Here is an 83,793-nt window from a genome sequence, read left to right as displayed (position 1 = left end):
TAGGCCGGGTGTGTAAGTGCAGTAATGCATGGAGCTTACCGGTACTAATCGGTCGTGAGGCTTAGCCACAATATTGGTGATCTTTGATTGCAGACCAGCGCTTTGGTTTTGTTTTGCTTGCATATAAATAAAATAAAAAAATAACTCGACGCATGAATGAATAAGGTGTAAAAGCCTTCAGTTCTTTTTTTATATTTATACATCGAAATACAATTTTCGGTGGCGATGGCGTCAAGGTCACACCCGTTCCCATCCCGAACACGGAAGTTAAGCTTGACTGCGCCGATGGTACTGCATGGGTGACTGTGTGGGAGAGTAGGACGCCGCCGGATTCTTTTAACGCTCTGTCTTCAAGGTATACACCTTCCTAGACAGGGCGTTTTTTATTTGTCCATGCCTTTTCCTGTCCAGAAAAGGCATGCCCACAGTAACAGGGCTGCAGACCAGCCCACAGCGGAATTCTTAAAGTCGTTCAGGCTTGCATGTCGGTGGGGTACAAGGCTTTGCAGCCATTCATCAAGTGCATAGCAGAGCAGTATCAGAATAAAGAGCAGTATCTGTTCTGCTTTGGATTTCCTGTATATCCGAAGCAACCAAGCAAGGGAGATTGCCAGTATGCTCCCGACCATTCGATGCAGCATCTGGTAGCCTCCTACAACCTTCTCAACCTGCATTGCAAGATGTTGATACTGGGTGCTATACTTGCTCATTATCAGAAATACGATCAGAACAGTTCCTGTAATAGCAAGGATATCCATCATAACTTTAAGGAATCGTATCAAATCCGTTTCTCATAAAAAAGGGCCCCTTTTACGGGCTGTTTTTTTAAACTTTTTATTATATGTGATGCTCTCGCATAAAGTCAAAAACTGCCTTTTTTAGGGTTTTAAAATTTTGATATTGTTGAAAATCTCAATTCTAAAACAAGATTTTTTACGAGTACATCATGCATAGCCTCCGGTGTAGCAATGCCAGATTGCAGCAAGATGCTTTCTTTCTGCAGATTGCCAATATATCATTTTGATAAGATTCTTGCTACTATCAAAATTATAACTCAAGTTTCGGACTTGGCGTAACAATTTAATTTAAAAAGATAAAGTTTTATAAACGCAGGCTTTTTATATAGAAATGCCCCTTGATTTAGTGTATAAGACTATTGCCTAAGTAACCAAATCCACAAAAAAAGAGGCTTATTTTGGTTACAGCACCTAAGACCAAAAATCAACACAGTTTTAGCAGACTCCTTAATGATTTGGATCCTGTTGTATCAAAAACAACATTGCGAACTTTACTTCACAGGAGTGGTTTTCATAAAAAAAGAGGCATCCCTGTATTCGAAATTATTAGCACCTTTTTTCTCTTACTAATGGGCTCATAACACACTCGACATTAAGTCAAAATATACTGAGTGTCTTGTTCTCTAAAAAAACTGGCAACTTTTATGGTTTGCTTTTGCAATGATCTCAATATAGAAAAGACCTTTTTTTTGAGGTCTCCCGGTCCTGAAACAGCCATCTTCCCAATCTTGTGATGTTTCAGGTATCCCCATACCATTTCATCCGGGTTCAAATCGGATAACTATGGAGGCAGGAAGAATAGGCGGAGCCTTCCAGCCGTTTCTTCAACAAATTTATTGACCTTGCCTGATTTATGGACAGGATGCCCGTCCACAATGAGGAAGACAGGAGAATCAGCTTTGTAAATCAGACGTTTCAAAAATGAGATGAACTTATCGGAATCCATTTTTCCATCAATGGTCATGAATCGGAGTTCCCCCGAGGGGGTGATAGCCGAAACCATGTTGATACCAAAGCGAGCCCCCGTTTTTTCAACGACTGGGGTGACTCCTGTGGGAGCCCAGGTCGTCCCACTGTGGTAGTCTGATCTTACGGTTGATTCATCGGCAAAAAAGATTTTTGCATTCTCTTTTTCAGCTTGCTTCTTTATTTCCGGGAATTTGTTTTGAACCCATTCCTTTACCCGGTCTTCGTCCCTCTGCCAGGCTTTTTTTAAAGGCTTCTGTGGCGAAAAACCAACTTTTTTCAAAAGACGACCGACAGTGGCTTTACTTATGGAAACTCCGAACTCCTTTTTGATAAACTCCCGAATCATTTCACGGGTCCACAGCGCAAATGGAAATCCGTAGTCCATAGGATTTTTATCCGCAATCTTCCAGAAAAGTTCATCAAAATCTTTGGTCTGGAACTTAACGGGCCGACCAGGGATCGGTTTCGTCTTTAAAGCGTCAAGGCCGCCTTTGCGGTATTTGGCTATCCATTGGTAAATTGCGGATCGATGGTAACCCAGAGCCCTGGCGATCACCTCTGGGCTTTCACCCGATTCGATCTGCTGCACGGCACGTATGCGGATAGCCTCACGGGTCTTATGATCGAGTTTTCTAGCGTCTTGTTTTTTCATAAACAGCAATATGCATCATGTCGAGTAGGATTTGAACTTTTTAGTAGCAATTATCAACGTGTTTTGTCGCTTTTGTCGGGCGTGGGATTAGCGGAAAAAATAACAGAGCATCTATACGGGCGTGCTGATATCCCATTGGTTTCCCGCGTCGTATCTGGTGGGTGTGTCTGGTATGTTGCGGAATATCCTGCCATCGTTTCTCATGGAATCTTGCAGGGGCAGAAAGTGCTTCTTTCTTGCGGATTTGATTGCGGACAGAAGCGACCGCTGTCCCTGTATTTTTCATTCACAGATATGCATGCCTGTAGCAACCTGGTCCTTAATTTGTTTGGATTGCTTTTCAGGAGAAAAGGGACTGGTGCTTTGGGTGAAGGCAGATGGACGCTCCGGGGAGCGTCCATTTTAACGAACATCAGTCCGCAATGAAGAGGGCCAGGGATTCAATCACAGGCTTGTCTTCAACATCCATGATTTCAATGATTTCTTTGTGCAGGCGTTTTTTATGCTCGCCAAAGATGCCCCGCTTTTTGTGGAAGGTTTTGGCAAAGGCCACGGATTCTGCCATCAGGCTTTCCAGATTGTCGCAGGCCTTGGTGATCACATGGTCTGCTTCCAGCTCCGCAGCGCCTGCCCGTTTGCCCGTTAGTTTCATTTCATTGAATTTGTAGTAGGGCACGGATTTTTTGCAGAAGGCGATCATGCCGGGTAAAAAGGGAATGCCCAGATCCACTTCCGGGAAGCAGAAGTATCCCCGGTCGGCCCGCATAAAGCGGAAGTCGCAGGCACAGCTTAAGATGGCTCCGTTACCAAAGGCATGGCCGCTGATGGCGGCAATGACGGGTACGGGAACGGTGAGCAGTTTGGCAAAGACCTCATTCATTTTGTACATGAAATCTTTCATGGCCTGATAATCCTGGTCATTCAGTCTGCCGCCCAGCCACTCAAGGTCCACGCCCTGACTGAAGTTTTTGCCATCATTTCCTGTAAGAACAATGGCTTTTATTTCCGCATCCGCAAGGGCTTCATCAATGGCAGCACACATGGCTTTGCCAAATTCAAGATTGTGGCGGTTTTCACCGCTGTTCATGCGGATGATGGCAACGGACTCGTCTTTTTCCCACTCAACAATGGCCATGGGTATCTCCTGAAAGTTGCGGGGCTTTTGCCCCTTTGTTGTTGAATTTTTAGGGACAGATACAATGGATCTGCCCTTTTTGAAAATCCCTTTGTCTTCTCAGGCATAGTGCAAATAGCGTTTCTTGACAAGGGCCGGAGCTAGGGATTTTAAAATTTGTATACAAAAGAAGGCTAAGGTATCCAGAGGCATGCTGGTACGGTTCTGAAAGTTTTTTTGAAAAGGATGTTTTTTTGTAATTGTTCAGCACAGTTTATTTTGAAAATTCAATGCTGCAATTGCAGCAGTTTCGTATTATTGCAAGGCACCTTGGCTATTTGCAGGTGACGTTGCAATCGTTTCGGATTCCGGCACTCAAGATCCATAGGCATTTCTGCTCCCGTAAAGGGGCTTGCGTTTTTCAGCTTGAGTGCCGGATTGCGTCACAGGCAAATAGCTTGGGTGCCTGTGCATCTGTCTGGCAGGTATCGTACTAAAAAAACTGTGCTGAACAGTTACGTTTTTTCATGTATCCGATGACTCTGAATTGACAGGCCATGTCCATATTGGGTAGCCTGTTTTTTCATTTGATGGATGGCTTTTTGATATCCGGACAGCTTTTCCTCGCTTTTGACAAAGGAGGTTCCATGATCATCGGACTGGATGTGGGCGGCACCCATACGGATGTGGTGCTGCTGGGCCCGGAAGGGGTTCTGGCAAGGACCAAGGAGGTGACGGATCAGGAGAATCTTGTGGATACGGTTCTTCGGGGAGTGGACGGGGTGCTGGGTGACATTGATCCCGGTAAAGTCAGCCGGGTGGTGCTTTCCACCACCCTTACCACCAACAGCGTGATCCGTAATACCCTTACCCCCGTGGGAATGGTGGTGGCCGCAGGGCCGGGAATGGACCCAAAACTCCACACCATCGGCCCTTCCTTCCATGTGGTGAAGGGTGCACTGGATCACAGGGGGGCCGAGATTGCCGCACTGGATAAGGAAGCCGTCAAAAAGGCCTTTGCCCTTATCAGAGAAAAGGGCATCAGGGCTGTGGGTCTTGTAACCAAATTTTCCGTTCGCAATCCCTCCCATGAAGAGGCCATGGAAAAGGCGGCCAGGGGGCTTTTTGATTCGGTTTTCTGTGGGCACAGGCTTTCGGGCGTGCTGAATTTTCCCCGCCGTGTTGCTTCCTGCTGGCTGAATGCAGGGGTTCATGATGCTTTTTCTTCCTTCAGTCAGGCTGTGAAGGAGGCTTTTCAGGCAAGGGGCATCATAGCGCCTGTGCATATCCTTAAGGCGGATGGAGGCACTTTTTCTCTGGATGCCGCCTTGGAATGCCCCGGAGAAACGGTGCTTTCCGGGCCTTCGGCCAGTGTCATGGGGGCCATTCCCCATGCCCCTTCCGCTAAGGATGTGCTGGTGCTGGACATTGGCGGCACCACCACGGATATGGCCGTTCTTATAGATAAGGTCCCTGTGCTGGAGCCTCTGGGTGCGGAAGTGGGGGGCGTAAAAACCCTTTTCAGGGCGTTAAAAAGTGTGAGCATCGGTCTGGGCGGAGATTCGGTGCTGCATGTGGCAGGAAAGGAGTTGCATATCGGGCCGGACAGAAAAGGGCCTGCCCTCTGCCTTGGCGGACCCCTCCCCACACCCACGGACGCCATGGCCGTTCTCGGTCTTTTTGAAGGTGGCGACAGGGCAGCGGCCCTTAAGGGCATGGAGGTTCTTGGCAGGGATCTTGGCATGGAAGCGGAGGCAGCTTCCTGTTTTGTGCTGAAAAGCCTTTGCGAAAAAATCCGGGATGCGGCCTTTGCCATGGTGGCGGGCATCAATGGGAGGCCCGTTTACACCCTCCATGAAATGCTGGAAGGTTATGTGGTGAAGCCCGAAGCCCTGCTTGTGATGGGGGGCCCGGCGGCGGTGCTGGCTCCCGGTCTGGGTGAGGTCTGTGGCCTTGAATCCCGTGCTGTGCCGGACTGGGGTGTGGCCAACGCCATTGGTGCGGCCCTTGCCCGCACCACCTGTGCCGTCACCGTGCTGGCGGATACCCAGCGGGGATTTGTGCGGGCGCCGGAAGAGGCGTATTCTGCTGAAGCACCCGTTGCCTTTAATATGGCCGATGCCATCGCCCTTGCGGAAAAACTGGTAAGGGAAAAGGCCTTACGTCTGGGTGCCGATGCCAAAGGGCTTGAGGTGGAGGTGCTGGAGTCCCAGGAGTTTTCCATGATGCGGGGCTACCGCCGTGCTGGCAGAAACATACGGGTCCGGGCGCAGGTGAAGCCGGGATTGATCCGGAATGGGGGGATAGCATGATGCTGAAGGCAAAAAGCAAGACAGGACTGGTTTTTTTTCCGGCCTTTGACTGGGCCATTGATCCCAGCCATCCGGAGCGTGAAGAGCGTCTTCTTTATACTCAGGATCAGATTTTTGAAGAAGGCCTCATGGACATTGAGGGCATTCAGGAATTCAAGCCGGATCTCGTTACGGATCAGGATATTCAGCGGGTCCATTTCTGTGTACCGGACGAACCTACGGTCACCACCAGCAGCCATTACGTATCCGCAGGCGGGGCCAAAACCATGGCAAGGGAGCTGATGGAAGGGCGCATAGAAAAGGGCTTTGCCCTTGTGCGTCCGCCGGGGCACCATGCCATGCGGGTGGTACACGGGGGCAGGGGATTCTGCAACATCAACATCGAAGCCATCATGGTGGAGTACCTGCGCACCCACTGGGGGGTGAAGCGCATTGCCATCGTGGATACGGACTGCCACCACGGAGATGGCACCCAGGATATTTACTGGCATGATCCGGATGTGCTTTTCATCTCCCTGCATCAGGATGGCCGCACCCTGTATCCGGGTTCGGGTTTCATGGAGGAGCTGGGCGGGCCCAACGCCGCAGGCTATACGGTGAATATCCCCCTGCCGCCCCACACCTCGGAGGAGGGCTATCTTTATACCGTTGAAAATGCAGTACTTCCCATTCTCGATGATTTCAAGCCGGATCTCATCATCAATTCCGCAGGTCAGGACAACCATTATACGGACCCCATCACCAACATGAATTTCACGGCCCAGGGCTATGCAAGGCTCACGGAGCTTCTCAATCCCCACATTGCCGTACTGGAAGGGGGGTACTCCATAGAGGCGGCCCTTCCCTATGTGAATGCGGGGATTATCCTTGCCATGGCGGGTCTTGACTACAGTCATGTGCTGGAGCCTGACTATAACCCCGCCGTTTTGAAGGAATCGAAGGATACCCTGCAGTATATCCACAAGGTCTGTGACCGGGTGATGGATCAGTGGAACCGCAGAGGTCCGGAACTCTCACAGAAGGTATTCGGGAAAAAAGAATTCCATGAACGCTCCAGATCCATTATGTATGATACGGACGGCATTTATGAGGGACAGAAGGAAATACTCCGCTCCTGCACGGACTGCGCCGGGTCTTTTCGTATTGAAAGCAAGTCGGACCGGGGCTGGCGTATCATCGGCGTCCATATCCCTGTGAATGCCTGCCCTGCCTGCAAGGCACAGGGAGAAGACTGGTACGAAAAGGCGTCCGGCGCGGATAAGGCCTATCTGCAGGATCGCAGTCGGGATCTTTATCTGAAAAAATCGTAATTGTTCAGCACAGTTTTCCAGGTACCATACCTTTAAGACAGATGCACAGGCCCCAGGCTATTTGCCCGTGACGCAATCTTATTCGGGAGCTTCTTGCCCTGTGCGGAAGCGGCAAAAACTCCCCGCCACAGGCAGGAGAAGCTTTTTGATTACCATAGCAGGCCTTGGTACGCTGCCTTTGTGGCGGCTCAGACAGTTTGCCGCTTCTTTCGCACAGGCCTGCAAAGCTCTGATCCGAAACGATTGCAATGTCACTTGCAAATAGCCACGGGCCTTGCAACAGTGCGAAGCTGCAATTACTGCATCGGAATTTTAGAATAAACTGTGATGAACAGTTACAAAAAATCACTGTAAGGAGTGGCAGTGGGCATGGAAGCCAAGGCCTTCCGCAGAATGCGGATTCGGCCCCATCTGGAAATGAGAATGCGGATGGCTGCGGCTGTCCGCCGCTTTTTTGCTGAAAGGGATTTTCTGGAGGTGGAAACCCCCGTCAGAATTCCGGCTCCGGCACCGGAGGTACACATAGACTGTGTGCCTGCCTCCGGTGCCTTTCTTCAAGCCTCTCCGGAGCTTGCCATGAAGGAGCTTCTTGCTTCGGGCTTTGAGAGAATCTTTCAGCTGGCCCGCTGTTTCCGTGGAGGTGAGCGGGGTGCAAGGCATCTTCCGGAAATGGCGCTCTTGGAATGGTACGTGAAGGATGAGGATTACCGTTACATGATGGCAGAGACGGAAGGGCTGATCTGTCATCTGGCGGAGTATGAAGGCATGGGAAACAGCCTTCTTTGGCAGGGAAAAAAAATCGACCTGACCCCGCCCTTTGAAAGGCTTTCCGTAAAAGAAGCCTTTTTACGCCACGGCAGTCTGTCCATGGAAGAGGCCCTTGAAAAGGGCTGCTTCAATGAGATCATGGGGCTGGAAATTGAACCCTGCCTTGGTTTGGAAAAACCGGTTTTTTTGTATGACTATCCTGTTTCCGAAGCTTCCCTTGCCCGGATAAAACCTGAAAATCCAGCCTTTGCCGAACGTTTTGAGCTGTATATCTGTGGTGTGGAGCTGTGCAATGCCTACACGGAACTTGTGGATGCAAAGGAGCAGGCGGCCCGTTTCCGGGAGGCGGCAGCAGAAAGGGCGAAGCTTGGAAAAACAGCCTATCCGGAGGCATCTGTCTTTCTTGAGGCCCTCGGCCATATGCCGCCTGCCACGGGCAATGCCCTGGGCTTTGATCGTCTGGTTATGCTTTTTTCCGGTGCACCGGACATTGATCATGTGACAGCCATACTGCCGGAGGAGATGTGAATGTGAACAGGAAAGAAATGACGAACCATGGATGACAAACGGCTTTTTTATCTGATCCATCGTGTGCATGGAAAACTGAGCCATGCGGTGGATCAGTTTTTGTGGGACAGGCTTCAGATCACCAGTGCCCAGCTCATGGCGCTTTTTTATATCCGGGACCATGACGGGTGTCTGCTCAAGGATCTGGGGGAGGGAATTCAGCTGAAAAGCTCCGGTATCACAGGCCTTGTAAGGCGTATGGAAAAAAACGGGCTGATCCGTAGAACAACCTGTCCCCATGATGGCAGGGGATTCCGTCTTTACATCAGCCCCGAAGGAGAGAGAATTGCCTCCGGTGCAATGCCCATGGTGGCTGCCCTCAACGGGATAATCCGTGAAGGTTTTTCAGTGGAGGAGATGGATACGGTTTTTCGTTTTCTCAATACACTGCTTGAGCGTCTGTCTGGGAGTCTTTCCTTTCATCCGGGGCAGGAGGGGCAGGATAACGGCGGGAGGGATCCCGCCGTATGATGTCGGATGTCAGTTCACACCCGGTATGGTATAGGTGGAGCAGGAGCCTGCGGAACAGGTGCGTTCCTGTTTGCTGATCCCTGCCTTCTGGCTGCTGCCGCCGGATGGACCCATGGCGTAACTGGTGGCACTCATCACCCTTTCAAAGTGCTGGGCACCGCAGTGGGGGCATTTTACTTCTTCCTCTTCACTGGACTTGAGGGTGAGCACTTCAAAAAGATCCTCACAGTCAAGGCACTTGAATTCATAAATGGGCATAAAAAACTCCTTACTTCATCATTGCTATCATATTCAAAAAAAATAAAAAGGCCTAAGGGTTTTAGGTTTTTTTGTCAAGCATGGGCTTCCGAAAGCAGCTCCCTTGCATGGGCCAGCGTTGTCTCTGAAATGGCGGCACCGCCCAGCATCCTTGCCAGCTCTCCGGGTCTTTCATCTTCCGACAGGAGCCGGATGCGGGTCCGGGTACGTCCCCCTTCCACGGCCTTGGCAATGTGAAGGTGGTGGTGGCCGAATTTTGCGATCTGGGCCAGATGGGTGATGCAGATCACCTGATGGGTGCGGGATAAAGACTGCATTTTTTTTCCCACAGCCTCGGCCACGGAGCCGCCGATACCGGCATCGGCCTCATCAAATACAATGGTGCTTACGGCCTCGTTGCGGGCCAGAATGGTTTTTAGGGCCAGAACCGTTCTGGACAGCTCGCCGCCGGAGGCAATTTTGCTTAAAGGGTTTTCCGTTTCCCCCACATTGGGGGCGATACAGAACCTTGCGCTTTCACTTCCGTTTTCACCCAGTCCCTGCCCTTTTTCATCCTGCATCCACGGGGAACTTCCCCCTTCCAGAGGCAGAAGGGCCACCCGGAAGCGGGTTCCGGCCATGCAGAGGTCCGCCAGTTCCTTTTCCACGGCAGTGGCCATGGTCAAGGCTGCGGCACTGCGTTTTTCCGAAAGACAGCGGGCAAGCTTCAGGGTTTCATTGTAGAGGGCAAGGCGCTCTTTCTTCAGCTCTTCCATGCGTTCTTCCATGGAGTCTGCTTCCATGTGCCGTTTTTTCAGCGTTTCCCTGTGTGCCAGCACGTCTTTGAGTGCAGGGCCGTATTTTTTTTTCAGCTTCGTAAGAAGATGCAGCCGGCTTTCCACCTGATCCAGCAGGCCGGGGTCCATTTCCATGCGGTCAAGGTACTGGCGCAGGTGGCCTGCCAGATCTTCACAGCGCAGGGCAAGGGCTTCTGCGTCACTGGCCGCCGTATTCAGGGAAGGGTCAAGGGATGCGGCCTTGTCCACCTCCTTGCGGAGCATGGCAAGTTTTCCTGCGATGGCATCTTCTCCTTCATAGAGCTGATCCACCACAAGGCCGATGGTCTGGCCCAGGGTATGGGCATGGCGCAGCCTTTTTCTTAAGGCCTCCAGTTCCTCATCCTCGTTTTCCTTTGGACCGGCCTCTTCAATTTCCCGGATCTGGAAGGCGGTGAAATCCGCTTCCGCCTCGTCCCTTGCCCTTTTCTTTTTCAGATTGTCCATCTCCCGAAGGGTGCTGAGCAGTTTTTCGTGGCTTGCAGTGTATTGTTTTTTTTCTTTTTCCAGCCCCGCATAATCATCGAGCATGTCCAGATGGAGGTTTTCATCCAGAAGGCGCTGGTGGGCGTGCTGGCCTGCGATGCTTGCAAGCTGTTCCGTCAGTTCCCCCAGAAGCTGGGCCGTGGCCATGCGGGAGTTGATGTAGATTCTGTGGGGGCCTGTGGCAGAAAGCACCCTGCGGATATGCAGGCCCTGATCCAGGGGAAGGTCATTTTTTTCCATGGCAAGGGCCGCAGGGCTTCCTGCTCTGGGCATGAAAAGGGCTTCTACCTCTGCACTGCTGTGTCCCTGCCGTATCATACGGCTGTCGGCACGGCTTCCCAGAAGCAGATTGACCGCCTGAATGATGATGGATTTCCCTGCGCCGGTCTCACCGCTCATGACGGTCATGCCCCGGCTGAAGTCTATGGTCAGGTCATCGATGATGGCAAAATTGCGGATGGCAAGTTCGCTGAGCATGGGGCCTTTCCTTTGGATAGGGGGATAAGGAACTTTTTTTTATACGTAATTATTCAGCACAGTTTTCCATGTACCATGCCTTTAAGACAGATGCAAAGGCCCCAGACTATTTGCCCGTGACGCAATCCGGCACTCAAGCTGAAAAACGCAAGCCCCTTTACGGGAGCAGAAATGCCTATGGATCTTGAGTGCCGGATTCGGGAGCTTCTTGCCCTGTGCGGAAGCGGCAAAAACTCCCCGCCACAGGCAGGATAAGCTTTTTGATTACCATGGCAGACTTAAGCACGCTGCCTTTGTGGCGGCTCAGGCAGTTTGCCGCTTCTTATTAGCACTCCGGCACTCAAGCTTGCAAAAGCCCATTTTTTTCATCGCAGGCTCTGGGTTTATGGCTTGAGTGCCGGAATCCGAAACGATTGCAATGTCACTTGCAAATAGCCAAGGAGCCTTGCAACAGTACGAAGCTGCTGCAATTACAGTATTGGCAGTTCAGAATAAACAGTGCTGAACAGTTATTTTTATACAGGAATTCTTTTAGCCTGTCCCGCTGTCCATTACAATCCCGAAAGCAGGGGGCCACCCTTGCATGACCTTTCTGTCTCTGTTTCCTATGGATCTTTTTTGATGTACCAGAACAAAAGCGTTCTGAATGGTCTTGCAGAGGAAGGGGAGCCCGGCAGTGTTTTACCTATGGCTGCCGGGCTTTATCATCATAAGGCAGGGGAGAGGGGTTTTGCTTTGTAAAAATCCCTCTCCGGTATCTGGCCGGAGGAGCCGAAACTCCCGGTTCCGGTAGGTATGGAGGTATGCTGATGGGGTTTTCCTTCATTTTTTTCATGCAGCCCATGGGGCTGACTTTTTTAATGGTACAGTTTTTTCAGAAGCCATTCTTTGACCTCTCCTTCAAGGGCATAAACGCCCCTGTTATAACCGATGGATTCCAGGAAAGACTCCTTGAGTCCCGGGGGCAGGGGAATTCTTGCCAGCTCCACCGCCTCTTCAGAATTTCTGCGTATCAGGTAAATGACCGGAGGATCTTCCCATGTATTTACCGTGAAATAAAAGGATTTATCATGCTTTCCCCTTACGGAGTAACGCAGCCCCCCCGGTTTCCATATACCTCCCCATTCAAGGTAGAGATTGACGGCATCTTCGGGCGTCAGTTCCCAGTCAATTTCATTGAGCAGATTGATGTCATTTTTAAGTTCTTCGATGGCTATCATAGGCTTGGCCTCCTTGTTTTCATTGTTGGTTACATCAAATGCATGCTTTATGCCATGGGATAGACTGTTTTTTTATGTATTTGTTTTTATTGTTTTTTATGGTTTTGTTTGTCCTTGATTCCGCAAGTTTTTAAAAAAAATGAGGGGCTTTTAGTGTGTTCTGGGGCAGGTGTGTTTCATTTGTTTTGTGATACGCTTTGTGGTGGACCTGTTTTTTTATTAATTTCAGTCTTTAAACATGAAAATGTCCGTTTGTTCGGGACCGCAAAAAAAATCTCTCTTTTGGGGAGGACACCTTTTGCTGTGGGGTATGAAAGCAGGTTTTTCAGGTTTTTTCGGGGAAAAGGACCTTGGCACGAATCCTGAATAATGGAAAAAACCGTGTGTTGCTGTTGCAAGTCGGCGTGGGCGTGTTAAAGTATAAACCATACAGTCTGCCTCCCCGGGGTGGCGTGGAGAAAAGCCGTGAAAGCCTGTGATGAAAACATAGAAAAAACAATTCTTCTCGCAGATCAGATGCTGGCCCTTGCGGATGAAGGGGATGAGGCCCGTGAAGACGTCTCCTGCGGTGTGATGTATGGTATTCTCAGAGATGCGGGCTACAGACTGAAGCAGCTGGCAGAAAAGGAAAGGGCTGCCCATATGGCAAAGGCAGGCCTGTCTGTATTGAAAAGCGGTACGGGATGAGTTTTTGTATGTTCGTGCCTGGGGCCTGTGCATCTGTCTTAAAGGTATGGTACCTGGAAAACTGTTCTGAATAATTACGAAAAAGTTTGAGTGAAGGCCTGGATGCTTATTGATGTTTTTTAACATCCATTGAAATTAAAGGGAAAAAGGAGAAAATTCATGGCAGAAAGACTGGATGTTTACAGATGTGACCTTTGTGGAAATGTAATAGAGGTAATGCACGGCGGAAAGGGTGAGCTGGTCTGCTGCGGTCAGCCCATGGTACATCTCACGGAAAATACCGTGGATGCGGCAAAGGAAAAGCATGTGCCCGTGATTGAGCGTATCCCCGGAGGCGTAAAGGTTGTGGTCGGCAGTGCGGAACACCCCATGCTTGAAAAACACTATATAGAATGGATTGAGATTGTTGCGGATAATCGCGTATACCGTCAGGATCTCAATCCCGGCGAAAAGCCCGAAGCCACATTCATGATTGATGCGGAAAAGGTTGTTGCCCGTGAATACTGCAATCTCCATGGCGTCTGGAAAGCTGAAGGCTGAAAAGCTTCTGTCTGCGCTGACCTGTTACAGAAAACACCACAATGAAAGGATAAACGGATATGGCACAGTGGAAATGCAGCATCTGCGGCTATCAGATGGAAGCGGAAACACCTCCTGCAGAATGTCCGTCCTGCAAGAAGACCTGCGAATTCCTTGATAATACCTGTTATACACCGGATTGTGAGGGTGCGGGTAAGGATGACAGAATAAAATAACAGGGCGGTTTCGGTTTTTTGAACCCGCAGAAAAAGACTGCGGTGATATTTTACCGCAGTCTGTCTCTTTAAGGAGGAGACATTATGGATGTGGTTCTGCTTTCCCGGTTGCAGTTTGCCGCAACCACCATGTTTCACTTTTTATTTGTACCCCTCACGCTGGGGCTTTCCATTCTGGTGGCGTGGATGGAAACCCGCTATGCCCGCACAGGAGATGAGGTTTATCTCCGGATGACAAAGTTCTGGGGGAAAATTTTTCTCATCAATTTTGCAGTCGGTGTGGTTACGGGGATTACTTTAGAGTTTCAGTTCGGAACCAACTGGTCCCAGTATTCCGCCTATGTGGGGGATATTTTTGGCTCGCTTCTGGCCATTGAGGCCACAGCGGCCTTTTTTCTGGAATCCACCTTCATCGGTATATGGATTTTCGGCTGGAAAAGGCTTTCGGCCAAAGCCCACGCTGCGGTTATGTGGATGGTGGCCATTGCAGGCAATGTTTCGGCCATCTGGATTCTCATTGCCAACGCCTGGATGCAGCACCCCGTGGGCTATACCCTCAGGGAATCCTTTGGCGGGCAGCGGGCTGAAATTACAGACTTCATGGCGGTGATTACCCAGAAATTCGCCTGGCTCACCATCATGCATACCCTCGCGGCCAGCATTGTGCTGGCGTGTTTTTTTGTCATGGGTATCAGTGCATGGCATCTTCTGAAAAAGCAGCATGAAGAGGTCTTTACCCGGTCTTTCCGCATGGCACTGGTTCCGGGTCTTATTTTTTCCATCTTTGTGGCTGTTCAGGGGGATTTCCATGCGGTGGATGTGGCCCACTCCCAGCCTGCAAAAATGGCAGCCATGGAATTCCACTGGGAAACCCAGCCCAATGCACCCAGCTATATTTTTGCATGGCCCGACCCTGAGGCGGAAAAAAACAGTATTGAAATCGGTAAAATTCCAGGGATGTTAAGCTTCCTCATTCACCACGATTTTTCAACACCCGTTATAGGCTTAAAGGATATTCCAAAGGATGAAAGGCCACCCATTGCCCTTGTGGGCATGGCCTTCAGGGTCATGGTGGGACTTGGCGCCTACTTTATCATTGCCTGCAGCATTGGCTGGTTTTTCAGAAAGAAGCTTCAGGAGAAACCCTGGTATCTGAAAATGATGCTCTGGTCCATTCCTCTGCCCTATATTGCCACCCAGGCCGGATGGATTGTGACGGAAGTCGGAAGGCAGCCCTGGATAGTCTATGGCCTGATGAAAACTTCCGATGCCGTGTCACCGGTTTCAACAGGGCAGGTCGGAGCAAGCCTTGTAGGATTTATTGTGGTATATGGTCTTCTGGGCCTTGCCGGATTCACCATGATCGCCAAGAAGGCGATGAAGGGTCCGGATCTGCCTGAAGAAACAAAGGCCTGACAACAATCCCGCAGATGCGGACCAGGAGGACATGATATATGGAACTGCAGGTCATTTGGTTTTTTCTCTGGGGCTTGCTTTGGGCCGCTTATTTTATGACGGACGGCTTTGACCTCGGGGTGGGTGCGCTGTATCCCTTCCTTGGCAGGGATGAAACTGATAAAAGGAAAATGATCAACGCCATCGGCCCATTATGGGATGGCAATGAGGTATGGCTTATTACGGCAGGCGGGGTCACATTTGCTGCATTTCCGCTGGTTTATGCCACCATGTTTTCAAGCCTTTATACGCCGCTCATGTTTATTCTTTTTGGACTAATAATCCGCGGAGTGAGCTTTGAGTTCCGGGGGCTTTCGGAAAACAGACTCTGGAAAAAAACATGGGATATTTGTATCTTTGTGGGAAGTGTTACGCCAGCACTCCTTTTTGGTGTTGCCTTTGCCAATATTTTCATGGGAATTCCCATTGACGGTAAAGGGATTTTCCATGGCAATCTCTTTACCCTCTTAAATCCCTACGGCATCATGGGTGGGCTGCTCTTTTTACTCCTTTTCATGCACCACGGGGCCTTGTGGCTCTGTATCCGCACCAAGGAAGGTCTGCAGGAGAGGTCCATTCACACGGCAAAGGTTCTCTGGCCTGTAATGCTGGTGGTGCTGGCTGTTTTTGTGATCTCAAGCTGGTTCTATACGGATCTTTATGCCAATTATCTGGTAACACCTCTGCTTTTTGCCGTACCTTTGCTTGCGGTGGTGGCTTTTGCAGGGTCCAGGATTTTTCTGGCTAAGGAGAAGTTCTTTCCTGCCTGGGGAATGAGTTCTGCGGGAATTGTGGCCACGACATTTTTTGGCATCATCGGTCTTTTTCCCAATCTTTTTCCATCCAGTCTGTCTCCGGAATACAGCCTTAATATCATGAATTCCTCTTCCAGTCCCCTGACCCTGACCATCATGCTCTGGGTTGTGGTGATTATTGTGCCCCTGGTGATTGCCTATCAGTCATGGGCCTATTACATGTTCCGCTTCAAGGTGGAGGAAGAGGATTTTACCTATTGATAATTAAAAGAGTTGGCATTCTGAGAAAACCAACCTGATATAAAAAAAGGAGCTGAACGATGAAGTATGTATGCGAGTTGTGTGGCTGGGAGTATGATCCTGCGGAAGGTGACAGTGAGGGGGGAATTGCACCGGGTACGGCCTTTGCCGATCTTCCCGATGACTGGACATGTCCTGTATGCGGTGCGGAAAAGGATCAGTTTTCCCCGGCCTGATTGTTGATTCCAGATAAAGATGCCGGGAGCCGCAGATAACCGCGATCCCGGTTTTTTTGATACCTTTTGATGAAGCTTTATAAGGAAAGAAATGCGACCTGTTGAAATAGCCCCCAATGTTTTTGAAGTTGGTGTCCGGGACTGGAACATCCGTGATTTCCATGGTTATTCCACCCCCGCAGGTACCACCTATAATGCCTTTCTCATCCGTGGTGAGACCAATGTTCTCATTGATACCGTAAAGGCAGAATTCACGGAAGAGTTGCTGTCCAATATCCGGGCCGTCATGGATCCTAAGGACATTGATATTGTGGTGAGCAATCACACGGAAATGGACCACTCCGGCGGCCTGCCCCGCATTATGGCGGCTGTGGGTCAGGACAAACCCCTTTACTGCTCCAAAATGGGCGCAAAGAATCTGGCCCGGCATTTTCGTGAAAACTGGAATTTAAAGGAAGTCAGCTCCAGTGAAGAGATTTCCATAGGCAGTGGCCGTACCCTGATGTTCATTGAAACCCGGATGCTGCACTGGCCGGATTCCATGTTCACCTACCTTAAAGAAGACGGCATTCTTTTTTCAAGTGATGCCTTTGGTCAGCACTATGCGGGCAGCGAGATCTTTGATGATCAGATGGACATGTCCGAGCTGCTTTTCCATGCCAAAAAATATTATGCCAATATTCTTCTTCCCTTTTCCGCCCTCATTGCCAAGCTCCTCAAGGCCGTTGGTGAGATGGGTCTGAAGCTGAATATGGTCTGCCCGGACCACGGTATTATCTGGAGGAAAGATCCCGGCGTGATCCTTGATGCTTACGACCGCTGGAGCCGTCAGGAAACCCAGAACAAGGCCGTTGTCATCTATGATACCATGTGGCATTCCACGGAGATGATGGCCGATGCCATAGTGGGCGGACTGGTGGAGGCTGGTGTGGAGCAGGTGCGGCCCATCAGCGTACGCAGATCCCACAGGTCAGACATCATGACGGAAATCATGGATGCCAAGGTTGTCATGGTGGGTTCTCCTACCCTGAACAACCAGATTTTTCCGGCACTCATGGATGTGCTGACCTATATGAAAGGTCTCAAGCCCCAGGGGAAAATCGCAGCGGCCTTTGGCTCCTACGGCTGGAGCGGGGAAGCGGTAAAGCTTCTCAATGCAGAACTTTCCGCCATGGGTTTTGAGCTTCCCGAAGAGGGTATCCGTATCCAGTATGTGCCGGAGCGGGATCAGCTGACCCTCTGCCATGGTCTGGGCCTGCGTATGGGTCTCAGGGCGCAGGGCAGGGAGGTCTGATGAAGGATTATGCGGCGGAGGTGGATCTTGTGACCTGCATTCGTTGCGGTATCTGCATTGAGCTGTGCCCCGAAGCGTTTGGCTGGAGTGCCACGGGTTTTGTGGTGGTGCGGGAAAGCGAAGGCAGGCCGGAGTGTCTGGAAGAGGCCATAAAAAACTGCCCGGCAGACTGCATCCGGGAGCGCTGAAACATCTGATGCGGGTAAAAAATAATGGAGGGAATTATGCAGAAAACGGCCCTTTTTGTTTTTAACGGAGATCCCATGTGTTTCATCCACGTCCTCCTGAACGGGCTGGACATGCACGAAAGGGGGGATGAGGTGGCTCTGGTGCTGGAAGGGGCTTCCACAGCCCTGATACCGGAGCTGGAAAAGCAAGAGCATCCCCTGCATGGCCTTTGGAAAAAAGCGCTGGATGCAGATATTGTGGCGGGTGTGTGCAAGGCCTGTGCTGCAAAGATGAAAACCCTTGATGCCGCAAAAAAAGCAGGTCTTTCCCTGCTTGATGACATGCACGGTCATCCGTCCATGGCCGCCTTCCGGGACGGAGGCTATGCTTTGCTGACCTTTTGACAGGGAGGTTCCCATGGACCGCAGGGAGCTGAAAACCCACGTTCTGAGCTGTCTGAATCTCAAAGACAAGGAAGTCATGGAAAGGGCCCTGCAGGCCCTGCCTGCCCTCAGGGCTGTGGGGCCGGTCATGGGTGCCTTCTGCCATGATAAGGAAGAGATCCGATGGTCTGCCGTGACCGGGATGGGGGCGGTTTGTGAGGCCCTTTTCAAGGAAGATCCCGAAGGTGTGCGCCGGGTGATGCGGAGGCTGATATGGATGCTCAACGATGAATCCGGAGGAATTGGCTGGGGCTGCGGTGAGGCCATGGGTGAGATCATGGCGCGCATTCCCCGCATTGCCCATGAATATCACAGGATTCTCTGCTCCTACATGGACCCTGATGGCAATTTTCAGGAGAATCCCCTCCTGCAGAGGGGGATTCTCTGGGGTCTTGCCCGGCTGGCTCAGGCCTTTCCAGCTTTTGCTCAGGAAATGATACCGGTCCTTGGCTTTCATCTGAATTCCGATGATCCTGAAATTCTGGTTCCCGCCCTGATGCTGGCCCGGATGCTGAAAGACCCTGCCCATATGCCCTTCATTGAAAAGCACCTTGAAGACGCAAGGTGTCTTCGTTTTTACTGGAACGGAGATTTTATTCCCGTAAAAATTGGCGAGCTTGCAGGCAGATGCCAAGGGAGCTGAGGGCTGTTTTTTTGGCAGATTCTTTTCCTCCTGCCCTTCACTCCTTTTTTTTGCAGCGACTCCCCATACAGCCTTTCTGCCGTGATATGAAAGGGCAGCTTCCCTGAAAGGGGGGCTGCCCTTTTGCTGTACCCTTGCCACCATTTCCTTTCCTTTGCTTGTTTTTCCATTTCTTGACAAGGCATTTTTGGGCCTTATCTTCTTGCCAACTTGATCGGGAACCGATGAAAGTAAGGCAGTTTAGATAATTTTATTCAATGTATCTATTCTTAAAATAAGAGTCAGAGGGCATGCAGACAGGATTCCCATGCCCTTTTTTACGGGGAATCCATCTGTTTTAAAAGTTTAATGGGATGGGCGTCAGGAGATAAAGATTGAAAGAAGCAGATATGGAAAAAATGGCTGAGATAAAGTCCGCCGAAGAAGCCCCCGCAGCCAGAGAAACACCTGCTGCTGAAAAGGGAGCCGGACAGCCTGTGAGTGCTGATGAAAAACCTGAGAATCAGGGGGTTCAGAAGGAACCGGCTGAGGATATGGAGAAGGCTGAAGCAGAAATCAGGGCTTCAGAAGGCGGTGCCGGAGCCGTCGGAGAAGAAAGCCTTGCCGCAAAACTTGAAGCCAGCGAAGCTGCCCTGAAGGCTGCCAGTGACCGTTATCTGCGCACGGTGGCGGAGCTGGAAAATTTCAAGAAAAGGACGGCCAGAGAAACGGAAGAGTTCCGCAAATATGCCAACGTGTCTCTGGTGCAGAAGCTCCTTCCGGCTCTGGACAATATGGAAAGGGCCATGGATTCAGCCGCATCTCCGGAAGCAGGAGCCTCTGCCATTGTAGAGGGCCTTCGCATCACCATTGCGGACATTCTCAAGGTTTTTGGGGAATTCAATGTGAAGCCTGTGGAGGCGGAGGGCAAAAAATTTGACCCTGTTTATCACATGGCCGTAGCCCACGAAGAAACCGATGCAGCGGATCCGGATACGGTTATCCGGACATTTCAAAAGGGATATATCATGCACGACAGGCTGATTCGCCCGGCTATGGTATCCGTAGCCAAGGCCATGCCCGTATCTTGTGAAAAAGCAGGAGACGGTGGAAAAAACAGGGCGCAGGAAAGTGAACCCTCTGTCGGCATTGACATAAGAACATAAGGAGAAACGAAATATGGGTAAGATTATCGGTATAGATCTTGGAACCACCAACTCCTGCGTTGCCATCATGGAAGCAGGTGAACCCAAGGTGATAGCAAATACGGAAGGCGGTCGTACCACACCCTCCATTGTGGCCGTAACCGGTTCCGGAGAACGTCTTGTGGGTCAGTCCGCCAAGCGTCAGGCCATTACCAACCCGGAGAATACCATCTTCGGTGTCAAGCGTCTCATTGGCCGCAAGTTTAACTCCCCTGCCGTGCAAAAGGATAAAAGTGTTCTGCCCTTTCACATTGAGAGTGCGGATAACGGGGATGTGCGGGTAAAAATTCAGGATAAAAAGGTAAGTCCCGCAGAGGTTTCTTCCTATATCCTGAGCTATATCAAAAAGGTTGCAGAAGATTATCTGGGAGAGCCGGTAACGGATGCGGTCATTACGGTTCCTGCCTATTTTGATGACAGCCAGCGTCAGGCCACCAAAGATGCGGGCACCATTGCAGGGCTTAATGTCAAGCGCATCATCAATGAGCCCACGGCGGCGTCCCTGGCCTATGGTCTGGACAAGAAATCCGATGAAAAGATTGCTGTTTTTGACCTTGGCGGCGGAACCTTTGACGTGTCCATCCTTGAAATCGGGGATGGGGTTTTTGAAGTGAAGGCCACCAACGGTGACACCCATCTGGGTGGTGAGGACTTTGACAACCGGATTATTGATTTTCTGGCGGATACCTTCCGCAAAGATCAGGGCATTGATCTGAGAAATGATAAGATGGCCCTGCAGCGCCTTAAGGAAGCAGCGGAAAAGGCCAAGATAGAGCTGTCCTCTTCCATGGAAACGGAAGTGAACCTGCCCTTTATCACAGCCGATGCCTCCGGTCCCAAGCATCTTCAGATCAAGCTGTCCAGATCAAAACTGGAGTCTCTGGTAAGTGATCTGCTGGACAATCTGGAAGGCCCCTGTGTCCGGGCAATGAAAGATGCGGGCATCAGCGCTTCCAATATCAACGAGGTGGTGCTTGTGGGCGGCATGACCCGTATGCCTGCGGTGCAGGAGCGGGTAAAGAAGATTTTCGGAAAAGACCCCCACAAGGGTGTGAACCCCGATGAGGTGGTGGCCATTGGCGCAGCCATTCAGGCCGGTGTGCTTCAGGGGGATGTGAAGGATGTGCTGCTTCTGGATGTAACGCCCCTTTCTCTGGGCATCGAAACCCTTGGTGGTGTCATGACAAGGCTCATTGAGCGTAACACCACCATTCCTACGAAAAAGAGTCAGGTGTTCTCCACGGCTGCGGACAATCAGCCTGCCGTTTCCATCCATGTGCTGCAGGGTGAGCGGGAAATGGCCAGAGACAACAAAACCCTTGGCAATTTTGAGCTGAGGGATATACCGCCTGCACCCAGAGGGGTTCCCCAGATTGAGGTGGGCTTTGACATCGATGCCAACGGCATTGTGCATGTATCAGCCAAGGATCTGGGTACGGGTAAGGAGCAGTCCATCCAGATCACTTCCTCCAGCGGTCTTTCCAAGGATGATATCGACCGTCTGGTGAAGGAAGCGGAAATGCATGCCGACGATGACAAGCGCAAGCGGGAGCTGGTGGAAGCCAGAAACACGGCAGACAGCATGATTTACCAGACGGAAAAATCCCTCAAGGAAATGGGGGATAAGGTGGATGCGGGAACCCGCTCTTCCATTGAAGGTGCTGTGGAAGATCTGAAAAAAGCCATGGAAGGGGAGGATCTGGATGTCATCAAGGCGAAAACCGATGCCCTGACCGAGGCTTCCCACAAGCTGGCCGAAGCCATGTATCAGCAGCAGGCAGCCGGTGCAGCAGCAGACGCCGCAGGTGCCGAAGGAACCGAAGCTTCGCCCCGTCCCCAGGATGATGATGTGGTGGATGCGGATTTTGAAGAAGTAAAAAGTGATAAAAAAGACTAAAAAAATGTAATTATTCAGCAGCTTCGTACTGTTGCAAGGCTCCGTGGCTATTTGCAAGTGACATTGCAATCGTTTCGGATCAGAGTTTCGCAGGCCTGTGCGAAAGAAGCGGCAAACTGTCTGAGCCGCCACAAAGGCAGCGTACCAAGGTCTGCTTTGGTAATCAAAAAGCTTATTCTGCCTGTGGCGGGGAGTTTTTGCCGCTTCCGCACAGGCCAAGAAGCTCCCGAATAAGATTGCGTCATGGGCAAATAGCCTGGGGCCTGTGCGTCTGTCTTGCAGCTATGGTACTTGGAAAACTGTGCTGAACAGTTACAAAAAAATATAGAATATAAAGCTGTCTGAAAAAAGGGGCTGGCCCGCAAAAGGGTTCGGCCCCTTTTTCTTTTCTGATTACCACTGTCTTTCAGCCATAGGAACTTTAAGCCATGGAAATGACATGACCAGATTTTATGATTGTTGACGGGCACCCGTAAAGGGTGCCCCTACAAAACAGGGGCCGTAAAAAACATTCGCAGGGGCAGGCCTTGCGCCTGCCCGTATGAAAGCTCTCACCATGGGCCTGACCACAATCTGACCAGCAGGCTGTGGCTGAGTCAGGGTAGTAATCAGATTTTCTTTTCACGGGGAAAACATTTTTATGGTTGATCTTAAAAAGACAGCGGATTATTCTGCCCACCTTACCCGTGAGGGCAACGAGATTTTTTTAAAGGAAGGAAAAGAGACAGAATCATGCAGTTAATTACGGAAATTCTCGCACAGAACGCCCGGAATTTTCCGGATGCCGTCTCCCTTGTGGAACGGGCACCGGAAACCGGAACCCGCAGCAGCATTACCTGGTCTGAATTTTACGAAGAGAGCCGCAGGCTTTCCCGGGCTTTGCGTATGCGGGGCTATTCCAGGGGGGAGAAAGTGGTTCACCTGATGACCAACTGCCTGGAATGGCTGCCCTATTATATGGGCATCCTGGAGTCCGGTTCCTGGGCAGTGCCTCTGAATTTCCGTTTTCTGGCGGATAAAATTCTGCGCTGTACCCTTCTTTCAGAAGCAAAGGTTCTCATTTTCGGGCCGGAGTTTGTGGACAGGGTCCGGGCGGTAAAGCCCGGCCTCGATGCGGTTGTGGAGCTTTATGTGTTTGCGGGCCCGGAGGATCAGCGGCCCCGGTTTGCCATGCCCATGGCAGATCTTCTGTCCGAAGGAGATGGCGAAAGGGCCAGAGCGCTGCCCCCTGTCCCCTTGGAGCCCGATGACGAGGCCGCTCTCTACTTCACTTCCGGTACCACGGGTGACCCCAAGGGCGTTCTGATTACCCACGGCAATCTGGCCTTTGCATGTGAGGTGGAGCATCGTCACCACCTGCAGCAGCCCGAAGATATTTTTCTCTGCATTCCGCCCCTCTACCACACGGGGGCCAAGATGCACTGGTTCGGCAATTTCAAGGTGGGGGCCGCCACTGTTCTGCTCAAGGGGGTGTCTCCCCAGTGGATTCTGCAGGCTGTTTACGAAGAAAAGGCCAGCATTGTCTGGCTTTTGGTGCCATGGGCCCATGATATTCTCCATGCCATCGAGTCCGGCGAGCTGAATCTGGAAGACTATGACCTTTCCCACTGGCGGCTCATGCACATCGGTGCCCAGCCCGTTCCCCCCAGTCTGGTGAAACGCTGGAAGAAAATTTTCCCGCACCATCAGTATGACACCAATTATGGCCTCACCGAAGCCACGGGGCCGGGATGTGTCCACCTTGGCATGGAAAACATTCACAAGGTTGGGGCCATCGGACAGCCGGGATGGGGCTGGGAGTGCCGCATCGTGGACAGGAAAATGCAAGAAGTTCCCTTTGGGGAGCCGGGTGAGCTGATTGTCCGGGGCGGCGGTGTGATGCGTGAGTATTACGGCAATCCCAAGGAAACGGCAAAAAGTCTGAAAAACGGCTGGCTTTGCACCGGAGACATTGCAAGGCAGGATAAGGACGGTTTTTACTGGCTTCTGGACCGCAAGAAGGATCTGGTCATTACGGGCGGAGAGAACGTCTATCCCGTGGAGGTGGAAAACTATCTCATCCGCCATGAGAAAATTCAGGATGTGGCCATCATCGGCACCCCCGATGACCGTCTGGGGGAACTGGTCACCGCCGTTATTCAGCTGAAACCCGGCATGGAAATGACGGAAGAGGAGGTGAACTCCTACTGTCTTGGCATGCCCCGTTACCGCAGGCCCCGCATTGTCCATTTTGGTGAGGTGCCGAGAAATCCCACGGGCAAAATAGAAAAACCCGTTCTGCGCAAGCGCTATGCCGGGATTTACTCCAGTTTCCGGAGGGATTGAGCGTAAATCCGTTTTATAAGATGAAGATTCTTTTTCCCCCTCGGCCGGAGGGCAGGGCTTTGGCCACATTTTTATCAAGCCTGTTGAGTTGCAAAGAGGGTGTTTAAATGCTCTTTTTCCCTCTCTTTCCTTAATGACCTTAAAGTCCTTAAAGTCCTTAAGGTCATTAAGGTCCTTAACGACAATACTAACGACCGGCCTCAAGGCCATAAAGGAGCAGGTGGGGCAGACACAATCTGCACCTGCGAATGAATTGCGCAGCCCCTGTTTTTGTAAAGGAAGGCCCCTGTGCCTGCCCCTTGGGTGAGAGTTCCATAAAGAATATTCTCACCCAAGGGGGGGCAGGCCTGCTGCCCACCATTCCCTCCATATCAGTTACCCCGAATTTCTAAAATCCGACTATGGGTGAAGATAAGCCCTGAGTAGAGGGGAGAAAGAAGGCACCCAAAAGCCCCTCTGGATCGCCAGACTCTCCGGCAGCCCTCCTGCTTTTACCGGCATTTTTTATCCGCCGTATTTTAATCGTCCTTTCCCCATGGACTCTTTTTCTGCTATGGTTTGGAATCTTTAAAAAAGAGGTCATTTTAAGAAAAAAGCTCAGGGGACCGGACCTTTTATGTTCAGGCAGCCATTATGATGAGGGAAGATAAAAACGGTAAAGAAGTGAAAGGTACAGATCCCTTCCTTGAGGGCATGGAGCAGGCACTTTTATCCACCAAGGAAAAAGGCTTTGCAGGGTTGCGTTTCCCGGAAATTCTGGAGGAAAAATACAGGCAGAAGGAATTGAAAAGGCAGAAACTGCTTTTTCCACCCATGGGAGCTGTGGCTCTGCTGTTTTTTGTCATCTATGCCATTGCGGATTATTTTATGGTCCCGGATGTGTACCAGACGATCTGGATTCTCCGTTTTGTCATGGCCCTTGTCGGCATTCCTCTGCTCATTGCCATGGCCAGTCCAAGGGTACAGAAGCATGTGGATCTCCTCATGCTAGCTGGGCTTATGGGCTGTGTTGCTGTTATTCTGATCCTTTTGATTCTCAGCCATTCTCCCATGGCGGCGCATTATCACACAGGGCTTTTCATTGTTCTTATTTTCGTTACCATTACCATCCGTTTTCGTCTGGCTCTGGGAGCCTGTTTTCTGATACTGGCCCTTTATGCGGCGGCCCTGCCTTTTATCTCTGCCATGCCCCTGCCTGCCAAATTTAACAGCGTTCTGGTTATGGGTACTGTCATTCTGCTTTGTCTTGTAGGCTGTTATCAGATAGAGTACCGACAGAGAAGGGATTTTCTGGCAAACCAGATGAAAAAAACCGATGCCCTCCGTCTGCAACACCTTAACCGACAGCTCACAAAGCTTTCCCTTTCCGATCCCCTCACGGGACTTGCCAATCGCCGCCATTTTGATGAAAGCCTGAAGCTCTACTGGCGCAGGGCCGAACGATCCGGCGATCCTCTGTCCATTCTCTTCATGGATGTGGATAATTTTAAATCCTATAACGACAATTACGGCCATCCGGCAGGGGATGAGTGCCTGAAGGCCATTGCCCGTATACTGAAAGCTTACAGCCGGAGACCTTTGGACATTTCTGCCCGTTTTGGTGGAGAAGAGTTTGTTATGCTGTTGCCCGCTACAGAAGGACAGGAGGCCTGTATTTTCGCCGAAAAAATCCGGAGTTCCGTAGAAGGGCTGGCCATACCCCATGCCTTTTCTGATGTGGCGGGGTATCTGACCCTGAGTATTGGCGTTGCCACGGCCATTACCGATGGGAGAAACGATGAGCAGGATCTGCTGGAAAGGGCGGATGCGGCCCTGTACCGGGCCAAAACTTCGGGTAAGAATTGCGTGATGTAAAGATTTCTTTAAAATCTGCTGCTCAGGTAATAAACTAAAAGCTCGGGCCTGCAGCCGCCAAACCAAGGATTTGCCTTTAACGCAATCCGCCACTTAAGCAGCAAAAACCCCGCCACATACAGAATGCGCTTTGTAATTACCATACCGATGGACGATACTTGTGGTTTTGTGATTGCAGAATCGGGGATTGGCCGACGGGAGAATTTTTTATTGGGTGGGGTAGGCATGTATTTTATTTTGTTTAAGAATAAAAAGCCAGCTATACCATGCTTAAGAAAAATTTTTTGTAGCCGGGAAAGCCTTTTGTCTAATGTGTCAGCATCCACACATAGAGTTCAGAGCTTGATGGGTCATTCCACATCTGTCTTATAACTGCATGTATGGTTTCTCCTGAGGTTGTCTGAATGCTTACAGAATCCATATGGGTTGAGGCACTGTCACGGGTCCCTGTGGTCTGGACGGTTTGCCACGATTGAACCTGGGTTCCTTTTTGCCTTGCAATTTCATCAATGGCTCTGGATATGGCAAGATTGCGTTGGGCATTTGGGCCATGAATATGGGGCCGTGCAATGCCAACACCACCTATTTTTCCATTGACAGAAGGGTTGTAGATGAAGGCAGGTCTATCGTTCCCTCGGGGGCCTGCAGGTGTATTGTGGTGGGTACAGGCCATGATCAGAACTGATATTAAAAGGATAGGTAGTGTTTTTAAAATCATGAGAATAAGTCCTTTCAGATTTCGTCATGATAACTATACTGATTGTTTTAGGGTGCCGGAAAGTTTAGGATTAAAAATTATTTTAAGCAAGTTTTTATGAAAAATATACTGGTGCCTGAGACCCGTTGGCTTTTCAAATGGAAAGCAGACCGCCTTTCAGCGGTCTGCCTATTGCTTAGTTAAAATCCTGAAATTCTCTGTTGATAACTGCGTCAAGTTCATCATGGGCTCTTTTGGCCTGGAACTGCTGCCACAGAGCCTGATCGTTTTTATAGGATGTTGTGACAGCTTCCCTTGCTGCAGCACGAACGGCTTCTGGTTCCACTACCATCCATACAAACAGCTCTCCGTTGGGAGCGCGCCACATGGAACGCATTCTGGATCCTGCCAGGGTTTCATTCGCCACCTGACGGGATACCTGTGAGGAAACACGGTCAACGGTTTCATCATCCCCGAGGCCAGTGGCCTGGGTAAAGTTTTTTACCATGTTCTGTACTTTTACGCTCATCTGGCGCGCCAGCTGGTCTCTCCCGTCGGCCAGAGCCTCGTTCCGGGCAAAGGCAAAACCTGCGGCACCAATTCTTGCTGTTCCAACGGCAGAAACTCCCCCTTCGAGTTCGGGATTAAAAACCCATGAAGGAGCATCTTTATACTCATCGGGCATGCCTGTGTCCGATACAGGAGCCTGTTTTGGAGTACAGGCACCTGCCAGTGCGATGATGCCAGCCAGCAGTATCATTTTTACGAGTTGTTTTTTCATAAAGCCTCCTTGTTTGGTATGGTTTGTTTTTTTACGGCTGTTTTTAGTTTTTCAAGATCCGGGAGTATATACCACAGATCATAAAACCATTTTAAGAGCAGGTTGGAAGAATTTTTCATAAAAGAGATCGCTTTAGACAAGCTTTTTAGCACTGTCTTGAAAAATTCAGATTTTAATATTTTAAACATTTCTTCAGCGTCCTGAAAATCTTGCCTGATATCCCTTATAGCGGGGCGTTACTTTTTTCATGTAATTTCTGGTTTCCTCATAGGGAAGGTCTGCAACCAGTTTGTTGTAAACCTGCTCTGGGGTCATCCTGTTGATGGTTTCTGCGGCGCGACGGATGTTTGTATTTCCAATGAAGGCTCTGGCCACGTTCCCGGCCCCCGTATTGTAGGCCGCAATACTGCAGTAAAGTCTGCTTTCGGGATTCTGTATGGATGAAAGATACCGGTAATAGAGAATGTGTAGATAGGCGACGCCCATTTTGATGTTGTTATCCGCGTTGTAAAGGTAGGAAGGGGAAAGGAGCTTTTGCTCGCCGTATACAAGCTGGGAGGCATCCTTGCCTGCGGAACGGGGGACAATCTGCATGAGCCCGTAGGCAGGAATATGGGATTTGGCCATGGGGTTGAAGGAGCTTTCACTGTGCATGATGGCAACGACAAGGGCCGGATCAATTTTTCTCTCCCTTGAGTATTTTATGATTTCTCTCTCATAGGCATCCCCCTTGTCACTGAGTCTGGCATCTGGCAGGGTAATGGTAAAGGCGTGAATGCGGTTGCCTGGATCTGGTGCTGGCCTTTGGGTAGCCACACTTTTCTGAACAAGTTCATTGACGGTGCGGTTGATCTGCCGGTTAGACGGTCGATCCGTACCAGTAAGTTCTTTGGTCAGCACAGGCTCTGGTTTGACCTTATCCGTTAGCACGTTATCAGAGGCTTCAGTGATTCTTTTTTCAATATTGCGGGACAGCGTGTCGTTTTCAAAGGCGCTTGCAGAGGTGGCAGTTACAAGATTCCTGACCCTTTCCTGAAGTTCTTTGTGGAGATTCTCTGCTTTTTCAGGGGCCTGAATTTCAACGGTGATGGTGCTGTTTTCATAATCCACCAGTGTCCGGTTTTTCATATTCCGGCTGTATTCCACCCACTGGGTGGGGGTGCTCACAATTTCATCGCCCCAGCTTTCTTGAACCTGTTTTTTAAAGTTGCTGAACTCTTCTTCTATAATTCTCTGATACTCTTGGAAATCTCTGTTGATTTGTTCCTGATAGGAAACAAAGGCAGACTGCTGCTGTTTCATGTACTCCTCAAAGGACTGGGCCGGACTTGCAGGGGGCATGACCATGATGGCCGGAAAAACCAGGGCCAGGATGCCAAAGGGTAAAAAGCGCATGACAAAACTCCTTGGTTTGTGGATGAAAGACTTTTCTTTTGCGGCCTAATGTTTTACAGCTTTTTATGACTGGACCTTGAAGTACATCTGCTGTTTTATGTCCACAGGTAGTTTGTTATTTGGGAGTACGGTTTATTTAATGATACTTTGTAGCATTACAGGCCATGAAAAATCCATGAAAAAATGATGTTTTTTCCATGTTGTGCATGAAGCTCTCCGGAACCGGTGCCGCATCGAAGGCCCGGCAGAAAGAAAGGATGATAAAAATGTTCTGGAATCGTCTGGTTTCATTCCTTTTTGTTTTATCTGTTATGGTTGCAGGCCCATTTTTTTTTACAGGCGCTCTCATTATAAGGTTTTTAACCAGACCCTTTGACCGGCGTATGCGCCTGCTGCATCTTTATGCCTGTTTCTGGTCCACCTGCCACTACTGGACCATGCCAACCTGGAAGTTTGTGGTAAGCGGGAAAGAAAACATTGATAAAAATGCCACCTACGTGGTGGTATCCAATCATCAGTCCCAGTTGGACATTCTGGCTGCATTCCGGACTTTTTTTCACTTCAAATGGGTATCTAAAATAGAGGTCTTCAAGCTCCCCTTTATTGGGTGGAATATGCGCCTTAATGAATATATCCCTTTAAAAAGAGGAGATAAGGACAGCATTCTGGAAATGCTGGATAAATGCCGGAAGACTTTGAAGGAGGGCAATTCCGTTTTTATTTTTCCCGAAGGAACCCGCAGTGAAACGGGCATACTGCGCCCATTTAAGCCCGGAGCCTTTCAGCTCGCCCATGAGCTGAAACTGCCCATTCTCCCCATTGCCATTGATGGAACAAGGGAGGTGCTTCCCAAATACAGTCTGGAGCTTAAAAGCAGAAATCCCATGAAAATACAGATTTTGCCCCCCGTTCCCTATGAGAGTTTCCAGCATATGAGTGTGGAGGAGACCGCAGCATTTTTCCGTAAGAAAATTGGCGCCCATGTCAGTGCCCATACGGAGGATGCCGAAGAACCCATGCTTGTAAAAACCGCATGAGCCGATCTTTTTTTGTTCAGCGCCACTGGAATTCACAGACATCCGTGGCCTTGGGGCCTTCGGGAGTCTGTATCAGATCGAACTCAAGGATGATCTGTCTGTGTTTAAGTTCTGCCACATAGCGGGTGTCCACGGGCTCTTCGTCAACGCTGATGTCATTGATATGACAAAAAATGTCGTGTCTGAGATCGGAGACTCCCAGTCCCGTGCGCATGGTGATAAAGCCAAATCCCCGGTCTTCATTGTACGCGTGGAGAATCCCCCTTTTTCGGGTCTGTGCTGTATCGTTGCCCAGGATGCCGGGGATGAGAAAACCTGAAAAATGATTGTCCACTTCCCGCATCAGGTCGCCGCTGGTATTGGCAAAGGAGAGAAGATCTACCCGTTTTCCCCGGTTCTGAAGGGCTCTGACCAGACGGAGAAAGTCCCCGTCTCCGGAGCCCACAAGGATGTAATCCAGATTTTCAGATTGCAGGATGGCGTCTACTGCAAGGTCAAGATCGGCATTGGCCTTTACCACAAGTTCTCCTTCGGAGTCATAATAGCGCCGGACCTCTTTGCGGATCAGGTGGAAACCGTTTCTCCGGATGGCAGCCCTGTAATTTTCATTCCGGATTCTGTAACCCGTGTCCTGACGTTCCCGCTCCACATCCACGGCAAGGTAGGCATTGGCCCGGAGGACAATGGTCCCTTGTGTTTCCACCAGCTCCTTGATAATTTCATAGCGGATGCCCCACCCGCCGTTGCGGCTTAAGTTTTCCATGTCCAGAAAGATGCCTGCCTTCAGCATGGTCGCTCCTTTTTACTTTGGGTACCCTACGTGGGAAAGTGGATTGACGGTTAAGGAAACAGGGAGAAATAGCCTGTCAGGCGTCCGCTGGTTGCCTGTCCGGAATCCCGATAATTTTTCTCATACCTTATGATATGAAAGGAGCAAATTGTAAATCCTGAAAGCCAGATCCGTCAGGAAATGATTTCAGGATTTTTTTAAAGATGCGAGGGGGGATCTGTCTGTTTTTTTGATTCAGTGCACGGACATTACGGGACAGGGGTTTTCCCTTATCAGTCTGTCCGTAACAGATCCCATCAGCATGGATTCGGCGAGGGAGATTCCCCTGGAACCCACAATGGTCATGTCTATCCCTGAGGTCATGGCATATTTGCGAAGCTCCGTATGGGCCTCGCCCATGAGAATACGGGTCTGGAAATTGCACCAGGTTTTGGCTTCTTCGGGCACCAGAGAATCCAGCTTTTCCTTAAGTTTCTGCATCTCCGCCTTCTGATGGCGGATACGGTCTCCCGGAGGGCCTTCGGCAAGGAAAGCCTTGTGCTGGTTTTCCGAAACGGTATGTACAATATGAAGCTCTGCTTCAAACTCCTGGCAGAGGCTCAGACCGTAGCGCAGGCCCATGGTCGCGTGGTATGAAAAATCATAGCCCACAAGGACATGCTTCAAATCCAGATAAGGACCTTCAGGCGTGTTTTTTAAGGCTTCGGGCTCAATGTCCCTCATGATGAGCAGGGGGACTTTCAGGGTGCGGATCAGTTCTTCGGATGTTGAGCCCATGAAAAATTTTTTCAACCCCGATCCCGGCCGGGTGGTCACAATAACAAGATCGGCATCCAGTTCTTCGGCAAGCTCCGTTATCCGTGTGGGCGGATGCCCTGTACGGACAAGGCTTTTCCAGGGAATCTGATAATCTTCCATGGCAAGGGCCATTTTTTCTTTGGCCCTTTGCTCCATTTTTTTTTCATAGCCATTGGGATCCCGCATGCCTTCCGCATATACCAGAGGGATGGGGTCGATGATGGAGCAAAGGAAAAGTTCTGCATTCAGGGTCCGGGCCAGAGCTGTTCCATAGCGGATACCTTGTCTGGCATAATCCGAAAGATCCGTGGTGCAGAGGATGCGGTTGATCTGAATACGCATGGTCTGCCTCCTTTGGTTGGAGAGAAGAGGGGGGAGCTGCTTCCGAGTACAATAAAATGAAAAATTATAATCCTACTTTAAAACGGGAGGCGTCTCAATACAAGGGGGCAGAAGCATTCTCCTTGAAATTTATCCTGCCTCACTGATGGCCCGGTGAATACTCCGGGCAAGATCTGTGAAGGTGTAGGGCTTTCTGATCAGCCCCATGGCTCCCAGTGCCAGGGCTTCCTTTGTCCGCTCGTTTTCTGAAAAACCGGTAACAAGGAGAATCTTTACATCCGGAAGGAGGCTGCGCATGTGGCAGAAGCATTCAAGGCCATCCATGCCCTTTGGTCCCATGATCATGTCGAGCAGAACGAGATCCGGTGACAACAGGGAAAGCTTTGAAAGGGCTTCTTCGCCACTGGATACCGTTGTGACCCTGTAGCCGAGCTTTTCAAGAATAAGACTGCTGATTTCCCGCTGTTCCGGAAGATCATCCACCACAAGGATATGCTCCCCCCCGCCCTCCGGGCTGTGACTTTCTTCTTCCGTACAGAGAAAAAGCCCCGGTGTGACGGGCAGATATATGGAAATGGTACAGCCTTTTTCCGGTTCACTGTCCACAAAAATCTGGCCATGGTGATCCTGTACCGTACTCCAGACCACGGCCATGCCCAGCCCCGTTCCAGAACGGCCCATGACCTTTTTGGTGTAGAAAGGTTCAAATATTTTTTCTTTGTCCTCAGGTGCGATGCCCATACCTGTGTCCTGAACCCGTATCTGGATGGCACCATGGGGAAAAGCCACCGATTTTTCCCGGATACTGGAGGTTTCAATGAAGATCTGGCCCCCTTCGGGCATGGCTTCTGCTGCATTGGATACAAGATTCATGATCATTTTGCCAAGATGCAGACCAGAACCCCGGATAAGGTCCAGCTCCGGTGCAAGGGATGTATGAATCCGGACTTCCGGGTGAAAGGAACATAGTTTTTCGTGTTCAGGCGTGGAAAGGTAATCAAGGATGATGGCGTTCATCTGAATGGCATTTTCTGTGCTGACACCCCGGCGGGCAAGGGTGAGGAGATCTTCGACGATCTGTGCGGCTCTCTGGCCGGATTTCTGGATAATGCGAATCCTCCGGTGCATGGTGCTGTCTTCGGGAAGATCCTGAAGCAGCAGGTCCGGATAGCTGACAAGGCCTGAGAGAACATTGTTCAGATCATGGGCCACTCCTCCCGCCAGCATGCCCACGGCTTCCATCTTCTGCGCTTTGGTAAGCTGGTTTTCCAGTTTTTTCCGCTGGGCTTCGGCATGGACTTTGGCGGAAATATTGCGGACAATGGCAAGGACCGTATCCTCTGTTGCCGCCACCATGCGTGCTTCAAAGTATTCACTGCTGTTTTTACCCATGTACAGGCTGTACTCAAAAACCACGGGCTGGTGTGTGAGCAGCGCCGTTTCAATATTTTTTTCAATGAGTGCGGAGATGTGTTCAGGAAGGACTTCATGGGCCTGCTTATGCAGAAATTTTTCAGCGTCAATAAAAAGCTGGCTTCTGTCCCCCTGAAAATCCAGAAAGGCCCCGTTTCTGTCAAACTGAAAGATCATATCCGGAATGGCATCCAGCAGTGCCTTGCGCCTTGCCTCGCTGTGCAGGGCCTCTTCTTCGGCTTTTTTTCTTTCTCTGACTTCGGTCTGGAGCTCCCTGTTCATCATGTGCAGGACGTTTTCCCTGGCTTTGATGCGGCTGGCCATATGCTGGATGGTGCTGGCAAGGATTTCCATTTCCCTGTGGCGGACACGGGTAAAGGCATGGTCAAATCTTCCGTTTCCCACATGCTCAAGGCTTTCGGAAAGGGATTTGAGAAGCGGTTTCATAAAAAGACGGGAGAGAAGGCCAACGCCAATGTAAATGGCCATGAGGGAAAGGCCCAGTACCCAGAGGGTTTGATTGCGTAGCCGGGCCAGATCTTTTTTGTAGGGTTCTCTGGAAAGATAGAGATCCATGGAGCCGATGCTGTCTCCGTTGTTGCGGATGCCCATACTGATCATGTGGGAGGGATCAGGGTTTCTGTCCTGTATGGAGTCAAAGAAGACATGACCATGGATGTCCCGGATACGGATGCCCGCCATGGGGTCATTCTGGGTAAAGGCGATGGCAATGCGTTCCAGCTGGGGGATATCCATATGCCAGAGGGGAACGGCCAGTACATCGGTCAGGCGCTGGGCATTCTCTTCGGTCTGGGACCGGAAAACCGTGGAAATCTGACGGGCTTCTCTGGTAAAATAATAAAATACAAGGGGAATCTGAAGAAGAAAGACCAGCAGAAAAACACTGATGGAAAGATCCCTTGAAAGGCTGCGCTTGGATGCAGGAGGCATGGAACCTGACTTTCATGCTTCTAAGGGGGTAATACGGGATGGTCACACGGAGGCTTTTATGCATACACTGACATATTAACGTTATTAGCATTCTGAAGGGAAAATGGCAAATGCTTCCTTTCATATATATGAACAAATGTTTTTTTCTTGAACCTTCATTTTTGGCAGGGGAAAATTGGGCCGATAATAATGATCATGGGTAGGGGAGGAATGGAAAGATTGGATCCGGTAAAGGAGTAGGATGATGATCATGAATGCCGGATGGTCTTTCACAGGGCCACTCGCTTCCACAATCCACCGATTCTGAATCGGAAATGGGTTTTTTGTGGGGCAGGCCCCCGTTGTTGCCCAAAACCAGGGCAGGCACGGGGGCCTGTCCCTGCAATATCGTTTCAAGACTGCCCCATGTATCAAGAATGACCACGCAGAGTATATGTCTGTCAGTCCTTAAATATCTCAGGGCTTAAGGAGCGCCTGCGGATGTGTTCCCTGACCTTTTCAAGGAAAGAGCTGCGCTCCATACCCATGATAACCCTGCCGTCAAGGGTTCTTACGGCAAAGGTTTTGGTCTCAATTTCCTTTGCCCCGATGGTGACCATCAGGGGAATCTGAAGGAGCTGGGCATCCCGGACTTTTTTCTTGAGGCTCTCGGACCTTGTATCCACCTCCACCCGGAGACCTTCGGCGGTCAGCTCCTTTTTAAGCGCTTCCGTTGCAGGAATCAGATCATCGTTCATGGGCAGCAGCATGATCTGTACCGGAGCCAGCCAGAGGGGAAATTTACCGGCAAAGTGTTCGGTAAGGATACCGAAAAAGCGTTCAATGGAACCATAGATGACCCGGTGGATCATGATGGGCCGGTGTTTTTCATTGTCTTTTCCGATATAACTTAAATCAAAACGTTCCGGCAGGGCCATGTCCAGCTGAATGGTGCCGCACTGCCAGGTACGGCCAATGGCGTCTTTAATATGGATGTCGATTTTAGGACCGTAAAAGGCACCGTCTCCTTCATTGACCTGATAGCCCTTGCCGTAGGCATCGAGGGCGGATCTGAGGCCGGAGGTGGCCTGTTCCCACTGGGCGTCACTGCCGATGGATTTTTCAGGACGTGTGGAAAGCTCCAGATGAAAATCCAGACCAAAGGTGGCGTAAACGCGGTCCACCAGTTGCAGAACGCCTAAAATTTCCTGCTGGATCTGCTCCGGTGTCATGAAGATGTGGGCATCGTCCTGATGGAAGGCCCGGACCCGGAAAAGGCCTGAGAGGGCACCGGACATTTCATGGCGGTGAACAAGGCCGATTTCTCCGGCGCGGTGGGGCAGATCTTTGTAGGAATGGGGTTTCATGCCAAAAAGCAGCATGCCGCCGGGGCAGTTCATGGGCTTGATGGCATACTCCATCTCGTCCACCCGGGAGGTATACATGTTTTCCCGGTAGTTTTCCCAGTGGCCGCTTTTTTCCCAGAGAACCCGGTTGAGCATGATGGGGGTTTTGGTTTCCACGTAGCCCGCATCCCTGTGGGCTTCCCGCCAGTATTCCAGAAGGGCGTTCCATACGGCCATGCCTTTGGCGTGGAAAAAGGGCATGCCCGGAGCCTCATCGTGGAAGCTGAAGAGATCCAGCTGAACGCCCAGCTTCCTGTGGTCCCTTTTTCTGGCTTCTTCGAGAAGGGTGAGGTAGGCTTTCAGGTCTTTTTTATCAAAAAAGGCCGTTCCGTAAATCCGCTGAAGCTGCTGGCGACTCTGGTCCGCGCGCCAGTAGGCCCCGGAAACCCGCATCAGCTTGATGGCTTTGATGTGGCCGGTGTGGGGCAGGTGGGGACCGCGGCAGAGGTCAATGAAGCCCCCCTGCTCATAAAGGCTGAAAATGTCCCCTTCAAGGGAGTCGATGATTTCCAGTTTGTAGGGTTCGTCTTTGAAACGTTCCCTTGCTTCATTCCTGGTCATTTCCTTCCGGATAAAGGGCTTTTTCTCTTTAATGATGGCCTGGATTTCCGCCTCTATTTTTGGAAAGTCCTCTTCGGAAATACTCTGCATGTCAATGTCATAGTAAAAGCCGTTTTCCACCACAGGGCCTATGGTGAGGCGGGCCTCGGGGTAGAGCCTTAGAATGGCTTCGGCCATGACATGGGCTGCAGAGTGTCTTAATATCTCAATGGATTCAGTGTCTTTAGGGGTCAGCAGGCGTACATTGGCATCCTTGTCCACAGACGTGTTCAGATCCTTTAAAAGACCGTCAATTTCCATGGCAATACAGTTGCGGGCAAAACCTTCGGAGATGGAAAGGGCGATATCCATGCCTGAAGGAGGATTTTCAAATTCCCGGATACTGTCATCGGGCAGGGTGATACGTATCATGGCAACCATTCCTGAATGGGTTTTTTTCGGTTTCCAATGCCCATTGTCAGAAGACGGGCATATTATAGAATTGTTATGGAAAAAAGCAGTTTATTCTGGTATGTGCCGCACTTTTACTGGCTATTTTCCGGCACAGTTGAAGTACCTAAGGGAAATGGTCTTGCGGGTCAAGGAAAATTATGAAACCATGGCAGGCTGCAAAAGAGGCCGGGAGTCCCCTTTGTCCCGAGGGAATCCTGTTTTTCTAGGACGATGAAATAACGGATAAGGATGGATTCTACGTATACGCTCATTGAGACCCAGGAGGATCTGCAGGGTATTCTGCCCCTGCTTGAAAATGCAGACCGTATAGGTGTGGATCTGGAAGCAGATTCCATGTTCCATTTTAAAGAAAAGGTCTGCCTCATTCAGTTGACCGCAGAAAATTGTAATTTTGTGCTGGATCCTTTGTGCATACCGGATCTTTCCCCTCTGGGCCCGGTCTTTGCCGATGCTTCTGTGCGTAAGATTTTTCATGGTGCGGATTATGATGTACGGTCTCTTTTCAGGGATTTTGGTTTTGAGGTACAGAATCTCTGGGATACGGAGCTGGCTACACGCTTTCTGGGCTACCGGACTTCCGGGCTGGATGCGGTGCTGAAAAACCGCTTTGGTGCCAGTCTGGATAAAAAATACCAGAAAAAGGACTGGTCCCAAAGACCCCTTTCTCCGGAAATGATTGCCTATGCATCGGAGGATACCCGCTATCTGATTCCCCTTTCGGAGCAGCTCGAAGAAGAACTTGCGGCCAGGGGAAGGCTGGAATGGGTGGCAGAAGAGTGCCGTATTCTGCAGGAAGTGCGGGCAGCGGAAGGGGAAGAAAGGCCTCTTTTTCTGCGTTTCAAGGGGGCGGGTCGTCTGGACGGCAGGGGGCTTGCCGTTCTGGAGGCCCTTCTGGAGTTTCGTCTGGATATGGCAGAAAAAAAGGACAAACCCCTTTTTAAGGTGCTGGGAGGAGAAGCCCTTCTGCGTCTGGGCCAGCTCCGGCCCCGGACCATGGAGGCTGTAAAGTCCTCCAGGGTTTTAAGTCCCCGTCAGTTGTCCATGTATGGGCCTGCACTTCTGCAATGTATCCACGGTGCACTGGCCCTGCCTGAGGCAGCGCTTCCCGTATATCCCAAAACAAGGGTGCCAAGGATCAAGCCGCTGGTTTCCATGCGTATCAAGGCCATGAAGGACTGGCGGGATGCCCTTGCTGAGAAGCTGGATATGGATCCTGCCCTTTTATGCAACAAAGCCCTTCTCACCCGGCTTGCCCAGCGCAATCCCCTTTCCATGGAAGCGCTGGAAACCATCCCGGAGATGCGGAACTGGCAGAAGGAAATTCTGGGGGAGGGGTTTTTACAGGTTCTTGCATCCTTATAACAGATGGAGGACATTCAGGTATCTTGAAAACCCTGTTCACGGGTTTTGCTGCCAGGTGACAATGATCTCCAGTTCCTGCTGGGTCAGTTTGCTGAATCTGGGCATTCTTCCCGTTTCCACGGCATCAATGATCAGATCCTTTCTTTCACAGATATCCTGCACAGTGGCAAAATCACCCTTGTGGCAGAGCATGCATCTGTTTTCTATGGTTTCAAGGGTGGCTTGGCCGGGCAGGGTTTCGCAGTCCTGTTTTTCGTAGGATTTGAGCCGGACACCACCGCAGGAGGAAAATAGCATGGAACCGATGATTAAAACTGTAAAAAATCTGTGTTTCATGATGGTTTCTCCTTGGTGTGTCAGGTGTCCGGCCATTGGGAATGAATTTGCACCAGAGCATCGGTATCCTTAATAAAGCAGGAGACCAGCCGGGGGTCAAAGATGCTCCCGGCTTTCTTTTTGAGAAATTCCAAAGCCTTGGGTACGGGCCATGCTTTTTTATAGCTTCGGTCATGGGTCAGGGCATCAAATACATCACCAATGGCCGTGATTCTTCCTAAAATGTTTATTTTTTCTCCTGCAATGCCTAAGGGATACCCTGCGCCGTCCCATCTTTCGTGATGCTCTCTGGCAACGATGGCTGCGGTTTTCAGATCCGGGCGGTTTTCATCATGGAGAAGTTCAAAACCGATATCCGGATGCGTACGGATGATGGCCTGTTCCTCTGCGTTGAGGGGGCCTCTTTTGTTAAGAATGGCCTGGGGGATGGCCAGTTTTCCGATGTCATGGAGGGGGGCGGCCCGTTTCAGCTCTTCGGCGGTTTTACGGTCCAGTCCTGCCTGCAGGGCCAGATGGTAGCAGAAGGCCCCCACCCTGTGGAGGTGGCCTGCACTTTCCTTTCTGGGGCTGTTGGAAAGGGCATGGGTCAGCAGACGGGAAAAGCGGGTTTCCATCAGAATATCGGGCTGGTGATCCAGCAGCTTATCCAGCACATCGGCAATGTGCCTGATGAATATATCCAGCATGGTCCTTTCTTCCGTTCTCAGTTCCGGAAGGGCCCAGACGGACAGCTCCAGGCTTCTTTTGCCCATGGATTCTGCCCGCAGGAGCAGATCCTGAGAAAAAGAGGATGCTGATGGGACTGGAAAATTATTTTCTGCATGGTGCGCTGTGCAGAGGGGATGGCCTGCCTGATCCTTCACGGAGAAGCTGACTGCCAGTTTCCTGAAGTGAAAGGGCTGCGTAAGTAGCAGTCTTTGAACCTGATCCCTGACTGTGCAGGCAAAAACCGAAGGGCTGTGGGAGCCCGTGATGACAGGGGATGTGGTGTTCAGGATATGATGCAGCGCATCCCTTTCCCTCTGTGCGGACTGAAGTTCCCTGAAGTTTCTTAAACCTGTTGTGATGGCACTTCGCAGTTTCTGGGCGCTGAGTTCGGCTTTTTCCCTGTAATCATTGATGTCATACTGATCAACCACCAGACTTTCCGGGGCTTTCCCTGCCTGTCCCGTGCGAAAAATGATACGGATACTCTGATTTTTCAGTTCTTTTCTTATGCGACTGGCTGCGATAAGCCCAGCCTCATCATTTTCCATGACAGCATCCAGCAGAAGAACGGCAATGCCCGGATGATGGCGCAGAAAACGGATGGTTTCACTGCCTGAATACACACTGTGAAGCAGCAGGGGTCTGTCATCAAAGCGGAATTCCCTGAGAACAAAGCGTGTTACCCGGTGAACTTCCGGGTCATCATCCGCAATCAGCACTTCCCATGGCGGCTGTGGATGGGGGGAGACAGGGGGAGCCGTTTTTTCCGGTTTAAAGGAAAAGGACATGTCCGTTGCTGTTTCAGAAAAATTCTGGCGCATCTTGCCTCGGGTATTTTGAGAAGGTCATTTTCCAGCCATGGCCGATGTATCCATTGTATCCATGATAAAATGTTTTGTAACTTCTGAGTAACTTGAATTTAGTTCTTTTAATTCAAAAGCTTAAAAAATTACCAATTATCCATCACTGATCGAAATTAGTTTGAATCCTGCACAAGTTACTCTATGACAAGACGCCCTGGCAGGGCGTGAGCTGCTTCTGGGTAACTTCACAAGTTACTTTATGACAAAACGCCGTAACACGGCGTGGGTTGCTGTTCAGCATAGCTTTCCAAGTACCATAGCTGCCAGACAGATGCACAGGCCCCGGCTATTTGCCCGTGACGCAATCCGGCACTCAAGCTGAAAAGCTCAAGCCCTTTACAGGAGCAAAAGTGCTTCAAGGATCTTGAGTGCCGGATTCGGGAGCTTCTTGCCCTGTGCGGAAGCGGCAAAAACTCCCCGCCACAGGCAGGATAAGCTTTTTTATTACCATGGCAGGCTTAAGCACACTGCCTTTGTGGCGGCTCAGACAGTTTGCCGCTTCTTATGAGCACTCCGGCACTCAAGCCTGAAAAGGCTGCATCGTTTGCATTATAGTCTTTGGATTTTTGGCTTGAGTGCCGGACAAAACTCTGATCCGAAACGATTGCAATGTCACTTGCAAATAGCCACGGAGCCTTGCATAAAGTACGAATCTGCTGCAATTTTAGCATTGGCAGTTCGGAATAAACTATGCTGAATAATTACAGTGTTTTTTTGTTTTTAAAAACAGCGTCTTGTTTTTAAGTTTTAAAACAGAAAACGTCAAGTGTCCGGCGGAATCATAAGATAACCCGTTGACCTTAGTTTTTTTGAAGCGTATTGTCAATTTTGATTTTACTTATATCCTTATGTTGACGGATTTTCGGATTTCTGCTGGAAAGAGAGGAGTTTTGCATGCGTATTCTTCTGTTTACGGGAAAAGGCGGCGCAGGAAAAACCACCACGGCAGCGGCAACGGCCCTGCAGGCGGCAAGGGCCGGGAAAAAAACCCTTGTCATGTCCACAGACCCTGCCCACTCCCTGGCCGATGTCCTGAATCTTCCCCTGGGGCCGGAGCCTGTGGAGGTGGAGGCCAATCTCTGGGCTCAGGAGCTGGATATCTATTATTCCATGCGTAAGCACTGGGGATCGCTTCGTAAACTGATGCTGGAGGTTTTCAGATGGCAGGGGGTGGACCGCAAGATTGCCGAAGAGCTGGCAGCCATTCCGGGCATGGAGGAGGGCTCCGCATTTTTGTGGATAGAGGAATATGCCAGGGAAAAACGCTTTGATCTCATTGTGATTGATTCTGCTCCCACGGGCGAAACCCTGACCCTTCTTTCCCTGCCCCAGGTAACCCAGTGGTGGACCAGCAAGCTCTTTCCCTTCCCCCGCATGGCTTTGAAGGGAATGGGAAAGCTCATGGGTGGCGTGATGCCGCTGGCCGCAGGTCTGGAGGAGCTGGATTCCCTGCTGGAAAAGGTGGAGGGGGTGCAGAAACTTCTTTCGGATCCGGAAGTGACCAGTACCCGTATTCTGGTGAATCCTGAGCGCATGGTCATTGCAGAAGCCCGGAGGGCCTATACCTATCTGCAGCTTTACGGGTATCATGTGGATGCGGTGATCATGAACCGTATTTTACCGGATATTGAAGCCAGTGGTTTTTTTGCGGACTATGTGGCTTCTCAGGCGGGTTATATCTCTGAAATTGAAGAAAGCTTTTCCCCCCTGCCTGTCCTGCGTGTTCCCCATCTGGGTAAAGAGGTCTTCGGGCTGTCCCTTTTGGAAAAGGTAGGGCAGGTCCTCTACGGAGAAAGGGCGGTGGATGATTTCTTGTTTAAGGATAAGCCTCTGGATCTTGCAGAAACGGATGATGGCTATGTCATGAACCTGCGTCTGCCATTTCTGGAGGAAGGGGATGTGAAGGTTCATGGTTCCGGAGATACGGTGACCCTGCAGGTGGGTTCCCGGCGGCGGCATCTTTTTCTGCCACGGTTTCTGGCTTTTTATACCATAAAGGAAATCCTGCATGAGCCGCCTGATTTAAAACTCTTTTTTGAAAAACGGGCGGGATAGGATATTAATGGGGCCAGATTTCAATGATACCGTAAAAACCATTCTTAGGGGCAGGCCTTGCGCCTGCCCGTATTAAAAGCCCGCACCATAGGTCTGGCAACAACCTGATCAGCAAGCTGTGGCTGAGTCAGGCTAGTAATCAGAAAAGCCAATAGGCCTTTGGGAAATTGTTTTTATTCCTTGTGTGTTTGGAAATGGGATGCTAAGGAAAAATTGGTTGAACCAATATGGTGGCCGAGACTTCACATTGTGCCAATAGGATTGGAAAGGAAGAAGCGATGGGCGTGTACGCCTATGAGCGGGTATTGATGCATATCCGTGAAATGATGGCTAAGGGCGAGATCCGGCAGGGAGAGCGCCTGCCTCCTGAACGGGAGCTGGCAGAGCGTTTCGGCGTTTCACGCCACTCCCTCAGGCAGGCCCTGCAGTCTCTGGGGGAGCGGGGCCTGGTCATCCGGCGTCAGGGGTCAGGAACCCACCTGATGGCCGACTCCGAAGGAATTCTTGCAAGGGAGATGGCCTGCCTTCTTACCGGGTCAGGCTCACGCATGGATGCCCTTCTGGAGTTCCGTCTGATGCTGGAACCGGGAATAGCGGCCTTTGCCGCCAGAAGAATTACCGGTGATCAACTGGGACAGCTGGAACAGCTTGTGGAAAGACAGGCAACAGGGCAGGGGGGCTTTGGAGATCTGGACGCCCGGTTTCATGGCCTTCTGGCCGAGGCCACGGGCAATGTTATTGTCCGGGAGGTCATGGCCTCCCTTGCGACCCTTCTGGATGAAAGCCGGAGCCCTGTGTGGGAACATCCGGAAAGGGCTGCCTGTTCCCTTGGGGGACACCGGGCCATCCTTGATGCCCTTAAATCCAGAGACGAACATGCAGCACAGGAGGCCATGCAGGCGCACCTTGAAAGCATAAGAAAAACTCTGGTCTGTAATGGAACAGGGTAAGAGCTTGTTTTTATATAATTATTCAGCACAGTTTTCCAGGTACCATAGCTGCAAGACAGACGCACAGGCCCCAGGCTATTTGCCTGTGACGCAATCCGGCACTCAAGCTAAAAAACGCAAGCCCCTTTACGGGAGCAGAAATGCCTATGGATCTTGAGTGCCGGATTCGGGAGTTTCTTGCCCTGTGGGGAAGCGGCAAAACCTCCCCGCCACAGGCAGGATAAGCTTTTTGATTACAATATCAGGCCTTGGTACGTTGCCTTTGTGGCGGGTCAGGCAGTTTGCCGCTTCTTATTAGCACTCCGGCACTCAAGCCTGAAAAGGCTGCGTCGTTTACATGATGAGCTTTGGTTTTAGAGCTTGAGTGCCGGAATCCGAAACGATTGCAATGTCACTTGCAAATAGCCACGGAGCCTTGCAACAGTACGAAGCTGCTGTAATTACAGCATTGACAGTTCAAAATAAACTGTGCTGAACAGTTACGTTTTTATTTTGGATGGTTTGCAGGTATTGAATGGAGAGGATAAATGATTGAGACTTTTTTGCTGTACATGGCCTTAGGGGCCGTAGCCGGTGTGCTGGCGGGACTTCTGGGGATTGGGGGGGGGCTTGTGGTGGTGCCCATGCTGGTATTTGCGTTACCTGCGCAGGGGGTGGATGCCGCCGTTCTCATGCAGATTGCTTTGGGTACTTCCATGGCGGCCATTATTTTTACGGCTACGTCCAGTCTGAAGGCCCATCATCAGAGGGGCGCTGTGCGCTGGGATGTGGTGATCAGGATTTCTCCCGGTATTGTGGTGGGGACTTTTTTCGGTGCCATGGTGGCCTCACGGATGCCGACCCATACCCTGAAGGTTATTTTTATTGTCTTTTTGTATTATGTGGCTGCTCAGATGTTTTTGAATAAAAAACCAAAGCCCAGCCGCAGGCTGCCGGGATCTGCAGGTATGTTTGGAGCGGGCTGCACCATTGGCAGCATGTCCAGCTTTGTGGGAATTGGCGGCGGCACCCTGTCTGTGCCTTTTATGACATGGTGCAATATTCCCTTTCATACGGTGATCGGAACTTCCGCTGCCATAGGCCTGCCCATTGCTCTGGCCGGTACCGCAGGATATGTGGTGGGAGGGCTGGGGAATGACATGCTCCCGCCCCTTTCCCTGGGCTTTGTCTATGGGCCGGCCCTTCTGGGAATTGTGGGGGCAAGTGTGCTGACGGCACCGTTGGGTGCAAAGCTTGCCCACAGCCTGCCCGTGGATCGTTTGAAAAGATTTTTTGCCATTTTACTGCTTGTTGTGGCGACCCGTATGCTGCTGGGGCTATTTTAAAAATGGCTTTCCATCTTCAGCAGGTGGCTGCTACAAAGGATCGCCATCGCAGAAGCGCTTTGCAATGCTGCGGAAGGTTTCTGCCTCTTTCATAAATGCTTCCAGCACATCCGGATCAAAGTGACGGGGCAGGGTACGACCATCTCCTTCGGTGATGATACTCACGGCTTTTTCATGGGAAAAGGCTTTTTTGTAGCTGCGCTTTGATATGAGGGCGTCATATACATCGGCAATGGCCATCAGCCGGCCTGAAACGGGGATTTCATCCCCCTTCAGGCCTCTGGGATAGCCGGTGCCGTCCCATCTTTCATGGTGGGTATGGGCGATTTCAGCGGCTGTACTGAGAAAGGATTTCTGGCCGGACATTCCCTTTTCCGCCCGCTGCAGGGCCTCATACCCATAAATGGTATGGCGTTTCATTTCCTCGCATTCCTCCTTTGTCAGGGGGCCTTCCTTGAGGAGAATCCTGTCCGGTACACCCACCTTGCCGATGTCGTGGAGGGGGGCGGATTTAAAGAGCTGATCGATGAAGAGGCTGCTGTCCAGGGCATGGCGGAACCGCGGGTGATTCCGGAGATGGCGTGCCAGGGTGCGGACATAATGCTGGGACCTGCGGATATGCTCACCCGTTTCCATGTCTCTGGTTTCCGCAAGGGAGGCTATACACTGGATGGTGACATCCTGGGTCTGCTCCAGTTCCTTTGTTCTTTCCCGGACCCGTTCTTCAAGGCTTGCGTTCTGGTCGGCCAGGGCTTCCTTGGCAAGTTTCAGGGAAAGGTGGTTGTGGACCCGAACCCGCACAATGGCCGGATTAAAGGGTTTGGTGATGTAATCCACAGCACCTAAGGCAAGGCCCTTGTGTTCATCCAGTACCTCGTTCATGGCCGTAATAAAGACAATGGGAATGTCTTTGGTTCTGGCATCCTGTTTCAGGCGGCGGCAGACCTCAAAACCATCCATGCCCGGCATCATAATATCCAGAAGGATCAGGTCCGGAGGACTGGCCTTGGCATGCTCCAGTGCCGTGGCTCCGTCTATGGCAACCATAACCTCGTACTCCGGCCCTAGGGTGTCCAGCAGAAGGTCGATGTTGGTTTCCGTGTCGTCCACCACCATCAGGGTGCAGTCTTCGGGTTTACGCATCATGGTTTACCTCAAGTTCCTGGACCAGCGTCTGGATCTGACCCAGCGCTTCTTTCATCTGGTAGGATCGAATGAGTTTCAGAATGTGCTGAAGCCTTGGCGTGGTGGATTCCGGCCATTTTCTGTTTTCCAGCTCTGCCATGATGGGGGCGCAGCGTTTGGCTTTCAGGTTGGCCACCTCCGGCTGCAGCCTGTGAAGAATGCCGAGGAGCTCATTGTCATTTCCCGTGGGAAGATTCCTGTTTTTGATTTCAGAAGCCGACTGGGACTGAAGGCCTTGGAGGGTTTCTTCCATGGCATTCCGGAAATCTTCCCATGCCCCGTAGATATCGTCTTCTTCCGAAGGATGGCGCAGCAGATGGTCAAGCCTGCCTGCGCTTTCGAAAATGGCATCCATGCTTAAGTTACCGGAAACCCCCTTGATGGTGTGGGTTTCCATCTGGGCCGCTTCAAGGTTGCCGGTATCCAGATGGTTTTTGATGGTTTCCGGGGTATGGGTATAATCTTCTTTGAATTTGAGGAGCAGTTCCATATACAGCTCCATGTTGTCCCCGGCACGGGTGAGGCCCGATACGGTGTTGACCCCCGGTATCTCGGGAAGCATGTTTTGCATGTTCACAGTTTTTTCCTCTGCCATGGGCTGACTCCGGAAACTCTCAGGCAGCCAGCGGATGATGGTTTCAAAGAGCTGGGCCGGGTTGACGGGTTTGGGGACATGGTCATTCATGCCGGCCATCATGGCCGTTTCCCGGTCGCCCACCATGGCATTGGCCGTCATGGCGATAATGGGCAGTCTGTCTTTGCCCACGGTACTCCGGATCTGCCGGGTTGCCTCGTAGCCGTCCATTTCCGGCATCTGCACGTCCATGAGAACCAGATCAAAATTATATTCCATGGCCTTGTGCATGGCTTCACGGCCGTTCACTGCCGTGGTCACCCGGGCACCGGCACCGGTGAGCAGTTCTCTGGCCAGCTGACGGTTGAGCTCATTGTCTTCGGCAAGGAGGATATGAACGCCGTGAAGTGTGGGTGCATCCTTTTTTTCCTCTTTAAAATCTTTATTTCTCAACGTCCTTTCATCGGAAAGACAAAGGGCTTCCAGGGTGCTGTCCATGAGATCGGATATGGTGAAGGGTTTGAAAAGTACACCATCCAGAATTTCTCTGTCCTTTTCCTTAAGGTCTTTTCCAAAGGCTGTGACCAGCAGGATTCTGGGTTTGTCTGCGGCATGATCCCGGATGATCCTGCGGGCCAGATCAATGCCGTCCATGCCGGGCAGTTTCCAGTCCAGAAAAATAAGATCATAACGGGCTGTGCCCGTTGCAAGGTGGGCCAGGGCCTGCTCTGCGGTTTCAAAGGCCTTTACATGCATGGAAAGGGCTTCGGTATATTCCGTCAGTACCTGACGGCTGGCCGCATTGTCCTCCACCAGCAGCACCTTGAGGTTTTTCAGAAGTGCCGGGTTCTTTTCCTGCTCTCCGGGAGTTCCCGTTGACGGTTTCAGCCATACATCAAAGGAGAAGGTACTTCCTTTACCGGGCTGACTTTCAACGCATATGCGTCCTCCCATCATTTCCACAAGGCGCTGGGATATGCTTAGGCCAAGGCCCGAGCCCTCATACCTGCGGGTCATGGAAGCGTCCACCTGATTAAAGGGACGGAAAAGCTCTCCCTGCTGCTCCGGTGTCATGCCAATGCCCGTATCTTCTACGGAAAAGATCAGCTGAATGGCATCTTTTTTCTGATGTCCCGGTGCAATGGTCAGGGTAATCTGGCCTGCTTCGGTAAATTTAACCGCATTGCTGACCAGATTGAGCAGTACCTGTCCCAGACGTAAGGGATCCCCCACGCACTGGGGGGGAGTGCCGGGGTCCGTTATAAAGATCAGTTCCAGATTTTTTTCATGGGCCCTGAGGGCCGTCTGGTTGGCAAGACGGCTTAAGATATCATCCAGCCTGAAATCCACATGCTCCATTTCCATGCGGCCTGCCTCAATTTTTGAGAAATCAAGAATATCGTTGATGATTCTCAAAAGAGAGTCCGTGGCGGTATGGATTTTTTCCAGATAATCTTTTTGTTTCGGGGAGAGGTCGGTTTTCAGGGCAAGGTAGGTCATGCCCATGATGGCATTCATGGGCGTGCGTATTTCATGGCTCATGTTGGCAAGGAACTGACTTTTGGCCTGGGTGGCTGCGTCTGCGATGTCCTTGGCTTCGGCCAGTTCCCGGTTTTTGGCTTCCAGCTCACGGGCGAAGAGATTCAGGGCTTCTGCTGTTTTTTCAGCTTTTTCTTTGGCTGTTTTCAGCTTGTCATTGGCCTCCTGCAGGGCTGCGGTACGTTCCGTCACCCGTGTTTCCAGAAGCCGGTTGGCGCTTTTCAGGGCGGCTTCCGCCTCTTTGCGCTCGGATATATCCTCCAGCATGCCTTCCACAAAGGGAAGCCCTGTTTCCGGATTTCTTTCAAGCCGGGCCTGTATGGAACCCCATATCAGCCTGCCATCTTTTCGTTTCAGCCGGGTTTCAAAGTTTTGAACAATTTTTTCCCTTTCAAGGATCTGGCGGATGGTTACCGGTACATCGGGATCCGTAAAAAGTTCCGTCTCAAAATTATCCACAAGCACCATCATTTCCCCGATGTCCTGATAACCGAAAATGCGGGCCATGGAGGGGTTGATGCTGATGATTCTTCCGGAAAGGGTAATCTGGAAAATGCCTTCCAGGGCATTTTCAAAAATGCCCCTGTACTTTTTTTCTGAGATGAGAAGGGCTTTTTCCGCCTGTCTGCGCTCTCCGATCTCGTTTTTCAGCTGGTTGGTGTGGGCGGCTATGCGGGTGGCCATGACATTGATTTCAGTAATGATGGCATTGATATCTTCCTGGGGAACCGGCTCAATGGCACTGTCATAATTGCCTGCGGCAATGGACTGGATGTTTTCAAGGAGTTTGCCCATGGGCCCTTCCAGAAGGGAGGCCATGAGAAGGCGGATGACCAGCACCACAAGGGCGGTGGACAGAAGCACCATAATGCCGACCATGCGGATCAGGGTTTTTTGCATATCCCGTATTCCCTGCTGGGAAAACCAGATTTCAACGGAACCTATGGGAAGGGGGCTGCCATCTTCCCGGATGTGTTCCATGGTCCGGGTTTCACGGAAGATATGGGCATTTGCCGAGTCCGGGAGCTGCTCAAAAACGATGGTGTCCGGACTGAAAACAACCCGAAGGCCTGCCATGTGTTCCGTGTGGAGATAGGCCATGGCAATGCGTTCTGTCAGGTCATGATCCAGTTGCCAGGCAGGTCCTGAAAGCACATGGGTGATTTCCTGACTGATGGTGTGGGCCTGTTCTTTCAGCTCCGTACTGGCCTTATAGGTCAGGAAGCTATAGTAAATGGCACCCAGAATGGCGAACAGCAGGCACAGGGACAGGGACAGGCCTGAGATCAGGTCTCTGGAAAGGCTGCGTCTGGAGAATCGGGGAAGGGGCATAGGACCGGCTCTTGGAAGGAAGTGGATGCAAATCAATCTCGAACATTCATGATCAATTAGATACCAATATAGACCATGAAGGGCCTGCCGGTAAACAGCTATCTTCATTTTTTCATTCAGATATCTTTCAGTCCCCTGTCCGGGGGGGTGTCTTCCGGATGGGGATGGGCGAAAACGCCACATTCCTTGCTGTGGATGTGGCTTTGGATAATTGTTGTTTTATATCAAGGTCTTGTCTTGTTTTCGGCGGGCGGGGCCTTGTGGCGGTTTGGCCCCTTTTTTTGCTCAGGGGATAAGGCCGCAGGGGCCATGACCAGTTTTTTATGCATCTGAAAGCTGTTTTTTTAAATATTAATTTCTTTTATATTAAGAGTTTATGTTTTTTTATTCGCTCTGGCTGCATGCTTGGCATTCCGCTTGCAATAAAAGGGTTTCAGACAAGCAAGCAGTGTTTTGGTGTCTCCTTTGGTGGTGCACACCGGTATCTTAACTCCTGAGGTGCCGGTGTGCATAAAAGGGAGACCACCCAAAAGCCATGGAATCAGACAGCCGTCCGTATTTCAGGCTGGGATCTTATTTAGAACAGGGTCGGTCTTTCTGCCGGCAAAAACCATAATACAGGCCGCCTTTCCTGCCATAAGAAGGGCGGTCATTAAAGAAAACGGGGAGTAGAGCCATGAGAGAAGCGGTTATTGTGAGTGCCTGTCGGACACCGCTGGGGGCATTTAACGGATCCCTCGCATCCCTGGGCGCTGTGGATCTGGGAGCCATTGCCATCCGTGAAGCCGTAAAAAGAGCTGGTATAGAAGATAAGGAAGTCAATGAAGTGATCATGGGGCAGGTACTCCCCTGCGGTTGCGGTCAGAACCCGGCAAAGCAGGCGGCTGTGCGGGCCAACATGCCTTGGGAAGTGGAAGCCCTTACCATCAATAAGGTTTGCGGTTCTGCCCTGAAGGCCGTGATGCTGGCGGCTCAGGCTGTGGTGGCAGGAGATGCCGATGTGGTCATTGCAGGCGGCATGGAGAGCATGAGCAATGCTCCCTATTTTCTGGAAAAAGCCCGTTTTGGCCTGCGCATGGGCCATGGAGAGATCAGGGATGGCATGATCCATGACGGCCTCTGGGATCATGTGAATAATTTCCATATGGGCATGAGCAATGAGATCTGTTCGGAAAAATGGGGCGTTACCAGGGAAGATCAGGACCGCTACGCCGCAGAATCCTACCGCAGGGCCAATGAAGCCAAGGCTTCCGGCCGTTTTAAAGATGAAATTGTCCCCGTAGAAATTAAAACCCGTAAGAGTGTCACCGTTTTTGCCGAGGATGAGTCCGTCAAGGAAACCCCCTATGAGATGCTGGCGGCCATGTCCGGTGCCTTTAAAAAGGGTGGCGTGGGAACGGCAGGGAATGCATCCATCATCGCAGACGGTGCCTCTGCCGTATGTGTCATGAGCCGGGAAAAGGCCGAAGCCTTGGGCTGTGAAATCCTTGCCACCATCGGTGCCCAGGCTTCCTATGGCATTGAAATGCAGTATGTGCTCATGGCTCCCGCGTGGTCCATTCCCAAGTGCTGCGCCAAGGAAGGTATTCAGATGGATGCCATTGATCTTTTTGAAATCAATGAGGCTTTCAGCGGTACCTCCTTTGCCATCAACCGTGAACTGAAGCTGGATCCTGCGAAGGTCAACGTGAATGGCGGCAGTGTGGCCATTGGCCATCCCATCGGTGCTTCCGGAGCAAGGGTACTCACCACCCTGATCTATGAAATGAAGCGTCGGGATGCCAGAACCGGCCTTGCTTCCCTCTGCCTTGGCGGCGGTGAGGCTGTTTCCATGATTATCAAGAGATAAGAGACTGGCATTTCCATAATTTTTTTGGATGTTTGATCCGATATATCCGGCAGCCGGATGTTAAAAAAAAGGAGAAGAGAAAATGGAAGTCAAAACCTTTGGTGTGATCGGTGCAGGACAGATGGGCGGTGGTATTGCACAGGTGGCAGCGGCCAGCGGGCTGGATGTCATTGTGATGGATGTCAGTGAAGCTGCGCTGGAAAAGGGGATTGGCCTCATTAATAAAAATCTTTCCCGGAATGTGGAAAAGGGAAAGCTGGATGCCGGTGAAAAGGATGCCATTCTTGGTCGCCTGAAAACCGTAACTTCCCTTGAGGGGCTTGAACCCTGTGAGTATGTGGTGGAAGCGGCAACGGAAAGTGAGGCCTTGAAATATAAAATTTTTGAGGATCTGGACCGTATCTGCAAACCCGGTGTGATTCTTGGAACCAATACCTCCTCCATTCCCATCGGTCGCATTGCCGCAAGGACAAAACGTCCGGAAAAGGTCATTGGCATGCATTTCATGAATCCGGTGCCCGTGATGAAACTGGTGGAAATCATCCGGGGTATTGCCACGGATACGGAAACCTTCAAGCTTACCTGGGATCTCTGCGTCAAATTTGGCAAAACCCCGGCAGAGGCCAATGATTTCCCCGGCTTCATTGCCAACCGTATTCTTATGCCCATGATCAATGAGGCGGTTTTTGCCCTGTACCACAGCGTGGGCCGCAAGGAAGACATTGATACGGTCATGAAGCTGGGCATGAACCATCCCATGGGGCCCCTGGAGCTTGCCGACCTTATTGGTCTGGATACCTGTCTGGCCATTATGGAAACCCTGTATGACGGTTTCAGGGATTCCAAGTACAGGCCCTGCCCTCTGCTGCGGAAATATGTGGAAGCTGGTTGGCTGGGTCGTAAAACCGGTAAGGGTTTTTACGATTATAAATAGGAAAAAGATACCTGCCTTTGTCCCTGACAGGTGCAGGTATCCCCTTGATTTTCGGATGGGTGGGCATCCCATGAAAGGGTGTCTGGAAATGAATAATCAGTGAACGGGGGCTGTTATGGCGTTTGAAATCAGCAAAGAGCAGAAGATGATTCAGAAGATGGCCCGGGAATTCGGCCGCAAGGAACTGGCGGAAGCAGCCATGGAGCGGGACCATACCGGAGAGTATCCCAGGGAGATCCTCAAAAAAATGGGGGAGCTGGGACTTCTGGGGATGCTGGTGCCCGAAGAGTATGACGGTGAGAACATGGGAACCGTGGCCTACTCTCTGGCACTGACGGAGATTGCTTATTATGACGCATCCGTGGCCGTTATCATGAGCGTGCATAACTCCATCGGCTGCGGCAGTCTGGTGCGGTTCGGCAGTGATGCCCAGAAGGAAAAATATTTAAGGCCCATGGCCAAGGGTGAGATCATTGCAAGTTTTGCCCTTTCCGAGCCCGAGGCGGGCAGTGATCCTGCGGGGATGACAGCCACTGCGGAAAAGGACGGGGATTTTTATATCTTGAATGGCACCAAGCGCTGGATCACGGGCGGAGCCACCTCTGGTGTTTTCATCATTCTTGCCAAAACCGATCCTGCGGCAGGTCACAAGGGGATTTCTGCCTTCCTCATTGAGCCGGGCATACCGGGCTTTATTGTGGGCCGTAAGGAAGACAAAATGGGCCTTAAGGGTTCTGACACCACGGATCTCATCTTTGAAAACTGCCGGGTTCCCGCATCTGCCCTGCTGGGTAAGGAAGGGGAAGGCTTCCTCGTTGCCATGAGTGGCCTTGATGATGGTCGCATCGGCATCGGTTCCCAGAGCCTTGGGGTCGGGATGCGCGCCCTGGATCTGGCTGTGGATTACGCCAAACAGCGCCACCAGTTCGGAAAACCCATTGCCGCCAATCAGGGCCTGCGCTGGATGATCGCAGACATGGCAACGGAAGTGGAGGCGGCAAGACTTCTGGTACTCAATGCGGCAGCCATGAAGGACAGGGGAGAAAAATGCTCCAAGGAAGCGTCCATGGCCAAGATGTATGCCTCTGAAATGGCCAATCATGTGGCGGGTCAGAGTCTTCAGATTCATGGTGGCTACGGTTATACCAAGGAGTTTGAAATTGAGCGTCTGTACCGGGATGCCAGGGTTTTCACCATTTATGAAGGCACCACCCAGGTTCAGAAGATTGTTATCAGCGGCGAAGTAATCGGGGACAAGAAGCGTAAGAAGAAGTAGGGGGCGAAGCGGATGCCTTTGTGCATCCCTTTTTTATACGCATGTGCTGAACGTTGTTTTTGTGTGCAGCCTGCGTAACTGTGGCAGGATGATGGTTTTTTTTTCTGTGACAGGATGGCAAGCCAGCTTTCTTTTGAAGGAGGAGAAAATGGCAAAACCCGTGAGAATGAATCTTAAGGAGGCCGTTGCACAGATACCCGACGGCGCAATGCTGACCTTCAGCGGTTTTACCATCTGGCGGCGTCCCATGGCCGCTGTGTATGAGATGATACGGCAGGGTAAGAAAAATCTGCACCTTGTGGAAGTGAACGGCGGCACCCATTCCGATCTGCTCATCGGCGCAGGTTGCGTGAAAATCTGGGAAAGCTGCTGGATCGGCCATGAGCTTTTCGGCAAGATCGGCGCCAACCTGGCCCGCAGGGCCGAAGCCGGTGAGGTGATCATCGAGGATTACAGCCATGTGCAGATTCTTTACCGCATGGCCGCAGGGTCCATGGGTCTTCCCTATCTGCCCACCTATGCCAGTATGGGTACGGACATGCTCAATCCTGCCTATGATCATCTGAAAATTGCAGGGTTGAGGGACGGCAGTAATCCGAAAATTCCCAAAAAGAAGTATGAAATTGTATCGGATCCCTTCTACGGCGGAGAACTGCTGCACATGCCTGCGGCCAATCCGGACTGGTGCATTGCCCATGTTCAGATGGTGGGCGAGGAAGGCACGGTACGGGTTGACGGTCAGCTTTATTCGGATTCCGAAGCCATCAAGGCATCGGATAATGTCATCATTGTCGCAGAGCAGGTGGTGAGCGAAGACTATATCCGCAGGGAGCCCACCCGTAACCTCATTGCAGGACATCAGGTTTCCTGCATTGTGGAACAGCCCTGGGGTGCCCACCCCACAGGATGCTTTGGCTGCTATGAAACCGATGGCACCTTTATCCAGAATTTCTTCAAGAGCACCCGCACCCAGGAAGGTCTGGATGCCTGGGTCAAGGAATGGATTCACGATATACCCGATTATGAGACCTACCTTGAAAGAATCGGTATCACGCGACTGGAGCAGCTGCGGGCAAACCCGGCCTTTGGATATTCCACCACAATCAAAAGGGGGACACGCTGATGAGTCGAGATACGACCCTTGCAAAAGTTGGCGAATTCAAGCCCATCGATCTTCTGGCAGTGGCTGCGGCCCGTGAAGTGACCGACGGCGATGTGGTTTTTGCAGGCACAGGACTTCCCATGCTGGCCATTGGTCTGGCCCAGCTCACAACGGCACCCACGGCGGTCTGTATTTATGAGGCGGGCAGTGTGGATGGCAGACCCATTTCCCTTCCCACCTCCGTGGGTGATGCCCGGTGTATCTATCAGGCATCCGTAGCCTCAGGGCTGTTTGATGTGTTCAATCAGCTCCAGAGGGGTGTTGTGGATCTGGCCTTCCTCGGTGGTGCGGAAGTGGACAAGTACGGAAACGTGAACACCACGGGTATGGGTAAATACGGCATTGTTCCGGAAAAAAGACTCACCGGATCCGGTGGTAACTCCGACATCAACGGCCTTGCCAGAAAAACTGTTTTCATCATGGTGCAGGAAAAAAGACGTTTCAGGGAGAAGGTGGATTTTGTCACTTCTCCGGGATGGCGGGTTCCCAAATGGCCTTCCGGTGAAATGGTGCCCAAGAAAGAAGTGTATAACAAGGCTTTCCGGGGCGGACCAGAGGCTGTGATTTCCAACATGGGTGTTTTCCGTTTCGATGAAAACGGAGAGATGTATCTGGATACCTATCATCCCGGATGCACACCCCAGCAGATCCTTGAAAACTGCAGCTTTGACTTAAACATCAGCCGGGTGCGTGGCGAAACCAAGGCACCGACCCTGGGTGAGCTGGATCTTCTTTATAAAACGATCGACCCGGAAGGGATTTTCCTTCCGTAATCGGTATGCCGGTACGCCCCGTACCGGCACTCTCCCCCCTCAGGCCGGGGATGTTTTTTAATCCCCGGCTTTCTTTCCACCCCCTACTGGGGAAACAGGAGGTCACAATGCAGGATGTGATGTTTTCTACGCCCCGTTGCTGGCAGAGTTTCTGGGTCCGGGATACGGCCCTTCTCTTCAGGCTGGCCTCTCCCCTGGGACGTTTCTGCCGCATGGGCGTGGTGGTGGTATGGAGTTTTGGAAAAAATCCTCCCCGTCTTCCTGAGTCCTTTGGTCTGGTCAGGGATGCGGAGGCTGTAGCCTCCATCCTTTCCCTTCCTCAGGATGCAAGGGTTCTGGGATTTATCCCGCTGGCCGGTCCCGGAGAAAAGACCTGCTTTGATGAAAGGGCATTCACATGAGCAAAGATGTTCACCTTTCATACCTTCCTGCAGCGGGAGGAAAAAGGCTCCTGTGCATCCGTATTGAAGCGCCGGAACGCCTCAATACCCTGCGTCAGGAAACCACCGCAGCCATTGGGGATGCCGTACGCAGGGCGGATCAGGATGAAAGTGTGGTCTTTATATGGATTGAGGGGGGAGGAAAGAAAGCCTTTTGTGCAGGCGGCGATGTTCGGATGCTTTCCGGAAATTACCGGAAGGGGGAGAAGGAAAGTGTTCTGCATTTTTTTACCACGGAATATAGCACGGATTATGCCATCCACATGGCAAAAACGCCCATCCTCTGCTTTGCCCACGGTATTGTCATGGGCGGAGGCATGGGGATTCTGGCCGGTTGCCGCCATAAGGTGCTGACACCGGATGTGGTTCTGGCCATGCCTGAGGTTTCCATCGGGCTTTTCCCAGACGTGGGTGCCACCTGGTTTCTGAACCGCATGCCCAGAGGCTGCGGGAGGCTTCTGGGGCTCTGCGGCTACCGCATGGATGCGGCGGATGCCTGTTTTCTGGGTTTCGGAGACCGCGTTGTTCAGCAGGAGGACAGGGACGCTCTGTTTGAAAGCCTTGCGGCACTGGACTGGACGGGCAATCCCGAAAGGGATGCCCAGGCTGTGGATGCCGTACTGGCCCACTTTGAACTGCCTCTGGAGCCGGGATTTCTTGCGGAAAAACCCGAATGCCTCCGCAAGCTGGCCCTGGCACCGGATCCGGTGAGCTTTGGTGAAATACTTCTGGAAGCGGGAAAACGGGAACCAAGGCTGATGGAGGCGTCAAAAACCTTTGGCTCTGCCAGTCCCTTCAGTATCTGCCTTACCTGGAGACAGCTCGGTTCAGGCAGGCACCTTTCCCTGAAGCAGGCCTTCTGCCTTGAGCTGATCCTTGCGGCCCGATGCCTTGAACATCCGGATTTCCATGAAGGTGTGCGGGCGCTTCTGGTGGACAAGGACGGGGCACCTGTCTGGAAGGACAGCAGGCCTGAAAAGGTGGATCCTTCGGAAGTCCGGCACTGTTTTACTCCGCCCTGGTCTTCCCTGCATCCCCTGAAGGATCTGCCGGAACCGGCTCTGATCTCCGGATGGTCATAAATACTATGGAAAAAGGATGAAACATGGAATTCAAGAATCTGATTTATGAAAAAGAAGAAGGGATTGTCCGCATTACCCTGAACCGTCCCAAGGCCCTGAACGCCCTGAATGCGGAACTGATTTCTGAGCTGAATGTCCTGTTTGATGCCCTTGCCGCAGATGATGGCGTGCGGGTGGTTCTCCTTACAGGTGCCGGAGACAAGGCCTTTGTGGCGGGTGCGGATATTTCTGAACTTGCCCACATGGACAGTTTTTCAGCAAGGATTTTTGCCGATGCGGGCCAGTCCATGATGGCAAAAATTGCCCTCCTTCCCATGCCCGTCATCGCCGTTGTCAATGGCTTTGCCCTGGGCGGCGGGTGTGAGCTGGCTTTGGCCTGTGATTTTATCTATGCCTCGGAAAAAGCCATGTTCGGTCTTCCCGAAGAAACCCTTGGCCTCATTCCCGGCTTTGGGGGAACCCAGCGTCTGGCAAGGCGGGTGGGGGCGGCCATGGCCATGGAGCTGATTTTTACGGCAAAGCGCATTAAGGCGGAAGAAGCAAAGGCGCTGGGTCTGGTCAACCGTGTGCTGCCCCCGGAGCAGTTGATGGAGGAGGCGCAGAAAACAGCCGCAACCATCGCAGCCATGGGGCCCGCAGCCATCGCTCTGGCCAAGGCTGCCGTTCACAGGGGTATTGAGGTGGATCTGATTTCGGGTTCGTATATGGAAAAGGAGGCCTTTGGTCTCTGCTTTGCCAGCCCGGATGCAAAGGAAGGAACGTCAGCCTTCCTTGAAAAACGTAAAGCCGTATTCAGCAAAACCCGTTGAAAAATGTTTTTCAGCGGGTTGCGGAGAGCCTGAGAAGTCCGGTGCAGCTCTTCTGCCTCATCAATCAAGTTGCAAACCAAGGGGGAAACCATGCAGGAAAAGACTTTGTTCAATCGTTGGCTGGTCGTTGCGGGTGCCTGTCTCATGCAGGCCATTCTCGGTGCGGTTTATACCTGGAGTCTTTTTAACTCCGCTTTGATTGAAAAATTCGGATGGGACAGGGGCGATGTGGTCTTCACCTTCTCGGTGACCATGGTTTCCTTCACCATTGCCGTACTGGTGGCAGGGAGGGTGCAGGACAAGCTCAAGCCCAGAAATGTGGCCATTGTTGGTGGTATTGTTGCGGGTATGGGTGTTTTCCTTGCGGGACAATCCGTTTCCATCATGGGGATGTATCTGACCTACGGTTTTATCACGGGTTTTGCCATGGGTGCCGTTTACGTGGTTCCCGTAGCCACCTGCGCCAAGTGGTTCCCGGACAGGCGTGGCTTTGTTACCGGTCTTAACCTGGCCTTTGTGGGTGTGGGGGGGATGGCACTCAAGCCTGTCATCGTCTGGCTCATCAATAATGTGGGTGTGTCGGAATCCTTTATGTATCTTGGGGTTGCCTATGGGGTTCTCATTGTGATTGGTGCCTTTTTCATGGTGCAGCCGCCCGCAGGTTATGTACCTCCGGGATATACCCCTCCCAAGGAGGGGGTTGCCCAGACCGGCAAGGTGACCCAGTCTGCAAAGCAGTATACGCCTTCAGAAATGATGCGTACGCCCCAGTTTTACTCCCTGACCCTGATTTATTTCTTTGGTGCGGCTGCTGGCCTTATGGTTATTGCCATTGCTGCCAATATCGGTATGGATCTTGTCGGTCTCAGCCTTGCCCAGGCGGGTAATGCCGTTGTCACCATATCCCTTTTCAATGCTTTGGGGCGTTTTGGCTGGGGCGCCATTTCCGACCGCATCGGCCGCATGCAGTCTCTGGCACTCATGTCCGCAGGTTTTGTGGTGGTCATGCTCTTCATGTCCCTTGTTCCCATGAATTATGCCACCTATCTGATTGCCACCTGTATCGTTGGCTTCTGTTTCGGTGGCTATCTTTCCACAACACCTTCCGTTGTAACGGACTGGTACGGTACCAAGAACGTGGGCAACAACTACGGTATCGTTTTCCTTTCCTACGGCGTGGCTGCCATGTTCGCTCCCCGTTTTTCCGTTCAGCTGGGTTACACTGCAGCCTTCATGGTGGCAGCGGTTCTCTGTGCTGTGGGTGCCGTTCTGGCCTTTACCACCAAGCCTCCCCGCCAGCCAGTTTCCGTTGAGAAAAGGGTGCATGCATCCTCCTAGATTTAAACTCTTTAAAAGACGGATGAAAGGGCATCCGTTTTACCTGAAGCAGGTCTTATAAAAAAGGTTGCAGGCGGGAGGCGTGCTCCTCCTGCAACCTTTTTCCTCACTGGCGTGTCTCTTAATAAAAGAAATTTTTAAGCAGGTTTAATTAACTCAAGAAGCACCCGTTTGCTGTATTGTGCCCCATGCCTTTAATTTTTATAAAGTGAGGCTGCCATGACTCTTCCCGATCAAAAAGACTCCCTGGAAAAGCGTTTCCGCTATGATGCGGATAAAAATCGTTTTTATGTAAATTTTGAAAACTACAGTATCGAAAGCCTAAGGGATATCCAACGTATTGAATTTCTTGTTGCTGAACAGCTTTCACATCTTAAAGACCGTGTGAATGCCATTGTGAATTATGAAAACTTTACCATCAGGCAGGAACTGATGGATGCCTATGCCAGTATGGTCAACCGTCTGATGGAGCATTTTTATGCGGGGGTTACCCGTTATACATCCGATGAGTTTCTGCGTGAAGAGCTGGCCAGCAGCCTTAAAAGAAAACAGGTCTCCCCCAATTTTTATGCCAGCATAGAAGATGCAGAGCATGCCCTGACCGTGTACCAGTGGAGCTGGGGATAGAGGAAGAAATACGCAGCAGATGTTTTTGAAGAGGATCCCTTTTCTGAGAGAACAGCAAGCCTGATTTTTTATAATGAAATCGTCAGTCGAAATATCCGCATTTGTTATACCGGAAGCCAGGTAAGGGGAACCCCGGCAGATATGAAACCCTGCAGATCATGATGAGGCTGCGGGGTTTCTTTTTTTTTTAGACCCTTGCATTTTTGTTTTTTATGGGGTTTGATGCCAAAAAACAATGTTCTTTGGTGCGGCGGATGGTCTGGTGGCGTTCCGGATAGATTTTTCAGCTTCCATGACGGGAGGGAAAATTCCGGGAGAATCTGAAAACAGTCTGGCAGCGCTCACCTGCGCTGCACTGAATCCTGTAACCCCGACCTGCTTAATGGATAGAATCAAATGAACTGGGAAGAATATGCGGATATGGTGTCTGGAAAAGGAAAGGAAAAGTCTTTGGCCCTGAAGGATCTGGAGACCCTCGTTATTTTTTTGAGGCGTTGCAACCATGCCCTTCTGAAGGCCAGCGACGAGTCCTATCTTCTGCGGGAAATCTGTATGGCACTGGTGGCCATGGGCGGCTATGCCCTCTGCTGGGTAGGGTATAGGGAAGAGGATGAAGGTCTGTCCGTCCGTAAGGTGGCCTGCTGGGGGGATGGGAAGGATTATCTGGAAAACATGCAGGTTTCATGGGCGGAGACGGGGCCGGGTTCCGGCACACCAACGGGGAGTGCCACACGTACGGGGAAGACTTTTCTGAACCGGGAGCTGGAGAGTTCTTCCCGTGGTTCTTCAGAGGAGTGGATTCTGGCAGCGGTGGAGCATGGTTTCCGCTCTGTTTTGAGTATTCCCCTTATTGTGGAAGGACGGAAAAAGCCCATTGGCGCCCTGACCCTTTATTCCTTCGCCAAAGGGGCCTTCGGGGAGAGGGAATGCCTTCTTCTGTCAAACCTTGCCGGTGATGTGGCCAGCGGCATTGATCATCTGCACCAGAAGCTGGAACGGGAAAGGGTGGAAGAGGCCCTGCGCATGGCAGAGGCCCGTTACGCAGGCGTGCTTGAGAACACAGGGACAGGAACCATCCTCATTGAGAACAATGAATACATCCGTTTCTGTAATGCCACCTTTGAAAAGATGACAGGCTATACCCGCGAGGAAATCCTTGGCAGGAAAAAATGGAAGGATTTTGTGGTTCCCGAAGATGTCAAACGCATGGAAAACTACCATGTGTGGCGGCGCACGGAACCGGGGCGGGCACCTTCCGTGTATGAGTGTCAGTTTCTGAACCGGAAGGGAGAAATCAAAGATATCCTCATGAAGGTGGGTATGGTTGAAGGTTCGCTGATGAGCGTTGCCTCTTTCATGGATATCACGGAAGCCAAGAAGGCGAGAAATCTTCTGCATGAGCGGGAAGCTCAGCTTGCAGCCATTGTCAATCATCTCCCCGGTCCTGTTTTTGTAAGGGATATCAAGGGCAGGGTGATTTTTGCCAACCACCGTCTGGTTTCACAGTCCGGGTACAATCCTGAGGGTGAATACTGCTATTCCATTTTTTATAAGCGTAAAAAACCCTGCACGGGCTGTCCCGTGGGAAGGGTCTTTGCCGGTGAGACCGTGCGTAAGGAGGTTTTTTTTCCCGAAGAGGGCCGCTGGTATGAGGTGATTTATGCACCCCTTGCTTCCTTTGATGGTACCGTTGGTCGGGTACAGGCTGTTTTTATGGATATTACGGAAAGGAAAGCTGCCGAATCCGCCCTGATGATAAGGGAAGAAAGCCTGCGGGAAGAAAACAGGCGGCTCCGTTCCGCCATGCAGGAGCGCTGGCATTTTGGCGGACTGGTGGGAAAAAGTCAGGTGATGCAGGATGTCTATGAAAGGATTCTTAAAGCCGCATCGGGCAGCAGCAGTGTGATCATTTACGGGGAGTCCGGTACGGGCAAGGAACTCACGGCCAGAGCCATCCATGATATGAGTGAAAGGGTGCGGGGGCCCTTTGTTGCCGTTAACTGCGGAGCCATCAGTGAGAATCTTGCGGAGAGTGCTTTTTTTGGTCATAAGAAGGGGGCCTTTACCGGGGCGGACCGGGATAAGCAGGGATATCTTGCCGCTGCGGACGGAGGTACGCTTTTTCTCGATGAAATCGGAGAAATTCCTCTGGCCATGCAGATCAAGCTGCTCAGGGCGCTGGACGGGGCAGGATTCACCCCTGTGGGCGGTACGGAAACCCTGAAACCGGATATCCGTGTCATTGCCGCAACCAACAGAAATCTTTACGATCTTCTGCGGGAAAACCGTATGCGTGAAGATTTTTTCTACAGAATCCATATTGTTCCCATACGTCTTCCTGCCCTCAGGGACCGCAAGGAGGATCTGCCCCTTCTCATGGATCATTTTTTCAATAAATATGGTGCGGGCAGGGTGCTTCCGCCGGTGACGGGTAAGCTTCTCGAAGCCTTTTCCAGCCATGACTGGCCGGGCAATGTCCGGGAACTGCAGAATGCGGTGCAGCGTTATCTCTCATTGGGGAACCTTGATTTTCTGGGAGAAAGGGAGGGTTTTGCCGAGGATGAGGGAGAGGCTGAAAAGGTTGGGGCCCTTGTTCCGAGGGTGGATGCCTATGAGAAAAAGCTCATTGTGGAAGCCCTGCACCGTCATCAGTGGCACAGGGAAAATGCGGCAGAAAGTCTGGGTATTCACAGAAAGACCCTGTTTACCAAAATGAAGAAATTCGGCCTTCTTAATGAAAACTGAAGGGTTTTTAGCTGAAGCCGTCACCGTTAATCGGGCACCTGTAAGGGATGCCCCTTAAAACAGGGACCTAAAAACCCTTCGCAGGGCAGGCCTTCAAACCTGCCCGAATGAAAGTGCGCACCATGGGCCTGCCAACGGGCGGATAAGCTCAGGGTGGTAATCAGATTTTTTATTGTGAGATACCGGACAAGGCCCGTTCAATGAGGCGAAGTTCTTCCGGGTCTGTGTAGATGTCACAGCTTTTTTCTGATATGGAGCCACCTTCTTCTGTTTTCATGCCCTTTGTTCGCTCCGGACTGCCTGTTTCGGATCTGTACATCTGTGTTCTCCCTTCTATGAAGTTGTCCTCGTTTTAATGAATTGCAATTCAGGATTCGGCCATAATACACCTGAAAAGCCCTTTGCATCCGCAGCTTTAACGCCTCCTTTCTTTTTTGGCAAGGCCCTTTCTTTACCCAACTTTACTTGACGCTTCTGGCATTTTTGATCAGATCGGGTAAAAGAAGGATGGATATTTTGGGGCTGCCTTGAAAAATATGGAAAATGGAGAAGGCTGTGCAGGAAAAAATCAATTCCCATGAAGGTATTTTAAAAAAGCTGGAAAGCATGGGCCGCAATCTGGGGGAGGGCTTTGTCCTGCCTCCCTGCTTTGAGACCCTGAGCGGCATGTTTACGGAGTATGTTCCGGATACTTCCCTTTCCTGCAGATTCATGCATGAAAAAAAACTGGCCAATCCCGCAGGGTCTTTGCAGGGAGGCTTTCTCATGGCTGCCTTTGACAATGTTTTCGGACCTTTTTCCATCCTTGAGTCGGGCAGGGCTGCGGTGAGTCTGGAACTGAACGGCACCTTTTTACGCCCCCTGATGGTCAGGGATGTCAGCTTTGATATACGGGTAAGCCTTGTGGAAAAATCTGCCCGTTTTCTTGTGATGGAAGCCGAGGCCAGAGACAGTCGCATGCGGCTGGCGGCAAAGGCACATTCCCGGATGTTTTTCCTTTAGGGGGCAGATGTGAGCAGACGGTTCTGTATACTGCTGACGGTCCTGTTTTTTTGGGGCTGCGGGGTGAGGCAGCCGGATCTTCCGGAGATTCTGCCCCAGGGCCTGCCGGATACCTACGGCGCAGAAGGGGGCCTCGGTGCTCTGCCCGCAGAGAAATGGTGGGAAGGTTTCGGGAGTTGTGAGCTCAATAGCCTTGTGGAAGAGGCTCTGCGTTCCAGTCTGGATATCCGTGAAGCCCTGGCAAGGCTGGATGCCGCAGCAGCCGGTTTTGAAGCGGGAAGGTCCGGTTTCTGGCCGGATCTGGATTTCAGTGCTGAAGCCGGGCAGCAGAGGGCAAGGAACAGTGAAAGCGGTCAGGTCCGGACCACGGAACGTTACAACAGCTTTCTTGCTGCCAGTTATGAAGTGGATATCTGGGGGCGTGTGGCAGCAGCATCCGCCGCAGAGGGCGAGCGTTTCCGCGCCACCCGCGGGGATCTGGAAGCTGCGGCCATGACCGTGGCCGCAAGTGTGGCAGATACCTGGGTTCTGTATGTACACACCCTTTTTCTCATGGATCTTGCCCAAGGGCAGCTTGCCGAGGAAAAGGCCCTTCTGGCCATTGAGGAGGCCCGTTTTAACCGGGGCATGGCAGGCATTCTGGATATCCTGCGCCAGAAGGAAGTGGTGCTGGGTGTGGGATCCCGTATTCCGGATCTTAAGGGAGAGCTGCGTCTGCTGGAACATCGCATGGCCCTTCTTACGGGCAGGGCGGCATCGGATTTTTCCATGGAAGGGGCAGAAAAAGGCAGGGATATTTCCTTTCCTGCCCTGCCTGCTCCGGGTCTGCCCCTTGAACTTATTGAAAAAAGACCGGATATACGTGCGGCCCAGGCCCGGCTGATGGCTGCGGGCTGGGATATGGAAGCCACCCGTGCCCTGCGTCTTCCGGGTCTTACCCTTTCGGGCCGGGGCGGGTTGACCGCAGCGGGCCTCTCCCTTCTGGGGGAGGGCTGGCTTCTGGATGCGGCTGCGGGTCTGGCCATACCGGTCTTTGACGGAGGCCGGCGCAGGGCCAATGTGGCACGCAGCGAGGCTGTGGTCCGTGAAAGGGTGGTGGCCTATGAGCGCAGTGTACTGACCGCCATCAGGGAGGTGGAGGATGCCCTTGTCCGGGAAGAACGCCAGGAGGCCCTTTTACGGGAGACCGGCCTGCGTCTGGATGCGGCCCGTGTGACACTGGAAGAAGCCCTGCGCCGTTACCGGCTGGGCGGAGATAACTTTGATGCCGTGCTGACGGCCCGCAGCCGGATACGGGATCTGGAGGAGCGCCTTGTGAATCAGCAGGCTGTCCGTATGCAGGCGCGTATCGCTTTGCACCGTGCCCTGGGAGGGCAGTGGTGGGAGGAAGGGGCGAGGGCAGGCCGGCCGGCTGACCCTGCAGGCACCTTACCGTAAAAATCTTTCGCAGGGCGGGCCTTTAAGTCTGTCTTTGACAAATTGAATACTTTCAATCAGGTGTATAGACAACCGAGCCATTTGTTCGTGACGCAATCTTATTCGGGAGCTTCTTGCCCTGTGCGGAAGCGGCAAAAACTCCCCGCCACAGGCAGGATAAGCTTTTTGATTACCATGGCAGACCTTGGTACGCTGCCTTTGTGGCGGCTCAGACAGTTTGCCGCTTCTTTCGCACAGGTCTGCGACGCTCTGATCCGAAACGATTGCAATGTCACTCACAAACAGCCCGATTGCCTTTGTCTGGAACCAAAATTCTGAAGTTAATGAACAATTTTTCAAGATAAAATGTTCTGAATAATTACTAAAAATGTTTTGCAGGAGCAGGGCTTCTTCTGATCAGAACAACCGTTTTCCGGGAGTATATTCTCATGACACCATCCCTTCATCAGCCGCCAGCTTCCCGCCGGTCCCTGTGGATCATAGTTTTTTTATCCCTTGTGATTATTGCCATGGGGGCAGGTCTTGGGCGGTATTTTATGGAAACCCGGCCTGCGGCCCAGAGGAGACCGGCTGTGCAGGCCACTCCCCTTGTAACGGTTCTGCCATTGCAGAAGGAAGCGGCCGTGGAGCAGCTTTCTGTGATGGGTACCGTTGTGGCGGAAAGGGAGGTGGATATCCGGAGTCCGCTGGCAGGCACACTGGTTTATATGTCCGGAGACTTTTTTCCGGGCGGATATCTGGATGAGGGGTCACTGATGCTGAAGGTGGACCCTGCGGATTATCGCATTGCTCTGGACAGGGCAGCGGCAGCCGTGAACAGGGCTGCTGCGGATCTGGATTTGGAAAGGGGCAGGGCAGCCATGGCCGAAGCCGAGGTGAAAACTTTGGAAGGTCTCACTGGCCAGAGCCTTTCAGCAACGGAGCTGACCCTGAGAAAGCCCCAGATGCGTCAGATGGAAGCGGCTCTGGCTTCCGCAAGGGCAGATCTGGAAATGGCGGAAATTCAACTGGAAAGAACCCGCATTCAGGCCCCCTTCGATGGTGTGCTGACCCGCCGTCATGTGGTGGCGGGCAGCCGGGTATCTGTCGGTGAAGTTCTGGCAAGTCTTGCGGGCAGGGATGCTTTCTGGATAGAAGCACGGATTCCAAGGGACCGGACCTCTGTCCTGCGTACGGAAAATCATGAAAAAGGACCTTCCCATGTGGATATCCGAAGTGCTGGCGGGAAGCGGCAGGGGCTTGTTTTTCAGATTCTTCCGGATATCACGGAAAATACCCGCATGGCCCGCATGCTCGTCAGGGTGGAAGACCCTCTGGGCCTGAAAAGCCCTTTGCCCCCGCTTTTTCTTGGTGATTTTCTTTCCATGGAAGTGGCGGGCCGCCGTTTTGAAGAGGGGTTTTATCTGCCCCATGGCAGTCTGAGGGAGGGCTCCCGGATCTGGCTTGTGGACGGGGAAAATCGTCTGCGTTTTATTGACGTAAAGCCTTTGTTTAGTGATGGGAGGGGGATCTACATTGCCCCGGATCTTGAAGAAGGCAGTCTGCTGGTCATTTCCGATCTGGGTCTGGCTGTGGAAGGGATGTCCGTGGAGCCGGAGGTGCAGAAAAACAGTGTCTCACAGGAAAAAAACATGGGAAAAGAATGGGAAAAAGCTCCCCGAAAGCCTGAAAGATCAAAAAAGGAATAGGATATGGAAAAGCAGACAGGGGGCCCCATTGCCTGGATGACCCGTAACAATGTGGCAGCCAATCTTCTCATGGTGGCCTGCCTTGTGGGTGGTCTTATCATGTTCACGGGCATCAAGCAGGAGGTTTTCCCTGACTTTGATCTGGGAATGGTAACGGTCAGCGTGGCCTATCCCGGTGCTGGTCCTGAAGAAGTGGAACAGGGGATAGTGCTGGCCCTTGAGGAGGCCGTTCAGGGGCTGGAGGGGGTGGATAAATTTGTTTCCTTTGCTTCCGAAGGCATGGGAAGGCTGCAGGTTGAAGTGCTTGAAGGCACGGATATCAACAGGTTTTCCCAGGACGTGCAGAGGGAGGTGGACAGGATCACTACCTTCCCCGAAGGTGCGGAAAGACCCCGTGTTGTTGTGAATGCAAGAATGCGGGAGGTGCTTTCCATTGCGGTTTACGGTTCAGCGGAAGAAAGGGTACTGCGGGAAGCCGCAGAACTTCTCCGGGACCGGCTTCTGGAAGAGGAGGGCATTACCCAGACAGCTCTGGAGGGGGTAAGGGACCATGAAATTTCCGTCTGGATCCCTGAAAAAAATCTGAGGCGCCATGGCATCACCCTGGAGACAGTGGCCAGAAAGCTTGCGGAAGTATCCGTGGAGATGGGGGGAGGGCGTCTGGATACGCAAGGCGGCGAGATTCTTCTGCGGATGAAGGGCAGAGTATACAGCGCGGCCGGTTACAGGGATCTTGCCATTATGACCCACACAGACGGTTCACGGCTGCTGCTGGGGGATATTGCCCGTGTGGAGGAAGATTTTGAAGACACGGATGTGAGGGCGTATTTCAATGGCTACCCTTCGGTGATGGTCAATGTGTACCGGGTAGGGGATGAAACACCCATTTCCGTTTCCAGGGCAAGTCGGGCCGCTCTCAGGGATTTTGCAAGCAGTCTTCCCGAAGGCATTCATGTTGATGTTGTCCGTGATTTTTCAGAAGTCTTTGAGCAGCGTGCGGATCTTCTTCTGCGCAATGCAGGCATCGGGCTTCTCATTGTCTTTGTTCTTCTGGCTGTTTTTCTGGAGATCCGGCTGGCTTTCTGGGTGAGTCTGGGGATACCCATCAGTTTTCTCGGAGCCTTTCTTTTTCTTCCCATGACAGATTTCACCATAAACATGATTACCCTTTTTGCCTTTATCGTCACCCTTGGGATTGTGGTGGATGATGCCATTGTGGTGGGGGAACATGTGTATTCTTTGCGGCAGCGGGGGCTTTCCTTTATGGATGCTTCCATTCAGGGTGCCCGCGAAATGGCTGTTCCGGTGACTTTCAGCGTGCTGACCAACATCGTCGCTTTTTTACCCATCGCCTTTATTCCGGGGATGCTGGGTAAAATATTCGGCACACTGCCTGTGGTGGTGGTGGCCGTTTTTTTCATGTCCCTCATTGAAAGTCTTTTTATCCTTCCGGCCCATCTGGCCCATCAGAGGAAAATCAAAGGGGGGATTTTTGCAAGGTTTTCGGATTTTCAGCATGCCTTCAGTCAGGGGCTCATCCGTTTTATTAACGGGTTTTACGGACCCCTCCTGAGCCGCTGTCTGGCCCACCGTTATCTGGTCCTTGCCACGGCTGTGGCTGTGCTGCTGGCAACTTTTGGCTATGTGAAGAGCGGTCGCATGGGCATGGAGCTTTTTCCCCGCATTGAGTCGGATTTTGCTTTTTGTGAGGCCGTGATCCCCTATGGATCTTCCAGCCAGCGGGCCACGGAGGTACATGACCGGATCATTGCTTCGGCGAGAAAGCTTGTGGCGGAAAACGGCGGAGAAGAGCTTTCCTTAGGGATTTTTTCCAGAATCCGGGAAAATACCATACAGGTGCGAATTTACCTTACCCCGCCCGATGTCAGGCCCGTGGGGACCACGGCACTGGTTCAGCAGTGGCGGGCCGATGTGGGCAGGCTGGCTGGAATTGAAACCATCAGTTTTCAGGCGGACCGGGGGGGGCCGGGTTCGGGCAAGGCCCTGACCGTGGAGCTTTCCCACAGGAATATTGATACGCTGGAGGCTGCGGGGAGGTATCTGGCGGCACAGCTCATGGACTTTCCCCTTGTGAGTGACGTGGATGACGGTACGGCAAGGGGGAAAAAGCAGCTGGATTTTGTCATGCTCCCCGAGGGAGAACGTCTGGGCCTGACGGCAAGGGAAGTGGCAAGACAGGTGCGGGCTGCCTTTCAGGGTGTGGAGGCCCTGCGTTTCCAGAGGGGAAGGAATGAAATTACCGTCCGTGTCCGTCTTCCTGCGGAGGAACGCCTGCGTATGGAGCATCTCAAGGATCTGATTATCCGTACACCTGCGGGGGGTGAGGTTCTGCTGCGGGAGGTGGTGCGTCTGGAAGAGGGACGGGCCTATACGGAAATCCGGAGGCGGGAGGGACGCCGTATTCTCACCGTAACAGGGGATGTGACACCGGCTTTCCGGGCAGGCGAGGTGGTGGAGACCCTGAGGGCGGAGGTGCTGCCGGATCTTAAGCACAGGTATCCGGGCCTGAATGCGGGCTTTGAAGGCAGACAGGCGGATATGAAGGAAAGCACCGAGCGTCTTTTCATGGGGCTTCTGATGGCGCTGGTGGCCATATATGCCCTGCTGGCCGTACCCTTTAAAAGTTACTTTCAGCCTTTGATCATCATGTGCTGCATTCCCTTTGGTCTGGTGGGGGCCCTTGCGGGTCATCTCATCATGGGGTATTCCCTTTCCATGATGAGCCTTTTTGGTGTGGTGGCCCTCTGCGGTGTGGTGGTGAATGCTTCCCTTGTGATGATTGACCGGGCCAACCGCAGCCGGAGACAGGGGGTGGAGACCCTTCCGGCCATCTGGGAGGCGGGGATTTCTAGGTTTCGTCCCATCATGCTGACCACCCTGACCACCTTCGGAGGGCTGGCTCCCATGATTTTTGAAACCTCAAGGCAGGCCCGTTTCCTCATTCCCATGGCCATCAGCCTTGGGTACGGTATTCTTTTCGCTTCTTTTATTACTCTGATTCTGGTGCCTTCCTTTTATATGGTGCTGGAAGACATTGCAGATCTTTTTAAAAAGAACAGGGGTGCTTAATTGCTTTGGAATTCTTCCCCATTTTCCGAGACAACCTGATCCCTTCCCTTTTTTTTGGCCTGATAGAGCAGGGCATCCACACGGCAGAGAAGAAAGTCTGCCGTGTCTTCGGGGTTCATGCTGCAAACCCCTATGCTGGCAGAAATCTTCCAGGGAACCGGCTTGGGCAGTTTCAGATGATCCTTGAAGCCATGGCGCAGGGATTCCGCAAGGATTTTGGCGCCGGCAAGGTCCGTGTCCGGAAGGATGACAAGGAATTCCTCACCCCCTATGCGTGCGGCAAGATCCGAGGAACGCAACCGTTTTTCGATGTTTTTTGCGGCAAGCTGCAGGATGGCATCTCCTCTTGGGTGGCCAAAGGTGTCGTTGACGGCCTTGAAATGGTCCAGATCCAGCATGATGATGGAAAGGGGGCGGCCCGTGCGTCTGGATCTTGCCATGGCCCGCTCCAGACTCAAAAGGGCCTGTCTGCGGTTGGCAAGGCCTGTGAGGGCATCGGTGCCTGCCAGGGTGACAAGGGCATGTTTTTCCTGCTCCTGACGCTTGAGGGCTTTGGCCAGTGAGTGGGTGAGAAAGAAGAAAAAAAAGAGCGTCAGCAGGCTGATGCCCGCTGTTGTCCTGCCCTGTCGCCACCAGTTTCCGATCATCTGCTTTCTGGACAGGGACACCCATGCGGCCATGGGGTAGGGATCAATGGACTGAAAGGCGAGGATTCTTGGTGTATTGTCAAGGCCCATACCATAAATGACCCTGTTTTTGTCCGGTTCCATATTCATGGGAATGATGTGGGCAAATTTTCCCACATAGTTTTCATGATCCGGTATACGGAGGATGATCTGGCCGTTGTCCATAATGAGGCCCGCCGTTCCACCTTCGGGCAGGAGGATGCTTTCGTAACTCTGAAGAAGAACTTCCAGTTCTATGAGGGCGGCAAAGATATATTTCAGATGCCCCTCACTGGAGTAGTAGGCCTGTGAGATGGCAAAAAACCATTTTTTATGCTCCCTTATGGACTGTATGGGCGGGCTGATGACCAGTCCTTCGTGGCGGTCTGTATGGTGAATGCTCACATAAGGGCGGTTTTTGATATCCGGTATGGGGGGATCTCCGCTCCAGTGCAGGATGTCTCCTTCGGGATCTATGATGAGAAGATCCATGATATGGGGCTCATGCAGGCTCAGCTTTCTGAGATGAAGACTGATATCCCTGCAGCCTGCCGCCTGACTTCCGCTCTGCAGGCAGGCATCCATGGTTATGGCCATGCCCTTGAAAAGAATTCGTATTCCGCCCAGTTTCTGGGTGGAACTGAGGGCCAGCATGCGGGAAAACTCAAGGGCTTTTTTTTCCCCTGCCCGAAAGGTGTCCTGATAGTGGAGAAAGGCATTGCCCGCCATGAGCAGAAGAATGACTGCCATGGCGGAAAAGCCCAGTCCATAGGCCATGATTTTCGGGTTGCTGCTTTTTTCGAATATTGACATCGTATATTCTCTTGTAAGAGTCTGTTTCTTAATTTCTGACCGACGGATCTTTAGGATTAAAAAAATCTGTGGTGTATTTTTTAAAAGGGATTTATTATCATTATTATATTAAAAATCTCAACAGTTTTCTTGTTTTCGATTCTTTTTGAGCATTTCAAGATTCTGCATGGCAGAAGCCTGACAGACCGCAGCCGGGAGACCCCATGGATTTCTGGAAAAGGAAAAAGCTGGAAGAGATGAGCAGGGAGGAATGGGAGTCCCTCTGTGATGGCTGCGGGAGGTGCTGCCTTGTGAAAATGGAGGAAGAGGAGACAAACCGTATATATTATACCCGGCTGGCCTGTGAGTTTTTGGACCTTGAATCGGGCAGGTGCCGGATTTATGCCGAACGCTTCAGCAGCAAAGCCGAATGCCTTGCCATCTGTGACTGCCTGAAAAATCACCCGGACTGGCTGCCCCCAAGCTGTGCCTACCGCTGTCTGCATGAGGGGCGGGATCTGCCTTTCTGGCATCCCCTTCTGCAGAATCCGCACACAAAGCTGCCTCCGGGTATTGGCGTTGGAGACTGGGCCTTTTCCGTCAGGGAGATGGATCTTTATGCCCTGGATCTGGAAGCCCATCTGATTTCTTTTGGGGGGGCGGATGGTTCTGAGGTCCGGCTTCTTGGGGAGGATGGGGATGAGTGAAAAAAAACATGTGTTCCGGTGCATCCTTTTTTTGCTGTCTGCGGTTTTACTTTCTCTGTCTTTTAAGGCAAGGGCTGATGATTTTTCTTCGGTGATTCACATTGCCACGCCGGAGTGGGCAGGGCAGACCCATGCCGATGGTACGGGGTTTTTCTTTGAAATTTTAAAAAAAATATATGAACCCGAAGGCGTGAAGGTGTCATGGGAGTTTGCCAACTGGAACCGCTCCCTGAACCTTGTGAAAAATGCCCATGCCGATGCCATGCCCAGTGTATGGAGAGAGGATGCCGATGCCGCAGGTCTCAGGGTTCCGGCTCTGCCCCTTTATATTGAATACACCGTGGCCGTGTTTAAAAGGGAGCGTTTTCCGGACTGGAAGGGGCAGAATTCCCTTCGGGGACGTTCCGTTGTCTGGTTCAGGGGCTATGATTACCATTTAAGAAATCCCCTCAAGGGTATTGTCATGCACAGGATGGAAATTCCCCATGATGGCAATCCCTGGCGTCTGCTGGCCGCAGACCGGGTGGATGCCTTCATTGACTCCCGCATCGATGTGGACCGTTATGTGGATACGCACATGGTGGATACGCTGGTTTACCGTGTTGCTCCCCTCTGGGGGCAGAAGGCCTATCTGGCCTTTTCGGACAAGCCTTCTTCCTTGGAGCTGATGGATCTTTTTGATAGGGGTATGGCCCGTCTGCTGGCATCCGGTGAGCTGGAAAAGCTGCACGAAAAGTGGCAGGTGGCGGGTTTTTATGCCTCAGCCTGGGAACAGCCCGGAGAAATTGTGCTGGAAAGGCCGTAGGGTTTACCTTCTGGTAAAGAGGTTTTCCGGGGTCTTATGGAAGGAATTATTCAGCACGGTTTATTCCGAACTGCCAATACTGTAATTGCAGCAGCTTCGTAGTGTTGCAAGGCTCCGTGGCTATTTGCAAGTGACATTGCAATCGTTTCGGATCAGAGCTTTGCAGGCCTGTGCATCTGCCTTGCAGGTATGGTACCTGGAAAATAGTGTTGAACAGTTACTTATGGAATACAAAGGGAAGAAGCATCTGTCCCTTTGTCTGTTCCGTATCCGGGAACTGGGATATGGCAAGGCCAAGGAGACGGACGGCTTTTTCTCCGGCTTCGGTACGGGCCAGAAGTTCCGGCATTTTTTCCATCATGTCTTCCGCACGCCACAGGGGGCAGGGAAAGCTCATGGAACGGGTGGCGCTGCGGAAATCCGGATACTTTACCTTCAGCGTGAGGGTGTGACCGGCGTGTTTTTTCCGGACAAGACTGGCCTCCACATCTTCCGCCAGAGTTTTTAGAATGGCAAGCATGGCCCCTGTGTCCCGGATATCCCTCTCCAGGGTGACTTCCCTTCCTATGGACTTTCTGCTTCTCTGCGCCATGACAGGCCGGTCATCCCGGCCCATGGCAAAGGCATAAAATTCCTTTCCTGCCTTACCGAAAAGGTTTTTCAGTTTTTCTTCGCCCATGGCTTTGATATCTTCACCCGTAAAAAGATTGTGGCTGTGCATCTTTTTTTCCGTTGTTTTACCCACGCCAAAGAATTTTCGTACCGGAAGCTTTTCCAGAAAGGCCGGGGCGTCTTCGGGCCGGATGACGGTGAGGCCTGCGGGTTTACGGATGTCCGAGGCCACCTTGGCCAGAAATTTGTTAAAGGAAACACCTGCGGAAGCGGTCAGCCCCGTATGTTTATGGATTGTTTCCAGAAGTTTTTCTGCTGTCCGGGTGGCAGAGCCAAGGTTCAGGATATCCTCACTGACATCAAGGAAGGCCTCGTCCAGGGAAAGGGGTTCAATGCAGTTGGAAAATTTCTGGCATATGGCAAAAATCTGTCTGGAAACGGCGGCGTACACCTCTTTTCTCGGGCGGATAAAAACGGCATGGGGGCATTTTCTTATGGCCTGCGCCGCAGACATGGCCGAATGAATGCCGAATTTTCTGGCCTCATAGCTGCATGTGGCCACAACCCCACGGCCTTTGGGGTTGCCGCCCACGATGACGGGACGACCTTTCAGCACCGGATTGTCCCGCTGTTCAATGGCAGCATAAAAGGCGTCCATATCCACATGGATGATTTTGCGCAGGGCAGGCGGGTTTTCATTCTTGTTTTTATGATACATGGGTTGACAGGACTAAGATTTTTATGTCTGAGGTCTTAACGGTCCGGGGCAGGCCAATGGCCGTCTGTGCCGGTAAAAAGGGTCTGGTGTTCATGGGTCTGTCTGGCATTCTGTTATACTTCAAACGCTCATCTGTGAAACATCCAAAAACTGGGATGCTATTCTGACTTTTTTGATGAAGCCCTCACCCCCCGCACACAGGCCAAAAACTGGACTTGTCCAATGAACTGAAGACTGTTGGCCTGAGTGCCGGGGTGAGGGGAGAAAGTAAATATCCATGATGTTCATTACTTTGTCTCAAAAATGACCGTGCTGAGTATAACAGAAAAACGCGCTGAGTTTCTGCCTTTTTTCAGGTGCTGATTATGGATGCCTCCCCTGTGGATGTAAAAGGACATTTTTTGGGATTTTCTTGACCTTTTTAGGCGGGGCTATATATTTTATAAGTTTAAAAAAGGAGGTTTTCCCATGGTATTTATTGAAACCCTTATTATCGGGCTTATTGTTTTTGGGTTGGCAGCCCTGTGCCTGCGAAGGATCAGGCCAAGGCACGGGGATAAGGGATGTGGCCATGGCTGCAGTTGCCGTCCTTCCGGCTGTGAAAGGGCGGGCATACAATCAGCACCGAACGCCTTGCCCTGCAATTCCTGCCTGAAGGATACAGGGGAATGAATCCGGAAAAAAAGAAAGTATCGCCCTGATTTTTGCAAACCATATTTACAATCCGTGTTTTGTTTCGTTTGAAAGGATGCCCATGAAGGACTGGTTGTTGGGTCTGTGGAGAAAAATCTGGCACAGGGAAGAGAAAAAACAGGATGATCCTGTTTCACTTGCTGAAAAAAAAAGAAAGGTCCGGGCAAAAAAGACAAAAGATACCCGTACCCGGAAAAAAAAGTCTCCCGTCCTGCCTCCAGCAAAGGCTTCTGAAGAGGTATCCGAAAAAAATACCATAAAAAAAAAGGCGCCTCTGCCTGAGGCTTTACCGGAAAAGCAAGCGCCCGGCCCCGATACTCCCCCAGAGGACAGCGGTGCATCCCTTCCAAAAGCTCCCAAAAGACGCATGCGCTTCCGGAAAAAAGCAGCCCCTCCTTCTCCGGAAATCAAGGAAAAAATCCCTGTGCTGGATACGGATGCAGATCTTTTTGTACTGATGGGCGGAGATCCTGAAAAAGAGGGACCCGTACAGGAGCCGGATCTGCCAGAGCCTGAGATTATAGGAGAAGTTGTGGAAAAGCCGAAGCCTGTGGTCTGGACATCTCCGGGAAAGACCCTGGATCTCCATGGCCTGAACAGCGCACAGGCAGATGTGCGTATGCGTTCTGCCATCCTTACGGCCCGTGTGGAGGGGGTCTCTGTGATGCGTATCATTACCGGCAAGGGGCTTCACTCGGAAGGGGGCAATGGGGTGCTCCGGGATTATGCGGAAGAGTTTCTGACCCATATGCAAAAGACCGGAGAAATCAGGATGTTCCGTTGGGAAGCTAAAACCAAGCGGAAAAGCGGTGCTGTTCTGGTCAAGCTTCCCGAAATCTGAGATTTCTGCTCTTTGTGTAATTATTCAGCACAGTAATTCCGAACTGCCAATGCTGCAGTTACAGCAGCTTCGTACTGTTGCAAGGCTCCGTGGCTATTTGCAAGTGACATTGCAATCGTTTCGGATCAGAGCTTTGCAGGCCTGTGCGAAAGAAGCGGCAAACTGTCTGAGCCGCCACAAAGGCAGCGTGCTTAAGCCTGCTATGGTAATCAAAACGCTTATCCTGCCTGTGGCGGGGAGTTTTTGCCGCTTCCGCACAGGGCAAGAAGCTCCCGAATAAGATTGCGTCACGGGCAAATAGCCTGGGGCCTGTGCATCTGTCTTGCAGCTATGGTGCTTGGAAAACTGTGCTGAATACTTACCTCATTGTAAAACAATTATCACAAACCCTGTTTTATGTTTTCTTCCCCGGCAGAGAGACTATGCTCAGCCCTAAAAAAGAAGTTTGTATGCATGATGAACGCTTTTTCGGGGTGTTCTCTTTTTTGGGATGACCGTTTTATCCGGGAAACCGGCGGTCGCAGATGCCCTTTCAGGACAGGGGCCTTTGCGGATAAGGAGGAGGAAAACATGGTAACCAAGAGACAGGAACTGTTTAACTGCTACTCCCATCTGGCTGGAGGAATTGCCGCCCTTGCGGGTACTTTTTTCCTTCTTCCTGTGGCGGCTTCATCAAGGGAGGCTTTGATTACTGCCCTGATTTATGGCCTTTCCGTAACCTTTCTTTTTTTTGCCAGCGCCCTTTACCATGCATTCAAACAGGAAGAAAATGAGATTTCCTTCTGGAGGAAAATGGACCGCATGGCCATTTTTTTTATGATTGCAGGAACCTATACGCCCATATCCTACTTTTGTCTGGAGGGCGGCTGGCGATGGGGAATGATCGGTCTGCAATGGGGTTTTGTGGCCTTTGGTTTTCTGAGTCAGGTCTTTTTTCCAAGGGCTCCCCGTACTTTTTATGCAGGCGTTTATCTGGCCATGGGATGGACCGCTGTTTTTCCCATGAATCAGGTGCTTGGGAACATGACGGCCCTGCAGGTGAGTCTTCTGTTTGCAGGCGGGGTTGCCTTTACCCTTGGCGGCCTGATTTATGCCATAAAAAAACCCCGGATGGTTCCGGGGGTTTTCAGCTTCCATGAGCTTTTCCATGTGATGGTACTCATTGGTGGCGCATTTCATTATGGAATGATTTACCATATTTATTTTCAGGCAGGGACCGCATAGTTTCTTCAGTGCTTTTTTTCGACTTCCTGAATCCACTGCAGCATATCCTGAGCCACCTCTTCCCATTCCGGCTCCCATATCATGCCATGGGAAAGATCCGGGTAATAAAAGAGTCTGGCTTTGGGATAATAGCGGTGGATTTTTTTTACCACTGAGGGCGGCGTGACAAGGTCTTTGCCACCGCAGAATACGGCCACAGGGCAATGGATTTTTGCAGCCGGAACCGATGTGCTGGCTGAGGACGCAAAATAGGGAAAGGCCATTTCAAAAAAGGCTTTACCGGATTCCGGAACAAGGCAGCTGAAAAGCTGCTTTTCTGTTTCCGGAGCCAGCCTGCCGCCGCTGATGCGGTGAAAACTTCTGGGGTTCGGAGGCAGGGCCTTTTTCCTGAAATCACCGAGAAAGGCAAGGGGAAGAAAGGTGATGAGGGCGGAAGGATCAAAGCCGGGAACTTCTGCAGGCGGTGCCGGTGTGATGAGAAGGATGGCCTTGAATGGGTGGCGCAGGGCAAGGATCTGGGTCAGAAGCCCCCCCATGGAATGGCCGATCAGTATGGTGTTTTCAGCATCCGGGGCCAGCTCTTCTTCAAGGGCGCTGACATAGTCTGCAATACCCCAGCCTGCCACCTTTTCAGGATTTCCCGGAGGCCTGTGATGGGGCAGGGCAGGTATGCTCAGGGCATAACCCTTTTTTTCAAAAAATTTTTTCTGGTTGCTCCAGATTTCCGGAGATCCCCACATACCGTGAATGAAAGAAAGTTTTGTCCCCATGGCTGTTTCCTCTGATGTGCAATGCCATATGAATGATTACATGGATTTTTTTTCTGTCTTGCTGCTTTGCGGTTCAGGTTTTTTAAGCTCCGCATAGTGTACGCCAAGCTGCGGCTGCAGACTGGCCACCAGAGCGGTAAACTCCTGCCTGCGTTCTTCGGGAAGCTCGGAGGCTCTGGGGGAATCCACCTTTGTGGGGTCCACAGGCACACCGTTTTTGGTCATACGGAAGCAGACATGGGGGCCTGTGGCAAGGCCGGACTGGCCCACATAGCCGATGACATCCCCCTGACTGACCTTTCTGCCGGGGCGCATTCCCCTTGCAAAGCGGGACATATGCAGATAGGCGGTTTCATAGCCGTTGCCGTGACGGATGCGGACATAGCGTCCGGCGCCTGCATTCTGGCCTGTCTGCAGAATGGTTCCGCTGCCTGCTGCGTAAATGGGTGTACCTGTGGGTGCGGCATAATCCACGCCATAGTGGGGTCTGTATTCTTTTAAGATGGGGTGCCAGCGGCGGTGGGTGAAACCAGAGGTGATTCGGCTGAAGGGGACCGGATTTTTCAGGAAAAAACGCTGGATGTTCTGGCCCTGGGAGTTGTAAAAATCTGCGGAACCGTCTTCATTTTCAAAGCGGAAGGCATCGTAGCGATTCCCCTGATTGATGATCTCTGCGGCAAGGATATTGCCATAGCCCTGAAAGGTATCGTTGTGGTAGCGCCGCTCCACGACTACGGAAAAGCTGTCCCCTTTACGAAGATCCCTTGCAAAATCAATTTCCCACCCGAAAAGATTGCTCAGCCGGACCGCAAGGGTGATATCCTCTGCCGTTTGCATGGCTTCGGACAGACTGGTTTCAATGATACCGTTTACGGTTGCCGTTTCAATGTCAAAACTGAGGGCGTTTACTTCTGCATGGAAACCTTCTTTGTCCAGCTCCACACTGAGGTACTGACTCCTGTTGATGCTGTACTCAAATCCTGCAAACTCGCCGTCCAGGGTGATTATTTTATATTCCCTGCCTGCCCGCAGGCGTCTTAAATCAAATACAGGACGGCTGCTTTCTGCCAGCTCATGGATGCGGGAAGAAGAAAGCCAGGGAGAAAGGATACGGCTGGCCGTGTCTCCGGCCCTGACGGTTCCCTCGTGTATCTCTTCCAGAGGTGCTGTTTTTTTTGCGAATGCCGCAGGATCAAACTCCGGATCATCCATGGGGATTTCACTGCAGACAGCTTCCGTAAGCGTTTCCATTTCCTGGGTTTTGGGTGTCTGGCCAAAGAAGATGTCTGAAGTGGATCCATACTGGAAAAAAAGAAAACTGCCTGCAAGAAGGAGGCATGATGCAAAGATATATTTCATAATTAAGTCTTTTGTTGTTTTGCTGGTTATTGTTTTTTAGGGTCAACCGGGTTCGTGCCAGAGCGGCGCAGCCCCGAAACTTTCCTGACTTTTGTAATCTTCTCAAATTGTAATATATCATTATCACCATTGCCTCTACCACGATCAAGTATGGCCTGTCAAAGATCTTATGGCCTTTAAGGAAAGATTGACGGCGGCCTTTGTGTTCATGTATAAAGGTCTAACCATTAGACGTCTGCTGTTTATTTTTTTCTGTAAAGGAAATGGGCAAGGGACTTGTATGTTTGAAAAAGCAAAGCAGAACCGGATGTTTCAGGATGTGGTGGAACAGATTCAGGATGCCATCCTTGAGGGCCGTGTGGTGCAGGGAGACAAGCTTCCGCCCGAAAGGGAATTGAAGGAAATTTTTGACGTGAGCCGGGGAACCCTGAGGGAAGCCCTGCGCGTGCTGGAGCAGAAAGGACTCATTGAAATCCGGCTGGGGGTGGGTGGCGGTGCCTTTGTAAGGGAGGTGGGAACGGCACCGGTCACCGAGGGGCTGGCCCTGCTTTTGAGAAGAAACAAGGTTTCCCCTGCGGAGCTGGCCGAGTTCAGGAAAGATCTGGAAGCCAGTATTGCCGGTCTTGCCGCCCGCAGGGCCGGGTTTGATGACATTCTCATTCTGAAGGATTTTTTAAAGGAGATGGCCCAGGCCCTTGAAGAGCCCTTTGACTGGGAGGCCGTGATTGCCGCAGACAACCGTTTCCACCTGACCCTTGGGGAAATAGCCGGCAATCAGGTGTACAGAACCATTCAGGCGACCATTCACGAAAATATTCATCCCTACTTTGATCGCTATGTACCCAGAGACAAAGACACCCTTGAGGGAAACTATGGGGACCTCTGTCTGCTGGTGGATGCGGTGGCGGCAGGGGATGAAAAAGAGGCCATAAGGTGCATGCAGGCCCATCTGGGTCGCTATGACGGGTACATCGTTGACAGTGGGAAGTGAGGAGCGGGCTTTATAGGTCCCTTTTGGAAGCAGGCCGGATCTGTCCCTAAGGCAGGCGATGGCGTGATGCTGAAAGGTACGAAGTCTGCCTGCCTTTGTGCCGGGCTGAGTGATCCTTATGAATTGTCACCACGACACTTGATGGTAAAGGAGGAAGATATGACAGAGACAACACTGGATCCGGTAATTGAAAAAGCCGCAGGGCTGGCCCGTGAGTGGCAGAACCGGGCCAACGGCCTTCTGACGGACGAAGAAAAGCGGATTCAGTCCCAGATGGCAAAGCTTTTGAACCGTCCGGAAGATAAGGTCACCCTGACCAAGCTCATTGACCGGAGTTTCCGTTCTTCGGATTTTTCAAAGGTGGCGGAACAGGTGGTGCACATTCTGGAAAAGGACGGTGTGCCCCGTTTTTTCTCCTTTCAGGAGAAGATACTGGCACAGATTTTCAGCCGTGCAGGCCGTCATCTGCCAAAAATATCCGTTCCCAAACTGATTGATGCCATCCGCAAACAGAGCAGCCGGTCCATTGTACCGGGTGAGGCGGAAGCCCTCCATGCCCATCTGGCAACACGCAGGGCCGAGGGTGTCCGCATGAACATCAACCATCTGGGCGAGGCGGTTCTGGGTGAAGGGGAGTGCGCCGAGCGCCTGAAAACCTATGTGGAGGATTTGAAAAACCCGGATATTGAGTATATATCCGTTAAAATATCCACCATCTATTCCCAGATCAATTCCTTTGCCTTTGAAGAAACCATACAGGTTCTGGTGGAAAGGCTCTCCCTTCTCTACCGCACAGCCGCCGCCTACCATTATTCCCATCCCGACGGCAGCCTGACCCCCAAATTTGTCAATCTGGATATGGAAGAATACAGAGACCTTGCCATTACAGCGGAAGCCTTCTGCCGCACGCTGAATCAGCCGGAGTTTCTGGGCCATTCCGCAGGTCTGGTGCTGCAGGCCTATCTTCCCGATGCCTGGCCCATGCAGCAGCAGCTGACGGACTGGGCCAGAAAACGGGTGGCTTCCGGCGGGGCACCCATTAAAATCCGTCTGGTCAAGGGGGCCAACATGGAGATGGAGCAGGTGGATGCGGCCCTGCATAACTGGCCCCTTGCTCCCTATGACAACAAGCTGGATGTGGATGCCAATTACCGCCGCATGGTGGATTATGGCATGGACCCGGAAAATATCAGGGCCGTGCATCTGGGGATCGGCTCCCACAATCTCTTTGAGCTGGCCTATGCCTGGGAAAGGGCGAAAGCCAATGGTGTGACGGCCTTTGTGGGCTTTGAAATGCTTGAAGGTATGGCAGATCACGTTCGCCGGGCCATTCAGGAAACCACGGGGGCTGTGCTTTATTATGCGCCGGTGGCTGGCCGCGAGCAGTTCATCAATGCCATTGCCTACCTCATCCGCAGGCTGGATGAAAATACAGGCCCTGAAAATTTCCTGCGTTATTCCTGCAAGCTGAATGTGGGATCCGAAGAGTGGAAGTTCCTTGAGAATCAGTACCATGCCGCATGCAGGCACAGAAAGACCGCAGGTTCTGCAGGTCACCGCATTCAGAACCGCAGGCGTGAAGATCTTTCTGCGAAAAAAGGCACCTTCCATGAAAAGTGCTTTGTCAATGAGGCAGATACGGATTTTACCCTCGCGGAAAACCGCATCTGGGCGGCAGAAGTAAGGGAAAAGTGGGAGGTGAAGGAGGAAAAGGAAGCCCTTAAGATTCCCCTTGTCATTGCCGGAGAAGAGATTTTTGGGGAAAGAAAAACAGGGACCCAGCTGGATCCTTCCACAGCCAGTGGTGAGAAGAGACTTACAGCAGCCCTCTTTGCCATGGGTACGGATGCGGATGTGCAGAAGGCTGTGGCTACGGCCAAGGCGGATCCCGATGGCTGGCGCTCCCTTTCATGGGAAGAACGTCACGCATATCTTTCTAAGGCGGCGGCGGAGCTTCGTGTCTTAAGGGCCGATCTCATGGGGGCAGCGGCTGCCAACACGGGCAAGCTTTTTTCCGAAGCCGACCCTGAGATCAGTGAGGCCATTGATTTTGCGGAATTTTATCCCTGGTCCACAAAAAGTTTCACAGAGCTTTCCGGTATGGAGATGAAGGGCAAGGGGGTTGGCCTTGTGGTTTCTCCCTGGAATTTCCCCGTGGCCATTCCCTGCGGCGGGGTGGTGGCTGCCCTTGCCGCAGGCAATACCGTGATTTTCAAGCCTGCCAGTGATGCGGTGCTGGCTGCGTGGATACTCTGTCAGGCCTTCTGGAAGGCGGGTATCTCCCGGAACACCCTCCAGTTTCTTCCCGGTTCCGGATCTTCTGTGGGTGCGGGCCTTGTGAACCACAGGGATGTGGATTTTGTGATTCTCACCGGCGGTACGGAAACGGGGCTTCGCATATTAAAGGACAGGCCGGATCTTTTCCTCTGCGCGGAAACGGGCGGTAAAAACGCCACCATTGTATCTTCCATGAGTGACAGGGACGCAGCCATTGCCAATGTTATCCATTCCGCCTTCAGCAACACGGGCCAGAAGTGTTCCGCCACCTCCCTGCTGATTCTGGAAAAGGATGTTTACGATGATGAAAAATTCAGGCAGCAGCTGGTGGATGCGGCAAAAAGCTGGCATGTGGGGTCGCCCTGGGATTTCCGTTCTAAAATGGGACCTCTGGCACAGCCGCCTTCGGGGGATCTTCTCCGGGCCCTTACCACCCTGGAGCCGGGGGAAGAATGGGTACTCAAGCCGGAACAGGTGGGCGATAATCCCTACCTCTGGACACCGGGCATCAAATATGGAACGAAAGAGGGCAGTTACTCCCACATAACGGAATTTTTCGGGCCTGTTCTCTGTGTCATGCGGGCGAAAAATCTGAAACATGCCATTTCCATTGTCAATGCCACGGGCTATGGTCTGACCTCTGCATTGGAAAGTCTGGACCCAAGGGAGCAGGCCCTGTGGAAGGACAGCATCAAAGCTGGCAACCTCTACATCAACCGGGGCAGCACCGGAGCCATTGTGCTGCGCCAGCCCTTCGGTGGCATGGGCAAATCGGCCATGGGCAGCGGGATCAAGGCCGGAGGCCCCAATTATGTGAGCCAGTTTATGCATTTTGAGGAAAAAGACTGGCCCTCTGCAGGTCCCATTGACGCTGACCATGGTGTGCTGCGTCTGGCTCAGGATATGGCCCTTAAGGCAAAGTGGGGCGGCTTTGGCGAAGACAAAGAAGATATCCTTAAATTTTCCAGAGCCGTTGAAAGCTACCTTTTCTGGTGGCAGGAGGAATTTTCAAGGGAAAAGGATTATTTCCGGCTGCGGGGTCAGGACAACCTTGTGCGTTACCGCTCTGTGGGCAGGGTGGTGATCCGTATCCATGAAAAGGACAGTCTTTTTGATCTTCTGGCCAGAATAGCGGCCTGCCGTATAACGGCTTGTCCCTTTGAGCTCAGTATGGCACCGGATATGGGAGGAAGGGTGGTGGATTTTCTGACTACCCACTGGGCGGAAAAACTGCTGCAGGGTGCAGCTGTGCTGCGTGAAACGGATCAGGCCCTTGGAGAGCGTATTCCATCCCTTGACCGCATCCGTTATGCCGCAGAAGACAGGGTTCCCGAAGGACTTCTCAAGAAAGCCGCAGAAACGGGCTTTTATGTGGCAAGGGTGCCGGTTTTCATGGAAGGCCGCATTGAGCTGCTGCAGTACCTCAGGGAGCAGAGCATCTGCCACACTTACCACCGTTACGGCAACCTTGGTGAAAGGGGGCTTGTGTAAAAAAACCTAAGGATTCAGAAGTTTTCTCTTCTCGCGCTGGGCTTGTTTTTACCCGCATAAGTCTGGAGCATGGAAATCAGGGGGACTGACATAGAGGAAATGGTGGGTCGCAAGCCTGTTTCCCTCCCTTGGGTGAGAATATTCTTTCTTATTACTACCCTGCTCAGCCACAGTTTGCTGGTCAGGTTGTTGTCATGCCTATGGTGCTGGCTTTAACACCTGAATTCCCGAAAATTGTAACTATGGAGACAACTTTATATTGAAGAGATCCATTAACCGTCGATGAGTCGGTGTTGTTTCAGTGAAAACCTGCCCATATCGATTGGAATATTTAATTTTGACCAGAGTTTCCATCTCTTCCATTACCTTCTTGACTGTAAAATATTTAATTTTTTCGTCTTTCTTTATTTTGGAACGTATAGAACTGACATAGATTAGTGCCAGGAATTGTAAGAACAACCTTCCATCCATTGCGGCTGCAGAGTGAACTCGAATCCGCTTCATATCCATATGATTTTTGAGGTCGTCAAAACAGTTCTCTACAACATCCTTGTCACGATAAACATGCAAAGCTTCATCAGCAGTTTTTATTTTGTTTGATAATACACAGAA

The 83,793-nt window shown here is 51.6% G+C and carries 67 protein-coding genes, 1 rRNA gene and 1 pseudogene; 47 read left to right on the top strand and 22 right to left on the bottom strand.

The genetic code is table 11. The annotated features are described in order from the left end of the window. Window positions 1–215 precede the first annotated feature (215 nt). Window positions 216–332, top strand: a 5S ribosomal RNA gene (gene rrf / locus LZ24_RS11230). A gap of 51 nt (window positions 333–383) precedes the next feature. Here the strand turns inward: rrf and LZ24_RS11225 are convergent. From LZ24_RS11225 to LZ24_RS11215, 3 genes are all read right to left on the bottom strand, one after another. Further along, window positions 384–782 (bottom strand): VanZ family protein, encoded by a 399-nt coding sequence (locus LZ24_RS11225; protein ID WP_144685398.1) that lies wholly within the window; start codon window positions 780–782, stop codon window positions 384–386. A gap of 796 nt (window positions 783–1,578) precedes the next feature. Further along, complete coding sequence (locus LZ24_RS11220; protein ID WP_222427616.1) at window positions 1,579–2,418, bottom strand: IS630 family transposase; 840 nt, start codon at window positions 2,416–2,418, stop codon at window positions 1,579–1,581. 412 nt (window positions 2,419–2,830) lie between these two features. Further along, a complete protein-coding gene (locus LZ24_RS11215; RefSeq protein ID WP_144685397.1) occupies window positions 2,831–3,553 on the bottom strand; it encodes an enoyl-CoA hydratase/isomerase family protein in 723 nt (240 codons plus the stop codon). A gap of 626 nt (window positions 3,554–4,179) precedes the next feature. Between LZ24_RS11215 and LZ24_RS11210 the strand changes: the two genes are divergently transcribed. The 4 genes from LZ24_RS11210 (at window position 4,180) to LZ24_RS11195 (ending at window position 8,960) form a co-directional block, all read left to right on the top strand. After that, window positions 4,180–5,844: a hydantoinase/oxoprolinase family protein gene (locus LZ24_RS11210; protein ID WP_144685396.1), complete on the top strand. Its 1,665-nt coding sequence runs from the start codon at window positions 4,180–4,182 to the stop codon at window positions 5,842–5,844. Further along, window positions 5,844–7,154, top strand: a complete 1,311-nt coding sequence (locus tag LZ24_RS11205; RefSeq protein WP_144685401.1) for a histone deacetylase family protein — start codon at window positions 5,844–5,846, stop codon at window positions 7,152–7,154. Before LZ24_RS11210 ends, LZ24_RS11205 begins: the two co-directional genes overlap by 1 nt. A gap of 369 nt (window positions 7,155–7,523) precedes the next feature. Continuing rightward, on the top strand, window positions 7,524–8,450 hold the full coding sequence (epmA, locus tag LZ24_RS11200) for an EF-P lysine aminoacylase EpmA (protein ID WP_246118584.1): 927 nt from the start codon (window positions 7,524–7,526) through the stop codon (window positions 8,448–8,450). 27 nt (window positions 8,451–8,477) lie between these two features. Beyond that, window positions 8,478–8,960 carry a MarR family winged helix-turn-helix transcriptional regulator gene (locus LZ24_RS11195; protein WP_144685395.1) on the top strand — a complete coding sequence of 161 codons (483 nt, stop codon included), beginning with the start codon at window positions 8,478–8,480 and terminating at the stop codon, window positions 8,958–8,960. Window positions 8,961–8,969: 9 nt separating this feature from the next. Here LZ24_RS11195 and LZ24_RS11190 read toward each other — a convergent pair whose 3' ends face one another. From LZ24_RS11190 to LZ24_RS11180, 3 genes are all read right to left on the bottom strand, one after another. Continuing rightward, a complete protein-coding gene (locus tag LZ24_RS11190) occupies window positions 8,970–9,218 on the bottom strand; it encodes an FmdB family zinc ribbon protein (protein WP_144685394.1) in 249 nt (82 codons plus the stop codon). 74 nt (window positions 9,219–9,292) lie between these two features. Then, window positions 9,293–10,996, bottom strand: a complete 1,704-nt coding sequence (gene recN, locus LZ24_RS11185; protein WP_144685393.1) for a DNA repair protein RecN — start codon at window positions 10,994–10,996, stop codon at window positions 9,293–9,295. 857 nt (window positions 10,997–11,853) lie between these two features. Then, window positions 11,854–12,216 (bottom strand): DVU0772 family protein, encoded by a 363-nt coding sequence (locus LZ24_RS11180; protein ID WP_144685392.1) that lies wholly within the window; start codon window positions 12,214–12,216, stop codon window positions 11,854–11,856. A gap of 465 nt (window positions 12,217–12,681) precedes the next feature. Here LZ24_RS11180 and LZ24_RS11175 point away from each other — a divergent pair, with 465 nt between their 5' ends. From LZ24_RS11175 to LZ24_RS11115, 14 genes are all read left to right on the top strand, one after another. Further along, window positions 12,682–12,903, top strand: a complete 222-nt coding sequence (locus tag LZ24_RS11175) for a hypothetical protein (RefSeq protein ID WP_144685391.1) — start codon at window positions 12,682–12,684, stop codon at window positions 12,901–12,903. 159 nt (window positions 12,904–13,062) lie between these two features. Continuing rightward, window positions 13,063–13,443, top strand: coding sequence for a desulfoferrodoxin (locus LZ24_RS11170; protein WP_144685390.1), 381 nt, complete (start codon window positions 13,063–13,065; stop codon window positions 13,441–13,443). A 59-nt stretch (window positions 13,444–13,502) separates the two neighbouring features. After that, the gene (locus tag LZ24_RS17240; RefSeq protein ID WP_186443085.1) at window positions 13,503–13,658 is read left to right on the top strand and encodes a rubredoxin-like domain-containing protein; all 156 of its coding nucleotides are present in this window, start codon (window positions 13,503–13,505) and stop codon (window positions 13,656–13,658) included. An 84-nt stretch (window positions 13,659–13,742) separates the two neighbouring features. Further along, complete coding sequence (locus LZ24_RS11165) at window positions 13,743–15,074, top strand: cytochrome ubiquinol oxidase subunit I (protein WP_144685389.1); 1,332 nt, start codon at window positions 13,743–13,745, stop codon at window positions 15,072–15,074. A 38-nt stretch (window positions 15,075–15,112) separates the two neighbouring features. Continuing rightward, window positions 15,113–16,129: a cytochrome d ubiquinol oxidase subunit II gene (cydB, locus tag LZ24_RS11160; protein ID WP_144685388.1), complete on the top strand. Its 1,017-nt coding sequence runs from the start codon at window positions 15,113–15,115 to the stop codon at window positions 16,127–16,129. A 59-nt stretch (window positions 16,130–16,188) separates the two neighbouring features. Beyond that, entirely contained in the window at window positions 16,189–16,344 is a 156-nt protein-coding gene (rd, locus tag LZ24_RS11155; RefSeq protein WP_139447887.1) for a rubredoxin, read from the top strand. Window positions 16,345–16,435: 91 nt separating this feature from the next. Beyond that, entirely contained in the window at window positions 16,436–17,638 is a 1,203-nt protein-coding gene (locus tag LZ24_RS11150; protein WP_144685387.1) for an FprA family A-type flavoprotein, read from the top strand. After that, window positions 17,638–17,826: a ferredoxin gene (locus tag LZ24_RS11145; protein WP_144685386.1), complete on the top strand. Its 189-nt coding sequence runs from the start codon at window positions 17,638–17,640 to the stop codon at window positions 17,824–17,826. The genes LZ24_RS11150 and LZ24_RS11145 overlap by 1 nt, the downstream gene beginning before the upstream one ends. 36 nt (window positions 17,827–17,862) lie before the next feature. Beyond that, window positions 17,863–18,210 carry a cytoplasmic protein gene (locus LZ24_RS11140; protein WP_144685385.1) on the top strand — a complete coding sequence of 116 codons (348 nt, stop codon included), beginning with the start codon at window positions 17,863–17,865 and terminating at the stop codon, window positions 18,208–18,210. 13 nt (window positions 18,211–18,223) lie between these two features. After that, window positions 18,224–18,892, top strand: a complete 669-nt coding sequence (locus tag LZ24_RS11135) for a DVU0298 family protein (RefSeq protein WP_144685384.1) — start codon at window positions 18,224–18,226, stop codon at window positions 18,890–18,892. 374 nt (window positions 18,893–19,266) lie between these two features. Beyond that, window positions 19,267–20,037, top strand: coding sequence for a nucleotide exchange factor GrpE (gene grpE / locus LZ24_RS11130; protein WP_144685383.1), 771 nt, complete (start codon window positions 19,267–19,269; stop codon window positions 20,035–20,037). A 13-nt stretch (window positions 20,038–20,050) separates the two neighbouring features. Next, on the top strand, window positions 20,051–21,973 hold the full coding sequence (gene dnaK / locus LZ24_RS11125; RefSeq protein WP_144685382.1) for a molecular chaperone DnaK: 1,923 nt from the start codon (window positions 20,051–20,053) through the stop codon (window positions 21,971–21,973). A 732-nt stretch (window positions 21,974–22,705) separates the two neighbouring features. Next, window positions 22,706–24,298 carry a class I adenylate-forming enzyme family protein gene (locus tag LZ24_RS11120; RefSeq protein ID WP_144685381.1) on the top strand — a complete coding sequence of 531 codons (1,593 nt, stop codon included), beginning with the start codon at window positions 22,706–22,708 and terminating at the stop codon, window positions 24,296–24,298. A 633-nt stretch (window positions 24,299–24,931) separates the two neighbouring features. Next, window positions 24,932–26,152 (top strand): GGDEF domain-containing protein, encoded by a 1,221-nt coding sequence (locus LZ24_RS11115; RefSeq protein WP_144685380.1) that lies wholly within the window; start codon window positions 24,932–24,934, stop codon window positions 26,150–26,152. Window positions 26,153–27,045: 893 nt separating this feature from the next. On the opposite strand, the gene LZ24_RS11110 is transcribed toward LZ24_RS11115, so the two are convergent. Next, on the bottom strand, window positions 27,046–27,630 hold the full coding sequence (locus LZ24_RS11110) for an LPP20 family lipoprotein (RefSeq protein WP_144685379.1): 585 nt from the start codon (window positions 27,628–27,630) through the stop codon (window positions 27,046–27,048). A 192-nt stretch (window positions 27,631–27,822) separates the two neighbouring features. Beyond that, the gene (locus LZ24_RS11105) at window positions 27,823–29,025 is read right to left on the bottom strand and encodes a murein transglycosylase domain-containing protein (RefSeq protein ID WP_144685378.1); all 1,203 of its coding nucleotides are present in this window, start codon (window positions 29,023–29,025) and stop codon (window positions 27,823–27,825) included. A 266-nt stretch (window positions 29,026–29,291) separates the two neighbouring features. On the opposite strand from LZ24_RS11105, the gene LZ24_RS11100 reads away from it, so the two are divergent. Next, window positions 29,292–30,062 (top strand): lysophospholipid acyltransferase family protein, encoded by a 771-nt coding sequence (locus LZ24_RS11100; protein WP_144685377.1) that lies wholly within the window; start codon window positions 29,292–29,294, stop codon window positions 30,060–30,062. Between the two features lie 16 nt (window positions 30,063–30,078). Here the strand turns inward: LZ24_RS11100 and LZ24_RS11095 are convergent, their stop codons facing one another. From LZ24_RS11095 to thrS, 4 genes are all read right to left on the bottom strand, one after another. Next, window positions 30,079–30,852 carry an NYN domain-containing protein gene (locus LZ24_RS11095; protein ID WP_144685376.1) on the bottom strand — a complete coding sequence of 258 codons (774 nt, stop codon included), beginning with the start codon at window positions 30,850–30,852 and terminating at the stop codon, window positions 30,079–30,081. Window positions 30,853–31,086: 234 nt separating this feature from the next. Next, on the bottom strand, window positions 31,087–31,992 hold the full coding sequence (locus LZ24_RS11090) for a universal stress protein (RefSeq protein WP_144685375.1): 906 nt from the start codon (window positions 31,990–31,992) through the stop codon (window positions 31,087–31,089). A 129-nt stretch (window positions 31,993–32,121) separates the two neighbouring features. Then, the gene (locus tag LZ24_RS11085) at window positions 32,122–34,356 is read right to left on the bottom strand and encodes a hybrid sensor histidine kinase/response regulator (RefSeq protein WP_144685374.1); all 2,235 of its coding nucleotides are present in this window, start codon (window positions 34,354–34,356) and stop codon (window positions 32,122–32,124) included. A 440-nt stretch (window positions 34,357–34,796) separates the two neighbouring features. Then, the gene (thrS, locus tag LZ24_RS11080; RefSeq protein ID WP_144685373.1) at window positions 34,797–36,713 is read right to left on the bottom strand and encodes a threonine--tRNA ligase; all 1,917 of its coding nucleotides are present in this window, start codon (window positions 36,711–36,713) and stop codon (window positions 34,797–34,799) included. Here thrS and LZ24_RS11075 point away from each other — a divergent pair. Both LZ24_RS11075 and LZ24_RS11070 read left to right on the top strand, forming a co-directional pair. Further along, a complete protein-coding gene (locus LZ24_RS11075; RefSeq protein ID WP_144685372.1) occupies window positions 36,712–36,969 on the top strand; it encodes a hypothetical protein in 258 nt (85 codons plus the stop codon). The two genes, thrS and LZ24_RS11075, sit on opposite strands and share 2 nt — an antisense overlap. A 14-nt stretch (window positions 36,970–36,983) precedes the next feature. Next, window positions 36,984–38,117 carry a ribonuclease D gene (locus tag LZ24_RS11070; protein ID WP_144685371.1) on the top strand — a complete coding sequence of 378 codons (1,134 nt, stop codon included), beginning with the start codon at window positions 36,984–36,986 and terminating at the stop codon, window positions 38,115–38,117. A 36-nt stretch (window positions 38,118–38,153) separates the two neighbouring features. On the opposite strand, the gene LZ24_RS11065 is transcribed toward LZ24_RS11070, so the two are convergent. After that, the gene (locus tag LZ24_RS11065) at window positions 38,154–38,453 is read right to left on the bottom strand and encodes a hypothetical protein (RefSeq protein WP_144685370.1); all 300 of its coding nucleotides are present in this window, start codon (window positions 38,451–38,453) and stop codon (window positions 38,154–38,156) included. 20 nt (window positions 38,454–38,473) lie between these two features. Further along, window positions 38,474–39,949, bottom strand: coding sequence for an HD domain-containing phosphohydrolase (locus LZ24_RS11060; protein ID WP_186443084.1), 1,476 nt, complete (start codon window positions 39,947–39,949; stop codon window positions 38,474–38,476). 969 nt (window positions 39,950–40,918) lie between these two features. Between LZ24_RS11060 and LZ24_RS11055 the strand changes: the two genes are divergently transcribed. The 3 genes from LZ24_RS11055 (at window position 40,919) to LZ24_RS11045 (ending at window position 44,354) form a co-directional block, all read left to right on the top strand. After that, window positions 40,919–42,079: an ArsA family ATPase gene (locus LZ24_RS11055; RefSeq protein ID WP_144685368.1), complete on the top strand. Its 1,161-nt coding sequence runs from the start codon at window positions 40,919–40,921 to the stop codon at window positions 42,077–42,079. Between the two features lie 278 nt (window positions 42,080–42,357). After that, the gene (locus tag LZ24_RS11050; RefSeq protein ID WP_186443083.1) at window positions 42,358–43,029 is read left to right on the top strand and encodes a FadR/GntR family transcriptional regulator; all 672 of its coding nucleotides are present in this window, start codon (window positions 42,358–42,360) and stop codon (window positions 43,027–43,029) included. Window positions 43,030–43,556: 527 nt separating this feature from the next. Beyond that, on the top strand, window positions 43,557–44,354 hold the full coding sequence (locus LZ24_RS11045; protein ID WP_144685366.1) for a sulfite exporter TauE/SafE family protein: 798 nt from the start codon (window positions 43,557–43,559) through the stop codon (window positions 44,352–44,354). 30 nt (window positions 44,355–44,384) lie between these two features. Here the strand turns inward: LZ24_RS11045 and LZ24_RS11040 are convergent, their stop codons facing one another. Then, a complete protein-coding gene (locus LZ24_RS11040) occupies window positions 44,385–45,500 on the bottom strand; it encodes a response regulator (RefSeq protein WP_222427615.1) in 1,116 nt (371 codons plus the stop codon). Beyond that, window positions 45,490–48,984, bottom strand: coding sequence for a hybrid sensor histidine kinase/response regulator (locus tag LZ24_RS11035; protein ID WP_186443082.1), 3,495 nt, complete (start codon window positions 48,982–48,984; stop codon window positions 45,490–45,492). Before LZ24_RS11035 ends, LZ24_RS11040 begins: the two co-directional genes overlap by 11 nt. 676 nt (window positions 48,985–49,660) lie before the next feature. Here LZ24_RS11035 and LZ24_RS11030 point away from each other — a divergent pair. The 11 genes from LZ24_RS11030 to LZ24_RS10980 all read left to right on the top strand — a co-directional run bounded on the left by LZ24_RS11030 (window position 49,661) and on the right by LZ24_RS10980 (window position 62,019). Beyond that, complete coding sequence (locus LZ24_RS11030) at window positions 49,661–50,833, top strand: acetyl-CoA C-acetyltransferase (protein WP_144685364.1); 1,173 nt, start codon at window positions 49,661–49,663, stop codon at window positions 50,831–50,833. Window positions 50,834–50,915: 82 nt separating this feature from the next. Next, window positions 50,916–51,767 (top strand): 3-hydroxybutyryl-CoA dehydrogenase, encoded by an 852-nt coding sequence (locus LZ24_RS11025; RefSeq protein ID WP_144685363.1) that lies wholly within the window; start codon window positions 50,916–50,918, stop codon window positions 51,765–51,767. Between the two features lie 115 nt (window positions 51,768–51,882). Beyond that, the gene (locus tag LZ24_RS11020) at window positions 51,883–53,043 is read left to right on the top strand and encodes an acyl-CoA dehydrogenase family protein (protein ID WP_144685362.1); all 1,161 of its coding nucleotides are present in this window, start codon (window positions 51,883–51,885) and stop codon (window positions 53,041–53,043) included. A gap of 148 nt (window positions 53,044–53,191) precedes the next feature. Continuing rightward, window positions 53,192–54,166 (top strand): CoA transferase subunit A, encoded by a 975-nt coding sequence (locus LZ24_RS11015; RefSeq protein WP_144685361.1) that lies wholly within the window; start codon window positions 53,192–53,194, stop codon window positions 54,164–54,166. Next, on the top strand, window positions 54,166–54,978 hold the full coding sequence (locus LZ24_RS11010; RefSeq protein ID WP_144685360.1) for a CoA-transferase subunit beta: 813 nt from the start codon (window positions 54,166–54,168) through the stop codon (window positions 54,976–54,978). Before LZ24_RS11015 ends, LZ24_RS11010 begins: the two co-directional genes overlap by 1 nt. Window positions 54,979–55,085: 107 nt before the next feature. Next, the gene (locus LZ24_RS11005; protein ID WP_144685359.1) at window positions 55,086–55,379 is read left to right on the top strand and encodes a hypothetical protein; all 294 of its coding nucleotides are present in this window, start codon (window positions 55,086–55,088) and stop codon (window positions 55,377–55,379) included. Beyond that, window positions 55,376–56,500: an enoyl-CoA hydratase/isomerase family protein gene (locus LZ24_RS11000; protein WP_144685358.1), complete on the top strand. Its 1,125-nt coding sequence runs from the start codon at window positions 55,376–55,378 to the stop codon at window positions 56,498–56,500. The genes LZ24_RS11005 and LZ24_RS11000 overlap by 4 nt, the downstream gene beginning before the upstream one ends. Before the next feature lie 23 nt (window positions 56,501–56,523). Next, entirely contained in the window at window positions 56,524–57,309 is a 786-nt protein-coding gene (locus LZ24_RS10995) for an enoyl-CoA hydratase-related protein (RefSeq protein WP_144685357.1), read from the top strand. 90 nt (window positions 57,310–57,399) lie between these two features. Next, window positions 57,400–58,647, top strand: coding sequence for an L-lactate MFS transporter (locus LZ24_RS10990; protein ID WP_144685356.1), 1,248 nt, complete (start codon window positions 57,400–57,402; stop codon window positions 58,645–58,647). A 219-nt stretch (window positions 58,648–58,866) separates the two neighbouring features. Beyond that, entirely contained in the window at window positions 58,867–59,274 is a 408-nt protein-coding gene (locus LZ24_RS10985) for a hypothetical protein (RefSeq protein ID WP_144685355.1), read from the top strand. 396 nt (window positions 59,275–59,670) lie between these two features. Further along, complete coding sequence (locus LZ24_RS10980; RefSeq protein ID WP_144685354.1) at window positions 59,671–62,019, top strand: sigma 54-interacting transcriptional regulator; 2,349 nt, start codon at window positions 59,671–59,673, stop codon at window positions 62,017–62,019. Window positions 62,020–62,188: 169 nt separating this feature from the next. On the opposite strand, the gene LZ24_RS17235 is transcribed toward LZ24_RS10980, so the two are convergent. Beyond that, window positions 62,189–62,338: a hypothetical protein gene (locus tag LZ24_RS17235; protein WP_186443081.1), complete on the bottom strand. Its 150-nt coding sequence runs from the start codon at window positions 62,336–62,338 to the stop codon at window positions 62,189–62,191. A 236-nt stretch (window positions 62,339–62,574) separates the two neighbouring features. Between LZ24_RS17235 and LZ24_RS10975 the strand changes: the two genes are divergently transcribed. From LZ24_RS10975 to LZ24_RS10960, 4 genes are all read left to right on the top strand, one after another. After that, window positions 62,575–63,021 (top strand): PaaI family thioesterase, encoded by a 447-nt coding sequence (locus LZ24_RS10975; protein ID WP_186443080.1) that lies wholly within the window; start codon window positions 62,575–62,577, stop codon window positions 63,019–63,021. Window positions 63,022–63,030: 9 nt separating this feature from the next. Further along, window positions 63,031–64,458: an efflux transporter outer membrane subunit gene (locus LZ24_RS10970; protein ID WP_144685352.1), complete on the top strand. Its 1,428-nt coding sequence runs from the start codon at window positions 63,031–63,033 to the stop codon at window positions 64,456–64,458. Window positions 64,459–64,886: 428 nt separating this feature from the next. After that, window positions 64,887–66,146 carry an efflux RND transporter periplasmic adaptor subunit gene (locus tag LZ24_RS10965; protein WP_144685351.1) on the top strand — a complete coding sequence of 420 codons (1,260 nt, stop codon included), beginning with the start codon at window positions 64,887–64,889 and terminating at the stop codon, window positions 66,144–66,146. Between the two features lie 3 nt (window positions 66,147–66,149). Then, on the top strand, window positions 66,150–69,236 hold the full coding sequence (locus LZ24_RS10960) for an efflux RND transporter permease subunit (protein ID WP_144685350.1): 3,087 nt from the start codon (window positions 66,150–66,152) through the stop codon (window positions 69,234–69,236). Here the strand turns inward: LZ24_RS10960 and LZ24_RS10955 are convergent. After that, the gene (locus tag LZ24_RS10955) at window positions 69,233–70,714 is read right to left on the bottom strand and encodes a sensor domain-containing diguanylate cyclase (protein WP_144685349.1); all 1,482 of its coding nucleotides are present in this window, start codon (window positions 70,712–70,714) and stop codon (window positions 69,233–69,235) included. The genes LZ24_RS10960 and LZ24_RS10955 overlap by 4 nt on opposite strands. Before the next feature lie 203 nt (window positions 70,715–70,917). On the opposite strand from LZ24_RS10955, the gene LZ24_RS10950 reads away from it, so the two are divergent. Next, window positions 70,918–71,400, top strand: a complete 483-nt coding sequence (locus tag LZ24_RS10950) for a YkgJ family cysteine cluster protein (RefSeq protein WP_144685348.1) — start codon at window positions 70,918–70,920, stop codon at window positions 71,398–71,400. Beyond that, window positions 71,393–72,205: a substrate-binding periplasmic protein gene (locus LZ24_RS10945; RefSeq protein WP_186443079.1), complete on the top strand. Its 813-nt coding sequence runs from the start codon at window positions 71,393–71,395 to the stop codon at window positions 72,203–72,205. The genes LZ24_RS10950 and LZ24_RS10945 overlap by 8 nt, the downstream gene beginning before the upstream one ends. A gap of 217 nt (window positions 72,206–72,422) precedes the next feature. Here LZ24_RS10945 and dinB read toward each other — a convergent pair whose 3' ends face one another. After that, window positions 72,423–73,535: a DNA polymerase IV gene (gene dinB, locus LZ24_RS10940; RefSeq protein WP_144685346.1), complete on the bottom strand. Its 1,113-nt coding sequence runs from the start codon at window positions 73,533–73,535 to the stop codon at window positions 72,423–72,425. A gap of 468 nt (window positions 73,536–74,003) precedes the next feature. Between dinB and LZ24_RS17625 the strand changes: the two genes are divergently transcribed. From LZ24_RS17625 to trhA, 3 genes are all read left to right on the top strand, one after another. Beyond that, a complete protein-coding gene (locus LZ24_RS17625) occupies window positions 74,004–74,207 on the top strand; it encodes a FeoB-associated Cys-rich membrane protein (RefSeq protein WP_222427614.1) in 204 nt (67 codons plus the stop codon). 82 nt (window positions 74,208–74,289) lie between these two features. After that, on the top strand, window positions 74,290–75,069 hold the full coding sequence (locus LZ24_RS10935; RefSeq protein WP_186443078.1) for a Smr/MutS family protein: 780 nt from the start codon (window positions 74,290–74,292) through the stop codon (window positions 75,067–75,069). 453 nt (window positions 75,070–75,522) lie between these two features. Next, window positions 75,523–76,293 carry a PAQR family membrane homeostasis protein TrhA gene (trhA, locus tag LZ24_RS10930; protein WP_222427613.1) on the top strand — a complete coding sequence of 257 codons (771 nt, stop codon included), beginning with the start codon at window positions 75,523–75,525 and terminating at the stop codon, window positions 76,291–76,293. A 5-nt stretch (window positions 76,294–76,298) separates the two neighbouring features. Here the strand turns inward: trhA and LZ24_RS10925 are convergent, their stop codons facing one another. Both LZ24_RS10925 and LZ24_RS10920 read right to left on the bottom strand, forming a co-directional pair. Further along, complete coding sequence (locus LZ24_RS10925; protein ID WP_144685343.1) at window positions 76,299–77,063, bottom strand: alpha/beta hydrolase; 765 nt, start codon at window positions 77,061–77,063, stop codon at window positions 76,299–76,301. 36 nt (window positions 77,064–77,099) lie between these two features. Then, entirely contained in the window at window positions 77,100–78,422 is a 1,323-nt protein-coding gene (locus LZ24_RS10920; protein WP_144685342.1) for a M23 family metallopeptidase, read from the bottom strand. Between the two features lie 280 nt (window positions 78,423–78,702). Here LZ24_RS10920 and LZ24_RS10915 point away from each other — a divergent pair, with 280 nt between their 5' ends. Together LZ24_RS10915 and LZ24_RS10910 are read left to right on the top strand one after the other, a co-directional pair. Then, window positions 78,703–79,413 carry a FadR/GntR family transcriptional regulator gene (locus LZ24_RS10915; protein WP_144685341.1) on the top strand — a complete coding sequence of 237 codons (711 nt, stop codon included), beginning with the start codon at window positions 78,703–78,705 and terminating at the stop codon, window positions 79,411–79,413. A 159-nt stretch (window positions 79,414–79,572) separates the two neighbouring features. Next, entirely contained in the window at window positions 79,573–83,181 is a 3,609-nt protein-coding gene (locus LZ24_RS10910) for a proline dehydrogenase family protein (RefSeq protein WP_144685340.1), read from the top strand. Between the two features lie 240 nt (window positions 83,182–83,421). Here LZ24_RS10910 and LZ24_RS17620 read toward each other — a convergent pair. Further along, a pseudogene (locus LZ24_RS17620) lies at window positions 83,422–83,793 on the bottom strand (hypothetical protein); the annotation flags it as partial.

Origin of the sequence: Desulfobotulus alkaliphilus (assembly GCF_007830435.1) — a bacterium.
Classification (GTDB): domain Bacteria; phylum Desulfobacterota; class Desulfobacteria; order Desulfobacterales; family ASO4-4; genus Desulfobotulus; species Desulfobotulus alkaliphilus.
This window is presented reverse-complemented; position numbering and strand designations above follow the sequence as displayed.

Bases quoted from the DNA above. Each gene is read 5' to 3' on its own strand.
- LZ24_RS11220 (WP_222427616.1), bottom strand. From the start codon at position 2,418: ATGAAAAAACAAGACGCTAGAAAACTCGATCATAAGACCCGTGAGGCT.
- LZ24_RS11215 (WP_144685397.1), bottom strand. From the start codon at position 3,553: ATGGCCATTGTTGAGTGGGAAAAAGACGAGTCCGTTGCCATCATCCGC.
- LZ24_RS11210 (WP_144685396.1), top strand. From the start codon at position 4,180: ATGATCATCGGACTGGATGTGGGCGGCACCCATACGGATGTGGTGCTG.
- LZ24_RS11205 (WP_144685401.1), top strand. From the start codon at position 5,844: ATGCTGAAGGCAAAAAGCAAGACAGGACTGGTTTTTTTTCCGGCCTTT.
- epmA (WP_246118584.1), top strand. From the start codon at position 7,524: ATGGAAGCCAAGGCCTTCCGCAGAATGCGGATTCGGCCCCATCTGGAA.
- LZ24_RS11195 (WP_144685395.1), top strand. From the start codon at position 8,478: ATGGATGACAAACGGCTTTTTTATCTGATCCATCGTGTGCATGGAAAA.
- LZ24_RS11190 (WP_144685394.1), bottom strand. From the start codon at position 9,218: ATGCCCATTTATGAATTCAAGTGCCTTGACTGTGAGGATCTTTTTGAA.
- recN (WP_144685393.1), bottom strand. From the start codon at position 10,996: ATGCTCAGCGAACTTGCCATCCGCAATTTTGCCATCATCGATGACCTG.
- LZ24_RS11180 (WP_144685392.1), bottom strand. From the start codon at position 12,216: ATGATAGCCATCGAAGAACTTAAAAATGACATCAATCTGCTCAATGAA.
- LZ24_RS11170 (WP_144685390.1), top strand. From the start codon at position 13,063: ATGGCAGAAAGACTGGATGTTTACAGATGTGACCTTTGTGGAAATGTA.
- LZ24_RS17240 (WP_186443085.1), top strand. From the start codon at position 13,503: ATGGCACAGTGGAAATGCAGCATCTGCGGCTATCAGATGGAAGCGGAA.
- LZ24_RS11165 (WP_144685389.1), top strand. From the start codon at position 13,743: ATGGATGTGGTTCTGCTTTCCCGGTTGCAGTTTGCCGCAACCACCATG.
- cydB (WP_144685388.1), top strand. From the start codon at position 15,113: ATGGAACTGCAGGTCATTTGGTTTTTTCTCTGGGGCTTGCTTTGGGCC.
- rd (WP_139447887.1), top strand. From the start codon at position 16,189: ATGAAGTATGTATGCGAGTTGTGTGGCTGGGAGTATGATCCTGCGGAA.
- LZ24_RS11150 (WP_144685387.1), top strand. From the start codon at position 16,436: ATGCGACCTGTTGAAATAGCCCCCAATGTTTTTGAAGTTGGTGTCCGG.
- LZ24_RS11145 (WP_144685386.1), top strand. From the start codon at position 17,638: ATGAAGGATTATGCGGCGGAGGTGGATCTTGTGACCTGCATTCGTTGC.
- LZ24_RS11140 (WP_144685385.1), top strand. From the start codon at position 17,863: ATGCAGAAAACGGCCCTTTTTGTTTTTAACGGAGATCCCATGTGTTTC.
- LZ24_RS11135 (WP_144685384.1), top strand. From the start codon at position 18,224: ATGGACCGCAGGGAGCTGAAAACCCACGTTCTGAGCTGTCTGAATCTC.
- dnaK (WP_144685382.1), top strand. From the start codon at position 20,051: ATGGGTAAGATTATCGGTATAGATCTTGGAACCACCAACTCCTGCGTT.
- LZ24_RS11120 (WP_144685381.1), top strand. From the start codon at position 22,706: ATGCAGTTAATTACGGAAATTCTCGCACAGAACGCCCGGAATTTTCCG.
- LZ24_RS11115 (WP_144685380.1), top strand. From the start codon at position 24,932: ATGATGAGGGAAGATAAAAACGGTAAAGAAGTGAAAGGTACAGATCCC.
- LZ24_RS11110 (WP_144685379.1), bottom strand. From the start codon at position 27,630: ATGAAAAAACAACTCGTAAAAATGATACTGCTGGCTGGCATCATCGCA.
- LZ24_RS11105 (WP_144685378.1), bottom strand. From the start codon at position 29,025: ATGCGCTTTTTACCCTTTGGCATCCTGGCCCTGGTTTTTCCGGCCATC.
- LZ24_RS11100 (WP_144685377.1), top strand. From the start codon at position 29,292: ATGTTCTGGAATCGTCTGGTTTCATTCCTTTTTGTTTTATCTGTTATG.
- LZ24_RS11095 (WP_144685376.1), bottom strand. From the start codon at position 30,852: ATGCTGAAGGCAGGCATCTTTCTGGACATGGAAAACTTAAGCCGCAAC.
- LZ24_RS11090 (WP_144685375.1), bottom strand. From the start codon at position 31,992: ATGCGTATTCAGATCAACCGCATCCTCTGCACCACGGATCTTTCGGAT.
- LZ24_RS11085 (WP_144685374.1), bottom strand. From the start codon at position 34,356: ATGCCTCCTGCATCCAAGCGCAGCCTTTCAAGGGATCTTTCCATCAGT.
- LZ24_RS11075 (WP_144685372.1), top strand. From the start codon at position 36,712: ATGGCAACCATTCCTGAATGGGTTTTTTTCGGTTTCCAATGCCCATTG.
- thrS (WP_144685373.1), bottom strand. From the start codon at position 36,713: ATGATACGTATCACCCTGCCCGATGACAGTATCCGGGAATTTGAAAAT.
- LZ24_RS11070 (WP_144685371.1), top strand. From the start codon at position 36,984: ATGGATTCTACGTATACGCTCATTGAGACCCAGGAGGATCTGCAGGGT.
- LZ24_RS11065 (WP_144685370.1), bottom strand. From the start codon at position 38,453: ATGAAACACAGATTTTTTACAGTTTTAATCATCGGTTCCATGCTATTT.
- LZ24_RS11060 (WP_186443084.1), bottom strand. From the start codon at position 39,949: ATGTCCTTTTCCTTTAAACCGGAAAAAACGGCTCCCCCTGTCTCCCCC.
- LZ24_RS11055 (WP_144685368.1), top strand. From the start codon at position 40,919: ATGCGTATTCTTCTGTTTACGGGAAAAGGCGGCGCAGGAAAAACCACC.
- LZ24_RS11050 (WP_186443083.1), top strand. From the start codon at position 42,358: ATGGGCGTGTACGCCTATGAGCGGGTATTGATGCATATCCGTGAAATG.
- LZ24_RS11045 (WP_144685366.1), top strand. From the start codon at position 43,557: ATGATTGAGACTTTTTTGCTGTACATGGCCTTAGGGGCCGTAGCCGGT.
- LZ24_RS11040 (WP_222427615.1), bottom strand. From the start codon at position 45,500: ATGATGCGTAAACCCGAAGACTGCACCCTGATGGTGGTGGACGACACG.
- LZ24_RS11035 (WP_186443082.1), bottom strand. From the start codon at position 48,984: ATGCCCCTTCCCCGATTCTCCAGACGCAGCCTTTCCAGAGACCTGATC.
- LZ24_RS11030 (WP_144685364.1), top strand. From the start codon at position 49,661: ATGAGAGAAGCGGTTATTGTGAGTGCCTGTCGGACACCGCTGGGGGCA.
- LZ24_RS11025 (WP_144685363.1), top strand. From the start codon at position 50,916: ATGGAAGTCAAAACCTTTGGTGTGATCGGTGCAGGACAGATGGGCGGT.
- LZ24_RS11020 (WP_144685362.1), top strand. From the start codon at position 51,883: ATGGCGTTTGAAATCAGCAAAGAGCAGAAGATGATTCAGAAGATGGCC.
- LZ24_RS11015 (WP_144685361.1), top strand. From the start codon at position 53,192: ATGGCAAAACCCGTGAGAATGAATCTTAAGGAGGCCGTTGCACAGATA.
- LZ24_RS11010 (WP_144685360.1), top strand. From the start codon at position 54,166: ATGAGTCGAGATACGACCCTTGCAAAAGTTGGCGAATTCAAGCCCATC.
- LZ24_RS11005 (WP_144685359.1), top strand. From the start codon at position 55,086: ATGCAGGATGTGATGTTTTCTACGCCCCGTTGCTGGCAGAGTTTCTGG.
- LZ24_RS11000 (WP_144685358.1), top strand. From the start codon at position 55,376: ATGAGCAAAGATGTTCACCTTTCATACCTTCCTGCAGCGGGAGGAAAA.
- LZ24_RS10995 (WP_144685357.1), top strand. From the start codon at position 56,524: ATGGAATTCAAGAATCTGATTTATGAAAAAGAAGAAGGGATTGTCCGC.
- LZ24_RS10990 (WP_144685356.1), top strand. From the start codon at position 57,400: ATGCAGGAAAAGACTTTGTTCAATCGTTGGCTGGTCGTTGCGGGTGCC.
- LZ24_RS10985 (WP_144685355.1), top strand. From the start codon at position 58,867: ATGACTCTTCCCGATCAAAAAGACTCCCTGGAAAAGCGTTTCCGCTAT.
- LZ24_RS10980 (WP_144685354.1), top strand. From the start codon at position 59,671: ATGAACTGGGAAGAATATGCGGATATGGTGTCTGGAAAAGGAAAGGAA.
- LZ24_RS17235 (WP_186443081.1), bottom strand. From the start codon at position 62,338: ATGTACAGATCCGAAACAGGCAGTCCGGAGCGAACAAAGGGCATGAAA.
- LZ24_RS10965 (WP_144685351.1), top strand. From the start codon at position 64,887: ATGACACCATCCCTTCATCAGCCGCCAGCTTCCCGCCGGTCCCTGTGG.
- LZ24_RS10960 (WP_144685350.1), top strand. From the start codon at position 66,150: ATGGAAAAGCAGACAGGGGGCCCCATTGCCTGGATGACCCGTAACAAT.
- LZ24_RS10955 (WP_144685349.1), bottom strand. From the start codon at position 70,714: ATGTCAATATTCGAAAAAAGCAGCAACCCGAAAATCATGGCCTATGGA.
- LZ24_RS10950 (WP_144685348.1), top strand. From the start codon at position 70,918: ATGGATTTCTGGAAAAGGAAAAAGCTGGAAGAGATGAGCAGGGAGGAA.
- LZ24_RS10945 (WP_186443079.1), top strand. From the start codon at position 71,393: ATGAGTGAAAAAAAACATGTGTTCCGGTGCATCCTTTTTTTGCTGTCT.
- dinB (WP_144685346.1), bottom strand. From the start codon at position 73,535: ATGTATCATAAAAACAAGAATGAAAACCCGCCTGCCCTGCGCAAAATC.
- LZ24_RS17625 (WP_222427614.1), top strand. From the start codon at position 74,004: ATGGTATTTATTGAAACCCTTATTATCGGGCTTATTGTTTTTGGGTTG.
- LZ24_RS10935 (WP_186443078.1), top strand. From the start codon at position 74,290: ATGAAGGACTGGTTGTTGGGTCTGTGGAGAAAAATCTGGCACAGGGAA.
- trhA (WP_222427613.1), top strand. From the start codon at position 75,523: ATGATGAACGCTTTTTCGGGGTGTTCTCTTTTTTGGGATGACCGTTTT.
- LZ24_RS10925 (WP_144685343.1), bottom strand. From the start codon at position 77,063: ATGGGGACAAAACTTTCTTTCATTCACGGTATGTGGGGATCTCCGGAA.
- LZ24_RS10920 (WP_144685342.1), bottom strand. From the start codon at position 78,422: ATGAAATATATCTTTGCATCATGCCTCCTTCTTGCAGGCAGTTTTCTT.
- LZ24_RS10915 (WP_144685341.1), top strand. From the start codon at position 78,703: ATGTTTGAAAAAGCAAAGCAGAACCGGATGTTTCAGGATGTGGTGGAA.
- LZ24_RS10910 (WP_144685340.1), top strand. From the start codon at position 79,573: ATGACAGAGACAACACTGGATCCGGTAATTGAAAAAGCCGCAGGGCTG.